A 114,731-nucleotide genomic window follows, 5' to 3' on the forward strand; every position below is an offset into this window, starting at 1 on the left:
GTCCGTACCGGCGAGTTGGCGCCGCAGATTCTGCTTGCTCGTGTCGAATGCACTGAGGGACGCCTGCGCGTCGCCACCGGCGGAATTCGCCAACATCGCGGCGTCCAGGGCGGCCATGTACCTCTCGACGGAGGGCACCATGTCGGCACGGTCGGCCGTCAGGCGTAGGTCACCGGCATCGGACCAACCCGAGGCGACGCGCAAACCACCGAATGCGCCCGCCAATAGCAACGGCACCAGAACTATCGCGAACACTTTCCAACGAACGGGCCAATTCGCTAGCGACCATCGCGACGGACGCCTCGGTCGCCGTCGTGCATTACCCGGCAATTCGGGGGTCGCATCGGCGGGCGCGGGCACGTCGAACGCCGTCATCGCGCGCCGACGGTAGAACCGGCCAGACGTCGGCATTTCGGTGATCGCACGTCGTTCATAAGGGCTTCCTGCAGCAGTACGCCTACATATCGGCAGGCACCGGAAGACCCAGTGCGCCCGGCAATTTTTCGAGTATGACAGCGATCATCGAGCGTTTCCACAATTCTTACTGAACAGACAGAGTTCGTGACCTCGCCGTTGCGGACCCGTGTGTTATACGAGCAAATGTCGTTGCACTACTGAGATCATCGTCGAATGTTCCGGGTCATGTTCAACTCACCGCGCATTGCACCGAACACCGGCAATGCGATCAGGATGGTGGCTGCAACGGGATGCGAATTGCATCTGGTCGAGCCCCTCGGATTCGACCTCTCGGAGCCGAAGCTGCGCCGCGCCGGCCTGGACTACCACGACCTCGCGTCGGTGACGGTGCACGCGGACCTGCCGTCGGCGTGGAACGCCGTGATGCCCGCGCGGGTGTTCGCCTTCACCGCCCACGCCGAATCGTCGTTCGGGGACATCGCCTTCACCCCGGGTGACGTCTTGCTCTTCGGGCCGGAGCCCACCGGGTTGGACGCCGACACGCTGGCCGACCCGCACGTCACCAAGCGGGTGCGGATCCCCATGCTGGCGGGCCGCCGCTCGCTGAACCTGTCCAACGCCGCCGCGGTGGTGGTCTACGAGGCGTGGCGCCAGCAGGGGTTCGCCGGCGCGGTCTGACGCCCCGTTCTCTACCAGGTGTTCCAGTGACTGAGCTGCTCGGCGGGCAGACGCTTGGCCTTCCTGAAGTCGGTGCCCTTCGTGTAGGCGATGGGAAACAAGCCACCCTGGGCGTACTTGTCGAACGGGATGCCGAGGATCTCGGCTGCCTGCTTCTCCCCCTCGCCGAGCAGATGCAGCGTCGTCCACGCCGACCCGAGCCCACGCGACCGCAGCGCCAGCATGAAACTCCACGCGGCGGGCAGCAGTGATCCCCAGTACGACGCGCTCATCCCGGCGGGCGCACCGTCCGGACGGCCCTCGAGGCACGGGATCATCATGACGGGAACCTCGTGCAAGTGGTCGTTCAAGTACTTCGCCGAGTCGACGACCAACGGCGTGCGCTCGTCGCGGCTGTCACCGAACGTCGGCTTCTCGGCCTCCAGGTACGGCGTCGCCGCGGTGCGGTAGATGTCCGCGATCGCCTTCTTCTTCTCGGGGTCGTCGACGAAGACGAACTGCCAGCCTTGCGCATTGGAACCCGTCGGCGCCTGCAACGCCAATTCGAGGCACTCCATCACCACCTCGCGGGGCACGGGCTTCTCCAAGTCGAGGCGTTTGCGGACCGAGCGGGTGGTCGTCAGAAGTTCATCGACGGTGAGGTCGAGCGTCTCGGATGTCATGTTCGGAGACTACATTCGCCTCCATGACTGCAGAGCTGACGCCAGAGGTCACCGAGCGTCTGACGTCCGACCAGTACGGCTGGCTCACGACGGTGGCGAAGTCTGGCCAGCCCGTGCCGAAACTCGTCTGGTTCTTCTTCGACGGCGTGGCGCTCTACGTCTACTCGTCGCCTAGCGCGGCGAAGGTCGGGCACGTCACGCGTCATCCGCAGGTCAGTCTGAACACCGATTCCGATGGCAGTGGCGGCGGAATCGTCGTCATCGGTGGCGAGGCGACCATCGACGCCGAGGGTGTCGATTGCCGTGACGACGCGCCGTACTGGGCCAAGTACGGCGCACTTGCCGACCGGTTCGGCTTGACCGACTCGATGGCCAACTTCAGCACCCGCCTCCGCATCAGCATCGACAAGGTGTGGACCACCCCGACCGAGGGCTGAATAGAACACCAGGCCCTCCCCCGGGGATTGGTTTGGGGAAGGCCTGGTGGGTTCTGGGGCCTACTTGCCGTTGAGGTGGGCGATGTAGGCGGGGCCGTGGTTGTCGTGCCAGCCGGGCTTGGCCGTGGGGGCTGGCGTGGCGTAGGTGCCGGGGCTGTAGGCGTAGCCGGGGCCGGTGGGCTCGGTGTTGGTGACCGCGCCGGCGGTGCCGGCCAGGCCGAGTGCGGCAGCGCCGAGGATGGTGGCGGCGATGAGGCTGCGGGCGATGGTGTTCATGTCGACTCCTTTTGTCTAAGTGCCGTTTTCGGCGTTGGGACAACTATCTCCCGTCGCGGGCCCGAAGTATGTCGGGTGACCGGTGGATGGGCCGGGTGAACGCCGCGTCCACCGAATGGGGGACGGCGAGTGTGTGGGTCGTGGATGCGAACAGCGAGTGAAGGCGTTGACGAGCCGCACACTCGGCGCCGTGGCGCTATTGGAAGTCGCGCGACTTCGACCGCACCCGCAGGTCGATGGGGCCCAACCGGTCGGCCGCCACGGTGACCGCGCCCGTCGCGTTCTGCACGATGCCCCGGATCACCAACGCCGTCGCCGTCTGCGCCAGCCTGCGGTGCCGGGCCCACACTCCCCGCGAGCACATCACGTTGACCATGCCCGTCTCGTCCTCGAGGTTGAGGAACGTCACCCCCTGGGCCGTCGCCGGCCGCTGCCGGTGAGTCACCGCACCGGCGACGAGCACCCGCGTCCCGTCCGGTACCGACAACAGCCGATTGGCGGGGATGACGCCCAATTCGTCCAGCTGGCCCCGCAGGAACTGGACGGGATGGCTGTCCGGTGACACGCCGGTGGCCCAGACGTCGGCGGCCGCCAGCTCCAGTTCGGTCATGCCGGGTAGCGAGGGGACGTGCGACGAGGACCCCACGCCGGGCAACCGGTCCGGACGTTCGGAGGCTGCCGCCCCCGCCGCCCACAACCCCTCCCGACGGGTGATGCCGAAGCAGCCGAGCGCCCCGGCGGTGGCCAGCGCCTCGGTCTGCGGCACCGAAAGCTGTACTCGGCCCGCCAGATCGACGAGCGACGTGAAGGCACCGTTGGCCCGCTCCTCGACGATCCGCTCGGCCAACTCGGCACCGACGTGCCGTACCGCGCCGAGCCCCAACCTGACCTCGAGGCCACGGTCCTCCAACGTCGCGTGCGCCAGACTGGCGTTCACGTCGGGACCGTGCACCAGCACACCGTGCCTGCGGGCGTCGGCGACCAGCGACTGCGGTGAGTAGAAGCCCATGGGCTGCGCCCGCAGCAGCGCTGCGCAGAACACCGCGGGGTGGTGCAGCTTGAACCACGACGAGTAGAACACCAGCGAGGCGAACGACAGCGAATGACTCTCGGGGAAGCCGAAGTTGGCGAAGGCCTCCAACTTCTCGTAGATCCGGTCGGCGACCTCACCCGTCACCCCGTGTCGCTCCCGCATGCCGTCATAGAAGCGGCCGCGCAGCCGCTTCATCTTCTCCGTCGAGCGCTTGGACCCCATCGCCCGACGCAACTGGTCGGCCTCTCCCGCGGAGAAACCCGCGCAGTCGACGGCCAACTGCATGAGCTGTTCTTGAAAGAGCGGGATGCCCAACGTCTTCCGCAGTGCCTGCTCCATCGACGGGTGGTCGTAGGTCACCGCCTCCTCGCCGTTGCGGCGCCGGATGTACGGGTGCACCGAACCGCCTTGAATGGGACCCGGTCGAATCAATGCGACTTCGACCACCAAGTCGTAGAACACGCGCGGCTTCAACCGGGGCAGCGTGGCCATCTGCGCGCGGGACTCCACCTGGAACACCCCGACGGAGTCGGCGCGCTGCAGCATTTCGTACACGGCGGCCTCGGACAGGTCCAGCTTGGACAGGTCGACCTCGATGCCCTTGTGCTCGGCGGTCAGGTCGATGGCGTAGTGCAGCGCCGAGAGCATGCCGAGGCCGAGCAGATCGAACTTCACCAAACCTATTGCTGCACAATCATCCTTGTCCCACTGCAGCACGCTGCGGTTCTCCATGCGCGCCCACTCCACCGGACACACGTCGGCGATCGGCCGGTCGCAGATCACCATGCCGCCGGAGTGGATGCCCATGTGCCGCGGCAGGTCCTTGATCTGCAACGCCAAATCGATCACCTGCTCGGGTACGTCCTCGACGTCAGGTGAGTCGGCAAGTCCGTTCCACTTGCTGATCTGCTTGCTCCAGGCGTCCTGCTGCCCCTGAGAGAATCCCAGCGCCCTGGCCATGTCGCGGACCGCGCTGCGACCGCGATAGGTGATGACGTTGGCGACCTGCGCGGCGTAGTCGCGGCCGTAACGCTCGTACACGTACTGAATCGCCTTCTCGCGCAGGTCCGATTCGATGTCGATGTCGATGTCCGGCGGTCCGTCGCGCGCCGGGGACAAGAAACGCTCGAACAACAGCTCGTTGGCGACCGGGTCGACATTGGTGACGCCCAGCGCGTAGCAGACCGCCGAGTTGGCCGCTGATCCCCTTCCCTGGCAGAGGATGTCGTTCTCCTTGCAGAACCGGGTGATGTCGTGCACCACCAGGAAGTAACCCGGAAAGTCGAGTTGGGCGATGACACTCAGCTCGTGCTCGATCTGCCCATAGGCAAGCGGTGCGCGTTCCGGCGGTCCGTACCTGTTGCGGGCGCCGGTCATCACGAGGTGTCGCAGCCAGCTGTCCTCGGTATGCCCCTCGGGCACGCGGAACGGCGGCAGCTTGGGGGCGATGAGCGCCAACCCGAATGCGCACTGCTCACCGAGCTCGGCTGCGGCGGTCACCGCATCGGGATGGTGAGCGAACAGCTGCGCCATCTCCTGACCCGACCGCAGATGCGAACCCCCCAGCGGCGCAAGCCAACCGGCTGCTTCGTCCATCGAGTTGCGGGCTCGGATGGCCCCCATCGCCATGGCCAGCCTGCCGCGGGCCGGTTCGGCGAAGTGCGCCGCGGTGGTGGCGACCACGCCAAGGCCGAACCGGGCCGCCAAGGCCGCCAGCTCGGCGTTGCGCTCGTCGTCGAGGGGATGCCCGTGGCGGGTGAGCTCGACGCTCACCCGGCCGGCACCGAACCGGTCGACCAGATCGGCGAGCGCCGACTCGGCCGCCGCAGGACCCCCTGTCGACAGGGCTTGGCGCACATGACCTTTGCGGCATCCCGTGAGGATCTGCCAGTGCCCACCGGCGGCCTCGGTCAATGCATCGAAGTCGTAGCGCGGCTTGCCCTTCTCCCCGCCCGCCAGGTGGGCCTTGGCGATCTCGCGGGACAACCGCCGATACCCCTCGGGCCCGCGAGCCAGCACTAGCAGATGCGGCCCCGGCGGGTCGGGCACCTCGGTGCGCGCGACGTTGCCAAGCGAGAGCTCGGCACCGAACACCGTCTGCACGTCAAGCTCCCTGGCCGCCTCGGCGAAGCGGACGACTCCGTACAAGCCATCGTGATCGGTCAGTGCGATGGCCCGCAGGTTCAGCCGGGCGGCCTCCTCGACGAGCTCCTCCGGCGTGCTCGCCCCGTCGAGGAAGCTGTAGGCCGAGTGCGCGTGCAGTTCGGCGTAGGGCACCGACGAACCGCTGCGCGCGTGGCCGTCGGGCCGCTCGTAGCTGCCGCGCTTGCGCGACCAGGCGGGGCTGTCACCCCCGTCGCCGGTGGGTTCGGGCAGGCGGGACCCAGCGCGACGGGGCTTGCTGGTGAGGATGCGCTCCATCTCGCCCCACGTCGACGGCCCATCGTTCCATCCCACCCAGACAGTGTATCGAACATGCGTTCGATCCGCCCGTGCCTTCACGAAATGCGCCGCCGACCCTCGTTTCTATGCGCCCCACATGAGCCCTTCGACGGGAATCCGACTTGCGACTAGCGTGAACTTCACCGGCACCGACAACCACGAAATAGACTGCCAGTCAACTCGTTTCCCGATGCGCTCCCCGAAATAAGCAGGTCTTCAATGCGTTTCACACGCGTATCGCAGACAGTGTCTATGAATGTGACATGAAGTCCTTTCCCGCAACGGATTCAGGCCAATACGTTGAAGGCATGAACTCACATTCCTTCACCGAAATGCGCCGACCGGGCGGCAGCGCCGCCGTCGCAGTGATCACGGCGGCGATGATCGCCGCCACGTTCGGACTGGCCGGCCCGGCTACGGCGCTCCCGACTGGCGGCGACATGCCGTCGAAGCCATCGAAGAACTCCGGGACGCGGGGTACGACGTCCAGGTCAACGGTTGGGCCCGAACCTCGTGGACGGGATGCCGCACCACTGCCGTGCACGCGCCACCGCTCGCCGACGAGCCGCCGGGCGACTGGGCTACCGCCCACGTCACCGTGTGGTGCCCCGACGAAACCCCTTGATCGGCCCGACTCCTCGGCGGACACGACATTCCGTGCGCACACCGCGATGACTTTCGCGCCACGCCCTAGTCACTACGATGACCACATCACTGCAGGAGGCATCGTGACCCCACGGACTGGGCCCGCCACACCCCCCGTCGTCGACCAAGACACCTGGCGCGCCGCCCTCGACGAGCTGCGCGCACGGGAGAAGGCCGCTACCCGCGAACTGGATGCGATCGCCGCGCAGCGCAGACGCCTGCCGATGGTCGAGATGCCCGACTACACCCTCATCGGAGAAGGTGGTCCCGTCCGCCTGGCCGACGTGTTCGACGGCCGCTCCCAGCTGATCGTCTACAACCACATGTGGTCCGACGGCGCGGAGTGGCAGTGCGGCGGCTGCACCGGCTTCACCTCGCAGTTCACCCGGCTGGAGTTCCTGGAGAACTACGACGCCCGCTTCGTCATCGTCACCAACGGCCCCATCGACGAGGCCCTGGCCTACAAGGCCAAGGTCGGCAACCGGATGACGTGGTACTCGTCTTCCGACAGCCCGTTCGGGGCGGACGTCGGCGCGCCACCGGGGGCGGGTTTCGCCGTCAACGTGTTCCTGAAAGATGGCGACACCGTGTACCGCACCTGGCACACCGACGGCCGCGGCACCGAACAGCTCAGCCACAGCTTCGCGTTGATCGACCTGCTGCCCTGGGGCCGCCAGGAGGAGTGGCAGGACTCCCCCGACGGTTGGCCGCAATCGCCGACCTACTCGCGCTGGCTGGACTCCCCGGACATCGCCAAGGTGTACGGCAGCGTTTAGCGCAGCGGAAAATCCTGTCCCCGTTGGTCTTCCGGCCGGGGTCCGAAGTAGCGCCGGTCGCCTTCGTCGATCGTGACGTCGTTGATGCTCGCCTCTCGGCGACGCATCAGACCCTTCTCGTCGAACTCCCAGAGTTCGTTGCCATAACTGCGATACCACTGGCCTCCAGCATCGCGACACTCGTACTGGAATCTCACCGCAATTCGATTCCCGTCGAAACTCCACAGGCCCTTGCGTAGCGCGTAGTCCAGTTCGCGCTCCCACTTGGCGGTCAGGAAGTCGACGATCGCCGCACGGCCGGTGACGAAGTGGTCGCGATTGCGCCACTGCGAATCCTCGGTGTAGGCCAAGCTCACCCGGTGCGGATCGCAGGTGTTCCACGCATCCTCGGCCGCTTGCACCTTGAAGAGTGCGCTCTCGAGGTCGAACGGCGGCAGTGGGGGTCTGGCGTCGGTCATGATGGCCATCATGACCCAAGGGCGAAACGGCGCGCTACGACGGATCGCGGCAGTCGTCGTGTCGACGGGGATCGTCGCAACGTCCGTTGCTTCCCACGCTGGGGCCGCACCGGACGACCAGATCACGTTGACGTTCATTCGTCATGCCCAGTCGGCGGGGAACGTCTCTGGATTCATCGACACGTCGATACCGGGTCCGGGTCTCACTGAACTCGGTTGGGACCAGGCGCACCGGGTTCCCGCCGACTTCGCCGACGACGGTTTCGACGGCGTCTTCGCCTCGACGATGGTGCGCACCCAGCAGACCGCGGAGTTCCTCGCCGAGGAACTCGACGAACCCGTCGACGTGCTGCCCGGGCTACGGGAGATCGAGGCGGGCGTCTACGAGGGCCAGCCCGAGATCGCCGGCGTGGCGTTCTACGCCGTGCTCAAGCAGTGGGCACGAGGGGACCGCACTGCCCGCATCCCCGGGTCGATCGATGGCAACGAGTTCGACACCAGGTTCGACGACGCCGTCGCCGCGATCTACGCGACGGGCGACCGCGACCCGGTCGCGTTCTCGCACGGCGCCGCGATCGCCCTATGGACGCTGATGAACACCAACAACGCCGATCCCACCCTGTTGGAAACCAAACCGTTGAACAACACCGGCTACGTCGTCGTCCGCGGAAGTCCTAGTGCGGGATGGACTCTCGTCGATTGGAACGGAGTCCGCGTCTAGTCCGTGAACTCCGCGGTACCGTCGTCTAGCACGACGCGGGCGTTCGACCCGTCGATGCCCGCGGCCTCGGTGCGGAACACCGCATGCCCCGGCTCAGTGCGCCAGACCGACGTCGTCAGCGTCTCGCCGGGGAACACCGGCGACGTGAAGCGAGCACCGACGGCGGTGATCTTGGTGGCGTCGTTGCCGCCGAGCTCGGCGACCAACACCCGGCCGGCCACCCCGTAGGTGCAGAGCCCGTGCAGGATCGGCTTGGGGAAACCGGCGAGGTTCTGCGCGAACCAGGGATCGCTGTGCAACGGGTTGCGGTCGCCGGACAGTCGATAGATGAGCGGCTGATCCTCGGTGGTCGGCAGCGCGACCTTGGCGTCGGGTTCACGGTCCGGAATCGCGGGGGCGACGGGGCGCTCCCCGGGTTGGCCGCCGAAGCCACCTTCACCGCGGATGACGGCGGTCGACACGGACTCCGCGATCACCTGCCCGGTCTCCGGGTCGGTGCCGGTGCCCTTGAGCACCAGGATGGCGTTCTTGCCCTTGCCCTCGCCCTTGTCCTGGACGTCGACGACCTCTGAGGACACGTTCAGCTTGCCCGACGGCGGCAACGGCGCGTGCAGCCGAATCTGCTGGCTGCCGTGCAGGAGCATCGCCCAGTTGAATGACCCCACCTCGGCGGCGGCACCCCAGGCCGGGCAGGCGATGACGGCGTATGTCGGCAGCACCTGCTGGGCGATGTCGTGACTGTTCTCGGTGGTGAAGGCCAGGTCCTTGGTGCCGGCACCCACGCCGAGGGCGTACAACAGGGTGTCGCGCTCGGTCCATTCGAACGGCTGCGGCGCGGTCGTGGCACCGATGGCGTCTGGGTTGATGGGCATGGGTTCTCCCTCGAAGGCGTCGGCTCGGCGGTTCGTGTCGGACGATAGCCGCCCAGCCACATGTCATCGCGATCAGGTCACACGTTGTTGACGCATGCCATACGAGGGGTGACCATGACTCGCATGCGCTATGTCGTTACCGGCGGTACCGGGTTCATTGGCCGCCGAATCGTGTCCTCGATCCTGTCCCGCGACGAGGGTTCCGAGGTCTGGGTCCTGGTGCGCCGCGGGTCGCTCACCCGCTTCGAACGTCTCGCCGAACAGTGGGGCGCACGCGCGAAGCCGCTGGTCGGCGATCTCACCGCGCCGAATCTGGGGCTCACCGAGGAGGTGCTGACCGAGCTGGGCGCCGTCGATCACGTGGTGCACTGCGGAGCGGTCTACGACGTCACCGCGGACGAGGCCGCTCAGCGCGCCGCCAACGTCGACGGCACGACGGCGGTCATCGACCTCGCCGTGCGGGTGGATGCCACGCTTCACCACGTGTCGTCGATCGCGGTGGCCGGCACGTTCGATGGTGAGTACACCGAGGCGGACTTCGACGTCGCCCAGGACCTGCCGACGCCGTATCACCAGACCAAGTTCGAGGCCGAGATGCTGGTGCGCTCCGCCCCGGGGCTGCGCTACCGGGTGTACCGGCCTGCTGTCGTGGTCGGCGACTCCCGCACCGGCGAGATGGACAAGATCGACGGCCCCTACTACTTCTTCGGACTCCTGGCGAAGCTGGCCGCGCTGCCGAGCTTCACCCCGATGATGCTGCCCGACACCGGCCGCACCAACGTGGTCCCGGTGGACTTCGTCGTGGATGCGCTGATCTCACTGATGCACGCTCCCGACCGCGACGGGCAGACGTTTCACCTCACCGCACCGAAGGCGATTGGCCTCACACACATCTACCGGGGCGTGGCGAAGGAGGCCGGCCTGCCCGAACTCCTTGGCTCACTGCCGAGTTCGTTCGCCACCCCGTTCCTCAAGGCATCGGGGCGGGCCAAGATCCTGCGCAACATCGCGGCCACCCAACTCGGCATCCCCCCGGAGATCCTCGACGTCGTAGACCTGGCCCCGACGTTCACCTCGAACAACGCGACGGAGGCGTTGCGCAGCATCGGGATTCGCGTGCCCGAGTTCGCCTCCTACGCACCCCGGCTGTGGAGGTACTGGGCCGAGCACCTCGACCCCGACCGGGCGCGCCGCGACGATGCTGCCGGCCCGTTGGTCGGCAGGCACGTCATCATCACCGGCGCCTCGAGTGGCATCGGCCGGGCCTCGGCGATCGCCGTGGCCGAACGGGGCGGACGCGTCTTCGCCCTGGCGCGCAATGCGGAGGCACTCGACGACCTCATCACCGAAATCCGTGAATCCGGAGGCGACGCTTACGCATTCACCTGTGACGTCACCGATTCGGCCTCCGTCGACCACACCGTGAAGGACATCCTCGGTCAGTTCGGCCATGTCGACTATCTGGTGAACAACGCGGGCCGTTCGATCCGGCGGTCGGTGTCGGCGTCCACCGACCGGCTGCACGACTACGAACGCGTCATGGCGGTCAACTACTTCGGTTCGGTGCGGATGGTGCTCGCCCTGCTGCCCCATTGGCGCGAGCGCCGCTTCGGCCACGTGGTCAACGTGTCGAGCGCGGGCGTGCAAGCCAGCAACCCGCAGTACAGCGCGTACATCCCCAGCAAGGCGGCGCTGGACGCATTCGCCGAAGTGGTTGGCAGCGAGACGCTCTCGGAGCACATCACGTTCACCAGCATCCACATGCCGTTGGTGCACACCCCGATGATCGCGCCGTCGCGCAAGCTCAACCCGATGCCCGCGATCACCGCGGACCACGCGGCGGCGATGGTGGTGCGTGGGCTGGTGGACAAACCGGCGCGGATCGATACCCCGGTCGGCACGTTGGCCGACGCCGGCCACTACTTCGCCCCGCGACTGTCACGGCGCATCCTGCACCAGCTCTACCTCGGCTACCCGGATTCGGCAGCCGCCAGGGGCGTGACGCCACGTTCGGCCGAACCGTCGGACCGCGAGCCGCCCCGTCGACCCCAGCGACCAGCCCGCGCCGTCGGCGGGAGGCTCCGCGCACCGGGACCCGTCAAGTGGGCGGTCCGCCTGATGCCCGGTGTGCACTGGTAACGGGCCGGTCCTATCGTTGGCGAGGTGACGGGGCTCCAAGGCAGCGGTGACGGCCGGACGGTACGGCTCCCCGTCTTCGCGGACGTCGACACCGGTGTCGACGATGCGATGGCACTGGCCTATCTGCTGGGTAGCGCCGACGCCGATATCGTCGGCATCGCGTCCACGGCGGGCAACGTCCCCGTCGACCAGGTCTGCGTCAACAACCTCGGGTTACTCGCCCTTTGTGGAGTGAGCGACATCCCGGTGTCGCGGGGTGCGGAGCGGCCGTTGGCGACACCCTTGCGCACTGCGGAGGACACCCACGGCCCGGAAGGCCTCGGCTACGCGCGGCTGCCCGACGGGGTCGGACGTCTCACTGAGTACGACGCGGCGACGGCCTGGGTTCGGGCGGCACGGGATCATCCCGGCGAACTGGTCGGCCTGGTCACCGGACCGCTGACCAACCTGGCGCTGGCCATGCGCATCGAACCGAGCCTGCCGAGGCTCTTGCGACGGCTGGTCATCATGGGCGGCGCCTTCGACTACCGCGGCAACACCACCCCCGTCGCGGAATGGGACATCAGCGTCGATCCCGAGGCGGGCTCGGAGGTCTTCACCGTGTGGAGCGCGGCGTGGGGACTCGACGTACCGACGCACATTCCAATCGTGTTGGGGCTCAACCTGACCGAGCACATCGCCATGACTCCCGCCATCCTCAGCCGACTGTCGGCAGCCGCCGGGTCGGCCACCACCCCGATGAGCGTTCTCGATGACCGCGGTACGAGATCGGCGGCGTCCAATCCGCTGATCCGCGTGCTCGAGGATGCGATGCGCTTCTACTTCGAGTTCCACTTCGACCAAGGCGAGGGCTATCTCGCCCATCTGCACGATCCGCTCGCCGCCGCCGTGGCCCTTGACCCGGAACTGGTCGCATATCGACGGGCGACGATCGACGTCGAGCTGACCGGCACCCTCACCCGCGGAATGACGGTGGCCGACTGGCGGGGCCACTGGGGCCGACATGCCAACGCACTCATCGGCATCGAGGTCGACGCCGAGGCGTTCTTCAACCGGTTCATCTCGCGAGTGGGTCCCTTCGCCGCCTCGCTCGGCTGAGGGCTCGTCTGCACTTCCGTCAAATCGGGCGTTTCGACGCGTAGCGGGTGGGCATACCGCTCGATGCGCCTTCGGTAATCGACGACGTCAAGCCACGGCCAAGGGATGGAACCATGAACCTCACCCGGACGAAGAGCGTAGAACAGTCGATTGCCGACACCGAGGAGTCCGAACATCAGCTGCGCAAGGAGCTGGGTCCGGTGCAGCTCGTCGTCTTCGGCGTTGGCGTCATCCTGGGCACCGGCATCTTCGTCCTAACGGGTGAAGCAGCCGGCGAGAAGGCCGGGCCCGCGATCGCCCTGTCCTTCGTGTTCTCCGGTATCGCCTGCGCCTTGGCTGCGCTCTGCTACGCGGAGTTCGCCAGCACCGTGCCGGTGGCGGGGTCGGCGTACACGTTCTCCTACGCCAGCCTGGGTGAGCTGACCGCGTGGATCATCGGCTGGGATCTGATTCTGGAACTGGCGTTGGGGGCCAGCACCGTGGCCGTGGGGTGGTCGGGTTACTTCGTCGATCTCGTGTCGGGCGCCGGAATCGAGATCCCGGGCTGGGCCTACGGCGAGGGGCACAATCTGATCGCCGCCGCCGTCGTGCTGATCATCACCGCGGTACTTTGCTTTGGAATCAAGGTCTCCTCGCAGGTGAACGCGGTGTTCGTCGTCATCAAGGTCGCCATCGTCCTGCTGGTCATTATCGCGGGCATGTTCTTCATCAAGATGAGCAACTACTCGCCGTTCATCCCACCGTCGGGTTCGCCGGCCGCCTCGGGCGGTGAGGCCACTCCGTCGCTGCTGCAGGACCTGGGCATGTCACCCGGCGCGTTCGGCATCAGCGGCATCTTCACCGGCGCGGCCCTGGTGTTCTTCGCCTACATCGGCTTCGACATCGTCGCGACCGCGGCGGAGGAGACCAAGAACCCGCAGCGCGACATGCCGATCGGCATCTTCGGCTCGCTGGGCATTTGCACCGTGCTCTACGTCGCGGTGTCGCTGGTGGTGACCGGGATGGTGAAGTACACCGACATCAAGGTCGACGCTCCCCTGGCGGAAGCCTTCCGTTCGGTCGGACACCCCGCCTACGCGACGGTGATCTCGATCGGTGCCATCGTCGGCCTGACGACGGTCATCCTGGTGCTGATGCTGGGCCAGAGTCGGGTGTTCTTCGCGATGAGCCGAGATCGACTGCTGCCTCCGGCCTTCGCGAAGGTCAACCCCCGCTTCGGCACGCCTATCCGCACCACGATCGTGACCGGCGTAGTCGTCGCCTTGGTCTCGACGTTCGTCCCCTTGACCGCACTGGCCGAACTGGTGAACATCGGCACACTGTTCGCCTTCGTCCTGGTGGCCATCGGCGTGCTGGTGCTGCGCCGCACCCGGCCCGATCTGAAGCGGGCCTTCCGCTGCCCCTGGGTTCCGGTGGTGCCCGTGCTCGCGGTGCTCGCGGCGGTGTACCTGATGCTGAACCTGCCCGCCGCCACCTGGCTTCGGTTCTTGATGTGGATGGCTCTGGGCGTCGTGGTCTACTTCGTCCATGGCCGCCGCAGCAGCCGGCTCGCGACCGACCCGGAGTACGCCCGCAGCTCCGCGGCCGACGGTGACAACCAGCCTGCGCGTTCAGCCGATCATTCGTAGACCCCCTCGAGGAACCACTGCCGCTGCCGATAGCACAGCAGCATCGCCCGATCGGTGACGTCACCTCGACCACCCGGCACCTCGATCAGCACCTGCACCCGCGCCGTTCGCCCCGACCCCTTACCCGATGTCCCAGGGTCCCACCACCTCTCGTCGACGGGCCACGGCCCGGCCCACCATCTCAACCTGCCCGACCTACCGTCTCCGGTGAGACGCACCGGGTCGGCGGAGAACATCCCCCGGCCCGTCACCCGCACGGGGTTGCCATCGGAGTCGAGCAGTTCGACCGGATCGTCGAGCAGCACGGTCGGTGCCGGTTCGGGGAGCTGCCCGGGCCACGGCTGACCGGGGTCGGCCCGTGGCACCGGTTCGTCACCCAACGGTGTGAGGGTGATGCGTTCGGCGGGCCCACGGCCGCCGCTGAGCACCGGCACCCGAACCGAGTCCGGCCCAAGCAGTCCCTGAACCCGCACCAGGGCCCGACGGGCTCGCAGTCGGTCGTCATCACCGGAGGAACCCCAGAGCGGCAGCTGCAACGCCGACGCCGAGACCACCTCCACCGGATGCAGGCGCAAGGTGGTGATCGGGCCACTGAGTCCGGCGGGCCGGCCCGGACGACGCTGGTTCAGCCACCCGTCGAGCTGCCAGCGCACCCGGTCGGCCGTGGCGTCCTCGGTCAACGGTTCGGCACACCGCCAGACCCGTTGCATCTCCTCACCGTTGGCCGTGATCGCATGGATCGCCAACCGGGTGCAGCCGACCCCCGCCGCCTCCAGGCTGCGATGCAGCTCACCGGCCAGCGACCGCCCGGCGAACGCAGCGGCATCCACTCGATCCACCGGCGGATCGCAGTCCATGACGGCATCGAGGTCCTGGGGCGCATCTAGTCCCGACGGTCCGCGCGTGGGCTCCCCGCGAGCGAACCGGTGAGCGGTGATCGCGTCGGCGCCGAAGCGGGACGCCACGTCGGTGCGCGATAGTGCCGCGAACTGACCTATGCTGCGAATTCCCATGCGCCACAACAGATCAGCCAAGTCATCGCGACCGGGTGCCGCCAGGCTCGGTTCGGTGGCGAGTTGCCGGATCGACAGGCCGGCCAGGAAGGACGCATCCGCACCGGGATCGACGATGCAGCCGGCACGGGCGGCGAACACTGCGGTGGACAACTGATCGGCGATGCCGACCTGGCACTCCGCTCCGGCCGCGGCGACCGCATCGACGAGCCGCTCCGAGGCGGCCTGCTCCGACCCGAAGTAGCGCGCCGCCCCACGCACTGACAACACCAGCAGGCCCGGCCGCAGCACCTCCGCCCGCGGAACGACCTCGTCCACCGCCGCCGTCACGCCTTCGAAGTGACGGGCATCGCGGCCGGGATCTGCGGCGGCGACGTGGATCTGAGGACAGCGAGCCTGAGCCTCCCTGCGGCGCAACCCTCTTCGCACTCCGGCCGAGCGCGCCGACGCCGAACACGCGACGACGCGATTGGCCAGGGTGACCGCTACCGGGTCGGTCGCAGGCAGACCCGCCGCGGCCGCCGCCGCCACCGCGGGCCAGTCCATGCACCAAATGGCCAGCACCCGGCCGGGCATGTCATCCGCCCACTACCCGAGCATGGCCGCCTACCCGACCAGAGGCCCTGGTGGCCAACCGCACCCGGCTGATGCGTCCGCACCCCGGCGTGGGCGCACCGGAACCGCCCCCGGTCACCTCATAACCGCAGACCCTCGACTCCAGTCGAGCCGATGCCCCGTGCCAATCCCCGTCGGTGACCAGGAGGGTGCACCCCTTCTGGCGGGCCCTCGCCGTCACCGCACGCGCCCTGGTCGGTGTCACCGATCGACCGCCAAGGCCGAGCACCACCAGATCCAGCCCGTCCATCAACACCGCGGCCACCTCCACCGGATCGGCACCGGGGTCGGGGATCACCGCGAGCCGGCTGAGGTCGGCACCCATCTCGACGGCGGCGAGCAGCCCCACATCGGGCTGGCCCACGATGGCCGCATGCCCACCTGCCGCCGTCACCGCCGCCACCAGTTGCAAGGGCAGCGACCGGGCTCCCGACAACACCGCGACCGTGCCGCGGGGCAACGACTGGGGCAGGAGGTCGGACAATGATTCCGGTATCGGCAGCAAAGTTTCAGAGGCCGGCAGCGAGGCAGGTGACGGCATGGCTCCGCGTCGCGTCGAACCCGCTGGCCCCGACAACCTCCCACTGACCTCGGCCATCTTGCGCCGCAGGTGTTCTACCTGTTCAGCGCGATTTAGCGAGGGTTGAGCAACACGCATCACCGCTGTCACAACAGCACCTCTCGCATCATCCGACTCTCCCGCACCGATCCCCGTATTCGAAAGTATGTTCGATACGACGAGTAAACACTCACCCTCCGACACGGTCAAGCGGATCAGGGGGTCGAGGCGGTGCAGACCGGAGGGTGGTATACGCCTCCAGAGAAATGCCCGGACGGGCACCCCGGCATACGTTAGAGTTCGGTGGCCGGAACCCGCTTCGGGATGGGACTGGTGCGCGCGTCCAACTAAGGACCGTGCGGAATCGCCTGGCGGTTCGCCGAAGATCATGTGTTGACAATTCGGGGATTGAGTAAGGAACACATCATGAGGTCACATCGTCTGGCTCGCCGTATCGGGGCCTACGCGGGAGGCGCCGCCATCGTCGCGATGGTCGGGCTGACCGCTGCGTGCGGCGGCGGTTCGGAGAAGGCTCCCGAAACGTCGACCACCACGACCACCACCGCACCTTCGGTGACGCCCACCGAGAAGTCGATCAACCCGACGGGCGGCAACCTCTTCACCCCTCCGGTCAAGGCGCCCCCCGCCCCGACCGCCATTCCCGGCGACAACTGACATCACGCGGTCTCGTCAGTTCTCCGCGGGACCGTTTCAGAACGACACCATGCCGTCACCCACTGTGACATCACCACCGGCCAGGCGCATCAGCGTCTGGCCGTGGTTGTTGCCGGTCATCCTGGTCGGTGTTCTGGCGCTCGCCTCGGATCTGCGGACCACACCGAGCGCCGGAACGCCCAACCTCATCGATGGTCCCTTCGCCTCGTTGTTGGCCGCCTCGACCGATCTCGGTCCGGCGCGCGGCGATCACGTCCAGTTGACCGCCATGCTGAACGACCACCGTCGCCCAGATGAGTTGATCGGCTGGGCGGATCGGCACGGTCTGTCCGTGCAATGGCGGGCCAGCGACGGCTGGGCCGTGGTCGAGGGCGCGCCCGACCACGTGGCGGACGCCTTCCGCGTCGAGGTTCACGACTACCGCGGCCAGCGCGGTCAGGAGTTCTACGCCTCACCGCAGCAGCCGGAGGTGCCCCCGCCACTGCGTGACGAGGTCGATCAACTGGGCCGAATCCTCAGTTACACACCGCATCACGAATCGCGCCCGGACATCCTGCCGTTGGACGTGCCCGATCGTGGGCTGACCCCCACCGCGCTCCTCAACACCTACAACGCAGCGGGCTTGGCGCGCACCGGTTTCACCGGCAAGGGCACCACGATCGTCATCTTCGCCTTCAACGGTTTCGGCCAATCCGATCTCGACACGTTCGCCGAGCTGAACGGGCTTCCCAAGTTCACTCCGACCGTCGTCGGCGACGAGCTGCCCGAACCCTATGGCGAGACCACGATGGATCTCGAAGTCGCCCATGCGATTGCACCCGATGCCAGGAAGGTCGTCGTCAACGCCCGTCCGACCGTCGAGGGCGACGGCGCCTTCCAGAAGATCGGCCAGATGATGGAGGACACCGATCGGCGGTTCCCCGGCGCGATCTGGAGCCTGTCGATCGGCTGGGGTTGCGACAAGCTGCTCACCGCAGCGGATTTGGCCCCGGTTCGCTCTGCGCTCGCGACCGCCCACACCCATGGCACCACGGCCTTCAACGCCAGCGGTGATCTCGCCGGGCTGGAGTGCAAGGGTGGTGACGACTGGGACTCCCCACCTGGGCCGGCCGACGTGGGGCTGGATTCCATTGCCTCCCTTCCCGAGATGACCAGTGTCGGTGGCACCACCCTGTCCACCGATTCCCAGGGCAAGTGGTTGGCCGAGCAGGCCTGGTTCGACGTCCCGCTCTCGCAGGGCACCGGCGGCGGGGTGTCGACACTGTTCGAACTGCCGCCATGGCAGGACGTGGCGGTCGAACAGGTTCCCGCTGAACGCAATACGGGCAATAGACTGACCCCCGACATCTCCGCCGTCGCCGACCCGTTCACCGGGGTGAAGATAGTGCTCAACGGCGACAACGTGGTTGGTGGCGGGACCTCGCAATCGGCGCCCATCTGGGCGGGCCTGGCCGCAGTGATGACACAGTTCCTGACCGCCAACGGTGGCGGTCCGATCGGCGACATCAACCCCCTGCTGTACCGCATCGCGGAGGGCGCACCGCTTCCCGCGTTCCGCGACGTCACCCTCGGCGGGAACGCCGTCGACACCGCGGGACCGGGTTATGACCTGGTCAGCGGTCTAGGCACACCGGACGTCGACAACCTCGCCCGCAACCTGCTTACCTTCCAGAGGATCGCGCAATGACTACCCCACCGGAAACGGACGGCCCGACACCGGGAATGGTCGAGTGCCGGGTCTGTCAGACGGAAGTGCCGGAAGGTGAATTCTGCGGCCTCTGCGGCATCCCCCTCAAGGACCACGGCACGTCGGGCCCGTGGTGGCTGCGTCTCAAGGCGTACAGCGCATCACCCGGTGAACACCTGCTGAGACCGAACATCGTCAGCTCGCTCTTCCCTCATCTGTCACCGAGTTCACGCATGCCGTTCCTGCTCGGCCTCGGCGTGATCCTCGTCGCCCTGATCGCCGCCACCTTGTTCCGCCTGCCCGCGGCACTGATCACCGTCGCCGCCCTTGGCCTGCCCCTGCTGTTCCTCATCTATCTGCAGGAGTCCGACGTCTACGACGACGTTCCCACCGGCACGCTGGTGGCGGCGGCCGGACTCGGCATCGGCCTAGGTGTCGGATGGGTGCTCCTGACCGGGGCGGTGGTGGCCCAGGCCTATGACGTAGGGCTGGGCGCGGGCATCGCCGGATCACGAATACTTCGCGACGGCTTGGGCATTCCCATCGCCGGCATGCTGTTGATGCTCACCCCCGCGGTGGTCGTGCGGTTGTTCCGGTCGGGGCAGCGAGAATCCCTGGACGGCTTCGCCATCGGAGCGCTCGGTGCGTTGATGTTCACGGCGGCAGCGCAAATGACACGGCTGGCTCCGCAGTTCGCCGGCGGCATGATCGCCAAGTCCAGACCGATGAGCGGCCTGCTGGTCGAGGCGGGTATCCGCGGCATCGCGGTGCCGCTGACGGCGACCGCGGTGGGTGGCCTCATCGGCACGGCATTGTGGTTCACCAGACCGGCGAACAAGAAGGAACAGCACCGCAATTACGTGCGCCTCGCCCTCACGGTCTTCGCGCTGGTCGTCATGACGATGTACGCGCTGCTGGGATTGATCGACGTGGCGCGGTTCCCACAGCTGCTGCAGTTGACGATCCATCTCGCCGTGGCCGCCGTCGCCGTGCTCGCCCTGCGCGTCGGTCTGCACCTCGCACTGCTGTACGAGGCGCACGACGAGATCCTCTCCGATGAGCCGCTGCTGTGCCCGCACTGCAATCACGTCGTGCCGGACATGGCGTTCTGCGCCGCCTGCGGGGCGGCCACCCGGGCGTCGTCACGGTCGTCGCGCAGTGCTCGGCGGGAAACCCGGCCGGTGCGCGTCGACACGGGGCCCGAGCCGGGGACGGACGCGCCGTGACGACGGTCCTTCCCGGCTACTCGACGCAAGCCGGAACCTACACTGCGCCTTCGCTTCCCACGACCTCGCGCCGACGGCTGCTCGTCGTATGGGTGGCCGCCATCGGCCTCGTCGCCGCCGGCTTGGTCGCGCTGTCCGGCGCCATCGAGAAGCCGGCTGCGAAGTACGTCTGCCCGCCCGACTGCGGGCGGCCGCCGATGGGCCAACCCGTCACCATCAACCCGCGCTTCACCGCTCCCGACGGGACGTTCTCGGTCGCCTACCCCGCCGAGGGATCGGCATACGCCGTCACCTCCAACGACCGCGGCGTCACGGCGGACCTGTTGGTGGGCGACCGCGGCACCATGCGACTGTTCAGCGAGCCGGCCCAGGGACGCACACCCGAACAGATCACCAAACAGCTCGTCAAGAAGACCTTCCCCGACAACAAGATGGCGTACGAGATCCCCAACGCCATGGTCGGGTATCAACCGGGCTACGGGCTGGCCGCCGACTGCTGGCCACAGGGATCCAATGCGAGCTACACCCGGATGCGGGTGGTCGTGATGGTGGCCGTGAAGAACGACCTCGCACTGGTGGCCGGTGCGGTCGGCCCGTACCACGCGTTCGGGCCGGACTTCGGTTCGGGCAAACCATCGGCGGCCAACCTGCAACTCGCCCTGGACATGGGCAAATACGTCAACAGCTTCAGCTGGCGGGGCGACCCGGTGCGCTGACGGCGCCGTTCGATTCGCGTGCGAGCTGACTAGGGTCCACTTGAATGGTGACATTGACAAATGTCACCAATCGCTGCTGTACTCCAGCTGTGACGACCGACCCGATGCCCGTCAGAGGATCGCGACGATCGCGCGGCGCCGCCGCGCTCAGCGGCCTGACCCTGCGACAGATCAGCGCGGTACTGCCACCCGAACGGGCGTGGGGGTTGTGGACGTCGCGACGGATCGTCGCGCGGATCATGGATTCCTTCGGCCCCTCTCTCGCGGGCACCGAGGTCGAGAAGGTCGACGTCCGCGTCCGCGACGGCGGACGGGTCGTCGGCGAATGGGTGCGTGGCGCCGGGGTCGAGCACGCCGGGCAATGCATCTACTTCTTGCACGGCAGTGGATTCGCCCTGTGCTCACCGCGCACTCACCGTCGGCTGACCGCGTGGCTGTCACGGCTCACCGGTCTGCCGGTGTTCTGCGTTGACTACCGACTTGCGCCGCGCTACCGATTCCCCACCGCCGCCGTGGACGTCCGCTCGGGCTGGGACTGGCTGTGCCGCGAGAAGGGTTACGCCCCAGACAGCATCGTCGTGGCGGGCGACTCGGCGGGCGGACATCTCGCCGTCGACCTATTGTTGCAGTCCGACGTCGACCACCCGGCCGGACTGGCGCTGTTCTCCCCCTTGATCGACCTGACGTTCGGGCTGGCACGCGTCCGCGAGGAGTTGCGCCGCGACCCCGCGATCCGCGCCACCGACGCTGCCAGACTGGTCGGATTATATTGTGCAGGAACCGATCTCACGCACCCCAGGCTCACCCTCGACGTCGCAGGCGGCCGCCGGCTGCCGCCGACACTCATCCAGGCCGGCGGCGGCGAGATGCTCGTCGGCGATGCCAGGAGGCTGGCCGCCGACGTCACGACGGCCGGCGGGGACTGCGAGCTGCAGGTCTGGCCCGACCAGGTGCACGTCTTCCAGGCGTTGCCGCGACTCGCACCCGATGCCGTGCCCGCCATGCGGCGGGTGGCCGCATTCATCGCGGAGTCGTTGCAGACCAAAGAAATTCGGCGGGCGGGATGAGCCTGTTGGGATCATCACCCAAGCGCAGTCACGGCGCGGCCGCGGTCATCACCGGCGCGGGCAGCGGCATCGGCGCGGCCTTCGCCACTGAACTGGCCGGTCGCGGCGGCCGGGTCGTGTGCAGCGACGTCGACGAGGTGTCCTCGCGCGCCACCGCCGATGCCATCGTGGCCGCCGGCGGTCAGGCCACCTCGGTCCGTTGCGACGTCTCCCAGATCGACGACGTACGACAGCTGGCCAAGGAAGCGCAGACCTGGCTCGACGGTCCGCCCACGTTGATGATCAACAACGCGGGCGTCGGTGCCGGCGGCGCACCCATCGGGGAGATCGAGCTCGACGACTGGAGCTGGGTCCTCGGCATCAACCTGTGGGGGCCGATCAACGGCTGCCAGGTGTTCACGCCGATCATGCGCAACGCGGGCCGGCCGGGCGGGATCATCAACGTCGCGTCGGCCGCCGCCTTCGGGGCCGCGCCGGGGATGGCGGCCTACAACGTCAGCAAGGCGGGGGTGCTCTCGCTGTCCGAGACGCTAGCCGCCGAACTATCCGGTACCGGCATCAACGTGACCGTGCTGTGTCCCACCTTCGTCAAGACCAACATCGTTGAGGCGGGCCGCATCTCGGCGAGATCGACACAGTTGGCCGACCGGCTGATGCGCTGGACCGGATTCTCCCCGGAGCGGGTCGCCCGCACCTGCCTGGACACCAACGACCGAGGCGGCCTGTACTGCATGCCGCAGCCCGACGCCAGAATTGGCTGGGCTGTCAAACGTTTGACCCCGACGGTCTACACCCGTGCCGCCGGCCTGACCAATCGCGTCACCCAGTAGGAGGTAGCCGTGGCCACCACACGAGGCATCGACATGGACGTCATGCTCGCGAAGATCAAGGACCGCCAGTGGGCACTGGCCGACATCGACTGGGATGCACCCGGTGCCGAGACGATCAGCGATGAGTTCCGGCCCAAGCTCAAGGCGTTCATGGCCGATCTCTGCTGGATTGAGAACGTGGGCGCCAGGGGCTTCGCCGCGCTGGCCAAGAAGGCGCCGACGCCGACACTCGCCGAGATCTACCGCTACTTCCACGCCGAGGAACAGCGCCACGCCAATGCCGAACTGGCGCTGATGAAGCGGTGGGGAATGCTCTCCGACGGCGAGATGCCGGAACCGAACATCAACATCCGGCTGGCCATCCAATGGCTGGACAAGTACTCCGACGACATGTCCCTGTCGATTCTGGGCACCGTCATCCCCATGCTGGAGGTTGCCCTCGACGGTGCGCTGCTCAAGTTCCTGCTCGAAGAGGTCCACGACCCCGTCTGCCATCAGGTCTTCGAGAAGATCAACAACGACGAATCACGCCACATCGCCGTCGACTTCGACGTCCTCAACATGATCGGGAACGCGACCCCGCGCCGGTTGGCCATTCAGTTCATCGGCAACGTCGCGTCACCGGGAGTCATCATCGGCGCCCTGATGTATGCGCCGCTGCTCAACCGGATGCGCAACAACATCGTCGGGATGGGGCTCGAGCCAGAACGGCTCTACAACGCGATGAAGCGTTTCAAGCAGCTGGGCGAGCGCGCCGAGTTCACCCGCCGGGTGCCGACGTATCAGCTCCTGAAGTTCCACTCCAAGATGGTGATCAACCCCAACCATCCGTACCACCTCCTGGCCAACACGATGGTCCGGCTGTCCGACCGCTACCCCGACGCGCTCCTGAGCCCCATCCCCACCTGGTTCAAGGAACTCACCCACGAACCGGCGGCCTGACGTGCACGTCTACGACACCCTGATCGTCGGCACCGGCTTCACCGGCATCGGCGCGGCCATCAAGCTGACCCAGGCCGGGGTCGAGGACATCGTCATCGTCGAACGCGACGACCGCGTGGGCGGCACCTGGCGTGATGCCACGTATCCCGGTGCGGCATGCGACATTCCGTCACTGCTGTACTCGTTCTCCTTCGTCGCCAACCCCACCTGGTCGCGCGCCTACTCCCCCGCCGCGGAGATCCACCAGCACATCGAGGACATGGTCGACCGCTTCGACCTGCGGCGCCGCATCCGGTTCGGCGTCGAGGTCGACGGTCTGGCCTTCGACGAGGCCGAGGGGGTCTGGAACGTTTCCACCAGCGGCCGCGAGCGGTACCGCGCACGCACCATCGTGTTGGCGTCGGGACCGCTGCCCGATCACGTGTTCCCCGACATTCGCGGGATCGACACCTACGAGGGTCACAAGATCCACAGTGCCCGCTGGGATCACGGCTACGACTTCGCCGGCAAGCGGGTCGCCGTGATCGGCACCGGTGCCAGCGCCGTGCAGATCGTGCCCAAGCTGGTCGAAGAGGCTGCGTTCGTCAAGGTCTTCCAGCGCACGCCAGGTTGGGTGATACCGCGGCTCGACGTGGCCACCCCCGGTCGGGCACAGGAACTATTCGCGAAAGTGCCTGCAGCGCAGCGGCTAGCCCGTCAGGCGCTGTTCTGGGGACACGAGGCAAGCGCGACGGCCCTGGTGTGGAACTCACCGCTGAGCAACGTCGTCGCCCGGGTCGGCAAGGCGCATCTGAAGCGACAGGTGAAGGATCCCTGGTTGCGCAGGCAGCTGACGCCGGACTTCACGCCGGGCTGCAAGCGGCTGCTGGTGTCCAGTGACTACTACCCGGCGCTGCAGCGCGACAATTGCAAGCTGATCGACTGGCCCATCGCGACGATGAGCCCCGTCGGCATCCGCACCAGCGACGGTGTCGAGCACCATCTCGATGCCATCGTGTTCGCCACCGGATACGACGTCCACCTGACCGGTCCCCCGTATTCGGTCACCGGGCTCGGCGGCAGATCACTCGCCGACGAATGGACCGGCGGCGCACAGGCTTACAAGAGCATCAACGCCAGCGGGTACCCCAACCTGTTCTTCATGACGGGACCCAACTCGGGACCGGGTCACAACTCGCTGCTGGTGTTCGTGGAGGGCCAGATCGACTACGCCGTGTCCGGCATCACGACGATCCTGCGCAGCGACCTCCGCTACCTCGACGTCCGAGCCGAGGTGCAAGGGCGCCATAACGAGCAGCTGCAGAAGCGGCTGACCAAGACCACGTGGATGAGCGGCTGCAACAGTTGGTACCTCACCGCCGACGGTTTCAATGCCTCGATGTACCCGGGCTTCGCGACACAGTATCTTCGACAGATGCGCGACTTCCGGTTCGGAGACTATGACGCCGTGGCCCGCCACGCGCCCGCAGTCGCCGGTATGACGTCGTCGGCCTGACGTGCCGCCCGCCAAGCAGCCGCGGCAACAGGCAGGCGCGATATCGACGATCCTGAACGGGCTCCGTCGCGCGCCGAGGCAGATCCGGCGGGGTTCACGCGACGTCATCGAGAACGCGGTGTCCCAGCTCTTCGACGCTGCCGTCCAACCCCATGGCGTGGAAGCCTCCGGCGAATACCGGATCGAGGAGCTCGCGCGACTGGCCGGCACCACCATCCGCAACATCCGCGTCTACCGGGACCGCGGCTTGCTGCATCCACCGCTACGGGTCGGCCGCATCGCGCTGTTCAACGACACGCACCTGACCCGGCTGCGGCTGATCACGTCGATGCTGGACCGTGGCTACAACATCGCTCACGTCCACGAAATGCTCAGCGCGTGGGAACAGGGCAAGAACCTTGGCGACATGCTTGGGCTGGAATCGGCGATCGCGGGCAGTTGGGCCACGGAGAAACCGGACCGGATGTCGGTCGCGGACGCCAAGCAACTCATCGACGACGACGCCGGTTTCGAACGGCTGGTCGGCCTCGGCGTGGTCACCGTCGACGGTGACGAGGCGACGATCGTGCGGCCCAAGCTCATCGAGGCGTTCAACGAGATCCGGCAGTACGGCGTCAGCCTCGACAAGCTCATCGACCTCCACGAGCAGACCGCACCACTCATCGACGAGATCAGCGGCATCCTGGTGCGCGCGGGCGTCGACCACGTCCTCACCCGGATCCAGCCCGGCGCCGCCCTGCCGCCAGACACCGAGGTCGCCGAGCTGATCACCATGCTGGTGCGGTTTCGCACGCAAGCCGTGGCGGCGGTATCGGCCACGCTGGCGTTCTCGATCGAGTCGACCATCGAGTCGGTGGTCAGTCAGATCCTCGGCGAGTTCATCGAGAAGGCGGCCGAAGACCAAGCCTGACCTCGCGAGCAGACGCAAAGGGCCCTCGTGCGGCCCAAATCAGGGCCCTTTACGTCTGCTCACGGGGAAGGGGGAGCGGGGAGGGGGTCATTCCCACTCGATGGTTCCGGGCGGCTTGCTGGTCACGTCGAGCACCACCCGGTTCACCTCGGACACCTCGTTGGTGATCCGGGTCGAGATCCGCTCGAGCACCTCGTAGGGCACCCGGGTCCAGTCCGCGGTCATCGCATCCTCGCTGGATACCGGCCGCAGGACGATCGGGTGACCGTAGGTGCGACCGTCGCCCTGGACGCCCACCGAACGGACGTCGGCGAGCAGCACGACGGGGCACTGCCAGATCTGGTTGTCCAGACCCGCGCTGGTGAGTTCCTCACGCGCGATGGAGTCAGCGCGCCGCAGCGTGTCCAGCCGCGCCGCGGTAACCTCGCCGACGATGCGGATGCCGAGGCCCGGACCCGGGAAGGGTTGGCGCCCAACGATTTCCTCGGGCAACCCCAATTCGCGGCCGACCGCGCGGACCTCGTCCTTGAAGAGCAGGCGTAACGGCTCGACCAGCTTGAACTTCAGGTCGTCGGGCAGCCCACCGACGTTGTGATGGCTCTTGATGTTCGCCGCGCCCGTGCCCCCGCCGGACTCGACGACGTCGGGGTAGAGGGTGCCCTGCACCAGGAAGTCCACGTCGGACCCGTGCTCACCGGCCACCTCGCGCACCGCGCCCTCGAACGCGCGGATGAACTCGCGCCCGATGATCTTGCGCTTTCCCTCGGGGTTGGTGACCCCCGAAAGGGCTTGCAGGAAACGCTCTTCGGCGTCGACGGTGACCAGTTTGGCGCCGGTGGCCGCAACGAAGTCGCGCTGCACCTGGCCGCGCTCCCCGGCCCGCAGCAGCCCGTGGTCGACGAAGACGCATGTCAACCGGTCGCCGATGGCGCGTTGCACCAACGCGGCAGCGACCGCGGAGTCGACCCCGCCCGACAGCCCGCAGAGGGCCCGTCCGTCACCGATCTGCGCGCGCACCTGTTCGATCAGCGCGTCGGCGATGTTGGCCGGCGTCCAGGTGGCGCCAATCCCGGCGAACTCGTGCAGGAACCGGCTGAGCACCTGCTGGCCGTGCGGTGAGTGCAGGACCTCGGGGTGGTACTGAACGCCCGCGAGCCTGCGGTCACGATTCTCGAAGGCCGCCACCGGAGCACCGGCACTGGTCGCGACGACCGAGAAACCCTCGGGGGCCGCGGTCACCGCGTCGCCGTGGCTCATCCACACCGGTTGATTCGCGGGCAGATCCGAATGCAGTTCGCCGCCATCGACTTTCAGGTCCGTCCGGCCGTACTCGCTGGTGCCGGTGTGCGCGACGGTACCGCCGAGCGCCTGCGCCATCGCCTGGAATCCGTAGCAGATGCCGAACACGGGCACGTCGAGGTCGAAGAGCGCCGGATCGAGTTGCGGTGCCCCCTCGGCGTACACGCTGGCCGGACCGCCGGACAACACGATGGCCGCCGGGTCCTTGGCCTTGATCTCATCGACCGTCGCGGTGTGCGGGATGACCTCCGAGTAAACCCGCGCCTCCCGGACGCGACGGGCGATGAGCTGCGCGTACTGCGCGCCGAAGTCGACGACCAACACGGGCCGGGGTGATGCCGTTTCCACTGCTGCAGTCTAGTGGCGGACGCCGCCGGACCTGCCCTCCGGCCTCAGCCGATCGAGCGGACCGGTTCGATCGGGAGCCGGCGCAGTGCCGCGGGCGCGTCGGCCGGCACCACGGGGTGCTGAGGCGGAATCGGCGCCAGCCGCTGGTACGGCTGCCCCTGAGCGGGCCGCTGGTCCACCTCACCCTTGTTGGGCCACAGCGATGCGGCCCGCTCGGCCTGCGCCGTGATGCTCAGCGACGGGTTGACGCCCATGTTCGCCGAGATCGCGGCCCCGTCCACCACCGACAGGGTCGGATAGTGGTGGACGCGGTGGTACGGGTCGATGACGCCGTGCTCCGCCGTATCGCCGATCGTCGCGCCGCCGAGGAAGTGGGCGGTCAGTGGGATGTTGAACAGCTCACCCCAGGTGCCGCCCGCGACGCCGTCGATCTTCTTGGCGATCCGGCGAGTGACCTCATTGCCCGCCGGGATCCACGTCGGATTGGGTTCGCCGTGGCCCTGCTTGCTGACCAGTCGACGGAACCCCAGCTTGCTCTTCTTGGTGTACGTGGTGATCGAGTTGTCGAGGTGCTGCATCACCAGCGCGATCATCGTGCGCTCACTCCACCGCCGCGGGTTGAGCAGTCGCATCGTGCCCCTGGGGTCGGACTGCGCGGACTGGACGAGCTGCTTCCAGCGCGGCACGCCGGTCCCGTCGGGCAGCACCCCGTCGGTCATGAGGGTCTGCAGCAGCCCCATGGCGTTGGACCCCTTGCCGTAGCGGCACGGTTCGATGTGGGTGTCTGCGGTGGGATGGATCGAGGACGTGATCGCCACGCCGTGGGTCAGGTCGAGATCGTCGCGCACCCGCAGCCGACCGGCCCCGACGATCGACTCGGAGTTGGTCCGGGTGAGCACGCCGAGCTGGTTCGACAGCTGCGGCAGCCGGCCGGTGTCGCGCATCTTGAACAGCAGTTGCTGCGTACCCCATGTGCCCGCCGCCACGATCACGTGCGACGCGGTGAACGTCCGCTTCTTCTTGCGCAGCCAGCGCCCGGTGCGGGCCGTGTGCACATCCCAGCCGCCACCGGGCCGCGGCTCGAAACTGGTCACCGTCGTCATCGGAATGACGTCTGCGCCAGCGGTTTCCGCCAGGCCCAGGTAGTTCTTCAGCAGGGTGTTCTTGGCGCCGTAGCGGCAGCCGGTCATGCAGGATCCGCATTCGATGCAACCGGTCCGCGCAGGTCCGACGCCTCCGAAGTACGGGTCGGGCACGGTCTTGCCGGGCGTCTTCTGGCCGTCCGGACCAAAGAACACGCCGACCGGCGTGGGCACGAAGGTGTCGCCGACGCCCATGTCGTCGGCCACCTCCTTGAGGATGCGGTCGGCGTCGGTGAACGTCGGGTTGGTGACGACGCCGAGCATCCGGGTGGCCTGGTCGTAGTGCGGCATCAACTCGGCGCGCCAGTCCGTGATGTGCGACCACTGCTTGTCGGCGAAGAACGGCTCCGGCGGCACGTACAGGGTGTTCGCGTAGTTCAGCGAGCCACCACCGACGCCGGCACCGGCCAGGATCATGCAGTTGCGCAGCAGATGGATGCGCTGGATGCCGTACATGCCGAGCCGCGGCATCCAGAGGAACTTGCGGAGGTTCCACGACGTCTTCGCCATGTCCTCGTCCTCGAACCGGCGGCCGGCCTCCAGCACACCGACGCGGTAGCCCTTCTCGGTGAGCCGCAGTGCGCTGACGCTGCCGCCGAAACCGGAGCCGATGATCAGGACGTCGTAGTCGGGATCCATGTGGACATTATGAACTTACCGACGGGTAACGTGCTAGACAGTCGACCCTAACTTGTAAAGTGCATGGCCTTGAGCAGCACCTTTGCGACGGCTCAGCGGCCGACGGTCAGGCCGACTTTCTGAAATTCCTTGAGGTCGCAGTAGCCGGCCTTGGCCATCGAGCGGCGCAGCCCTCCGACGAGGTTCAGCGAACCGAACGGATCGTCGGACGGTCCATTGAGCACCTGATCCAGCGCCGGGCGCTCACCGAGCGCCACCTGCAGCAGAGCACCGCGCGGCAGCGACGGGTGCGCGGCCGCCGACGGCCAGAACCAACCGTCGCCGAGCGCCTCGGCCGCCGAGGCCAGCGGCGTTCCCAACACGACGGCGTCGGCACCGCAGGCGATGGCCTTGGCGAGCTCACCGGAAGTGTGGATGTCACCGTCGGCCAGCACGTGGACGTAGCGGCCGCCCGTCTCGTCGAGGTACTCACGGCGCGCGGCCGCCGCGTCGGCGATCGCGGTGGCCATCGGCACGCTGATGCCGAGCACCTCGTCGCTGGTGGTGACCCCGGCGGTGGAGCCGTACCCGACGATCACACCCGCCGCTCCGGTTCGCATCAGGTGCAGGGCCGTGCGGTGGTCGAGCACGCCGCCCGCCACCACCGGCACGTCGAGTTCGGAGATGAACGTCTTGAGGTTCAGCGGCTCGCCGGAGCCGTCGCGGTCCTGGGCGACGCGCTCCGCGGAGATGATGGTGCCCTGGATGACGAGGAGGTCGAGCCCGGCAGCCACCAGCGCAGGCGTGAGAGCCTGCGCGTTTTGAGGGCTGACCCGCACCGCGGTGGTGACACCCGCGTCTCGGATGCGAGCGACCGCGCTGCCCAACAGATCTGGATTCAGCGGCTCCGCGTGGAACTGCTGCAGCAGCCGGATCGCAGCCGATGGATCGGACTCCTTGGCAGCCGCCTCGACCACTTGGGCGATCTTCGACTCGACGTCGGCGTGTCTGCCTATCAGGCCCTCGCCGTTGAGCACCCCGAGGCCGCCGAGGCGACCCAACTCGATCGCGAACTCCACCGACACCAGGGCATCGGTGGGGTGCGCGACCACCGGAACCTCGAAGCGGTAGGCGTCGAGCTGCCATGCCGTCGAGACGTCCTGTGATGACCGGGTGCGCCGCGACGGAACGATGTTGATGTCACGGAGTTCGTAGGTGCGGCGGGCGGTTCTGCCCATGCCGATCTCGACCATGTCACGCATGTTTTGTCGCGTCCCTAGCGTGCGTAGTAGTTGGGGGCTTCAGTCGTCATCGTGATGTCGTGCGGGTGGCTCTCCTTGAGACCCGCCGCGGTGATTTGCACGAACTGCGCCTGCTGAAGATGCTCGATGGTGGGCGAACCGGTGTACCCCATCGCTGCCCGCAGACCTCCGGTCAGCTGGTGGATCACGGTCGACAGCGGCCCGCGGAACGGTACCCGGCCCTCGATGCCCTCGGGCACCAGCTTGTCCTCGCTCAGCACGTCGTCCTGGAAGTAGCGGTCCTTGGAGTAGCTCTTCTTCTCACCGCGACCCTGCATGGCGCCCAGCGATCCCATCCCGCGATAACTCTTGAACTGCTTGCCGTTGACGAAGATCAGGTCACCCGGTGCCTCGGCGGTGCCTGCAAGGAGCGAGCCGAGCATCGCGGTCGACGCACCCGCCGCCAACGCCTTGGCGATATCGCCCGAATACTGCAGACCACCGTCGGCGATGACGGGCACGCCGTGGGGTGCGCACGCGGCGACGGCCTCGAGGATCGCGGTGATCTGCGGTGCACCCACTCCGGCGACGACCCGCGTCGTGCAGATGGATCCTGGGCCGACGCCCACCTTGACCGCGTCGGCGCCGGCCTCCACCAGTGCGGCGGCCGCAGCACGGGTAGCGACGTTGCCGCCGACCACCTCGACGCGATTGCCGGCCATCGTCTTGACCCAGTGCACCATGTCGAGGACGCCACGGTTGTGGGCGTGCGCGGTGTCCACGATCACGACGTCGACGCCGGCGTCGACCAACGTCATGGCCCGCTCCCTGGCGTCGCCACCGACACCGACCGCGGCGCCGACCAGCAGGCGGCCGTCACTGTCCTTGGTGGCCAACGGGAACTGTTCGGTCTTGACGAAGTCCTTGACCGTGATGAGCCCGGTCAGCTTGCCGTGACCGTCGACGATCGGCAGCTTCTCGATCTTGTGCCGCCGCAGCAGGCCCAGCGCCGCGTCGGCCGTCACACCCGCCTGGGCAGTGATCAACGGGGCCTTGGTCATCACCTCCGAGACGGGCTTGTTCATGTCGACCTCGAAGCGCATGTCCCGGTTGGTGATGATGCCGACCAGCGACCCGGTGACGTCGACCACGGGCAGTCCCGAGATGCGGAACCGCGCACACAAGGCGTCGACCTCGGCCAGTGTGTTGTCGGGCGAGCACGTCACGGGGTCGGTGACCATCCCGGCTTCGGACCGCTTGACCGTCTCGACCTGGCCGGCCTGCTCGGCCACCGGCAGGTTGCGGTGCAGCACGCCCATCCCGCCGGCCCTCGCCATCGCAATGGCCATCCGCGATTCGGTGACGGTGTCCATCGCCGAGCTGACGAGCGGCACCCGCAGCCGGATCCGCTTGGTGAGCTGGCTGGACGTGTTCGCATTCGCGGGCACCACGTCGGAGGCCGCGGGGAGCAGTAGGACGTCGTCGAAGGTGAGTCCGAGCATCGCGATCTTGGTGGGATCGTCTCCGCCGGTGGGCACCGGAACGGCGAGGGGCAGGCTGCTTTCAGCGATCGACATTTGTGTGGCCTCCAGGTGGCGCAGAACTACGGGACCATCCTATCGGGATCGGGCGCGACGCTTGGCTCCACGCGCCATTGGCAACGTGGTTGGAACACGCGACATGCCTTGACGCAGCGTGCGGATCGCTGGCGCGACACCCGCGGTCCTGAGTAGTGTGGAGCCGTGCGTGACCATCTGCCACCGGGTTTGCCGCCCGACCCCTTCGCCGATGATCCGAGCGACCCTACGGCGGCTCTGGACGCACTCGAGCCTGGGCAGCCGTTGGACCCACAGGAACGCATCGCCGTCGAGGCCGATCTCGCCGATCTGGCCGTTTACGAAGCACTGTTGGGGCACAAGGGAATCCGCGGTCTAGTGGTCTGCTGCGACGAATGCCAGCAGGACCACTATCACGACTGGGACATGTTGCGGGCCAACCTCCTGCAGCTGCTGGTGGACGGGACCGTTCGGCCCCACGAGCCGGCCTACGACCCCGAGCCCGACGCCTATGTCACCTGGGACTATTGCCGCGGCTACGCCGATGCGTCCCTCAACGAGGCGACGACCGAATCAGACGGTTATCGCTGAGGGCGTAGACGTCCCCTTCGCTGGCACCTCTAGCCGGTCCTGTCACACCCGTTTGCCATCGAGCCCTCGCGGGGGCCTTGGCCTAGTTCGCGGGCCAGCCGAGGGCGCGAGCCGACGTTGCTGACTGCCCCGCCGAAGCCGGTGTCTACGACGGCGGCAACACCGTGGTGGTGACCGCCGGTTCGCCGACGGGCCGCTCGACCGGTGGCGTCGTAGTCGCCGGACGTGTTGGTTCCACGGGTGCGACCGCAGGCGGCGCCGGCGACGGCGGCGGAGAGGTCACCGTCGTCGAGGTCGCCCGAACGACGGGAGGCGCGGCCGACGTCGGCGGCGGCGGCGCAATGGCGGCCGGCGCCTGCGTGATGGTCGTCCCGGCGGTGATGGTCGTCGTGGTCGTCGTGGTCGTTGGGGTCGGCGGCACGGCGGTGCTCGTCGGCGGTGGCGGTGGCGGTGCCGCGGGTACTGCCGTGGTGGGAGCCGGTGACGTCGACGCGGCGGGGGTCGAGGACGGCGAAGACACGGAGGTCGGGCCCGCAGTCGTCGACGCCGACGCCGACGTGGGTGTGGTCGACCCGTCGGACGGCGGTACCTCCGACGGCGCCGACGAGTCGGTCGTCGAACTCACCGAAGCGTCCGACGACGACGTGGACGTCGACGATGACGCCGTCGCTTCGACGACGGGCACCGGCAGCCAGGTCAATGGCGACGACGGCAGGACGGGCAACGGCTCCCCCTGCGGCAGGGTCGCCGCGGGATCTTGCTCGACCACCTTGTAGGTCAACGCATTCCACTGCTCGACGAGCTGCTGCTTCTGCTCGACCTGTCCGACGTCCTGCACCGTGGTGCTGACGGCGACGAGCTTGTCCTGCGCTTCCTGCCACTGGCCGTCGTCGATCAGCTGCTGCACCTGCGCCAGTTGCGCCGACGCCAGCTCGACCTGGTCGTCGCGGGTTACCTGACTCTGCCCGAACAACGCCGTCCGCATGCCGTACAACGTGTCACCCGGACCGGCGCCGTACACCGCCGTGCCGAACCCGCCGATGCACAGCATGGCGGCGGCCACGGAGCCGACGACCGCGAACGACCGTCGTGGCCCTCGGTTCCTGGCCATGCCACTCTGCAGGGCCGCCACGGCGTCGCGTGTGGTCACCGGTGCCGTGATGGCTGCGTCCCGAACGTCGTCGCGCCATCCGGACAGCAGGAAGGCCAGTTCGGCCTCTTCGCGGTCAGTCGAATACACCGACTGCTTGGTGGCGAGAGATTCGAAGAACTTGTCGGCCCGGTTGATCTCGTTGAGCGACGGGTCTCCACCATTGGACGTCCAACGACCGAAGTCAGGCATCTGCGCGCCCCGTTCCGCTCAGCTCGCCCTTGAGACGCGCCAGAGCGCGATGCTGCGCCACCCGTACGGCGCCCGCAGTGCTTCCGACGGCCTCGGCGGTCTCCTCGGCACTCATGCCGACGACCACCCGCAGGATCAGGATCTCGCGCTGCTTCTCCGGAAGGATCGCGAGCAGCTTGTTCATGCGCTCGGCCGCTTCGGTGTCGATCGCCATCTGCTCCGGGCCTGCCTCGAGTGAGGGACGGTCCGGGAGCGTGTCGGTCGCGTCGGCGCGGTTGCGCCCCTGAGCGCGATGAGCGTCAGCAACCTTGTGTGCGGCGATGCCATAGACGAAGGCCAGGAACGGTCGTCCCTGATCCTTGTAGCGCGGCAGCGCCGTGATGGCGGCCAAGCACACCTCCTGAGCCACGTCGTCTGCTGAGAGACCACTGCGTTCCGCTGACCCGACCCTCGCCCGGCAATACCGGAAGACGATCGGCCGGATGGTCTCCAGCACTTCCCGGAGTGCATCTCGATCGCCGTTCACCGCTCTGGCAACGACACCATCGAGACTGTCTCCCGAAATTGTCATCGTGGGCAGTATCTCCAGCGTTACGGATGGGGCACGAGGCACCTCTCAGCGGGTGTGTCAGCTAGAGACTAGTGATCGGGAGGTAAGTCGCTGTTTCACCGCGCCGTCCACGTCCCGCCCCGATGCCGGATGACCTCGGCGAACCCGTCGCGACGTGCGGCGATCTCCGCGGGGCCGCACTCCGCGCTACCGATGTCGGCGAGGAGTGAGGCCGAAGCCCAGCTCAGGGGAATCAATCCCAGCCGTTCGGCGTCTCGCAGGGCCGCGTCGGCGACTCGCCTGGACGCGTCGACGTCGCCGGCACTGCACAGGGCAGCCGAGAGCACGACCTGCGACTTGGTGCGGTGGCGCGCCGATCCCGACCGCTGTGCCGAGTCGACCGCGCTCTCGGCATGACCGACGGCCGCGGTGCCCTCGCCGGTGAACATCGCCAGTTCCGCGTGCACCCAGGACAGTCGCACCGCGAGCCGGGCGGGGGCGTCGAGGGCCACGAGGCCTTCCGCGCGTAGCAACAACCGCTGGGACAGGGCGAACCGGCCCAGACCGAGCGCATCGGCGGCCAGACCGATCAGTGCGTCGGCACCGGCGGCGAGGTTGGAGTCCGCGGCGACCCACGCCAGGCCGTCCCACGCCCTGGCCTCGCGGTGCCCGCCGAGCTGACGCAGGAACGACGCCCTGGTGCTGTGTGCGAGCGACGCCAAGGCGCGGTGGGGTCGAGTCCGCCCGAGCGATTCCAGGTCGGCCGCCGCGCTGCCGTAACGGCCCTGGCCGCCCGCGGCCACGGCTCGGAGCCACAGTTCGGCGGCCGTGCCCGCGGCGGGCAACGGCCATCGACCGGGGTCCTCCCCGAACGCGGCCTCGTCGAGTGAGCTCATCCGCGGCGAGGCTATCAACGCGCGCGGTCCGGCGAACCAGGGGAAGCTCGAACGGGCTGCCGCGTCCGCCGAACAGGCGCGGACCGCGACTTTCGTTAACAGTTCATGGTCGCCGTGTTACGACCGTGTCAACTGTCGCTCGGCCCCACCACGCGACGGATGGCCGGCGCAAGCGCGCGAGCAGGACAAACGCGAATCGAAATCGGGCGGTTGGCGTTTCGTGATCACTCTTCTCGTTGCGCCCGCGTCGCAAGGATGAACGTGATGTTAAATCTCGGCCTGCCGTTATGCGGTTGAGCACATGCGCAAGGTATTGACCCGTGTTCACTAGCCCTTCTAGTTTGTGTGCACGAGTAGTCATCGGCGACACGTGCTCGGATCAGCTACACGACTCACGCTTTCGTTCGTTCGCGAAAGATGCGCGTAGAGAGGGATTTTCCCAATGCCACAACCGCAGCAGTTGCCCGGGCCAAACGCCGACATCTGGGATTGGCAGATGTCGGGACTTTGCCGGGGTGTCGATTCCTCGATGTTCTTCCATCCCGACGGCGAGCGGGGCCGCGCCCGCGCCCAGCGTGAGATGCGCGCCAAGGAGATGTGCCGGAGTTGCCCGGTGGTCGCCCAGTGCCGGTCCCATGCCCTCGCGGTCGGTGAGCCGTATGGCATCTGGGGTGGCCTCAGCGAGTCCGAGCGGGAGCTCCTCCTCAAGCGGGGCATCCGCCGCACCGCGTGAGCGCCGCAGCGCGACGGATAGCTAGCAGCCTCAGTATCAGAACAGGCCCACCCCGTACGGGGTGGGCCTGTTCTGCTGACACCTAGCGGGCGCGGGCGGGGTGGACCCGTCGCCGCCGAACCTTCCACGAACTCCACTCCCCCAACGTGACACCGGCCGCCAGCGCGGTCCCGATCGCCAATGCGCCCAACACGGAGGCGAATCCGACGGCGTGCTGGTCGTTGAGGATCGCGTAGATGCCGTGCAGCAGGGCGAGGCCCGGCAGCAGGGGCACGATGCCGGTAATCGACACGACCATCGGCGGAGCGAGATTGCGTCGTTCCATCAGTCGCCCCACCAACCCGATCAGCACCGCCGCGGCGAACGACGCCACCACCGCACCCAGCCCCGCGCCCTGCGCCAGGAGGAAGACGAGGGCGCCCGTCGCACCCCCGAATGCCGCGGCCACCGCCGAGCTCCGTTCGGCATAGCAGGCCAGGGCATACGCCGCAGCGCTCGCCGCACCGAACGCGACGCGGGCCGGTAACTCCGCCAGCGCGGGCGGTCCGTCGGCGCTGATCGCCACGAACGGCGCGCCGAAGCGGTTGGCGAGGTGCAGCACCAAGGCCACCCCGGCGATCGTCGCGGCCGTCATCATGACCAACTCGAAGAAGCGGGCGGCAGCCGTCACCGGGGCGCCCGTGATGACGTCGCCGACGGAGCCGACCAACGACAGCCCGGCCAGGAGCACGACGAGGCCGGCTGCGATCGCGACCGTCGGCTCGAACTGAATCCCCAGCTTGGGACTGAGCCAATACAGCAGTAGCGGCGGCGCCGTCGCGATCGCGCCCCCGACCGCGTACTGGAAGAAGAACGGCAGCCCGTGCTGATTCAGTCGCCGGTTGACCCGGTCGATCGTCATGGCACTCAGGGCGCTCACCAGACACGCCAGCAAACCAGCGCCCAGGGTTCCCGCCGTCGCGAAGGCCAGTGCACCCCAAGCCAGCGTGGCGACCCAGCGCTTGTAAGGGTGCGGGGCAGTACTGATGGCGTCGAGCTCGTCGCGCGCGGTCGAAGGCGAGACTTCACCGCCGCGGATGCGCCCGATCAGGCGGTCGACGGCCGCCAACCTGCTGAAGTCGATTGAACGCGACCGCACGATGTGGAGCGTGCTGGCGGGCGCCGACGTCGGGCCGCGGTAGGCAGAGACGTGGATCGTCGTGTTGATGACGTCGACCTCGCAACGCTCCAGCCCGTACGCGCCCGCAATGCCCCTGACCTGGTCCATCGTGGCGGTCGCAGGCATTCCGGACGCCATCAGGATGGCACCGATCGTTCCTGCCAGATCGAGTACCTCGCCGACGCGCGCGCTGTAGGCATCGTCGAGGTCCCGACTCTCCGCGATGCGCGGCAGGCTTCCCGTCGGCGGATCAGTCTCCCGGACGATGCGGGTCAGGATTTCGCGTTGACGCGCCCGCCACTGTTGGCCGGCCCGATTACGCGTCGCCTCCACGGCACTGCCCTCCTGCATCGTCACTCTCGTGTGGTCGCTCCTGGCCACGGCACGGCACGGTGCCGACCATCAGTAAGGAGTCAACCCGATTTTACTCATGTCAGATGCGGGGCGTAACCCATCCACATGGTGAGACCCAGCACATCGGCCTGCTTCTCAGCTATCTATTAGGTTGACTAGCTAGCTTGGGAGCTGCGTGCGAGCGACGCGATGACCCGCCACCCTCAGGAAGGCTTTCGATGAGTTTCACGGTCGAAGACGGCATGACACGGTGCCCACGATGCACGGAACTCCTGGTCTTCCGGCTCGACGCGATGCCCGGTGGCGGGCTCCGGTACGACGTGTTCTGCCCGCCTTGCGGGGAGACCCACTTCGCGATGAGCACTCTGCCGATGAGGCTGCCCGCCGCCGCGTGAACGAGTTTTCCGAACCGACCCGATTCTTCACGCGCGGCCATTGCCAAAAGTGGGTAAGTGGTCGACATGACCGAGCCCCGCAGCGACGAACGCCAGACCGACGCCAACGATGAGACGGAGCCCGTCACGGGCCCGGGCGGTGACAGCCCCGATCCCGAGTTCGGTGACGATCCCACCATCCCCGATCAGACCACCTAGAAACGAAGACACCCCCGGCCGTTTCCGGCCGGGGGTACTTCGTTGCGGCTAGCTAGTGCGAGTGGCCGTGATGGCCGTGGCCGCTATCCTCCGAGTCGGCCGGCTTGTCGACGATCGCCGTCTCGGTGGTGAGGATCATCCGCGCCACCGACGCCGCGTTGACCACCGCGGAGCGGGTCACCTTCACGGGGTCGACGACACCGTCGGCCAGCAGATCGCCGTACGTCAGCGTCGCAGCGTTGAAACCCTGCCCGGCCGGCAGCTCCGACACCTTGTTCACCACGACCGCGCCGTCGAGCCCGGCGTTGGTGGCGATCCAGTACAGCGGCGACGGCAGAGCCGACGCGAAGACGTCGACGCCGAGCGCCTCGTCACCCGTCAGCGACTCGCGCAGCGCCTTGAGCACCGACCCCGCCTGGACGAGGGCGGCGCCACCGCCGGTGACGATGCCCTCCTCGACGGCGGCCTTGGCTGCCGCGACCGCGTCCTCCACGGCCTCCTTGCGCTTCTTGAGATCAGTCTCGGTGGCCGCGCCGACCTTGATGACGGCGACGCCGCCGGACAGCTTGGCCAGACGCTCCTCGAGCTTCTCGCGGTCCCAGTCGGAGTCGGTGGCCTCGATCTCGGCGCGCAACTGCGACTTGCGGCCCTCGATCGCGTCGTGGCTACCGCCGCCGTCGACGATCACGGTGCTGTCCTTGCTGACGACCACGCGTCGCGCGGTGCCCAGCACTTCGAGGCCGACCTCGCGGAGCAGCAGACCGACGTCGGGATTGACCACCTGGCCACCCGTGACGACCGCGAGGTCGTCGAGGAACGCCTTGCGGCGGTCACCGAAGAACGGCGCCTTCACGGCGACGGCCTTGAGCGTCTTGCGGATGGCGTTGACGACCAGGGTCGACAGCGCCTCACCCTCGACGTCCTCGGCGATGATCAGCAGCGGCTTGCCGGACTCCGCGACCTTCTCCAGCAGTGGCAGCAGGTCGGGAAGCGAGCTGATCTTCTCCCGGTTCAGCAGCACCAGTGCGTCCTCGAGGACGGCTTCCTGGGCGTCGAAGTCGGTGATGAAGTACGCCGAGGTGAAGCCCTTGTCGAAGCCGACGCCCTCGGTGACCTCGAGCTCGGTGTTCAGCGTCGAGGACTCCTCGACGGTGACGACGCCATCGTGGCCGACCTTGGTCATGGCCTCGCCGACCAGTGCACCGATGACCTCGTCACGCGACGACACGGTCGCGACCTGCGCGATGCCGTTCTGATCGGTGATCGGGGTGGCGGCGGCCAGCAGGGCCTCGGACACCGCGTCCGCGGCCTTGGCGATGCCGATGCCCAACTCGATGGGGTTGGCGCCCGCGGCCACGTTGCGCAGCCCGGACTTGATGATCGCCTGGGCGAGCACGGTGGCGGTGGTGGTGCCGTCGCCCGCGACGTCGTTGGTCTTGGTGGCGACCGACTTGACCAGCTGGGCACCGAGGTTCTCGAACGGGTCCTCGAGGTCGATCTCGCGGGCGATGGTGACGCCGTCGTTCGTGACGACCGGGCCGCCGAACGCCTTGGCGAGCACCACGTGCCGACCGCGCGGTCCGAGGGTCACGCGGACCGCGTCGGCGAGCTTGTCGACGCCCGCCTCCATCGCCCGGCGCGCAGTCTCGTTGAACTCAATCTGCTTGCTCATGAATGTTCTTTCTGTCTACGTAGATGAGACTCAAACGCATGCCGCCCCGGACATCGCCCGTGTGAACGGGGACCTCCGGGGCGGAATGCTGACGCTTACTTGGAGACGACAGCCAGCACGTCGCGTGCCGACAGGATCAGGTACTCCTCGTTGTTGTACTTGATCTCGGTGCCGCCGTACTTGCTGTAGATGACGGTGTCACCTTCGGCGACGTCCAGGGGGATGCGCTTTTCGCCATCCTCGTCCCAGCGGCCGGGGCCAACTGCGACGACGGTGCCTTCCTGCGGCTTCTCCTTGGCGGTGTCGGGGATGACCAGACCGGAAGCGGTCGTAGTCTCGGCCTCATTGGCCTGAACGAGGATCTTGTCCTCGAGTGGCTTGATGTTCACGGCCACGATGGAGCCCTCCACATTGATAGGGGTGCGATCCGGGACGATTCCCGGACCTTCACGGATTTTCCAGCAGTTGTTAGTTGTTCGGCATGCGTCCTAGCCGTCGCGCCGTCGTCGCGGGAGCCGGAGCGGGGTTTGGCCGCCTGCCACTTAGCACTCTATACACGCGAGTGCTAGTTCCTCAAGGCTATGGCTCACTCGCTTCTCCGCGCCACCGAGAGTCTCACGCGACCTGCCCCGTCACCACCGGCAAGCCCGGGTCGGTCGCCACGGCCAACTGCGACGGCGGCGCACCCGCGGCAATCAGATGCGCAGCGAACGAGGCGATCATCGCGCCGTTGTCCGTGCAGAGCCTCGGCCGCGGCACCCGCAACGTCACCCCGGCCGCGGCGCAGCGCTCCTCGGCGAGTTCGCGCAAGCGCGAATTGGCGGCGACTCCCCCGGCGATCAGCAGCGTCGATACGCCGAGTGCCTCTGCGGCGTGGACCGCCTTCCTCGTCAACACGTCGGCGACCGCCTCCTGGAAGCCGGCTGCGACGTCGGCCGTCGCGGCGTCCGGGTGGGACTCGACGTACCTGGCGACCGACGTCTTGAGCCCCGAGAAGCTAAAGGCGTAGGGGTCGTCGCGAGGTCCGGTCATACCGCGCGGGAACACGATCGCCTCGCGGTCGCCGGTGCGCGCCAGGTCGTCGAGCACGCGGCCGCCGGGATAGCCGAGGCCGAGAAGCCGGGCGATCTTGTCGTACGCCTCGCCGGCGGCGTCGTCGACCGTGCTGCCGAGCTCCTCGATCGGCTCCCCCAACGACCGGACGTGCAGCAGGTTGGTGTGCCCACCCGACACCAGCAGACCGATGCTCTCGGGTAGCGGGCCGTGGTCGTAGACGTCGGCGGCGAGATGCCCGCCGAGGTGGTTCACCGCATAGAACGGCACCCCCCAGGCCGCCGAATACGCCTTTGCCGCAGCAACTCCCACCAACAACGCACCCGCGAGGCCAGGCCCGATGGTGGCTGCGACGACGTCCGGCTTGGTCACGTTCGCAACGGCCAGCGCCCGGCGCATGGTGGGCCCGAGCGCTTCGAGATGCGCGCGTGAGGCGATCTCGGGGACCACGCCGCCGAACCGGGCGTGTTCGTCGACGCTGGAGGCCACCTCGTCGGCGAGCAACGTCACGGTCCCGTCGTCGTCAAGCCGACAAATGCCCACACCCGTTTCGTCACAAGAGCTCTCGATCGCCAAGACGATCACTTCGCCACCTCCTTGGCCGGTCGCCGCATCATGTACGCATCGGCACCGCTGACCCGGTAATACCGTTTGCGCATGCCCACCACCGTAAAGCCGACACTCTCGTACAGGCCGATGGCCGCCGCGTTGTCGGTCCGCACCTCGAGAAAGATCGTGCCGCCGTCGGCGATGTCCAACAGGTTGTCCAGCAGCGCCCGACCGACGCCCCGGCCCTGGACTCGTACGTCGACGCCGATGGTGTGAACCTCGTACTCGTAGGGCGGCTTTCGTCCCAGTCTGGTAATACCCGCATAGCCGACGACTTCGCCGTCCAGACGAGCGGCGACGTAGTGGTTGTGCGCGGACTCCAGCTCGCGGATGAACGCCACGGCAGGCCAGGGGTCATCGCCGGGAAACAGTTCACTCTCCAACTCCGCGCAGCGATCCGCGTCGCCGACCGTGAGCGGTCCGTATTCGACGGTCATGGGCACACAGGCTGTTGCGGCTTGGCGTCCGGACGCCGCAGATACAGCGGGACGAGCGGCTCCGGCTCCGAAACGGACCAATCGACGACGCGCACGAGCCCCGACGCGGTCGGTTCGACGGGAGCCAGCAGCGGCAACTCGAAAAGCGCTGCGTGCAGACGTGATCCGGCCACGGCCACCGCGCCGGCGGGAACGTCGGCCGGCGCATTCACGGCGGGGCCGTCGATGCGGACACCGTCGCGGTATCGCGCCCAGTACACCTCGCGACGGCGGGCATCGGTGACTACCAGGACGTCGCCGGCGGTATCCACGCCGATGGCGTCGAGGCTGCACACCCCGAAGACGGGGATGCCGAGGGCGTGGCCGTAGGCGGCGGCAGTCGCCATCCCTACGCGCAGGCCCGTGAACGGTCCGGGGCCGCAACCCACGACGACGGCACCGAGGTCGGCCATGCGCAGACCGGCATCGGCCAAGGCGTCCAACACATTCGGAGTGAGCTGCTCGGCGTGCGCGCGGGGGTCGACGGTGACCCGTTCGCCCACGACGTCGACTCCCGAGGGGCCGCGGCGCACCACCCCGGCGGTGACGGCGGGGGTGGCGGTGTCGATGGCGAGGACGACGGTCACGAAGTCGCCTCCCCGTCGCTGCGCTCGCCCCGCTGCCACCGCCAGGTCGCCACCCGAACGTCGGTGTCGCTCCCGCGCTCGAGCCTGATGTCGAGGTGGCGGTCCGACAGCCGTTCGGCAAGCCCCTCACCCCATTCGACGACCACGACGGCATCGTCGAGGTCGGTGTCGAGGTCGAGGGAATCCAGCTCTGCCAGCAGGTCGGCGCCGGCGTGGTCGAGAAGCCGGTAGACGTCGACGTGCACCATGGCCGGCGAGCCCGCCCGTCGCGCCGGGTGTACGCGGGCCAGGACGAAGGTCGGCGACGTGACCGTGCCCGAGACGTCCATGGCGCGCGCAATTCCCTTTGCCAACACCGTCTTTCCCGCACCCAATGGGCCGGATAGCACGACGACGTCACCGGCCCGCAGATCCGCGCCCAACCGGGCGCCGAGGCCGGCGGTGTCCTCCGCGGTCGCCAGCTCGGCGGTTCCCTCGAGCACCTCAGCCATGATTGCGAGCCCGTTCCCTCAGCCGACGCGCCATCGCGACCAGCTTCGAGGGCGTTGCGCGCTCGACGAGTCGCACCAGCGCGTCATCGACGATCTCGGGCTGCTCGAGTTGCACGAGATGGCCCGCGCCGCCGACGATGACGAGCTCGGACTTCGGCAACTGAGCGGCCATGTTCTCGGAGTACTCCATCGGCGTCAACAGGTCGTGGTCACCGCAGACGATCAGGGCGGGCACCTGCGCCAGCGTGGCAAGGGCGGCGGTCTCGTCGTGCACCTCGAGCGCATGCAGGAACCCGATCAGGGTGGAGATCGGCGTCCCGTGCATCATCCTTTCGGAGAACGCCACGACGCTGCTGCTGATCTTCTCGTCCCCGTAGGACGCCGCCCGCAGCACTGGTCCGATCACCGAACTGGCCGCACCGCGGGTGCGATGAACCGCCTTGGGTGCGTAGCGCACGGCGAAGCGAGCCGCCTCGAGGACCGGGTTCTTCAGTATCTCACCCAAGGGTGAGCGCGAAACGCCCTCGGCGGCAGACGAAATCAGTGCAACGCCCACGATCCGGTGGGGATAGCGCTGCGGGTACTGGCGGGCGTGGGCCAGCACCGTCATCCCTCCCATCGAGTGCCCCACCAGGACCACCGGCCCGCGGGGCGCCATCACCGCCAACACCGACTCGAGGTCCTGCCCCAGTTGGGGAACGGTGAACGTCTCGGGAGGCGCATCACCGGACTGGCCGTGCCCGCGCTGATCGTAGAAGACCATCCGGACCTGCGAACCCCACTGCTCGGTCAGCCGCGCCCGCTGAAAGTGGAAGGCCCCCATGCGCAGACAGAAACCGTGGGCGAAGACCACCGTCAGCGGCGCGTCGGCGGGTCCCACCTCCCGAACCGCAAGCGGCACACCGTCGGGCGTGGTCACCACGCACCCCCGATCGGCGTCGAGCAGTTCGAAGTCCTCGTCGCGGTGCGGGTCGACGTCAGCCACTCGTCGGGTAAGTGAGCGGGCCACGGTGGTTCCGGCGAGCCCGCCGACCGCCGACAGCCCGGCGGCGCCGGCCAACCAGCGCCGCGCTCGCCTGTTGCGGCGCGAGCCGCCACCGGGGAAGTCGTTCAACGGTTTTCGCCCGTCGCGCCGACGTACACCCGGGACAACCGGCCGCGCGGGCTGGTGACCACCTCGTAGTTGATGGTGCCCAGCAGTTCGGCCCAGTCCTGCGCCGTGTGCTCACCCGCGTCGCCGGGACCGAAGAGCACGGCTTCGTCACCCTCGCGGACGTCCACGGGCCCGGGGCCGAGGTCGACCACGAACTGGTCCATGCAGATCCGACCGACGTTCGGCCGGAGCCGCCCGTTGATCATGACGGCGATGCGGCCGCTCAGCCCGCGGAAGACACCGTCGGCGTACCCGAGGGGGATGAGCGCCACGGTGGTGTCGGCCTTGGCGATCCAGGTATGACCGTAGGAGACGCCGTCCCCCGCCTTCAACGCTCGGACCATGACGACGGGACAGGTCAACGTCATCGCCGGCCGTAAACCCATGTCGCCGTTGGCCGGAATGGGAGTCTGCCCGTAGACCGCGATGCCCGGGCGCACCATGTCGAAGGCGAGGTCGGGACGCGTCAGCGCCGCGGGAGAGTTGCACAGGTGCGCGACCTCGAACTCGACGCCTACCTCGCGCGCCCGACGGCGCATCTCCGAGAAGCGCTGCGCCTGCTGGTCGTTGACCGGGCTGGTCGGATCGTCACCGTTGGCGAGGTGCGACATGATGCCGCGAAGCCGGATCGCATCGTCGGCGACAGCCCGTCGCAGCGCCACCAGGAGGTCGCCGAAGTCCGCTGCGGCAACACCGTTGCGGTTCAAGCCCGTGTCCACCTTCACGGTGACCACGGCGGTGCGCCCCGTGACGCCGACCGCGTGGAGCACCTCGGCGAGCTGGCCCGTCGAGGAGACTCCCACCTGGACATCGGCCCGCAGCGCCGGGGCGAAGTCGGTGCCCGGGGCATGCAGCCAACACAGCACCGGCGCGGTCACGCCGTCGCGGCGCAGGGCCAGCGCCTCGTCGAGGGTCGCGACGCCGAGTTCGGAGGCGCCCGCTGCGATCGCGGCCCGACCGACCTGAGTGGCCCCGTGGCCGTAACCGTCGGCCTTCACGACCGCCATCACCTCGGCCGATCCGGCACGGTCGCGCAGCAGGCGCACGTTGTGCTCGATCGCGCCGAGGTCCACCACCGCCTTGGCGGCGGCCGTCGATGTCGGGAGCTGGGTCGTGTCCATGGTCATGTCACCGTCGTCGATTGTCCCAGAGCCCGCCGGGCTGGGTCGCCGGGCCTAGTGCGCGAAGGGCTGCAACGTGTCGAAGTGGCCGTTGGGTTCGAGTTGGTCCAGGGTCTTCAGCGTGGTGAGGATGTCGTCCACCAGGGCCCTGGCGAGGTCTGTGGAGAACCCCTCGCGCACCACGACCCGCAGCACGGTCACGTCCGTCGCGTCGGCGGGCATGGTGTACGCCGGCACCTGCCAGCCGTACGCGCGCAACCCGTGCGAGACGTCGAACTCGGTATAGCCCCGCTTGCCCTTGAGCCAGAAGCTGACCACCGGGATCGCCGAGCCATCGGAGATGAGCTCGAAGTGCTCGCTGTCACGCAGCTGGTCACCGAGCCAGCGCGCGGTGCCCGAGAGGCATGACATGACTTGGCCGTAACCGGCTCGACCAAGTCGCAGGAAGTTGTAGTACTGGCCGACGACCTGATTGCCGCCCTTGGAGAAGTTCAGCGTGAAGGTCGGCATGTCACCGCCGAGGTAGTTGACCCGGAAGACCAGCTCGTCGGGCAGGTACTCGGCGCTGCGCCACACCACGAAGCCGATGCCCGGGTAGGTCAGCCCGTACTTGTGGCCGCTGACGTTGATCGACACCACCCGGGGAAGGCGGAAGTCCCACGTCACGTCCGAGTGCAGGAACGGCACGACGAAGCCACCGCTGGCCGCGTCCACGTGCACCGGAACGTCGACACCGCCGTCGGCGGCCAACTTGTCGAGGGCCTTACAGATCTCGGCGATCGGCTCGAGCTCGCCGGTGTAGGTGGTGCCAAGGATGCCCACCACGCCGATGGTGTCCTCGTCGACGGCGGCGAGAACCTGCTCGGGGGTGATCACGTAGCGACCCTCCTCCATCGGGAGGTAGACGGGCTCGACGTCGAAGTAGCGACAGAACTTCTCCCACACCACCTGCACGTTGGACCCCATGACGAGATTCGGTCTGCGGCTGCGCCACTCCCCCTTGTTCTCGGGGTCGACCTTCGCCCGCCACCGCCAGCTCATCGCCAACCCGGCCAGCATCACGGCCTCGCTGGACCCCACCGTGGACACGCCGATCGCACTGCTCGGGTCGTCGTCACGCAGGTTCTCGGCGTGGAAGAGGTCCGCGACCATGCATACGCAGCGCTGCTCGATGGCGGCGGTCGCGGGGTACTCGTCCTTGTCGATCATGTTCTTGTCGAATGTCTCGGCCATCAGCTTCTCGGCCTCGGGGTCCATCCACGTGGTGACGAAGGTGGCGAGGTTCAGCCGTGAGCTGCCGTCGAGCATGAGCTCGTCGTGGATGAACCGGTAGGCGGCCTCCGGGTCCATCGATTCGTCGGGCATGCGCAGCCTCGGCACCGGCGCGGTGGAGAGTCTGCCGGTATAGGCCGGGGCGATCGATCCTGCCGGAGTGTGCTTGCGTGACATCTGGTGACCCTTCTAGAGAGTGGCGATGGACGATCGGACGTGGGCGAGGATTCCCGACGCGGACGTGGGCGCGGGACGCGGGCCCGGAGCACCGGCGGCCAGGCCCGCGGCGCGGGCATGAACGAAGGCCGCCGACGCCGCGGCCTCGGCCGGGGGCAGACCCGATGCCAGTAGGGCACCGATCACACCGGAGAGCACGTCACCGGAACCCGCTGTGGCAGCCCACGATTGGCCTGCGCGATTGAGATAGACGGGCCCGTCCGGCTGCGCCACGATGGTGACGTTGCCCTTCAGCAGGACGGTGGCGCCAAACGCCTCCGCCAGCCGTCGGGTGGCACCCACGCGATCGTCGCCCGGCGGATGGCCGGCGAGCCGGGCGAACTCGCCCGCGTGCGGGGTGAGCACGGTGGGTGCCGTTCGTCCCGCGAGGACGTCGGGATGTGCGGCCAGGATGGTGAGCGCGTCGGCGTCGACGATCACGGGCAGGTCGGTGGAGAGGGCGAACCACAGCGCCGCGGCCCCGGCTTCGTCGGTGCCGAGCCCCGGCCCCACCACCCAGGCTTGCACCCGGCCCGCCGCGTTGGCCCCGCGCGTGGCGATCACCTCGGGCCAGTGCGAGACCACCTCCGCCGCAGCGGTTCCCGCGTACCGCACCATGCCCGAGGTGGCGGCGACTGCCGCACCCGTACACAGGATGGCCGCACCGGGATAGGTGGACGAACCTGCCATCACACCCGTTACACCCTGGGTGTACTTGTCGTCGCGCACGCCGGGAAGGGGCCACCGCGTGCGGACGTCGGAACTGTCCATCTCGCGCAGTTCGGAACCGGGCAGCTCCAAGCCGATGTCGACCAGCTCCACCCGTCCGCAATCTCCAAGGGCGTGAACCGGTTTGCGGCCGCCGAAGGTGACGGTCAGCGCGGCGGTGACGTGAGGTCCGTCGGTCGTGCCGGTATGCACGTCGACACCACTGGGCAGATCGACGGCCACGACGGGGACGCCCGCGGCCTCGACGTCGGCGAACACCGCGGCGGCATCGGGACGCAGCGAACCGGTCGCGGAGATGCCGACCACCCCGTCGATGACCAGATCCGTTGCTGGTGGCAGGGTTTCGACGACACGGCCGCCGGATCGCGTGAATGCCGCGAGCCCGGCGCGGTGCACCCGCTCCGGGTTCAGCACGATCGCCGACGCCGTCACGCCGCGGCGGCGGAGCAACGTCGCCGCCCAGAGTGCGTCGCCGCCGTTGTCGCCGGAACCAATCACCGCACATACCCGGCGGCCGGCGATCGCGCCGGTGCGGAAGTGCAGTTCGCGGGAGATGGCGCCCGCAAGGCCGTAGGCGGCCCTGCGCATGAGGGCTCCGTCGGGAAGGCTGGCGAGCAACGGCGCTTCCGCCTCACGGATGACGTCCGCGGTGTAGTAGTGCCGCACCCGGCCTACGTTACGTCGTCACAGCGAGAGTTCGGCCTACTCCGGGTAATGGCACACCGCTTCGACGTTGATCCCGTCGGGATCGAACACGAAGCACCGTAGTAATCGGGCTGGTATTCGGGGCGAAGGCCCGGTTCCAGGGCCGACGTGCCACCGGAGTTCAGCGCCACCTCATAGAACAGGCGGACCGCGGCGCCCGCCCACTCACGGACCGTCGGCCCTGCCCACCGTCCTGCCGTAGTGCCGACGCGCCTTCATCCGGTTGCCGCATCCGCTCATCGAGCACCAGCGGCCCGTGCCCGCACGACTGCGATCGAGCAGGAACAGGTGGCACTCGTCGTTGGCGCAGGGCCGCAACCGTCCCGGCCGCTCGTTCTGCAGCCGACCCCACGCCAACACGACCCGCGCCGCCCAGTCGGCCGAGGCGCCGAGGTCCCAGTCCAGTCCGTCGCCGTGGATCCTCGGCACCTGACGGACGGCCGCGAGGTAGCGATTGAGAACGTCGGCGTGGGCCCGCCCGCGGACGACGCGCTGCAGATCGTCTCTCACCTCGCGGACACGGTCGACGCCGTGGCCGTCCCCGTCGCGTAGATCCAGCCAGCGTCGGGCCGACGCGGCGTCGGCCAACACGTCGGTGTCGACCCCGTCGACGACCGGAGTGGTGTTCAACAGGTCGAGTAACACCTCCGACCAGTCCATCCGCATACTAACCACCATAGAACACTTGACAGGTTAGCAACAGAGCGAGTTGACTAGCCCCTTGTAACCACTCAAACGATACGAAGAGGTTAGACATGGCGACACATCACCGCTACGCCGAGATCATGGGCCGCCAGATCTTCTACCGCGAAGCAGGGCGAGAGGACGCGTCCGCAATCGTGCTGCTGCACGGCACGCCGGCGAGTTCGCACATGTACCGGAACCTGATTCCCGCACTCTCCGACCGGTATCGAGTGATCGCCCCCGACTACCCGGGGTTCGGCCAGTCAGAGCGGCCGAACGTCGACGACTTCGACTACACCTTCGATGCGCTCGCCGACTACGTCGACGCGCTGCTCGACCATCTCGGACTCACGCGGTACGCCCTCTACGTCCAGGACTACGGCGCACCCGTGGGCTGGCGTCTGGCGTTGCGGCATCCGGAGCGCATCGCGGCGATCGTCACCCAGAACGGCAATGCCTACGTCGAGGGCTTCGTTGGCGACGCGATGGAGCCGCTGTTCGCCTATGGCCGGGACCGCTCCAATGCCAATGCCGACGCACTGCGCGCACTCGTCAGCCTCGACGGCATCAAATGGCAATACACGCACGGGGTTTCGGATCCGACGCTCGTCGACCCCGACGCATGGGTCAACGCCCACGCCGCGGTCGCCGACACCGAGGACGCCGTCGCGATCCAGCTGAAACTGTTCGCCGACTACCTCACCAACGTCGAGCTCTACCCACGGGTACACGAATACCTTCGAACGTCGCAGGTGCCGCTGCTGGCGGTGTGGGGCCGCAACGACCAGATCTTCGGACCCGACGGCGCCTTGGCGTTCGGTCGTGACCTCCCGCACGCCGACATCAATCTGCTCGACGGCGGCCACTTCCTGTTGGAGAGCCGACTGGACGCCGCCGTCGCACTGATTCGACCGTTCCTGGCTCGGGAGCTCGGCTCGCACGCGCGCCGACCGGCATGGAAACCATAGGGAAACACCTGATTTCTCGATCCGTCTCGCGACCTAGATTTGGACGTCGAACGACCGGAAGGAATCGACGATGAAACACGGTTTGATCCACGCCTTGGTGGCAGTCATGGGCACGATCGGATTGATGACCGCCCCTGCGGCGCAAGCCCTTCCACCGGTACCCCTGGCCTCGGAGTGCTCGCAGTGGGGATTCGCCGGGCGATCGATCATCGATGAAACCGGAACCCCGTGGTACGTCGAGTTCTACTCCGGCGGCCTGCGGGCGGTCGGCGGGGCGACCGCCAGCAACGGCAGCGATACGAAGAAGGGGGTCGTTCGCGGCGGAATCACCGAGGATGGCCGCTACAACGTCTCCGTCGACTACGACAACGGTCAACACCAGCTCTACACCGGCGTGGTGGGTCTCGATGGCGTCGCCAGCGGGGTGACGAGCAACGGCATCAACGCCGAGAGCGGACACCGCTTCACCTCGCGGTTGGACTGCCTGGACCCGTAACCGCGCCTACTCGACGGTGACGGACTTCGCCAGGTTGCGCGGCTTGTCCACGTCGTAGCCCCGCGCCTGCGCCACCCCCGCCGCGAAGACCTGCAGCGGAATGGTCGACAGCAGCGGCTGGAAGAGCGTTGAGACGGCCGGCATCTCGATGAGGTGATCGGCGTAGGGGCGGACGGTGTCGTCGCCCTCCTCGGCAATGACGATGGTGATCGCGCCGCGCGCCTGAATCTCGCGAATGTTGCTCAACAGCTTGCTGTGCAGGATCGCGGCGTTCTTCGGCGACGGCATGACGACGATGACGGGCACGTCGTCCTCGATGAGGGCGATCGGCCCGTGCTTGAGCTCACCGGCCGCGAAGCCCTCGGCATGCATGTACGCCAGTTCCTTCAGCTTGAGCGCGCCCTCGAGCGCGACCGGGAACCCGACGTGGCGGCCAAGGAACAGCACCGTCTGGGACTGGGCGAAGCGGTGCGCCAACGCGGTCACGGGCTCCATGCATGCCAACACCTTGGCGATCAGGTCGGGCATGCCTTCGAGCTCGTCGAATTCGCGCGCGACCTCGTCGGGGTACTTGGTGCCCCGCGCCTGCGCCAGCGCCAGTCCGACCAGGTAATTGGCAGCGATCTGAGCCAGGAATGTCTTGGTGGAGGCGACGCCGATCTCGGGGCCGGCGCGCGTGTAGAGCACCGCGTCGCACTCGCGCGGAATCTGGCTGCCGTTGGTGTTGCAGATGGCCAGGACCTTGGCCTTCTGCCCCTTTGCATGCCGCACCGCCTCCAACGTGTCCGCGGTCTCGCCGGACTGCGAGATGGCGATCACCAGCGTGCTGCGGTCCAGCACGGGGTCGCGATAGCGGAACTCACTGGCGACTTCGACCTCGACGGGCAGCCGCGTCCAGTGCTCGATCGCGTACTTGGCCAGCAGCCCCGAGTGGTAGGCGGTACCGCACGCGACGATGAACACCTTGTCGATTTCGCGGAGTTCCTGGTCACTGAGGCGCTGTTCGTCGAGCACGATGCGCCCGTCGACGAAGTGCCCGAGCAAGGTGTCGGCGACCGCGGCGGGCTGCTCGGCGATCTCCTTGAGCATGAAGTAGTCGTAGCCGCCCTTCTCGGCGGCGGACAGATCCCAGTCGATGTGAAAGGGCCGGGCGGCGGCGTCGTCCCGGTTGCCGTGGAAGTCGTAGATCTCGTATCCGTCGGCATGGATGACGACCGCCTGGTCCTGGCCCAGCTCGACGGCCTCGCGGGTGTGCTCGATGAACGCCGCGACGTCGGAACCGATGAACATCTCGCCGTGCCCGACGCCGATCACCAGGGGCGTGGAGCGGCGGGCGGCCACGATCGTGTCCGGATCGTCGGCGCTGGCGAACACCAGTGTGAAGTGGCCCTCCAGGCGCGGTAGGACTGCCATGACCGAGCCGACGAAGTCACCCGCGGTGGGTCCGTGGTGGTACTGCCAGGACACCAGGTGCACGGCGACCTCGGTGTCGGTGTCACTCGCGAACTCGACGCCGGTGGCCTCCAACTCGGCACGCAGCGCGGTGAAGTTCTCGATGATGCCGTTGTGGACGACGGCGATCTTGCCCGCCGCGTCGCGATGCGGGTGGGCATTGCGGTCCGTCGGCCTGCCGTGCGTGGCCCATCGGGTGTGGCCCATGCCGGTGTTGCCCGTCAGACCCGCGGCGTCGGCCTCGGCGAGCGCAGCCTCGAGATTGGCGAGTCGACCGGCGCGTCTGTGCACCGCCATGCCTCCCGCGCCGTCCAGGAGAGCGACCCCCGACGAGTCGTAGCCGCGGTACTCCATCCGGCGGAGGGCGTCGACGACGATGTCGCGGGCCGGACGCTGCCCGACGTACCCGACGATTCCGCACATGACCAACCAGGGTAGTGCAGCCGCCGCACCCGACCCGTGTGAGCTACGGTCATCGGGTGGCCAAGACGAAGAAACTCTTCGCTGCGTTGACCCGTCGGGGACCTCATCGCGTGCTCCGCGGTGACCTGGCCTTCGCCGGATTGCCGGGCATCGTGTACACCCCCGACTCGGGGATGAACCTGCCCGGCGTGGCGTTCGGTCACGACTGGCTGGCGAGCGCCGACCGCTATGCCGGGACGCTGGAGCACCTGGCGTCCTGGGGCATCGTCGCGGCCGCCCCGCACACCGAGACCAGCTTCGCGCCGTCGGTGCTCAACCTGGCCTTCGACCTGGGTACGACGCTCGACATCATCTCCGGCGTGCGACTCGGCCCGGGCAAGATCAGCGTGCACCCCACCAAGTTGGCGGTCGCGGGTCACGGTTTCGGTGGTTCGGCCGCCGTGTTCGCCGCGGCGGGCATGCCCGGCAGGCTGAAGACCGCCGTCGCCCTGTTCCCGACCTCCTCCAAACCGCCCGCCGTGCAGCCCGCGACGAGTCTGGCCATGCCGGGCCTCATCCTCGCCGATCCCGGCGATCCCATGTCGTTGCGGTCCAACGCGGTGGAGCTGGCCCGGGCCTGGAAGCCAGCGACCCTGCGCACGATGAAGAACGTGACGGCCGGTGGACTGGTCGAAGGCCGCCGCCTTGCCCGCGTATTCAAAATGCCCGGCGCCGACCGGGGCACTCAGAAGATCGTGCGCGCGCTCCTCACCGGCTACCTGCTGCACCAACTCACCGGCGACAAGACCTACCGGGACTTCTCCGACTCCGACCTGGCGCTGCCGAATGCCGAGGTCCTCGATCCGTTCTCCGACGATCCCATCGATCTGGAGAACAAGGTCGTCGCGCTGCTCAAGCCCTGACAGCCGCGTTCTTCGACGGTGATATAACTCCAGCATGCGCACCGGAATCTTCCTGAGCTATGCCAGCGGCTTCCGGGAGGCAGCCGACCAGGTCGTCGAACTCGAGAAGTGCGGTGTCGACATCGCCCTCGTCGCCGAGGCCTACTCCTACGACGCCATCAGCCAGCTGGGGTACCTCGCCGCCAAGACGTCCACCATCGAGCTGGGTTCCGGCGTCGTGCCGATCTACAGCCGGACGCCGACACTGCTGGCGATGACGGCGGCCGGGATGGACTACGTCTCCGATGGGCGGTTCCGGCTCGGCATCGGCACCTCGGGCCCGCAGGTGGTGGAGGGCTTTCACGGCGTTCCGTTCGACGCCCCGATGGGCCGCACCCGCGAGGTCGTCGAGATCTGCCGTCAGGTCTGGCGGCGCGAGAAGGTGCAGCACGACGGCAAGCACTACCAGATCCCGCTCCCCGCGGACCGCGGCACCGGACTGGGCAAGCCGCTCAAGCTCATCAATCATCCTGTCCGCGAACGTATTCCGATCACCATCGCCGCACTCGGACCTCAGAACGTGCAACTCACCGCGGAGATCGCCGAGGGGTGGCAGCCAGTGTTCTACTTCCCTGAGAGGGCCGACGACGTCTGGGGCGATGCGCTGCGCGCAGGCAATGCGAAGCGCGACCCAGCGCTGGGTCCGCTCGACGTGATGGTCTCGGCCAGCCTGGCCATCGGCGACGACGTCGACGACCGCCTGGCATGGGCGAAACCCCAACTGGCGCTGTACATCGGCGGTATGGGCGCCAGGGGCAAGAACTTCTACCACAACCTGGCCACCCGATACGGCTTCGGTGAGGTCGCCGACCGCATCCAGGACCTGTACCTCGCGGGCAAGAAGGAAGAAGCCATCGCCGCGGTGCCCGACGAGTTGGTGCGCAACGTATCGCTGGTCGGCCCAAGCGGTTTCGTCAAGGAGCGACTGGCCGCCTACGCCGAAGCCGGGGTGACCACGATGCTGGTGCATCCACTCACCGGTGACGACCGTGAAGCGGTGAAGTTCTGCGAGGAACTAGTCGCGCTGGCGCACTAGCCAGGACCGTCGGCTACTCCCCCACCTGGGGCAGTTCGTCGGCGGCGATCTCGCACGGGGTTGGCTCCTCCGCCTCCAGTGGCGGGTCGACCACCGGGGCGGGCGCCACCTCAGCTGGTGCGGGGACCGGAGTCGACACCGGCTCCGCTGGCGGAAGTGGTTCGGGCGCAGGCGTGTTCACGGTCTCCTCGCTCGGTTCTTCGGGTTCGTCGGCGGGCTTGGCCTCATCGTCCTCGGTCGGGTCCACGGGCTCGCCATCGTCCGCGGGTTCGTCGGCGGCGGGCTCATCCTCGGCATCGGTCGGATCGGTGAGCTCGTCGGCACCCGGTAGTTTCTCATCCGTCGAACCGACCAGACTGCCGATGAGGTCGGCCAACTGCTGCCCGAAGCCCGAAATACCAGAGCCCAGGCTCGACGCGCCCGCGCCGAGGTCACCCGTCGACGGCACCGACGGCATCGCCGGTGCGACGGGAAGGGACGCCGGCACCGATGGGGCAGGCTCCGCGAGGGGCACCGCCGCTGCGGGCGCCGGACCCGACGACGCTGCGGCCGGAGTCATGGCGGCAGGAGCGGGAACGGCGGCGGCAGCGAGAGCCGGCGGGGCGGCCGCCGCCGGAACGGTGTGGACGGGCGCCATCGCGGTGCCCTGGGCGTCGGTCGCTCTGACGTAGCCGGCCGGTCGTGGGCCGATATCGCCGGGGACGCCGAACGTCGCGCGCGGTGCGGAGGCCAGATCCGCGAGGGCCGCGTCGTAGGCGGCATTGATCGACGCGACGGCGGTCCGCATCGCAGCCAGCCAGTTCGACCCGACCTCGACGTCGACGAAGGGCTTCACCTGCAACTCGATCAACTCGCTGGCGGCCGCGAGATCGCCGACACCGGTCGTCACCGTCTTCGCGGCGGTCAGCCACTCGGCGCGCTGCGCCGCCGACCTGTCCTCGACGGTCTCAGTGGCAACCACCCTGGCGTCCACGGCCCGCCATAGTGCGTCCCGAAGCGTCGCCGCGCCGTCCGCCGCCGTCCGCACCGCCGCGCTCACCGCAGAGGCCGCTTCCCCTGTGCGCCAGAAGAATTGGTGCGCCGCGGCCGAGCCCCCACCGGACCACGCCGACGACAGCGCCGAGGCCAGGTCGGCGTGACACCGCGCGGCCTCCTCGGCGGCCGACGCCGCCACCGACAGCGTGGCGTGATCGGCCTCCAAGGCGTGCAGGTCCATGCCCTCCTCGCTGCCGTACCAGTCACGTACCTGGGCGACGTGCATCGTCAGGTCCCGATGTTGATAGCCGAGCCGACGACACGCCGCGATGTACTCCTCGACGTCGTCGATGGCGGGCCGTCCCTCGGCGAGCCGGGCGTCCACGTCGTAGGGGTTGGCCACCGTCACCCCAGCCGAGCCGCGCCGCGCACATCGGCGTCGACGTAGCGGGCACCGGAAACCCTCAGCGCAGCTGCGATCTCACGCATCGCCCGGCCCCACACGTGCATTTGGTCGACGACGTCGTCGACGGCTCGCCGGAGCGCTTCGCCGCGTTCGGCGTAGTCACGGCCCGCGTGGCCGGCGCCGAAGGTCAGCCGGTCCAGACGGTCTCTGGCGATCCCCTCGACGACGTCGGCGACCGCGTCGCACCTGCTGGCCACGTCGAGCAGCGCCCCGACGTCCACGTGAGCCGACTCATTTCGTTCCATACCGGGTTATGACGCGGCAGGCGGCCGTCCGGTTCCCTCGAGGCGTGAGCTCTATTCGACGTCGACCCAGTCGAGTGTGCGCTGCACCGCCTTCTGCCAGCCCGCATAACCGGACGCCCGCTGGTCGTCGTCCCAGGACGGCGTCCAGCGCTCGTCCTCCTGCCAATTGGCCCGCAGATCGTCGGGGTCGTCCCAGAAGCCGACCGCCAGCCCCGCCGCGTACGCGGCGCCGAGGGCCGTCGTCTCGGCCACCTGTGGCTTGATCACGTCGACACCGAGAACGTCGGCCTGGATCTGCATGCACAGCCTGTTCGCGGTGATCCCGCCGTCCACCTTCAACACCTCGAGGTGCACACCGGAGTCCGCCTCCATGGCATCGACGACGTCGCGACTCTGATAGCAGATGGCCTCCAACGTCGCCCGCGCCACGTGGGCGTTGGTGTTGAACCGTGACAGTCCCACGATGGCGCCGCGGGCATCGGACCGCCAGTAGGGCGCGAACAGGCCAGAGAAGGCGGGTACGAAGTACACCCCGCCGTTGTCCTCGACCTGCCTGGCGAGCGACTCACTGTGCTCGGCGCCGCTGATGATGCCGAGCTGATCGCGCAGCCACTGCACGGCCGAGCCCGTGACGGCGATCGAACCCTCAAGGGCATAAACGGGTTTCGCGTCACCGAAGCGGTAGCAGACGGTGGTGAGCAAACCGTTCTCCGAGCGGACGATCTTCTCACCGGTGTTGAGCAGCAGGAAGTTTCCCGTCCCGTAGGTGTTCTTGGCCTCACCGGGTGCCAGGCACACCTGCCCGACCATCGCCGCCTGCTGGTCGCCGAGGATGCCGGTGATCGGCACCTCGCCACCCAACGGCCCGGTGTCCAGGGTCGTGCCGTAGGGCTCGGGCGAGGATGACGGCACGATCGTTGGCAGCATCTGGCGCGGAATGTCGAAGAACGACAACAACTCATCGTCCCAGTCCAGGGTCTCGAGGTCCATCAGCATGGTCCGGCTGGCGTTGGTCACGTCGGTGACGTGCACGCCGCCGCGCGGGCCGCCGGTCAGATTCCACACCACCCAGCTGTCGCTGGTGCCGAAGAGTGCCTCACCGCGCTCGGCGGCCTCGCGCACACCGTCGACGTTCTCCAGGATCCACTGCACTTTCGCGGCGGAGAAGTAGGTCGCCGGCGGCAAACCGGCCCGGTGGCGGATCACGTCGCCACGGCCGTCGCGGTCCAGCGCCGAGGCGATGCGGTCGGTGCGGGTGTCCTGCCAGACGATGGCGTTGTAGTACGGCCGGCCGGTCCGCTTGTTCCAGACCAGGGCCGTCTCACGCTGATTGGTGATGCCGAGCGCGCACAGGTCACTCGCCTGCAGCTTGGTGTTGTTGAGCGCCGACATGAGAACCGCGGCGGTCCGCTCCCAGATCTCGACGGGGTTGTGCTCCACCCAGCCCGCCTTCGGCAGGATCTGCTCGTGCTCGAGCTGGTGTCTGCCGACCTCGGCACCGTCGTGGTCGAAGATCATTGCCCGGGTACTGGTGGTGCCCTGGTCGATCGCAGCGACGAACTCAGTCAACGGTGCTCCCCTACCTATCGTTGTTCGCTCACCGAATCCGCGACGCGCGAGGCGAGCAGTCGTGCGGTGTCCTCATCGGCGGCCTCGACCATGACCCGAACCACCTGTTCGGTTCCGGAGGGCCGCAACAGAATTCGACCGGTGTCACCGAGTTCCGCCTCCGCCTCGGCCACCGCGGACTGCACCGACGGCGCCTCGGCGACGGTGGCCTTGTCCGCCACCTCGACGTTGATCAGCACCTGGGGGAGTGTCCGCATGGGCGCGGCCAAGACCGCCAGCGTCGAGCGGGTCTGGGCCATGCGTGCCATCAGGCGCAGTCCGGTGGCGATCCCGTCGCCGGTCGTCCCGAGCGAGGGCATCACGATGTGGCCGGACTGTTCCCCGCCGAGTGAATACGCCCCGGCGCGAAGCTCTTCCAGCACGTACCTGTCGCCGACGGCGGTGGTCCGGACCTCGATACCCTCGTCCCGCATCGCGATGTGCAGACCCAGATTGCTCATCACGGTGGCGACCAGGGTGTTCGACGCCAGCTCTCCGGCATCGCGCATGGCCAGCGCGAGGATGACCATGATGGCGTCGCCGTCGACGACCTGTCCCCCGGCGTCGACGGCGAGGCAGCGGTCGGCGTCACCGTCGTGAGCCAGGCCCAGATCTGCGCCATGGGTCAGCACGGCGTGCTGCAGAACGTCCATGTGCGTCGACCCGCAGCCGTCATTGATGTTGAGCCCGTTGGGTTCTGCGTTGATCGCAATGACCTTGGCGCCGGCGGCGCGGTAGGCCAGGGGCGCCGCGATCGACGCAGCACCGTGCGCGCAGTCCACGACGACGGTCACTCCGTCGAGCGGTGCGGGGGCGGCCGTGGCCACGTGCCGGAGGTAGCGCTCGAGCGCGTCGCCGGCGTCGAGCACCCGGCCGATGCCCGCGCCGACCGGTCGGTGGCCGGGTCCGGCGCCGAGGAGTTCTTCGATGCGGTCCTCGGCAGCGTCGTCGAGCTTGTGGCCGCCGGGTCCGAAGATCTTGATGCCGTTGTCCGGCATCGGATTGTGCGACGCCGAGATCATCACGCCGAACTCGGCGCGGTAGACGCCGGTCAGATGCGCGACGGCCGGGGTCGGTAGGACCCCCACTCGCAGAACGTCGACGCCCTCACTGGTGATACCGGCGATGACCGCAGCTTCGAGCATCTCGCCGCTGGCCCGCGGATCACGCCCGACGACGGCCACTCGGCGCTGACTGCCGGAGGTGCCCAGTCGACGCGCCGCGGCCGAGCCGAGCGCGAGGGCCAACTCGGCGGTCAGATCGGTGTTGGCGACACCGCGCACACCATCGGTGCCAAACAGTCGACCCATGCCCCTCCTAGATAGACCGAGAGCAGTGCACGGCCGGACGTCGAAACGGTCCAGCCGCGCACTGCTCGCGGGTCAGCAATTCTCGAGGATCAGCGCTTGCTGTACTGAGGCGCCTTGCGGGCCTTCTTCAGACCGTACTTCTTGCGCTCGATGGCACGCGGGTCACGCGTGAGGAAGCCGGCCTTCTTCAGGGGCGGCCGGTCCTCGGGCTGCACGATGATGAGCGCGCGGGCGATGGCCAGACGCAGCGCGCCCGCCTGTCCGGACGGGCCGCCACCATCGAGGTGGGCGAAGATGTCGACCGTGTCGAGCCGGTCGACGAGCACCAGCGGCGCCTTGATGAGCTGCTGGTGCACCTTGTTCGGGAAGTACTCCTCCAGGCTGCGGCCGTCGAGGGTGAACTTGCCGGTGCCCGGAGTCAGGCGGACCCGGACCACGGCCTCCTTGCGGCGGCCGACGGTCTGCACGGGACGGTCGAGCAGCAGCGGCTCGCGGGCCGGGGCCTCGTCCTCCGCTGCGGTCTCGACGACGTCCACGGTCTCGGCGCCTTCCGGTGCCGCGATCTCCGCCTCGTCGATCTCGGTCGGTTCGGTCACGTCAGTCGTTTCGGTCACGTCGGTCGTCTCGGTCACTGGGCCACCTGCTTGATCTCGAACGGAACGGGCTGCTGGGCGATGTGCGGATGTTCCGGCCCTGCGTAGACCTTCAACTTCTTCTGAACCTGACGGCTCAGCTTGTTGTGGGGCAGCATGCCGACGATCGCGTTCTCCACGACCCGTTCCGGGTTCTTGGCCATCATTTCGCCGATGGTGCGCCTGCGCAGCCCGCCCGGGTAACCCGAGTGGCGGTAGGCGAACTTGTTGTTCAACTTGTCGCCACCGATGGCGACCTTGTCGGCGTTGATGATGATGACGAAATCGCCACCATCGACATTCGGCGTGAACGTCGGCTTGTGCTTGCCGCGCAGCAGGGTTGCTGCTTGAACGGCGAGCCGGCCGAGGACCACGTCGGTGGCGTCGATGACATGCCACGTGCGCGTGGTGTCACCCGCCTTCGGCGTGTACGTAGGCACAGCGCTACCTTCTCTTCTCTCGGGTTTGTCCCGGGGTGACCCGGGTGTCGGTCAATGCGTGCGGTGGGGTTCTCGGCGACCGACATAGACCCGAGGACCCGCAGAGTCCAACGGACTCGCCGCGCGCCAACGTCGCAGCCTACCGGCCACTGTCATCGCAGGTCAAAACGCCATCTCCCGGGCCGCCCCTGACATGACTGTGCGGTCCCTCCGGGGCTCTCCTCCCGTTCGGGACCGCACAGGGTCTCATGCGGCCGCGGCTAGAACCCCCAGGCCCCCGCCGCGCGCCGGTCGGTGTCCGCCACGTCGTCCGATCCGTCGCGCACCGCGTTGCCCAACGAGATCAGGATCTCGTTCAACGCGGCCGCCGACCGATCCCATCTGGCCTGCTCGACGCGGTAGGCCTCCGCCGCTTCACGGGTCCAGACGGCCTGCAGCGGCGCTATCTGGGCGCGCAGGTCGTCCAACGCCGCATTGAACCTCGCGGACGTCTGGTGGATCTCCTGCCGGACGGTGAACTCGATCTCGTGGAAGTCGTATGACAGAACCGGATCCATGGGTGCTCCATTCGCATGGGTGGATGGGTGGCTAGAGGACGTCGGTCGACGCGATTCGGTGGGAGTGCTGATCGGCAGCCTCGCGCAGCGTCCGCTCGTTGAGGCGGATGGTCTCCGCGATCCGTTGCAAGGACTGATGCAGGGCGAGCGACTCGGTGTTCCACCGGTCGACGACGTCGCGGAACCGAGCTGCTGCGACGCCGCCCCACACCGAGGGCGGGACGCTGCTCATCTGACCGATGAAGGTCCGCAGCATCGCCCTGGTCTCCTCGTTGCGGCCGTCGATCTTGCCCGCGACCGACGTCATCAATCCCAGATCGGTGTTCAACGCTGTACTGGTCATCGCTTTCCCTTCCGTCGTATGCATGGTTCGACGCGCCGACACCCCGTTCGGTTCCCTCGTGGGTCGGTCACTTCGGCGTCACCGCATGGGCCGACCGGATCGCCCGGTCGCACGGGACCGCCGGGCCCGGCCGATCCGCGGCGCCCTGGCAACCGATCGCGATCCGTACGTGCCCGTCGAGCAGCACCGTCCAGTCGATGTGCCGGTCCGGACGAATCTCCCGATACGTGACGGCGGGACGGTGCGCGCGTTCACCGGCCGGGGTGAAGTCGACGAAGATCCCGTCCGGCTGCTCGGCGAGCGCCTTCGCGAGTGCCTCGGCGGCGGCATCCAGCGTCTGGCCCTCGGGCACCCAGGACTGGGTCAGGTGAATCGACTCGATCCGGTCCATTGTCGAAACCACCTGCACCCGAGCCGAACCGGGGCCGGAGGTGACCCGCTCCACGGTCCACTGCGCCGGCACCTCGAGCGCGACGCGTCCCTCGACGAGCCACGCCGCGGCCGGGACTTCGTCGGGGGCGGGTCCGAGCCCGAGGGCCGCCGCCGTCAAGGCAGCCACCGACAGGATCGCCACCGCGAGCGCGGCCGCCCGCGGCGTCAGGTGGTGCCGGACCGACTGCTCCGCCCGACGCGCGGCGTCATCCCGACGAACGGCCGCGACGAGCGTCTGATCGGACTCGCACGTCACGTCGACGCCTCGGCGCCGCAGCGCGCCAACGAGTTCGGCACCGAACGGTGTCACCCCCGCAGGGACGTCGACGGTCACGGTGGCCAGCCCCTCGACGCTGGACACCACCGCGTCGAGGGCGGCCGCATCGGCACCGGTCCGTGCGATCACGCGTCGCCGCCCGTCGGTCTGGACGACGAGCAGGTCGGGCGCCACCTCCACCACCGTGGCGGCCGTCTTCAGCACCTCGACCCTCGTGAGCACCGAGACGCTCGCCGACCACCACTCGGCCGCCGCGACGACGCGATCGACACGCGCCTCCGGCCACCACGACGGGCAGATGAGGAACATCCGGGCACACGGCCCTCCGGCTGCCGACCCCAGGACGTCTCGCCACACGTCGTCGACCGCGACCACCCGGTCCTCGAGGAGCGCGAGATCGTCGTCGATGCATTCCAGTGCCGTGACCGCGTCGTCGCGATCGACCGTGCCGGGTCCGGTGATCAGCCCCGGGCCGACCACGACGACGGCCTCGCTCACGACGGTGGTGACCACGACACCTGGATCAGACGGTCGGCCTGCCCGCGCCGGATCAGCGTGCCGCGGCCCGCCGGCAGCGGTGACGGCCGCACCGAGCCCAGCAGCACGCCCTCGTCGGGGCCCGCACTCATCATCAACCCCGTGCAGCCGAGATCCTTCAGCCGCGCGAGGATCGGGTCGAACATGGCGCGGGCCGCACCGCCGGAGCGACGGGCGATCACGACGTGCAGCCCGAGATCCCGGGCATGCGGAAGCAGGTCCAGTAGTGGCAGGAGTGGGTTGCCCGAGGTGCCGGCCACCAGGTCGTAGTCGTCGACGATCACGTACACGTCCGGCCCCGACCACCACGTCCGGTCGCGCAACTGCCCCTGGGTGACGTGTTCGCCCGGCAGTCTGCCGGTCAGCAGGCGCACCGTGGCCGCGACGTGGGACTCGGCCGACGCGGCGGACATGGCGTACCCGAGGAGGTGGTCGGACTCGACGACCCCCAGCAGGGTTCGACGAAAGTCGACGACGAGAAGGCTGGCCGCGGCAGAATCGTTCGTGCGCATGATCTCTCGGCATAGCACGCGCAGGGTGGCGGTCTTTCCGCATTCGGTGTCGCCGAGGATCAGCAGATGCGGGGACACCGCGAAGTCCATGGCCACGGGGGCCAGGGCATGCTCGTCGATCCCGATGGTGAGGTCGCCGGGTGACGTCGCGACGACCTCGTCGTGGGGAACCCGCGTCGGCAGGAGTCGTACCGCGGGCGCGAGCCGACCGGGATGACGCGCGGCCAGAGCCGTCGCATCGACGTCATCCGGTCTGGCGACGACGAATTCGAGTCCTGCGCTGGTGATTCCGTGGCCAGCGGGACGAACGCCGAGCAGACGGGCGCGCTTGCGGTCCATCTCCGAATCGGCCGGATCACCCAGACACAACTCGACGCGGGTACCCAGATGGTCCTTCAGGGCCGGCCGAATGTCGGCCCACCGGGATGCGGTGAGGACGACGTGCACACCGACCGAGAGACCCTGGGCCGCGATCGCCGTGATCGCTTCCTCCATACCCTCGAACTCCTGGCGCGCGACCGCCCAGCCGTCGATCACCAAGAAGGTGTCACCGCCGAACCGGTTGTCGCCGAAACGCCGTCGCGTCTCGCGGTCACGCAGAACGCCTTGCACATGCGCCACGATCCTGCGGGCGAGGTCGCGGTCGGCTCTGCCCGCCATCGCGCCGACGTGGGGCAGGTGTCGCAGCGACGATGACCCGCCGCCGAAGTCCAGGCCGTAGACGTGCACCGTGTCGGGGTCGTGGGTCGACGCCAACCCCGCGACCAGGCTGAGGAGCGCGGTCGTCTTTCCCGATCGCGGCCCGCCGACGATGGCTACGTTGCCGCCGGCATCCCGCAGGTCCACCAGCAAGGTGTCATGCCGTTGCGCAAAGGGGTTGTCCACCAGACCCATTGGCACGACGAGCCGCGGGCGACACCGGACGCTGTCACCGAGCAACGCGCTCAGCGATGGCGACCCGTCCAATGGCGGAAGCCACACCCGATGTGCCGGTCGCCCCCGGTCGGCCAACCCCTCGACGACCACGTCGAGCAGCGTCCGGCTGCCCCCGCCGCTGACGTCCGACCCCGCCGGAGGGCACTCGGGGCGGGCAGTGAACAGGCACGGCCCGGGACTGCGGGGGTTGGCGTCGGGGGCGACCGGACCCGACACGAATGCCGTCTGGAACCGGACCAGCTCACCGGAGGCCGTCTTGAGCACGGCCGCACCCGGAGCGCCGGGAAGCTCGTAGGCGTCGGTGGTCCCGAGCACGGCGCGGGACTCACCGGCGGAGAACGTCTTCAGGCAGATGCGGTAGGACAGGTGGGTCTCCACACCGCGGAGCCGGCCCTCGTCCAGACGCTGACTGGCCAGCAGCAGGTGCATGCCGAGCGACCGTCCCACGCGACCGATCGCCACGAACAGCTCGGCGAAGTCGGGGTGCTGGCTGAGCAGTTCGGAGAACTCGTCGACGATGACGAACAGCGCGGGCAACGGCGCGAGGTCGGGACGTCCGGCTCGCGCCGAGTCGTACGCGTCGACATTCGGGAGGTGCCCCGCGTCCCGCAGTACCCGTTGCCGGCGCATCATCTCACCGGTCAACGCGTCCTGCATGCGTGCGACGAGATGCGCCTCCTCCGACAGGTTGGTCACCACAGCCGCCACGTGTCGGAGTCGATCGAACCCGAGAAACGTTGCACCGCCCTTGAAGTCGATGAGGACGAGGTTGAGGGCGTCGGGTCCGTGGGTGCTGACCAGGCCGAGGGCGAGCGTCCGCAGGAACTCCGACTTGCCCGATCCGGTGGCGCCGATGCACAACCCGTGCGGCCCCATCCCGCCCCTGGCCGCCTCCTTGAGGTCCAGTTCGACCGGTTCACCCGCGTCGGACGTGCCGATCGCCACGCGGAGCCGACGCGGACCCGACCGCGGCCGCCACGCCTCCCCGACGTCGGGATGCGCGGGGCCGCCGACCCCGACCAGTCCGGCCCACGCCGTGCCCGTCCCCGCGGTACCCGGCCGACACGCTGCGAGCCGTCTGGCACACGCCACCGCCTGCGCGGTCGTCAACGAGTCCGGACGGTCCCACGCGTCCGCGCCCTCCACGTCGAGACGCAGACGTTCACCGCTCGGCTGCGCAATCACCAGCACCGTGACACCGTCGCCGCCATGGAGTCGGGCACCCACCACCTCGCCGTCGACGATGACGACGCAGTGAATCGGCGGGTGCGGTGACGCGGAATGTCGATGATGGGGAAGCCATTTCAGCCAGTCCCAGTACCGGTCTGCGAGAGCGCCCACCGCGCTGACCCGGACCACGTCTGGGCCGTGCAGTACCGCCAGCTGGCATACGACGGCCCGCACCAGGCCGCGGGCAGCGTCGGGTGGGCCCTCGACCGCGATGCGAGGATGGGCCCGCAGGTCGACCGTGATCGGCACGTCCGGCACCGTGGACCGTTCCGCGACGAGTCGTTCGATCGCCTCGGCGGTGACCGGGTCGCGGGTGTCGTCGTCACCGATTTCGGGCGGCACGACGCCGGTGGCCAGCGGACGGGCACCTATGCCCACCCGCACCTGGCAGAAGTCGGCGTCACCGGGTCGGCGCTCCCACATCCGCGGACCGCCGATCAGCGTCCACGATGATGCCGGATCGACATGACTCCAGTGCAGGGATACGTGCTGCGCCACAGCCGTTCTCGCAAGGTCGGCCGCCACGCCGTCGAGGTAGCGGAGGTAGGCGCGGCGGTCCTCGTCGAGCTCACCACCGCGTCGCGCTCCCCGGGACTGGTAGGCCACGGACCCGAGCACCGACACCAGCATCATGACCGGCAGGAACAGGAATGCCGGACTGCGCGACGAGGCAACTCCGGAGGTGAAGTAGAGCACCGTCATGCCCGCCATGGCGAGGAGCATGACCACCGGCAGCAGCTTGCCAACTACGTTCGACGGCGGATCCTTGGGCACGTCCGGTGGGCGCCTCACGACGACCGGGCCGCCGTCGAACGGCGGTGCGGGCAGACGTGCCGAGTAGAGGTGTTCCATCGATGAACTGACGCTGCGACAGTCGATTCGGTTCCACGCCGGACGAAGGAATTTGGTGACGATACCCCCTTTCGCGCGGAGTTACGGTGAGGCCAGGCGGTACGAGTTCGGAGGTGATCCGGTGTCCGTTTCCAGGGTGTCCATCCAGGCCGATCGCGACGGTCATCCCGTTGCGGTCGACGTCTCGTTGCCGTCGGCTGTACCGGTCGCCGATCTCCTGCCCGCCATCGTGGAGTTGGTCGACGACCGTGCCCTCGGCGGTGACACGGCGCGCCGCTGGCGGCTGGATCGCTTATTGGGCGGCACCTTGGAGGATTGGTCGAATCTGCGCGACAACGGCATTCGCGACGGCGATGTCCTCGTCCTCGTAGCCGACGGGCTCCCTGAGCTCCTGCCGATGCGTGGCGCGCCATGTCAGGTGGCGGCCGAGGCTCGGGCCCCCGCGACCACCGTCGACGTTGCGGGGATCGGCTGCGGGCTGGCCGCGCTACTGGCGGCGACCGCCTTCGCCTCGACCGCCGGATCGGACGCCGCGACGCTGAACGCCATGCTCGCGGCCGTGTGCGCGGTGGCCGCCGCGGCGGTGACGATCGCCACCCGCTACGCGACCGCACCGAGTCTGGCCACGGTCCTCTCGACCAGCGCGGCGGGCTTCCTCGCCGTACCCTCGGGTCCCGCGGCGCCGAACGCGTTCCTTGCGGCGACCGCCTCGGCGTGCGCGTCACTCCTGCTGCTGAGGCTCTCCGGGCGCGCGTCGGCGGCCTTGACCGCGACGACGACCGGCTCCCTGGTGACGGCAATCGTCACGGTCGTGGCGATACCGCCGTCCGCCGCGGGTGCGGCTCTCGCGACCCTGGCGCTCGCCGTGCTGGCGCTCGCGCCACGGGCGTCGGTGTTGGTCACCGGACTCGGACCCGAGAGCTGGCAAAGCGAGCCGGCCGATCGGGCCAGGGCGGGACATGCCGTTCTGAGCGGTCTGGTCGTCGGATCCGCCGCCGGCTCGGCCTGTGGCGTCGCGGTCGTGGCCATCGTGGCGGACGCCGTCTCGAATGCCCGGGCGTCCATCTTCGCCACGGTGGTGGGCGCAGTGCTGCTGCTACGGTCCCGGACGTACGTCGACCCGGTACGCCGAAACACGTTGTCTGCAACGGGTTTGGCGTGTGTGATCGCCGGGCTTCTCCTGGTGGTGGCCACCCACCCGGCGCGTCTCGGGATGGTGGCCGGCCTCCTCCTGATCGCCGGGCTGAGTGGCCTGCGGCGTCCGACGTGCGGTGCCACCGCATCGCGGATGCTCGACCGCCTCGAGTACGTCGCTCTGGCGGCCGTCGTGCCGACCGCCTGCTGGGTCGCCGGGGCATACGCCGCCGTCGGCGGATTCCCCGCATCATGAACGGTCGCGTACCGCGCGGGACGCGGGCCACTGCGATAGCGGCGATCGTCATTGCCACGTGGGCGGCACCGGCGGCCACCGCGGTGACGCCACCTGCGGTCGACGACGGATTGCTGCCTCCGCCGCGCCCACCCGCGCCGCGTACCCCTACCGAGCAGGCCGACGCCTGCCCGGTCGCCACACCCGTCACCGACGCGTCGGTCACCCAGCTGGACCTCGCCGAGCTCGCGCCGGTGTGGCGGCTCACGAAGGGCGCGGGCCAGACCGTCGCCGTGATCGACACCGGGGTCGCCCGGCACCGGCTGCTGCCTCATCTGCTGCCGGGCGGCGACTACGTCTCGACGGGCGACGGTATGCAGGACTGCGATGGCCACGGCACGATCGTCGCCGGGATCATCGGTGCAGCACGCGGCGACGCGACGTTCGGCGGTCTAGCGCCCGACGCCGGCATCCTCGCAGTCCGTCAGTCCAGCAACGTGTTTCGTTATTCCGATGCCCGTTCAGGATCAGGCGTGGGTGACGTCGAGACGCTCGCAGCCGCCGTCAGGACCGCCGCGGACGCCGGGGCGACGGTCATCAACATCTCCTCGGTCGCGTGCGTCCCCGCGGACGACGGCCTCGACGACCGGCCCCTCGGCGCTGCGCTCGCATATGCAGTCGACGTGAAGAACGTGGTCGTGGTGACGGCGGCAGGCAATGTCGGTGGAGCCGGACAGTGCCCGCGGCAGAATCCGCCACCCGACGAGCGCCGACCGGGCCAGCCCAGCTGGGACACGGTCGATGTCGTGGTGAGCCCCGCGTGGTACGACGACTACGTGTTGACGGTCGGCTCCGTCGACCGGACAGGACGGCCGTCGGACTTCACCCTGGCCGGTCCGTGGGTCGACGTGGCGGCACCGGGTGAGGACGTCGTATCCCTGGGCTCCGACGGTGACGGGTTGATCGATACCATGCCGGGATCCTCAGAGAAGCAACCCATTTCGGGAACGAGTTACGCGGCACCGGTGGTGGCGGGTATCGCCGCGCTGGTACGGGCGTCCTCACCCGGCCTCACGGCGCGCCAGGTGATGAGCAGAATCGAGGACACTGCACATCCGCCCGCCGCCGGTTGGGATCCATGGGTCGGTCGCGGTGTCGTCGACGCACTGGCGGCGGTGAGCGCCGACGGCGTACGACCGCAAGAACGTTCTGCGCCCGCACCCCTCGCGCAGGAGGCCGTGGACGTCTACGTGGACAAGGCATCCCGGCGCGTCTCGCTCATCGGTGGGGCGGCCTGCATCGCTGCGGCACTCGTCGCGACGACGTCCTCGGTCGGGTGGTCACGTCGGCGCCGACAGTCCGTCGCGGAGGACTGACGCGGCGTCGACGCCGAGTTCGGGCCCCTGCGGGAGGTGCGCGAGGATCGGCCACGGTGCCGCCTCCGGGGATGCCCCCAGGCCGAGGAACGTCGCCGCGTCGTCATCGTGGACGCCGAAGACCACGCCCGCGTCGGTGACCAGGAACCGCGCTCCCGTCGTGCCGTCGTCCCCGACGATCCTCGCCGACCGGACGTACGCACTGGCGCCACCGGGAAGGTCCACGGCGTCGACGCCTGGCCCATCGCCGTCGGCCTGAGCGAGAACGGTGACCCCGGCCGACTGGCGGTAGGGCGAATCACCGCTGACGACAACGGTGTTCGACGCAGACGAGCCCGCGCCAGTCGCACGCCACCGCGCGCACACGGCCCGACCATCCGCCGCGCCAACGGGTCGGCTGGCGCGCTGCGGGAACGTCCCCACGTTGAGCACGTCGGCGATCGGCAGGGTGGCGACGGCGGCGGGCGCGACGGTCGGGTCCGGTCGAGCCCTGCCGTCGTAGGCGAACCCAATGAGATCGGCGGCCACCTCGCCGACCGACTGAAGGCCCTCGCGCAGAACGACGTAACGCTCGGTGACGTCGGCGCGCCGAACCGTGACCACGTCGCCGATGACCACCTGTCCCAGTGCGGCCGGGCCCGGCATGCCGGCGTCGACGATGGGCGGCGGCGCGATGGCGGGTGCTTCCGGCACGACGTCGAGCAGCGTCCGCGACACGACGACGGGTACGACGCCGTCGAGTCGCAGCGCGCGGATCACGGCGATGTTCCGCAGGTCGACCGCGGCCCGCCGACCCTCGTACAGCAGGTACGTCGTCGCCGCGCTCTCACCGCGCGGTGTCACCAGGACGGGCCGAATGGAGTCCATGCGGTCGAGCCTCGCGTCACCGAGGGCCACGACGGTGCGCTCGTCGTCGCACACGCTCCACCCCCCGGCGCGCACCGGACGACCCAGGGTCGCCGGTGCGCCGGGGATGCCCATCAGCGGTCCGCGCTTCGCCGCGGCGATCGCCGCCTCGCCCGCCGGGACGGGGTTGGCGGCGGACCGCGCGATGAGACGCGCGGAGGCGAGGTTGAGGACGGGATGCAACGTGTCGCCGACGCGTACGTACAGCGCACCCGTGTCGCGAGCGATCACGATGGGCGCGGAGGCGGGGACTCCCTGCGGCCGAACCAACCCGAGTATGGAGCCCGCGGCCAGGGTGAGGCCCGCGAGGACGCCGCCCACCGCGAGCGACAGCGACTGTGCGCGTAGCGGATCGTCGTGCATGGCGACATCCCTGCGCACCAGTGCGTGCATCATGCGCCTGAGGAGGAAGCGCTGCGCCCCGAGTTGCAGCCGCGTCGTCGTATGTCGAGCCATCAATCCCCCGACTGCCAGCCTAACCGCAGCCGAAGACCCACCCTCGCACCGTTTTCCCGCTACGCCTCGCTGGCCCGCCGCTCCCGGTACGCCGCCACGTGTTGTCGATTTCCACAGTTGCCGGTGTCGCAAAACATCCGCGAGCGGTTGCGGGAGAGGTCCACCAGCACGGCCTCGCAGTCGGGCGCCGCGCACGTCTTCAGTCGACGGAGCTCGCCCGCCCGGATGAGGTCCGCCAGGGACATCGCCATCTCCGCCCCCATCCGCTGCCACAGCGGGTCGTGGATCGACGCGAGGTGCAGGTGCCATTCGGGCATTTCGACGTGCCGGGTCAGCCAGGGCGCGGCACGGGTGTCGCTCAGCAACGCGTTCACCTGACCCACGACGCGTTCCTCGTCGCCCGCGTTGTCCCAGAGCTTGCCGAGCCGCCCCCGCAACTGCTGCACCGAGCGGAGCTCGGCGTCGTCCCTGTCGCGCCGTCCCGTCCAGCCGAAGCCGGCGAGGTAGGCGTCGAGGGCGGCCATGTCGCCGAGCCGTTCACCGTCGACGCGATTGGTGTTGGTCAACACACAGGCCGCGCGCAGTGTGAGTTCTGTGTCATGACTGAAAATCATTTGACTCCTGACTCGGCCCACCGGTAGCGTCACGACCAACGCTGATTTTACTCATTACAAGCCGGGAGGTGCCAGGTGACTGCGACGACGAACGTGCGGCCCGCCGCCGACCACTTCCGCCTCGGACTGCTCTTCGCCGTCGGTTCGGCATTCGCCTTCGGGATGTCCGGCCCCTTGGGCAAGGCACTCATGGAAGCCGGCTGGAGCCCGACCGCTGCCGTCACCGCGCGACTCGCGGGCGGTGCGATCGCGATGGTCGTCTTCACCACGATGATGCGGCCCGGCTGGGTACGCGAGGCGATGCCGCACTGGAAGACCGTGATCGCCTACGGCGTGATCCCCATCGCCGGTGCCCAGCTCTGCTACTACAACGCCGTATCGCACCTGTCCGTCGGTGTCGCGCTACTCCTCGAGTACACCTCGCCCGTCCTCGTCGTCGGCTGGTTGTGGGCCACCACCCGGCGGAGGCCGAGCAACCTCACGCTGGCCGGCGTTGCGCTGGCCGTCGCGGGAATCGTCCTGGTGCTCGACGTCGTCTCCGGTGCCCAGGTCAACCTCACCGGCGTCGGCTGGGGGCTGGCCGCGGCCGTCTGCGCGGCCTGCTACTTCATGATGTCCGACGAGGTCAGTGCGGACGGTGCCGAGGGCAGCTTGAACTCGCTGACCCTCGCCGCCGGTGGGCTGGTCGTCGGCGCCATCGCCGTCGGGCTGCTGGGCGTCTCTGGGCTGATGCCGATGACCTTCACCACCAATGACACCGTGGTCGCCGGTGTGACGACGTCCTGGCTGGTCCCGGTCGTCGCGCTGGCATTGATCCCGACCGCGATCGCGTACGCGCTCGGCATCATGGGCATCGCCCGGCTGCGCCCGCGGTTCGCCTCGCTGGTGGGCCTGGCCGAGGTGATGTTCGCCGTGCTGGCCGCATGGGCGTTGCTGGGGGAGGCACTCACACCGACCCAGGCCGTCGGCGCGGCGGTGGTACTCGCCGGGCTGGTGCTGGCCCGCCAGGGTGACCGTTCCGACAAGGTCGCCGAGGCGTCCTGGCCCGAGATGCCCGCCGACGGAGCGGTCGTCGAGCAAACAGTTCGCCGCACCTGACGTAGATATGTGAAGATGGGCTACGTGACCATGCTGAGGATCCCTAGGCGCCTGGCTGCGATCGGATCGGCCATCATCTGCGCCGGGGTCGCGCTGTCCACCGCACCGGCCGCCACCGCCGCCCCCTGCAACGACATCGAGGTGGTCTTCGCGCGGGGCACCGCCGAACCGGCCGGCATCGGCCGCGTGGGGCAAGCGCTGGTCGCCGCGCTGACCCCACTCGTCGGTGGCCAGACCATCGGGACCTACGGCGTGAACTACCCGGCGACCTACGACTTCCTCACCGCCTCCGACGGCGCGATCGACGCGACCAGCTACATCAGCGCGCTGGTGGCGCAGTGCCCGAGCACGAAGATCGTCCTCGGCGGCTACTCGCAGGGCGCCGCGGTCATCGACATGCTGGCGGGCATTCCCCCACTGGGCAACAAGATCGGCGAGATCGGATCTGCGCCGCCGCTTCCGGCGGATCTCGACTCCCGCGTCGCCGCGGTAGCGGTGTTCGGAAACCCCTCGACCAAGTTCTCGATTCCGATCACCAACTCGGTGTTCGGGGGGCGCGCCATCGACCTGTGCACGGACGGCGACCCCATCTGTTCGCGCGGCCGCAATCCGTTCGCGCACAGCGACTACGAAAACCAGGGCATGCCGGTCACGGCGGCGAATTTCATCGCGGGACTTGTTTAGCTCATTTAGGCGTTACCATTCGGCGTGGCCTTCGATCTTGTTCGACGGACGACCTTTGCCGCGATCGCGGCCTGTGTTGCCGTCATAGCTCCCGTCGTCTCGACCATCCCGACTGCGGGCCTCGGTCTCGCCGCCGCCGATGATTGCCCCGACATCGAGGTGGTGTTCGCCCGCGGCACCAACGAGGCGCCGGGCCTCGGGTTGCCAGGTGGCGCGTTCGTCGACTCGTTGCGCGCCAAGGTCGGTGGCCGGTCGGTCGGCAGTTACGCCGTGAACTACCCCGCCACCTACGACTTCCTCGCGGCCGCCTATGGAGCCAACGACGCGAGCGCACACATCCAGTACATGATGAACACCTGCCCCAACACCCGTCTGGTGCTGGGCGGGTATTCACAGGGCGCCGCGGTGATGGACGTCATTGCCGCCGTGCCGATTCCGGCGATCGGGTTCACCAACCCGCTGCCGCCCAACACGCCGGACTTCGTCGCCGCCGTCGTCGCCTTCGGCAATCCCTCCGCCAAGCTGGGCCTTCCCCTGACCACCAGCCCGGTCTGGGGCGCGCGATCGATCGACCTGTGCAATGCCGGCGACCCGGTGTGCCAGACCAACGGCGAGGGCGTCGCCGCGCACCGCGCCTACGCGGGCGGCCCGACGAACGCCGCCGCCAACTTCGTGGCAGGTCTGCTGTAACCCATCCGCCGCGCGACGTCGACGTACGCGTCGAATCCTTCGGCTAGCATCGATTTCGTGGTCATTCAGCAGATTCGCAGATTCGTCGTCGCCGTCTTCGTCTCGACACTCGTGGCGGGTGTGCTGCTGACGGTTCCCGCCGTCACCGCGGTGGGCGTCCCGACCGCATCCGCGGCATGCCCCGCCGTCGAGGTGATCTTCGCCCGCGGTCGTCTCGAACCCGCAGGCCCCGGCCAGATCGGCAACACCTTCGTCAGCGCGCTGCGCAACAAGACGAAGAAGAACGTCAATCTGTACGCCGTGCGCTATCCCGCGGACAACCAGATCGACGTCGGCGCGAACGACATGAGCGCTCGGGTGGAGAGCACGATGGCCAGCTGCCCCGACACCCGAATCGTGCTCGGCGGGTACTCCCTCGGCGCCGCGGTCACCGACGTGACGCTAGCCGTGCCGTTCGCCTTCTTCGGGTTCGACAATCCCCTACCGCCCGGCGCCGACCAGCACATCGCGGCGGTCGCTCTGTTCGGCAACGGCAGCGCGTGGGCCGGTCCCATCGGCGCTCTGAGCCCGACGTACCGCGAGCGCACCATCGAGATGTGCCACGGGGCCGATCCAATCTGCAACCCGGCCGACCCGAACACCTGGGAAGAGAACTGGTCCGACCACGCGGCGAGGGCGTACATCGACGCCGGCATGGTGAATGAGGCCGCTGACTTCGCCGCGGGGCGCGTCTAGCGCCGCACCTCGTCGGTCGTGCGCATGTCGCGGGTCACGCTGATGCGGGCCTCGAGCTCGGCATCCGCCGGGTAGTCGACGCCGACCAGCGTCAGCCCGCGGGCGGGTGCGGTGGCGAAGTCACTCGACCTTCGGCTCGACGTCAGCAACTCGGCACACCAACGGGGCTCGCGCCGTCCCTCCCCCACCGCCAGCAGCGCTCCGACCAACGACCGCACCATGGACCAGCAGAACGCATCCGCGGTGACGTGTGCGGTGATCGCATCACCGTCGCGCTCCCACTCCAGCCGCTGTAGGTCGCGGATCGTTGTCGCGCCCTCGCGCGGTCGGCAGAAGGCCGCGAAGTCGTTGAGGCCTTGCAGCTCTCGCGATCCCGCCTGCATCGCCTCGACATCGAGCGGTCGCGGCCACGGCGTGACGAACCTGGTCTCTTGCGGCTCGACCCCGAACGGCGCGGTCGACAGTCGATACCGGTAGTGCCGGCGCAAGGCCGAGAACCGCGCGTCGAATCCGTTGGGCGCCCTCACCACGTCGAGCACCCGAACGTCCTCGGGCAGCAGCCGCGCAAGCCGGCGAACCAGCGGTCGAAACTCCGGTTCGTCGCGAGCCGTGCGCGGGTACGCACACGGGATCGCATCCGCCGGAATGTCTGCGTGAGCCACCTGCCCGGTCGCGTGCACACCGGTGTCGGTCCGCCCGGCTGCCCTGGTGACCACCGGGGTCCGGAACACCGTCGACAGCGCCTCGTCGATGGTGCCGGCCACCGTCCGCTGGTTCGTCTGTGTCGCCCACCCGGCGAAATCGGTTCCGTCGTAAGCGATGTCCAGCCGGAGACGGACCTGCCCGCCATCGGATTCGATGGCGGGCAGGTTCGACGTTGCGTCCACTAGGACTTGGCTTCGTCCTCGTCCTTGGACTCGGGCGCCTCGTCGGTGTCTGCGTCGACGACCTCGGGTGCGTCGACGACCTCGTCGGCTACGGCCGTCGGCTCGTCGGCCAAGGCCTCGTCGGTCGGCTCGACCGCGGCCTGCGGGGCAGCCGCGGCCGCAACCGGTGCGGCCTTGGTTGCCTTGCGGGCCCGGTTGGCCTCGGACGTGACCGTCTTCTCCTGCACCAGCTCGATGACGGCCATCGGGGCGTTGTCGCCCTTGCGTGCCTCCACCTTGATGATGCGGGTGTAGCCACCCTCGCGCTCGGCGAAGTGGGGCCCGATCTCGGCGAACAGCGTGTGCACCACGTCCTTGTCGCGGATCTTCTTCATCACCTCACGCCGGTTGTGCAGCGTGCCCTTCTTGGCGTGGGTGATGAGCTTCTCCGCGTAGGGCCGCAGCGCCCGCGCCTTGGGCTCGGTCGTCTTGATCCGGTCGTGCTCGAACAGCGACGTGGCCAGGTTGGCCAGGAGCGCCTTCTGGTGCGAGGACGAGCCGCCGAGGCGGGGTCCCTTCGTGGGCTTGGGCATTGCGACTATCTCCTAATTGGGGCCGGCCCCCGTATGAGGTAGGACCGGGACGGGTCTTGCTAGAGCTGTTCGGTTTCGGCGAAGTCCTGGTCGGTGTCCAGGTCGTAGCTGGCATCGCTGTTCCACGTACCGGTGGCGACGTCGTAGCCGGCCACCTCGGACGGGTCGAACGTGGCCGGGCTGTCCTTCAGCGAGAGACCCAGCTGGTGCAGCTTGATCTTCACCTCGTCGATGGACTTCTGGCCGAAGTTGCGGATGTCCAGCAGATCCGACTCGGTACGCGAGACCAGCTCGCCGACGGTGTGGACACCCTCGCGCTTGAGGCAGTTGTACGACCGGACAGTGAGTTCCAGGTCGTCGATCGGCAGCGCGAAGGAGGCGATGTGATCCGCCTCGGCAGGCGACGGGCCGATCTCGATGCCCTCGGCTTCGACGTTGAGTTCCCTTGCCAGACCGAACAATTCGACCAGCGTCTTACCGGCCGAGGCCAGCGCGTCACGCGGGGTGATCGAGTTCTTGGTCTCGACGTCGAGGATCAGCTTGTCGAAGTCGGTGCGCTGCTCGACACGGGTGGCCTCCACCTTGTAGGTGACCTTCAGCACGGGGCTGTAGATCGAGTCGACCGGGATGCGGCCGATCTCGGCGCCGGAGGCCTTGTTCTGCACGGCGGGGACGTAGCCACGGCCACGCTCCACGACGAGCTCGACCTCGAGCTTGCCCTTGTCGTTCAGGGTGGCGATGTGCATGTCGGGGTTCTGCACCGTGACGCCCGCGGGCGGAACGATGTCACCGGCGGTGACGGCACCCGGGCCCTGCTTGCGCAGATACATGGTGACCGGCTCGTCCTCCTCGGAGGACACGACCAGGCTCTTGAGGTTCAGGATGATGTCGGTGACGTCTTCCTTCACCCCGGGAACGGTGGTGAACTCGTGCAGCACGCCGTCGATGCGGATGCTGGTGACCGCCGCGCCCGGAATGGACGACAGCAGCGTGCGCCGAAGCGAGTTGCCAAGGGTGTAGCCGAATCCGGGCTCCAAGGGCTCGATGACGAACTTGGACCGGTTCTCGGCAAGGCTCTCTTCGGACAGAGTGGGGCGCTGAGAAATCAGCATCGTTCTTCTATCTCCTTCTCGGCATCCGCTATTTGATGCCGTGTGGTGGTTGCGGCCGGCTGGCCGCAACACGCATTACTTCGAGTAGAACTCGACGATCAGCTGCTCGGTGAGCGGCACCTGGATCTGGGCGCGCTCGGGCAGCTGATGGACGAGGATGCGCTGGCGTTCGCCGACGACCTGGATCCATCCGGGGATGGGACGGTCGCCCGCAGTCTGACGCGACAGCTCGAACGGCAGCGTGTTCAACGACTTCTCGCGAATGTCGATGATGTCGTATTGCGAGACGCGGTAGCTGGGGATGTCGACCTTCACGCCGTTGACGGTGAAGTGACCGTGGCTGACCAGCTGACGGGCCATCCGGCGCGTGCGGGCGAGCCCGGCGCGGTAGATGACGTTGTCGAGCCGGCTCTCCAGAATCTGCAGCAGGTTCTCGCCGGTCTTACCCGAGTGGCGGTTGGCCTCTTCGTAATAACGACGGAACTGCTTCTCCATGACGCCGTAGGTGAAGCGAGCCTTCTGCTTCTCCTGCAGCTGCGTGCGGTACTCGCTCTCCTTGATCCGCGCGCGACCGTGCTGGCCGGGCGGGTAGGGGCGCTTTTCGAAGGACTGATCTCCACCGACGAGGTCGACGCCGAGGCGCCGCGACTTGCGGGTGACGGGTCCGGTATAACGAGCCATGTCTCTCTATCTCCTCTAGACCCGGCGCCGCTTGGGCGGGCGGCAACCGTTGTGCGGCTGCGGCGTGACGTCGGAAATGGCGCCGACCTCGAGGCCGGCTGCCTGCAGCGAACGGATCGCGGTCTCGCGGCCCGAACCCGGACCCTTGACGAACACGTCGACCTTCTTGACGCCGTGCTCCTGGGCCTTGCGGGCCGCGTTCTCGGCAGCCAGCTGCGCGGCGAACGGGGTCGACTTACGCGATCCCTTGAAGCCGACGTGACCCGACGACGCCCAGGCGATGACGTTGCCCTGCTGGTCGGTGATCGAGACGATCGTGTTGTTGAACGTGCTCTTGATGTGAGCGGCCCCGTGCGGGACGTTCTTCTTTTCCTTGCGACGCGTCTTCTGGCCCTTCTTGGGGCCCGCGGCGCCGGTCTTCTTGGTGGGTGCCATTTACTTACCTGGCCTTCTTCTTGCCGGCGATGGTGCGCTTCGGGCCCTTGCGGGTGCGCGCGTTGGTCTTGGTCCGTTGGCCACGCACCGGCAGGCCGCGGCGGTGCCGCAACCCCTGGTAGCAGCCGATCTCGATCTTGCGACGAATGTCGGCCTGCACCTCGCGGCGCAGGTCACCCTCGACCTTGATGTCGGAGTTGCTCTCGATGTAATCCCGCAGCTGCGAGACCTGATCGTCGGTCAGGTCCTTGGTGCGCAGATCGAAGTCGATGCCGGTGGCCGACAGGATTTCTTGGGAGCGGGTACGGCCGATGCCGTAGATATAGGTCAGCGCGATCTCCATGCGCTTGTCACGCGGGAGATCGACGCCCAGTAGACGTGCCATCAGGCAGTGATTCCTTCTCGATGCGGAGGTCTGTTCCCAGTCCGTTCCCACCAGCTGGTGGGGTCCGGCCTCCGTGCCGGACGTGATGAGCGGCCCAATCTCTAAAGATTCCAGCCGCTCAGTGGTACTGGGATGTCGTCATTCAGTTGTTCGGTAAAGCTGTGGTACTAGCCCTGCCGCTGCTTGTGGCGGGGGTCAGGGCAAATCACCATGACCCGCCGATGGCGACGGATCACCCTGCACTTGTCGCAGATGGGCTTGACGCTCGGGTTCACCTTCACGGCCGTCGATCCTGTTCTTGGTCTAGTTACTTGTAGCGGTAAACGATGCGGCCCCGGGACAGGTCGTAGGGAGACAACTCCACGACGACGCGGTCCTCGGGCAGAATGCGAATGTAGTGCTGCCGCATCTTGCCGCTGATGTGCGCGAGCACCTTGTGTCCGTTCTCCAGCTCAATACGAAACATCGCATTGGGCAGGGGCTCGACAACACGGCCCTCGACCTCGATGGCACCCTCTTTTTTACCCATGTCCTCCGTAATTCCCTATCCGGCGCCGCAATCACCGCCTCCGACTGCAAAACGTGAGCCGGATTGGTTAAATTCCAGGACAGGGCACGCAAGAGTCGGCGCGGAAGCCGCACCGTTGGTCAATAGTACCCGCTCGCCGGTCGTGCCCAAAATCGCCGAATCACCGCAGCCGTTGTTCGCTCAGAGCCTCGCCGTCAGTCCGATATCGACTGGACGACCAGCGCATAATCAAGCGTGATGACTGGACCTGCTCCCCAGCCCCGCAACCCCGCAATCCTGACCGTCGACGACGATCCGGCCGTGTCCCGGGCGGTTGCCCGCGACCTCCGCCGGCACTACGGCGAGCGGTACCGCATCGTCCGCGCCGAGAGTGGGCCCGACGCGCTCGACGCGCTCCGGGAACTCAAGCTTCGTGGCGATACCGTCGCAGTGCTCGTCGCGGACTACCGCATGCCGCAGATGAGCGGTATCGAGTTCCTCGAGAAGGCGATGGACCTGTTTCCGCTCGCCCGCCGGGTCCTGCTGACGGCCTACGCCGACACCCACGCGGCCATCGACGCGATCAACGTCGTCGACCTCGACCATTACCTGCTCAAGCCATGGGACCCGCCCGAGGAGAAGCTGTACCCCGTCATCGACGGATTGCTCGAGGAGTGGCGGGCCGTCGGCGACCGGGCGATGCCCTACACCAAGGTGATCGGCCACCGCTGGAACCAGCGGTCGTGGGAGGTGCGGCAGTTCCTGGCCCGCAACCAGTTCCCGTTCCGGTCGTACATGGCGGACGAACCCAAGGGCATGCAGCTGTTGGAAGCAGCCGGGCTCGACGGCCTGGCGCTGCCGGTCGTCGTCACCGAGAAGGGTGAGGCGCTGGTCGAACCGACCGACGGCCAGCTCGCCGAACTCCTCGGGTTGTCCACCGAGCCGTCACTGCAGATGTATGACCTCGCCGTGATCGGCGGCGGTCCGGCCGGGCTCGCGTCGGCGGTCTACGGCGCCTCCGAGGGCCTCGAGACCGTTCTCATCGAACGCACCACCACCGGCGGTCAGGCGGGTCGCAGCTCGCGCATCGAGAATTACCTCGGGTTCGAGAACGGCGTCTCCGGCGCCACGCTGACCAATTCCGCCCGCAGGCAGGCGGAACGGTTCGGCGCCGAGGTGATCACCACCCGCGACGTCGTCAAACTGCACGTCGGCGAGACCGCGCCGACCATCGAGTTCGAGGATGGCAGCACCATCGGCGCGCGATCGGTGATCCTCGCGACCGGTGTCGAATACCAGGAACTCAAGGTGGTCGGGTGCTGGAGCGATCCCGCCGATCCCGAGGGCTGCAACTACGTCGGCCGCGGTGTCTACTACGGCGCCTCGGTCTCCGATGCCGAGGAGTGTCGCGGCGAGGACGTCTACATCGTCGGCGGTGCGAACTCGGCCGGGCAGGCGGCGATGTTCATGTCCAAGACCGCCGACTCGGTGACGCTGCTGGTCCGTGGCCCCTCGCTCGAGGCGTCCATGTCGCACTACCTGATCGAGCAGATCGAGAAGAACGCCAAGATCCACGTCCGCACCTGCACCGAGGTGGTCGACACCGTCGGCGAGGACGATCACCTGTCCGGTCTGGTGCTCCTCGACCGGCAGTCGGGTGAGCGGACGACGGTGGCCTGCGGCCGGATGTGCTGCTACATCGGTGCGACGCCGCGGACCGCCTGGCTCGACGGCATCCTCGCGCTCGACGACCGCGGATTCGTGCTCGCCGGGCCGGACCTGAAGGACGTCTGCGGCTGGAATCGGGAACGGCCGCCGCACCACTTGGAAACAAGTGTGCCCGGTGTGTTCGTTGCAGGTGACGTGCGCTCGGAATCTGCGAAGAGAGTGGCCGCTGCCGTCGGTGAGGGATCGATGGCCGTCATGCTGGTGCACCGTTACCTGGCCGAGGCCTGAAAGGACCACCCCGATGGGCGAAACATGCCTGCCCGACGAGCTCCGCACACTGTTCCTCTTCGAGAAGCTGACCGACCGTCAGCTGGAGTCGCTGTGCGCGCACGGGCACCTGGCCCGCTTCGATCCGGGACCCATCTGCGTCGAGGGTGAGGCGGCGACGTGCTTCTACGTCATGATCGAGGGCGAGTTGTCGATGTCGAAGCGCTCCGGGGGCGCCGACATCGAGACCAACCGAACGTCGCAGCGCGGCGTCTACTGCGGCGCGTGGAGCGCCTACGTCGACGGTGTCCCCCAGGTGTACGAATCGTCGGTGCGCGTGACCAAGCCGTCGAAGTTCTTCGTGCTGGACGCGCAGGCGTTCGGCGACTTCGTCAAGACCGAACTCCCGATGGCCGTGCACCTTCTCGAAGGCCTCAAGGTCGGCGGCCTGCGGCAGCGCCAGATCATCGACCAGCGCGAGAAGCTGCTGGCACTAGGTCAGCTGTCCGCGGGCCTGACCCACCAGCTCAACAACCCGGCCGCTGCGGCCGCGCGTGCCGTCTCCGATCTGCGCGAGAAGATCGCCGGGATGCGGCACAAGTTGGCGATGCTGGCCGATGGCAAGTTCAGCCCGGCGGGGCTCCGCGTGCTGGTGACCATCCAGGAGGAGGTGGCCGAGCAGGTCGCCAAGTCGAAGGCGCAGGAGCTCACCGCGTTGGAGGCCTCCGATCGCGAGGACACGATCGGCGACTGGCTCGAGGAGCACGGCATCGTGGGAGCCTGGGACTACGCGCCGACCTTCGTCGAGGCCGGCCTGGACACCGACTGGCTGGAGCGCATCTCGGCCTCGGTCGACGAAGTCGATGCGACGGCCTCCCTCCAGGGGGCGATCGGGTGGCTGCGGTACACCATCGACACCGAGCTGATGATGAATCAGATCGCCGAGGCGAGCCACCGCATCTCGGCTCTGCTTGCTGGCGCCAAGCAGTACTCGCAGATGGACCGCGCGCCGTATCAGAGCGCGAACGTCCACGACCTGCTGCGCAGCACCGTCATGATGTTCGGCGAGAAGCTGGGCAAGGACAAACCGGTCAAGCTGGTCAAGGAACTGGACGTGTCGCTGCCGGAAATCCAGTGCTACCCAGGCGATCTCAACCAGGTATGGACCAACATCATCGACAACGCGATCCAGGCGATGGACGGCGAGGGCACGTTGACCATCCGCACCTGCGCGGTCGGTGAGGACGCCATCAAGGTGGAGATCTGCGACGACGGCCCGGGCATCCCCGACGACATCGCCGAGCGCATCTTCACGCCGTTCTTCACCACCAAGGCGTTCGGCGAGGGCACCGGTCTCGGCCTCGACCTCGCGTGGCGCATCGTCGCGCAGAAGCACCACGGCAACATCCGGGTCGAATCCCGGCCGGGTGACACACGTTTCATCATCGTCCTGCCAGTGGTGGCACCGAAGCCCGAGGAGGCCCCGGCGGACGGCGCCGAATAGCCCGGAATAGTTGCGCGGGTCACGAGGGTTGACCCGACCATGACGAAACCAGACCTCGGCAAGTTCGGCGTGTTCGGTCGCGGCGTGACTCCGGAGCAGGCCAGGGAGATCGAGGCCCTCGGCTACGGGGCCGTCTGGGTCGGCGGGTCACCCCCTGCCGAACTCGAATGGGTCGAGCCACTTCTGGAGGCGACGAGCACGCTGCAGGTGGCGACCGGCATCGTCAACATTTGGACTGCGCCGGCCGACGCGGTCGCCGAGTCCTTCCACCGCATCGACGGCGCCTACCCGAACCGATTCGTCCTCGGCATCGGCGTCGGCCACCCGGAGGCCCACGCCGAGTACAAGAAGCCGTACGACGCGCTCACGGAGTACCTCGACAAGCTCGACGAGTACGGCGTCCCGAAGGATCGACGCGTCGTCGCCGCTCTCGGACCGCAGGTGCTCAAGTTGTCGGCGCGACGCAGTGCCGGGGCTCACCCCTACCTGACGACGCCCGAGCACACCCGCCAGGCGCGTGACCTCATCGGGCCCGACGCATTCCTCGCACCGGAGCACAAGGCGGTCCTCACCACCGATCCCGAGCAGGCCCGCGCCGTCGGCCGCAAGGCACTCGAGATCTATCTCAACCTGGCCAACTACACGAACAACTGGAAGCGACTGGGCTTCACCGACGACGACATCGCGATGCCTGGCAGCGATGCGCTGGTCGATGCGTTCGTCGCCCATGGCACGGTGGACGCCGTCGCCGCACGACTCTCCGAACACCTCGCCGCCGGTGCCGACCATGTTCCGATTCAGGTCTTGACGGGTAGTGACAAGCTGGTGCCCGCACTCGCCGAATTGGCCGGACCGCTCGGCCTACGCTGACCACACTCTCTTGGAAGGAACTACGTGACTGACGTATCCGATCTCAAGCCCAACCTGGGGCGTTTCGGCGTCTGGACCTTCGGGGCAGTGACGCCCGAGCAGGCCGTCGAGATCGAGAAGCTGGGATATGGCGCGGTGTGGGTAGGCGGGTCGCCCGCAGCAGATCTGGCGTTCGTCGAACCCATTCTCGCGGCCACGACCACGCTGCAGGTGGCCACCGGCATCGTCAACGTGTGGACGGCTCCCGCGGCCGAGGTCGCCAAGTCGTACCACCGCATCGAGAAGGCCTACCCCGGCCGGTTCCTGCTGGGCATCGGCATCGGACACCCCGAGCACACCGACGAATACCGCAAGCCCTACGACGTCCTGGTCGAGTACCTGGACGCCCTCGACGCCGCCAGCGTGCCGACCAGCCGTCGCGTCCTCGCGGCGCTGGGCCCCAAGGTGTTGCAGCTGTCGGCGAAGCGCAGCGCGGGCGCGCATCCGTACCTCACAACCCCCGAACACACGGCTCAGGCGCACGACCTGATCGGTAACGCCGTGTTCCTGGCCCCCGAGCACAAGGTCGTCCTGGCCAGGGATGCGGCGCAGGCCCGAGAGATCGGTCGCCAGACCGTGGACTTCTACCTCGACCTCAGCAATTACGTGAACAATTGGAAGCGGTTGGGATTCACCGATCAGGACGTCGCGAAGCCGGGCAGCGACAAGCTCATCGATGCGGTGGTGGCCCACGGCACGCCGGATGACATCGCCAAACGCTTGCAGGAACACCTCGACGCGGGCGCCGACCACGTGTGCATCCAGGTGCTTGGCGGCCAGGACGCGTTGCTCCCGACCCTCGCCGAGTTGGCCGGCCCGCTGGGGCTCAAGACCGACGGTTAGATCGCCCAGCCGCTAGGGTTTGTCACCATGCGTTTGCTGGTCACTGGGGGAGCCGGCTTCATCGGCGCCAACTTCGTTCACGCCGTGGTGCACGACCATCCCGAGGTCAGGGTGACTGTGCTCGACGCCCTCACCTACGCGGGCAGCCGCGAATCGCTGGCGCCGGTCGCCGACGAGGTTCGCCTCGTCCACGGTGACGTCACCGACGCCGCACTGGTGGAGAAGTTGGTGGCCGAGTCCGACGCCGTTGCGCACTTCGCCGCTGAAACGCATGTCGACAACTCGTTGGCCGACCCGGAGGCGTTCGTGCGCACGAACGTCGTCGGTACGTTCACCGTGCTGGAAGCGGTACGCAGGCATGGGATTCGGCTGCACCACGTGTCGACCGACGAAGTCTACGGCGACCTGCCGCTCGACGAACCCGTCCGCTTCACCGAGGCCACCGCGTACAACCCGTCGAGCCCGTACTCGGCGACCAAGGCCGGTTCGGACATGCTGGTGCACGCCTGGGTGCGGTCCTACGGTGTGCACGCGACGATCTCCAACTGCTCCAACAACTATGGGCCCTACCAGCACGTGGAGAAGTTCATTCCGCGACAGATCACCAACGTGCTGACCGGTAGGCGCCCGAAGCTCTACGGCGCCGGCGCGAACGTGCGCGATTGGATTCACGTCACCGACCACAACCGTGCCGTGTGGCGGATACTCTCCGACGGCCAGCCGGGGCGTACGTATCTGATCGGCGCGAACGGGGAACGCAACAACCTGACCGTCATGCGCACCCTGTTGCGACTGATGGGTCGCGAGGAGAACGACTTCGACCACGTGACCGATCGGGCAGGGCACGACCTGCGGTACGCGATCGACCCGTCGGCGCTTCGCGACGAACTGGGCTGGACGCCGCAGCACGACGACTTCGAGTCCGGCCTCGGCGCGACCATCGAGTGGTACCGCGACAACGAATCCTGGTGGCGCCCTTTGAAGGACGCGTCCGAGACAATGTACGAGGAGAGAAACCAGTGACCTACCGCGAGCTCTCGGTTCCGGGCGCATGGGAGATCACGCCGACCGTACGCCCCGACCCGCGCGGGGTGTTCTTCGAATGGTTCACCGACGGTGAGTTCACCGCGATGACCGGGCATCGCCTCGACCTTCGACAGGCCAACGTGTCGTTGTCGTCGGCGGGTGTACTGCGCGGGCTGCACTTCGCCGAATTGCCCCCCGGCCAGGCCAAGTACGTCACATGCCTCCGCGGCGCCGTATTCGACGTGGTGGTCGACATCCGGGTGGGATCGCCGACGTTCGGGCGCTGGGACTCGGTGCTGCTCGACGACCGCGACCACCGGACGATCTACCTTTCCGAAGGACTCGCGCACGGATTCCTTGCGCTACAAGACGATTCGACGGTCGCCTACCTCTGCTCGACGGGCTACTCCCCCACCCGCGAACACACGATCTGTCCGACCGATCCGGCGATCGGCATCGACTGGCCCCTCGTCGACGGGGCCGCACCGAACCTGTCCGAGCGTGATGCCGCGGCGCCGACGCTCGAGGACGTCCTCGGCGCCGGCCTGCTCCCCACGTGGGACGAGACGCAGTCATTCGTCGAGGAGCTCGGCTCGCGCTGATCACTCCAGCCCGCGGAGGCGGCAGCGGTGAGCGCATATGCGCCATGCGGGCCTGGGTTCTCCGCGAGCCTCACCACGCATCGGCCGACGAGTTCCTGGGTCACCACGGCGCCCATGGCGCGAGTGGGCGTCGACGTCGACGCCTCCGAAGGCGGCATCGGCAGCTCCGAAGTCGGTCGCCCGTCGTGCCCTCGAGCGGGCTCATCGACTGGCCTCGGCGGTCGCGGTGGTGGGTCGGGGTGTAGTCGTGCGAGGGCGCAGCAGGAAGATCGCCGCGCTGAGCACCAGGATCCACGGAATGTCGGTGAGGAACTTGCTGTAATAGCCGTGCTCGAGCGCGCCGGGCACCATCACCAACGCGTGCACCAGGTTGACCCACATGGTGAAGTCCAGGAATGACCGGTAGTCGACCGGTCGTCGGGAGGCGAGAAGCAGGTACACCGCCCACGTCAGGTAGATGGCGGAGAGCATTAGCGCGACATGGCCGGGCATGTCGTCCCAAACGGTCCAGTGCATGCTTCCGCCGGGACGAAATGCATTGAGCTGCAAGGCGTAGGCAATGAAGATCATGCCGAAGATCCCGATGCTCGCCGCCGCCCAGACCCGCAGGATGATCTGGAGCAGCCGCGTTCGCTGGCGTTCACTCATGGGGTGTCCTCTCGGTGTGCGGCGCCGGCTCGTTGCCTGGCAGAAAGGGTCCGCACCCATACCGATACGGCCGGGACGTCGGATTCATCGGCTCGCAGGTGAGGAGCGCCGATGAATGTCGGCCGTCCCGCGTGTCAGTACCCAGGTGCCCGTGAAAGAGGACTTCATCGCCCATGCCGAGCCCTACCGGTCCGAGCTGACAGCGCACTGCTATCGCATGCTCGGCTCGGTGCACGACGCCGAGGACCTGGTGCAGGAGACGTACCTTCGGGGTTGGCAGGGCTACGAGAAGTTCGAGGAGCGCGCCGCACTGCGCACCTGGCTGTACCGCATCGCGACCCACGCATGCCTGCGCGTGCTCGAGGGTCGCAGCCGCCGGGTGATGCCCGCCGGGCTGGGCGACGCATCGGCCGATCCGGCCACCCGCTGGACACCGGGGCCAACGGACACAGCTGGATGGAGCCGCTTCCGGACCGATCGACTCCGGAGGAGATGGTGGTCGCCAGGAACTCGGTCCGGTTGGCCATCGCGACGGCACTGCAGGAGCTTCCGGCGAGTCAGCGCGCCGTGTTGATCCTGCGCGACGTCGCTCAGTTCAGCGCCGCCGAGGTCGCCGCTCTACTGTCGACGACGCCGGCCGCCGTCAACAGCGCGATGCAGCGCGCCCGCGCCCACCTGAACCTCGTCGCGCCCGCGGAGGACGCGGTCAGCCTTCCCTCCGATGAACGGCGTCGTGCGATGCTCGACCGCTATTGCGGAGCTTTCGAACGTGGCGACGTCGTTGCCCTGACGGAGCTGCTCCGTGCCGATGTCGCACTCGAGATGCCGCCGCTGACAACGTGGTTCGTCGGGCGCGACGCGGTGACGGGGTTCCTGGCGGCGCGGGCGCTTGGCGGGCCTGGCGAGGTGACGATGCTGGCGATCCGAGCCAACGGGCAAGCGGCTGCGGCGGCCTACCGTCTCGGTGCCGACGGAATGCAGCATGCGCACGCGCTCCACGTACTCACCGAAGACGCGACGGGCGAGATCGCCACCGTGTCGGTGTTCCTGGACGTTGGCCTGTTCGACGCGTTTGGCCTGCCGGTGACGCGATCGCCCGCCGACGCCTTGCGATCCACCCCGAGCATTACTAGGATGTCCTAGTAATCGTGATTCTTGCCGAAGGACGGGCGCAATGACCAGACAAATTCCGCACTTCATCGACGGCACGCGTGTCGAGGGCCAGTCCGGCCGCACCGCCGACGTGCTGAACCCCAGCACCGGCGAGGTGCAGGCCCAGGTGCCGATGGCCTCGACGGACGAGGTCGACGCCGCCGTGGCGATCGCCGTGAAGGCGCAAAGGGAATGGGCCGCCTGGAACCCCCAGCGACGGGCCCGCGTGATGATGAAGTTCGTCGAGTTGGTCAACAAGAACGCCGACGAGCTCGCCGAACTGCTGTCGATGGAACACGGTAAGACCGTGGCAGATTCGCTCGGCGACATTCAGCGTGGCGTCGAGGTCATCGAGTTCGCCATTGGCATCCCCCACCTGTTGAAGGGTGAATACACCGAAGGTGCCGGGGGCGGCATCGACGTCTACTCCTTGCGCCAACCGCTCGGCGTGGTCGCGGGCATCACCCCGTTCAACTTCCCGGCGATGATCCCGCTGTGGAAGGCCGGACCCGCGCTTGCGTGCGGCAACGCGTTCGTCCTCAAGCCCAGCGAGCGTGACCCCTCGGTCCCCGTCCGCCTCGCCGAACTGTTCCTCGAGGCAGGCCTGCCCAAGGGCGTGTTCCAGGTCGTGCACGGCGACAAGGAGGCCGTCGACGCCATTCTGAACCACCCCGACATCCAGGCCGTCGGATTCGTCGGCAGCTCCGACATCGCGCAGTACATCTACTCGACCGCGGCGGCCAACGGCAAGCGCGCCCAGTGCTTCGGCGGCGCCAAGAACCACATGATCGTCATGCCCGACGCCGATCTCGACCAGGCCGTCGACGCTTTGATCGGCGCGGGTTACGGCAGCGCCGGTGAACGCTGCATGGCGATCAGCGTGGCGGTTCCCGTCGGCGAAGAGACGGCGAATCGCTTGCGCGCCAGGCTCGTCGAGCGGGTCAACAGTCTGCGGGTCGGACACAGCCTCGACCCGAAGGCCGACTACGGCCCACTCGTCACGTCGGCCGCGCTGGCCCGCGTCAAGGACTACATCGGCCAAGGCATCGAGGCCGGTGCCGAGGCGGTCGTCGACGGCCGTGAGCGCGCCAGCGACGACCTGACCTTCGGCGATGCCAGCATCGAGGGCGGCTACTTCATCGGGCCCACCCTGTTCGATCACGTCACGACCGACATGTCGATCTACACCGACGAGATCTTCGGTCCCGTGCTGTGCATCGTCAGGGCGGAGAATTACGAGGAGGCGCTGGCGCTGCCCTCGGAGCACGAGTACGGCAACGGCGTGGCGATCTTCACCCGCGACGGGGACACCGCCAGGGACTTCGTCTCCCGCGTGCAAGTCGGCATGGTGGGCGTCAACGTTCCGATCCCAGTTCCCGTCGCCTATCACACCTTTGGTGGCTGGAAACGCTCCGGCTTCGGTGACCTCAACCAGCACGGACCTGCCTCGATCATCTTCTACACCAAGGTCAAGACGGTTACCCAGCGCTGGCCGTCCGGCATCAAGGACGGCGCCGAGTTCTCCATTCCCACGATGAACTAGCGCAGCGCCATGGACTACCTCCGACTCGACGACGACGAACGCGCGATCACCGACACGGCTGCCGAGTTCGCCACGAAGCGCATCGCGCCGTATGCCTTGGAATGGGATGCCGCGCATTACTTTCCACTCGACGTTCTCCGGGAAGCGGCCCACCTAGGCATGGCGGCCATGTACTGCGGCGAGGACGTCGGCGGCAGCGGCCTGCGACGGCTCGACGCCGTCCGCATCTTCGAACAGTTGGCGATGGCGGATCCGTCGACGGCGGCGTTCCTGTCGATCCACAACATGTGTGCATGGATGGTGGATCGCTACGGCACGCAGGAACAACGCAAGGCGTGGGTGCCGCGGCTGGCCTCGATGGATGCCGTGGCCAGCTACTGTCTCACGGAACCGTCTGCCGGATCGGATGCGGCCGCGCTGCGCACCAGGGCCAAGCGGGACGGCACTGACTACGTCCTCGACGGGGTGAAGCAATTCATCTCGGGTGCCGGCTCGTCCGACGTGTACGTCGTGATGGCTCGCACCGGAGCGGAGGGGGCGCGAGGCATCTCGGCGTTCGTCGTCGAGAATGGCACTCCCGGTCTGAGTTTCGGTGCGCAAGAGCACAAGATGGGTTGGAACGGGCAGCCGACCGCGCAGGTCATCATGGAAGGAGTGCGCGTTCCCGCCGATGCGATGCTCGGCGGGTCGGACCGCGAAGGCGGCGGCTTCGGGATCGCGATGAGCGGGCTGAACGGCGGCCGGATCAACATCGCCGCATGCTCGCTCGGTGGCGCCGCGTCCGCCTATCAGAAAGCCTCCGCCTACGTACGGGACCGGGAGGCATTCGGTGGCAGCCTGATCGACGAGCCGACCATCCGCTTCGCCATGGCGGACATGGCGACCGCCCTCGAGTCATCACGAATGATGTTGTGGCGGGCCGCATCCGCTCTCGATGACGACGACCCGCAGAAGGTCGAGCTGTGCGCGATGGCCAAGCTACACGTCACGGATGCCTGCTATGACATCGCCGACCGGGCACTACAACTCCACGGCGGGTATGGCTATCTCAGCGAGTACGGGCTGGAGAAGATCGTCCGCGATCTTCGCGTGCACCGCATCCTCGAGGGAACCAACGAGATCATGCGCGTGGTGATCGGGCGGGCAGAAGCCGCCCGGGCGCGCGCGTCGTAACTGAGAGGCAGTTGATGGCGACGATCGCTTTCCTGGGACTGGGCAACATGGGTGGCCCGATGGCCGCCAATCTGACCGCGGGCGGTTACACGGTGCACGCCTTCGACCTGGTACCCGCCCTTAAGGAAGCCGCAGAAGCGAAGGGCGCCAAGGTCTTCGACACCGGTGCCGAGGCCGCTGCGGAGGCCGACGTGGTGATCACCTCGTTGCCAAGCGGCGCCATCGTCAAGGCCTGCTACGCCGAGGTGCTGCCTGCCGCCAAGCCGGGCACGCTGTTCATCGATACCTCCACCATCTCCGTCGACGACGCGCGGGCCATCAACGCCCAGGCCGCCGAACACGGCCACCTGCAGATCGACGCACCCGTGTCCGGCGGGGTCAAGGGCGCAACTGCAGGCACGTTGGCGTTCATGGTGGGTGGCGACGACGACGCCGTCGAGCGAGCCAGACCCGTATTGGAACCCATGGCGGGCAAGATCATTCACTGCGGTGGGTCCGGCAACGGTCAGAGTGCCAAACTGTGCAACAACATGGTGCTCGCGGTGCAGCAGATCGCCGTCGGAGAGGCCTTCGTCCTCGCCGAGAAGCTCGGCCTCTCCGCCCAGTCGTTGTTCGACGTGATCACCGGTGCGACCGGTAACTGCTGGGCCGTGCACACGAACTGCCCTGTGCCAGGACCCGTTCCGACCTCGCCCGCCAACAACGACTTCAAGCCGGGCTTCGCGACTGCGCTGATGCACAAGGACCTCGGACTGGCGATGGCAGCAGTCGGTTCCACGGGGTCGAGCGCGCCACTGGGCACTCACGCCGCGGAGATCTATGCGGGGTTCGCCGAGGAGCACGCCGGCGAGGACTTCAGCGCCGTCATCGAGCTGCTACGCGGCAGCTGAGGAGTTCCCACCGGTCCACAGCCGACCCTGCAGCCGTCGGCAGTCCGCGAGCCGCAGGCCGTCATAGTCCGCGCGGGCGCCCGCCACCTCGGGATCGACGAGCACACCGGCGAGGCCGACGGTGACCGCTGTTCGCAGTCCCTGCGGCGACCCGGTGAACAGCAGCGAATCGCGGGCTGCCACACCGAGTTCCGTCAGCGCCAACCGGTGGGCATCGCCGGTGGACCAGGGCGTGCCGACGTCGTCGGCGGTGACGATCGTCTGTACCAGACCGTCGCCGACCAGTTGGCGGACGAGGGGTTCGACCCACTGGCGGCGGTTGGCGCTCACCACGGCGACCGCCACGCCCGCGGTGAATCCCTCGGTGATCAATTCGACGAGCCCGGCGCGTGGATCCAGATCGGCGTCCAGCATCACCTCGTCGACCATCATCGACTTGGTCAGGCAGACCTCGTCGACGAGGATCTTGAGCAGGAGGTCGCACTCGGTGCAGATCCCCCTCGCGCGCAGTTCGGCGTCGACACGCTGCCGCTCGTCGGGCAGGGCCAGCAGCTTGCGGTACCGCGCCACGGACCACTTCAGGTTCAATCCGTGTGCGGCGAAGGCCGCGTTGAACGCCAGGCGATGGCCACCGCATTCCACGTCGGCGAGGGCGTCGAGATCGAAGATCACCGCGCGCAGCGGATGGGGGCCGACCTCACTGGGGCGCGACGAGTCCCACCAGAACCGACCTGCTCGCCACGCTCTGTCCGGTATCGACGTCATGGGCTCAATGGTGTCCCGCGTCACACCCGGTGCGCCTCCCCCATCCGGGGGATTGAACTGGCCAACTTGGCTGCCAGCCGACGTGCCGGTCCTATGCTCGGGCCATGCCCGCCGCCCATCGCCCGGTCCGGCTCGTGCTGGTGGACGACCACGAGATGGTCATCGAAGGTCTCAAGGCGATGCTGACGACGTTCGGCGACCGTGTCGAGGTCGTCGGCCAGGCAGTCGGCGCCGAACGGGCCATGAAGGTGGTCGCCGATCTCGACCCCGACATCGTGCTGTGCGACGTGCGCATGCAGGGCTCCAGCGGGCTGGATCTGTGCGCGGCCCTGCGCGACCGAGACCCCCACCGGAAAGTGGTCATGCTGTCGGTCTACGACGACGAGCAGTATCTGTTCCAGGCACTGCGGGTCGGTGCCGCGGGCTACCTGCTGAAGAGCATCGGCAGCGACGAACTGGTCCGCCAGCTGGAGTTCGCCCACACCGGTGAGACCGCGATCGACCCCGGCATGGCGGCACGCGCCGTCGACACGGCCGCCCGGCTGCAGCGCGACGAGTTCTGGCCCGGCGCGCGGCAGGGGTTGACCCAGCGCGAGAGCGAGATCCTGTCCTACGTCGTCAGCGGGCTGTCCAACCGAGGTATCGCGGCGAAGCTGGTGATCGGCGACGAGACGGTGAAGACGCATCTGCGGTCGATCTATCGCAAGCTCGGCGTCGGGGACCGCACCGGTGCCGTGGCCACGGCGCTGCGGGAGGGGATCTATCAGTGAGCCGGTCTGCATGGGGCAGTGGCGCCGCGCCCCCCGACGTGCCGAGGGCCAGTGACGTCCGGGACGTCGTCGACGCCGACCGTGAGCTCGCCCTGCTGCGCGAGCTGATCCAGGCGGCGTCCAGCGGACCCGGCGTCGAACCGCTGGCGGAGGCCGCTGCGCGCATGATCACCGCCGCCACGGGAACGGACGTCTGCTTCGTCCACGTCCTCGATGACGCCGAACGCTCGCTGACGCTGACGGGAGCCACCCCGCCGTTCGACGCGGAGGTCGGCAAGATCCGACTGCCGTTGGGACAGGGCGTATCCGGCTGGGTGGCCAGCCATCGCGAAGCCGTGGTCATCGTGCAGGACAAGGAGTCCGATCCGCGCTACCTGCCGTTCGAGTCGCTGCGTGGCTCGGACTTCACCTCGATGGTGTCGGTACCGATGGAGACCGATCCCGGCGGCCTGGTCGGCGTACTCAACGTGCATACCGTCGCCCGGCGCGAGTTCACCAGCCGCGACGTCGAACTGCTGCTGGTGATCGGCCGCCTGATCGCAGGTGCCATGCACCAGGCGCGGCTGCACCGCCAGCTGGTCGCTCGCGAGCGGGCGCACGAGAACTTCGTCGAGCAGGTCATCGAGGCGCAGGAGATGGAGCGCCGTCGGCTGGCCGGCGACATCCACGACGGCATCTCACAGCGTCTGGTCACGCTGTCCTACCGGTTGGACGCCGCCGCCAGGGCGGTGGGCGATGACACGGCCGCGGCTGCCGAGCAGTTGGAGAAGGCGCGCGAGTTGGTCGACCTCACCCTGCAGGAGGCACGTGCGGCGATCGGTGGACTCCGCCCGCCGGTGCTCGACGACCTCGGGCTGGCTGGCGCCCTGGCCAGCCTCGCCAGGTCGATCCCCCAGGTCACGATCGACGTCGACCTGGCCGATGCCCGGCTGCCCGATCACGTCGAGATCGCGCTGTACCGCATCGCGCAGGAGTGCCTGCAGAACGTCGTCAAGCACGCGGGCGCCAGCAACGCCAGCCTCACGTTCTCGGTGGCCGAGGACACCGCGCGGCTCGAAATCGTGGACAACGGCGTCGGTTTCGACACCTTCGAGCATCCGCTCGGCGGCGACGAGATGGGCGGTTACGGCCTGCTGTCGATGGCGGAGCGGGCCGAGATCGTCGGCGGCAGGCTGAACATCCGGTCGCGACCCGGGTCGGGGACCGCCGTCACTGCGACGATCCCGCTGCCGTCGCCCTCTGCGTCCTGAGAGCTGCCGCGAAGTCGTCGACCGTGCAGTCTCATACGCCTCCCGCGGCGTGTTGCGAATCAATCCGCACGACCGACGCAGGGTGTGCGGGCAGCGGCCAGCGCCTAGAAGTCCCCGGCCCGGCGGCGCAACGTCTCGATCGACGCCGCGAGGGCCGTGGACTCCGCGGCGGAGATGCCCAAGTCGGCGAACACCTCGGCGTTGAGCGTCACCGTCGCCGCCTCGACCGTCGACCGGCCGAGGTCGGTGAGCCGGACCAGCGTGGTGCGCCCGTCGGTGGGGTGCGGAACCCGTTCCACCAGTGCGTCACTCTCTAGGCGCCGGATCGCGTGGGTGACGCTGGTGACGTGCACCTGCAATAGGTCCGAGGCCTTGGTAATCGGCAGTGCACCGCTGCTGCTGAACGCCAGCAGCCGAAGGAGCTCATACCGGGAGAAGGTCAGATCGTAGGGGCGGAGCGCCGTCTCGACGCGGGCGAGGAGGATCTGGTGGGCCCTCATCACCGACGTGACGGCCACCATGCCGTCGGCCACCTCACCCCAGCCGGCGCGCTCCCAATTCGCGCGAGCCCGGGCGATCGGATCGCTCTCCGAGGGCTCCAAGGGCTCCGTGGGCTGCGAGGACACGCCCCTTCATACCGCAGGACGACGCCGACCGCGGCAAAGTGGGGTCGGCACCGAGGGCCGTCACATCCGGCGCTCGAGCAGAACCTGGCCGGAATCGACGGCGATCAGCTGGACGGACGCGATCTGGTCCTTCGGCAGCGCGGTGTTGCCACTGGGCAGCGCGGTGGCACCCGACAGCCCCAGCCACGTCGCCACCTGCGTCTGACTGCCGTCGCGGCCGACGACCACCATGCCGAGGTTGCTCGGTGTCGCGTCCGCACCGCTGGACCACTCGCCGTAGGTGCAGGCCATGTCGATGCGCGTGCCCCACGCGAAGCCGTTCAGCGCCACGGTGGCATTGAACGGCGTCGGCGCCAGCTTGGTCATCTGCAGCTGGGCAGCGGTCGTCGTCGACTCGCCGGTGCGCAAGCCCATCAGCCCGGGACGAACCGCGACGACCAGGCCGACGGCGAGCAGCGCCGCTGCCACCCCCACCGCAGCCGACGTCAGCCACCGCGATCGACGGCGCCGCCACCGCACCCGGTCCAATACGGACTCGAGTACCTCGGCGCGCAACGGCGGAGGTTCGGCTTGTTCGCCCTCGAGGCTTCGCACGTCGTCGGGCCCGAGCAAGCCGAGCAGTGCGGGCATGCCGCTGAGCTCGGCGACCGCGGCGCGACACCGATCGCACTGGCCCAGGTGCGCCTCGAACTCGCGGCGTTCGGTGCTCGACAGCGACCCGAGCACGTACGCCGCATCCCACGTCGCGTATTGGTCGTCGTCGGTCATCGCGTCACCCCCATCTCCTGCAGATTGAGCCGCAGCGCCCGCACGGCGTAGTGCAGCCGGGACTTGACGGTTCCCTCGGCGATCTGCAGGTCCGCCGCGGTCTGTGCCACGCTCCACCCCTGGTAGTACGCGCGCAGGATCACCGCGCGATGGTCCTCGGAGAGCTGACTCAGCGCGGTACCCAGGAGCAGCTTGTCCAATGCGTTGTCCACCTCGTCGGGCCCGGCTCGGTCGGCGACCGCCTCCACGTCGGGGGTGCCGGACTCCTTGCGGAACCTGGCGCTGCGCCGCTCGTCGATGATCAGGTTGCGGGCGACGGTGAACAGCCAGGCCCGCGCGGACCGTTCCGCATCATTGGCGACCTCGGGGTGGCGCCAGGCGCGCACTAGCGTTTCCTGGACGACGTCCTCGGCGCGGGCGTGGTCGCCGGTGAGCCGCAGTGCATAGCGCCACAGAGCGGCGGCGTGCTCGTCGTAAAGCACGCGCATCATCGCGGTCTCCGGATCGTCCATGTGCAACCTCCGCCTTGAATACGAAGCGGACGTCCGCGGAGTTCACCTCAGAGCGTGAGGATTCGCGGCCCGTCGTCGGTCGCGGCGACGGTGTGCTCCCAGTGCGCGGCCCTCGTGCCGTCGGCGGTCACGACCGTCCACTCGTCGTCCAACACGATGGTCTTCGTGGTGCCGAGCGTCAGCATCGGCTCGATGGCGAGTACCGAGCCATGGGCCAGATGCGGACCGCGGCCGGGTGATCCCTCGTTCGGCAGGAACGGGTCCATGTGCATGCTTCGGCCGATGCCGTGCCCGCCATAGCCGGCCACGATCCCGTACTTGCGGTCGTGACGCGCCTCCGCGGCGTGCGTCCCGACCTCGATGGCGTGGGAGACGTCGGTGAGCCGGTTGCCCGGGACCATGGCGGCGATGCCCGCGTCCATCGCGGACCGGGTGGCCTCGGAGAGGTTCAGGTCAGCGTCGATCAGCGGGCCCACACCGAACGTGACCGCGGAATCGCCGTGCCAGTCGTCGAGGATCGCGCCGCAGTCGATGGACACCAGGTCGCCGGCGGCCAGCACCTCGTCGGCCGACGGGATGCCGTGCACCACGCGATCGTTGACCGAAGAGCAGATGCTGCCCGGGAACCCGTGGTAGCCCAGGAACGACGGAACCCCGGCACCGTCGCGGATGACGGCTTCGGCGACCTCGTCGAGGGCGAGGGTCGACACGCCCGGCTGGGCCGCCTCGCGTACGGCGCGTAGCGCGGCGGCCACCAGCGCCCCGGCGGCGGCCATCGCGTCCAGTTCACCATCGGTGCGCTGGGCGACGACCTTGCGTCCCCGAAGGCCGGGAATACCGATCATGGGTTTACTTGCCGAGTGCGCGCAGCGCGCGGGCGAACACCTCGTCGAGGGAACCGACGGCGTCGACCGTCTTCAGCTCGGCGGAGTAGAAGTCCAGCAGCGGTGCGGTCTCGTCGCGGTAGACGTTCATGCGGTTGAGGATCACGTCGTCGGTGTCGTCGGCGCGACCGCGGCTCTTCAGCCGGGTCAGCAGCTCGTCCTCCGAGACGCGGAATTCCACCACGGCGTCGAGCTTGAGGTTGCGCTTGGCCAGCATCTGGTGCAGCGCCTCGGCCTGTTCGACCGAGCGCGGGTAGCCGTCGAGGATGAAACCGTCGGCCGCGTCGGCGTCGTCGAGCCTGGAGTCGACCAGCGCGTTTGTGAGGGTGGCGGGCACGAGGTCACCCGCGTCGAGGTACTTCTTGGCCTCGATGCCCAGCTCGGTCTCGTTGCTGATGTTGTGGCGGAAGAGGTCCCCGGTCGAGACGTGCGGGATGCCGAGTTTCTCGGCGAGCTTCTCGGCCTGCGTGCCCTTTCCCGCCCCCGGGGGCCCCAGCAACACCATTCTCACTTGAGGAACCCTTCGTAGTTGCGCTGCATCAGCTGGCTCTCGATCTGCTTCACCGTGTCCAGTCCCACGCCGACCATGATCAGGACCGCAGTGCCGCCGAACGGCAGGTTCTGCACGGCGCCGGTGTTGCCGATCTCCAGGAACAGGTTCGGCAGCACGGCGATCACACCGAGGTAGATCGAGCCGGGGAGGGTGATGCGACTCAGAACGTATCGCAGGTAGTCCGCCGTCGGCTTGCCAGGACGAATGCCGGGGATGAAGCCGCCGAACTTCTTCATCTCATCAGCGCGCTCGTCGGGGTTGAACGTGATCGACACGTAGAAGTACGTGAAGAAGACGATCAGGGCGAAGTAGACCGCGATGTACACCGGGCTGGCCGGATTGGTCAGGTACTCCGCGACGAACTTGGCCCACCATCCGGTGCCCGCATCGGCGCTGCCGCTCGAGATCAGCTGGGTGATCAGGTTCGGTATGTAGATCAGCGACGACGCAAAGATGACGGGGATGACGCCGGCCTGGTTGACCTTGAGTGGCAGATAGGTCGACGTGCCGCCGTACATGCGTCGCCCGACCATGCGCTTGGCGTACTGCACGGGAATGCGGCGTTGGCCCTGCTCGACGAACACGACGCCGACGATGATGATCAACGCGGCGATGCAGACCATGGTGAACACGGTCGGACCGCGACCGTCGAGGATCATCTTGCCCTCGGACGGAATGCGGGCGGCGATGCCGGCGAAGATCAGCAGCGACATGCCGTTGCCGATGCCGCGCTCGGTGACCAGCTCGCCCATCCACATCACCAGCGACGCGCCCGCGGTCAGCACCAGCACGATGACGACCAGGGTGAAGATCGAGGAGTTGGAGATGATGTCGAGGGTGCAGCCCTGGAGCAGCCCGCCGTTGGCGGCCAGCGCCACGATCGAGGTGCCCTGCAAGAGCGCCAGCGCCACCGCCAGGTAGCGCGTGTACTGCGTCATCTTGGCCTGGCCGGATTGGCCTTCCTTGCGCAACTGCTCGAACCGCGGGATCACCACGGTGAGGAGCTGCACGATGATGCTGGCGGTGATGTAGGGCATCACGCCGACCGCGAACACCGACAGCTGCAGTAGCGCGCCGCCGGAGAAGAGGTTGATCAGCGAGTAGATCTGGGCGGAGTCCCCGCCCTGGACCTGCTGGATGCACTGCTGAACGTTGGGGTAGTTGACGCCGGGGGACGGCAGGGTGGCGCCGACCCGGTAGAGGATGACGATACCGAGGGTGAAGAGAATCTTCCGTCGGAGGTCGGCTGTCCGCAACGACGAAATGAAAGCCGAAAGCACTCTTCCTCCTGCGCAGCCGGGTACGTGTCGCGGCGTGCCGATGGGGCTGGTCCGACCAGCGCGTTATGGGTAAGTCCTGAGCGATCCGGGCGCCGGCGCACAGTCATGCCTGAAGCCAGCGCAAATCGCGCCTTGGAACAGTCTACGAGGGTAACAGTTGCGGCCCGTCGCTCCCTCACCCGATCGACGGGATTGGCGCCCCGGTGGGTACGTCAGGATCGGGGCGTACAGTCGCGATCATCTGGTTATGTGTACTAACTAAATGTGTGTGCGGGCCGCATGCACGCCACGACTGCACCACCGTCGACCGAGGAGAGACCACGTGACCCCCACCGACAGCAGGCACGAGGGTGACAGCTGGGATCTGGCCTCTAGCGTGGGGGCCACCGCCACCGCCGTGGCCGCCTCCCGCGCCACGGCGTCCAAGGGGCCCGACGCGCTCCTCGACGACCCGTGGGCCGACCCGCTCGTCCGCGCCGTCGGGTTGGATACCTTCGTCAAGGTCATCGACGGAGAACTCGACGCCGCCGACGATCCGCTGCTGAACCGCCGGGCGATGAACGAACAGATCGCGGTGCGGACCCGCTACTTCGACGACTTCTTCGTCTCGGCGGCGGCTTCCGGCATCCGACAGGCCGTCATATTGGCCTCCGGACTGGACACCAGGGCGTACCGGTTGCCGTGGCCGACCGGAACCGTCGTCTACGAGATCGACCAACCGGAGGTCATCGAGTTCAAGACGCGCACGCTATCGGATCTGGGTGCCGAGCCCACCGCGGAGCGCCGCACCGTCGCAATCGACCTGCGCGACGACTGGCCGGCGGCACTGCGGGCGGCGGGTTTCGACCCTGCCGCACCGACCGCGTGGAGCGCCGAGGGTCTCCTGGTCTACCTGCCGCCGGAGGCGCAGGACCGGCTATTCGACAACATCACCGAACTGTCGACGCCCGGTAGTCAGGTGGCAACCGAACACATGGATATGCGCGGTCTGTCCGAGAACTGGGCCGAGAAGCTCACCGAACGCACCAAGCGGATGGGCTCCGGCATCAACCTGGCCGACCTGTTCTACCTGGGTGAGCGCCACAGTGCGGCCGACTACCTCGCGTCGCACGGCTGGCGCAATGCCATCCGAACGACTGCAGACGCGTACGGCGCCAACGGTTTCGAACTACCCAATGACGAGCTCGCCGGTTTCGGTGGCGACTCCGGATACCTGACCGCGACACGGACGTAGAGGAGATCTCGTGGCGAGAACCGAAGGCGACAACTGGGACCTGGCCTCCAGCGTGGGAGCGACGGCGACGATGGTCGCCGCACAACGCGCACTGGGCCACCGGGAGAAGATGATCGACGATCCCTATGCCGAACCGCTGGTGCGCGCCGTCGGCGTCGACCTGTTCACCCGGATGCTGGACGGCGACCTGGACCTGACCGCCGTCGACCCGGCGTTCACACCCCGCCGGGCCGCTGAGGGCATGGCCATCCGCACCCGCTTCTTCGACCGGATGTTCCTCGACGGGGCGGACGCCGGAGTGCGCCAGGCCGTGATCCTGGCGGCCGGTCTCGATGCCCGCGGCTATCGGCTGCCGTGGCCGGACGGCACGGTCGTCTACGAACTGGATCAGCCCGAGGTGATCGAGTTCAAGACGACGACCTTGGCGGGGATCGGTGCCGTCCCGACGGCGACACACCGGGCACTGGCCGTAGATCTCCGCGACGATTGGCCGACAGCCCTGCAGGACAACGGTTTCGACCCTTCGCAGCCCACCTCGTGGAGCGCGGAGGGTTTGCTGATCTATCTGCCATCGGAAGCCCAGGACCGGCTGTTCGACGCGATCACCGCCCTCTCGGCGCCGGGCAGCCGCCTGGCCACCGAGCACGTACCCGATTTCGACGCGTTCACCGACGAGCGCTCCCAGCGCATGTCGGAGCGACTGAAGCAGCTCGGGTCCGACATCGAGATGGCCGACCTGGTGTATCAGGGCGACCGCAGCAACGTGGTCGACTACCTCGTCGCCCGGGGCTGGGAGGTCTCGGTGTTACCGATGCGAGACGCCTACGCCGCCAACGGTTTCGATTTCCCCGATGACGAGATGTCGGCGATGTTCGCGGACCTGCGTTACGTCAGTGCGGTACTCAAGGGCTGAGCCGACGTCAAAAGCGGTGCTCCCCCACCCACAGCACGTTGGCACCCGTCATCGATCGCTCGGCCTGCGCGAGAAGCGCTGCCGCCGAACGACCGACGAGAGCACCGACGGCATCGGGCAACGACGCCGCGGCGGGCTGTGAGGACGGCTTGGGTCGCAGCATGTCCAGCAGCGACGAACCAGGCAGCCCGACGACCTTGACCTCGGCGTCGGGCGCGAATCCGGCCAGCACCTTCGCGCGATCGATGGCGGTCCGCAGTCCGCCCAGCTCGTCGACCAGACCGCGCGCCAGAGCATCGGCCCCCGTCCAGACCCGCCCACGGGCCACGGCGTCGACGGCGTCGGCCGTCATGCCGCGGCCATCGGCGACCCGCTGCACGAAGTCGGTGTAGAAGAGGTCGGCTTCGGCCTCGACGTGGGCGTGCTGCTCGTCGGTGAAGGGCGCGTTCACCGACCACGCATCGGCATTCCGGTTGGTGCGCACCGAATCCGAGCCGATACCGAGCCGCACCTTGAGGTCGTGCGCGACCAGCTTGCCGGTCACGACGCCGATCGACCCGGTGAGGGTGCCCGCGTTGGCGACGATGGCGTCCGCCGCCATCGACACGTAGTAGCCGCCCGACGCCGCGACGGCGCCCATGGACGCCACGATCGGCTTGCCTGCCTCACGGAGCCGGACCACCTCGCGCCAGATGGTCTCCGATCCGGTGACCGATCCGCCGGGGCTGTCGACCCGCAGGACGATGGCCGAGACGTCGTCGTCGGCACCCGCCTCGCGGAGCGCCGCCGCGATCGTGTCACCACCCGCACTCGAGGTTCCCATCGGGGAGAGCGTGCGCCCTCCGCGGCCGCTGACGATGGGCCCGGCCAGCGTGACGACGGCGATGGTGGGCTTGGACTTGCGGCCGGGCAGCGAGGGCACCGGTGTTGAGCCGGTCGCGCGTGCGTAGCGCGATAGGTACAACCGCGGCGGCGCATCCGGATCGTCCGCTGAAACCTGCTCGGCACCAGCCAGTTCCGCGATGCGCGCATACGCCTCGTCACGGAAGCCGATGCGGTCGACGAGGCGGCCGGTGACCGCGTCCTCGCGCAGCAGCGGTGCATTGTCGGCGAGCGCGTCGACGTCGGCCGGCTCGAGGTGGCGGGCGGCGGCGACGGCAGCCAGCACCTGTTCGTGCAGGCTTTCGATCAGTCGCCCGTCGGCCTCGCGATGCGCGTCGGTGTAGTTCTCCTGCGTGAAGAGGTTGGCCGCCGACTTGTACTCCCCGCGGGCGACGAATTGCGCTTGCACGCCTGCCTTCTCGAGCGCCTCGCGCAGGAAGAGCGCGTTGGTCGCGAATCCCACCAGTCCCACCGTGCCCGAGGGCTGCATCCACACTTCACCGAACGCCGACGCGAGGTAGTACGACATGGTGCCGGGGTAGGTTTCGGCCCATGCCAACGAGGGTTTCGCGGCGCTGAACTCGACGATGGCCTCACGAAGCTCCTGTACCGGGCCCGGTGAGGCGGCGGCGACCTGGACGCGGGCGATCAGCCCGGCGATGCGATCGTCCTTGGCCGCGCGACGGATGGCGGCCACCGCTTCCCCGCAGCAACAGCGGCTTGCCGTTGCCGGTGAGCATCGCCAGCGGGTCGAAGCCACCGGTCTCCTGCGGCACCGCCTGGAGGTCGAGCTCCAGCACGCATCCGCTGGGCACGCCATGGTGTCGTGCCGTGTCGACCTTGCGGACGATGGAGCGCAGTTCGTTGGTACCCGGGACGTCGGTGAGGAAGCTCAACATCACACGAGCCTACCGATCACACGAAAAGGGCCCCGCACGCCGAGCGTGCGGGGCCCTACGTCAATTCGTTCCTACAGCTCGGTCACCGAGCCGCCTGCGGCGCTGATCTTCTCGCGCGCGCTCCCACTGAACTTGTGGGCGGTCAGGTCCACCTTGACGGATAGCTTGCCGTCGCCGAGAACCTTCACCAGGGTGTTCTTGCGGACCGCGCCTGCGGCGACGAGCTCGTCGACGCCGACGGTGCCACCCTTGGGGAACAGGCGGTTGATGTCGCCAAGGTTGACGACCTCGTAGGAGGTACGGAAGCGGTTCTTGAAGCCCTTGAGCTTCGGCAGCCGCATATGGATGGGCATCTGCCCACCCTCGAACGTCACGGGGACGTTCTTGCGGGCCTTGGTGCCCTTGGTACCGCGGCCGGAGGTCTTACCCTTCGAGCCCTCGCCACGGCCCTTGCGGGTCTTGGCGGTCTTGGACCCGGGCGCTGGGCGCAGGTCGTGCAGCTTGATGACGTCACTCATTTTCGGCCTCCTCAACGGTGACGAGATGGTTGACGACGGCGAGCAGGCCACGCGTCTGGGCGTTGTCCTCGCGGACTACGGTCTGACGAATCTTGCGCAGCCCGAGACTCCGCAGGCTCTCCTTCTGGTTCCAGCGCGCCCCGACGGTGCCGCGCACCTGGGTAATCTTCACTTGCCCTGATTCAGAAGCCATGACTATGCCGATCCTTCACGCGCTGCCGCAGCGGCCAGCGCTTCGCTCTCACGCCGCGCCTTGAGCATGCTCGACGGTGCGACGTCCTCGATGGAGAGTCCGCGACGGGCGGCGACTTCCTCCGGACGCTGAATCATCTTCAGCGCCGCGACCGTGGCGTGCACCACGTTGATCGCATTGTCACTGCCGAGCGACTTGGCCAGGATGTCGTGCACGCCGGCGCATTCCAGCACCGCGCGGCAGGCACCACCGGCGATGACGCCGGTACCCGCGCTGGCGGGACGCAGCATGACCACACCCGCGGCCGCCTCACCCTGAACGGGGTGGACGATGGTGCCGCCGATGAGCGGCACGCGGAAGAAGCTCTTGCGGGCCTCTTCGACGCCCTTGGCGATCGCGGCGGGAACTTCCTTGGCCTTGCCGTAGCCGACGCCGACCATGCCGTTGCCGTCTCCGACGATGACCAGCGCGGTGAAGCTGAAGCGCCGGCCACCCTTGACCACCTTGGACACGCGGTTGATGGCGACGACGCGCTCGAGGAAGTTGCTCTTCTCGCCGCCGTCACGGCCACCACGGCCGCCGCCACGGTCGTCACGACGACCGCGTCCGTCGCGGTCTCCGCCACCGCCGCCACCGCGTGGGGGCCGGCTACCGGTGGCGCCTGTTGCTCCGGCACCGGTTCCGGTTCCTGCTGTTGGCTGATCGGCCATCAGACAGTCCTTCCATCTTGAGTCTTCATTAGAACCTCAGTCCGCTCTCGCGGGCGGCGTCGGCCAGGGCGGCGATGCGGCCACCGTAGGTGTAGCCACCGCGGTCGAACACCACGGTGTCGAAGCCGGCTGCCTTGGCGCGCTCTGCGATGAGCTGTCCAACCCGAACACTGTGGGCCTTCTTGTCGCCCTCGACCGCACGTACGTCGGCCTCGATGGAGGACGCCGAGGCCAGCGTGGTGCCGGTCTGGTCGTCGACCAATTGCACGTGGATGTGGCGCGAGGAGCGGTTGACCATCAGGCGCGGACGCTCCGGCGTGCCGGCGACCTTCTTGCGCAGCCGGGCGTGGCGGCGCAGTCGGGAAACGCGACGCGTCTCGGAGACGTTCTGTCCCAGCGGCTTCCGCTTGACGGGTGCCGTATCTGTCTTGGTGTTAGCCATGGCTTACTTACCTGTCTTTCCGACCTTGCGGCGGATCTGCTCGCCTTCGTAGCGAACGCCCTTGCCCTTGTACGGGTCCGGGCGGCGCAGGCGGCGGATGTTCGCCGAGATCTGGCCGACTTGCTGCTTGTCGATGCCGGTGATCGAGAACTTGGTGGGCGTCTCCACCGCGAAGGTGATGCCCTCGGGCGCCTCGATGACCACGGGATGGCTGTATCCGAGCGCGAACTCGAGGGTCTGACCCTTCAGCGCCACGCGGTAGCCGACGCCGAAGATCTCCATCTTGGTGGTGTAGCCATCGGTGACACCGGTGACCAGGTTGGCCACCAGGGTCCGCGACAGACCGTGCAGCGAACGGCTGCGACGCTCGTCGTCGGGTCGGTTGACCACGATGGCCCCGTTGTCATCGCGTTCCACCGTTATCGGCTCGGCGATGTCGAGGGTGAGGGTGCCCTTGGGCCCCTTGACGGACACGTTGCGTCCGTCGATGGTCACGTCGACCCCAGAGGGGATCGTGACCGGCTGCTTTCCAATGCGCGACATGTCTACTTCCCCCTACCAGACGTAGGCGAGGACTTCGCCGCCCACGCCTTGTCGAGCTGCCTGGCGGTCGGTGAGCAGGCCCGAGGACGTGGAGATGATCGCCACGCCCAGGCCACCGAGAACGCGGGGCAGGTTGGTTGACTTCGCGTACACGCGCAGACCGGGCTTGGAGACTCGCTTCAAGCCCGCAATGCTGCGTTCGCGACTGGGTCCGTACTTGAGTTGCACCACGAGCGCCTTGCCGACCCGAGCATCCTCGGTGTGGAAGTCCGTGATGTAGCCCTGCTCCTTGAGGATCTCGGCGATGTGCACCTTGATCTTCGAGTGGGGCAGAGTCACTTCGTCGTGGTACGCCGAATTGGCGTTGCGCAGACGTGTCAAGAAGTCTGCGATCGGGTCCGTCATGGTCATGACAGCCAGCTCACCTTCCTCGCGGCGGTTCCCGCCGGGTTCATCACCCTTGGGGGCCTACCGCGTGCTTTCTCTAAGTTGGTCGATTGGTTTTGGCTGTTACCAGCTGGACTTCTGGACACCGGGCAGTTCGCCGGCATGCGCCATCTCCCGCAAGCAGATTCGGCACAGGCCGAACTTGCGGAACACGGCATGCGGACGTCCACACTTGTTGCAACGCGTGTAGCCGCGAACCTTGAACTTCGGCTTCTTGTTGGCCTTGTTGACCAGCGCCTTCTTTGCCATTGCTCAGTTCTCCTTGAACGGGAAGCCCAGTGCGCGCAGCAGCGCCCGGCCCTCGTCGTCATTGGTCGCCGACGTGACGACGGTGATGTCCATGCCGCGCGGGCGGTCGATGCTGTCCACGTCGATCTCGTGGAACACCGACTGCTCGGTCAGCCCGAAGGTGTAGTTGCCGCTGCCGTCGAACTGCTTGGGCGACAGGCCGCGGAAGTCGCGGATACGGGGGAGGCTGATCGAGACCAGCCGGTCGAGGAACTCCCACATGCGGTCACCGCGCAGCGTCACGCGGGCGCCGATCGGCATGCCCTCGCGGAGCTTGAACTGGGCGATCGACTTGCGGGCCTTGCGGATCTCGGGCTTCTGTCCGGTGATCAGCTGGAGGTCGTTGACCGCGCCGTTGATGAGCTTGGCGTCGCGGGCGGCGTCGCCAACACCCATGTTCACGATGACCTTGACGACGCCGGGGATCTGCATGACGTTCGCGTAGCTGAACTGCTCGTTCAGCGAGCCCTTGATCTCGTCGCGGTAGCGCTGCTTGAGGCGAGGAAGGGTCTTCGCCGACTGCTCGGTGGTTTCTGTCGTCGTCATCTCTAGATGTCCTTGCCGTTCTTCTTCGACACGCGGACCTTCTTGCCGGTCTCTTCGTCGAAGCGGTAGCCGATGCGGGTCGGGTTGCCGTCGGAGTCCACGACCATCACGTTCGAGACGTGGATCGGAGCTTCCTGCGTGACGATGCCGCCCGAGGAGGCACCGCGCTCGTTCTGCGAGACGGCGGTGTGCTTCTTGATCCGGTTGACGCCCTGGACCAGAACCTTCTCGCGCGTCGGGTAGGACTCGAGGACCTTGCCCTTGGCGCCCTTGTCCTTGCCAGAGATGACGAGGACGGTGTCACCCTTGTGCACCTTCATTTACAACACCTCCGGGGCGAGCGAGACGATCTTCATGAAGCGCTTCTCGCGAAGCTCACGACCGACCGGCCCGAAGATGCGGGTGCCGCGCGGGTCGTTGTCGGGCTTGATGATGACGGCGGCGTTCTCGTCGAACTTGATGTAGCTGCCATCGGCACGGCGGCGCTCCTTGACGGTGCGCACGATGACCGCCTTGACGACCTCGCCCTTCTTGACGTTGCCACCGGGGATGGCGTCCTTGACGGTCGCCACGATGACATCGCCGATGCCGGCGTAACGCCTACCCGAGCCGCCGAGCACCCGGATGCACAAGATCTCCTTGGCGCCCGTGTTGTCGGCGATCTTGAGCCGCGATTCCTGCTGAATCACTAGATCTCCTCGAATCGATTGCACGGCGAACAGCATCGAGCTGCTCGACGTACGCGGTCTTCGTCACCAGAGGGCACGCAGGGCGTCCGCTGTGAAAACTCAGCGGCCACCGAGGTCTGCCCGAGGCAACCCCTACATACTAGGTGAGCACGGGCAATGCACCAAATCGCTGCCGGACGCCGATCCCGGCCCTGCGCGGCGAGCCCTCAGGGAATGGTAACGGCGAAGTCCGCAGTCAACACCGACGTCGCGGCGTCGAAGGCCGGCGACCCCTCCGGTGCCGCGACGTGGATGGCCACCAGGTAGTCCTTCGTGTTCGTCCAGACGTGGGCGATGCGGTCTTCGTAGGTCTGACTCGCCGCCGCTCCGCCGGACAGCATGCCCATCAGACGCTGGCCGCTGAAACCACAGTTCTCGGCGGGCAGCACGCTGACGCTGCTGATCGGTGCGTCCGCGGTGAGGTCGTCGGCGTACTTCTCGAAGGCCGCGGCCGGGTCCAGAGCGGTCTCGGCGATGGTGACGGCACCGAACATCCCGGCGGGTCCGCTGAGCGTTAGGCCGGCGGGATCGGGGGCGGCGGTCCACCCCTCGGGCAGCGATATGACGATCCTGGGCGCGGCCGGGTCACCGATCTGCACCGTGGCCGGCGTGCCGGGCGTCGGGGGTGGGAGACACACCAGCGCGTTGGGCGGAATGGCCTCCCGGAGGGTAGGCGCCACCCCCATCGTCGGGAAGTCCGGCGTCGACGGCGCCGAGGTCATCGAAGATGACGAAGACGGTGACGTGGACGAAGCGTTGGCCGCTGAGGCCTGTGACGAGTCCGTGGAGTCGGCGACCGGGCGGCCGACGCTCGTCTCGGCGCACCCGCCGATGAGCGCGACGGCCAGGGCCGCGGTCGCCAGCCCGGACAATCTCATCGCGACAGTATGGGCCGCGGACTGCGGTCTGACGGCGCTTCGGCTCAGCCGTCCACCACGCACCGGAAGCCGATGTGGGTGGTGGCGCTGTCCTGCGACTGAGACGAGCGCGCGCTCGGCCGGTAGCGGTGGCAGTACTCCGGTGCGCACAGATGCGATCCGCCCTTCAGGGTCTGGTTCACGGCCGGGTCCGGTTCGTGCGATGGCGTGCAGCATCCCTTCGACGAGTCGGTGTCGCCGAGGTGGTGTCGGGTGTACCGCGTCGAGGTCCACTCCCATACGTTGCCGATCATGTCGAGCAGTCCGAACTGGTTCGGCGGGAACGATCCGACGGGCGACGTTCCCACCCATCCCCTCGCTCCGTCGTTGCGGTACGGAAAGCGGCCCTGCCACGTGTTGGCCATGAGCTCGCCGCCCGACGCCACCTCATCACCCCACGCGTAGGTCGTCGATGCCGTGCCGCGAGCGGCATACTCCCATTCGGCCTCGGTCGGCAGCCGACGACCGGCCCACTGCGCGTATGCCGCGGCGTCGACATAGGACACCTGCACCACGGGATGGTCGGCCCGGTCGTCGATCGTGCTGCCCGGGCCGAAGGGCTGACGCCAGGACGCGTCCGGCGCCCAGTCCCACCACTGCCGCCAGTCGCTCAGGTCGACGGGTCCCCGCGTCGGCCGGAAGACCAGCGCACCGGGCACCAGGTCGGCCTCCGCCACCCCGGGGTAGAGGGCGGGGTCCAGTGGTCGCTCGGCCACCGTCAGGTAGCCGGTGTCCTGGACGAAGCCGGCGTACTGCGCGTTCGTCACGGGATGGCGTTCGATGGCGAAGGCGGACACCGCCGCGGTGTGCACGGGCGCCTCCTCCGGATAGAACGCCGTCGACCCCATCTGGAAGGTGCCGCCCGGTAGCTCCACCAGCTCCGTCAGCATGGTGCCCAGGGTAGGCCGTGCGTCCGGACGGGAGTCAGTCCTTGGCGAAGGCTCGGGCCATCTCCCGCTCGACGTCCCGGTACGGCGTGCCGGTGATGTCGACGACGACCTTGGCGATGGTTCCGCCCGTGAACGCATAGGGCGCCTCATAGGTGACGGAGACCGGCTGCCCCGGATTGCGGCCCACGGCCACTCCCCCGCCGGCCAGGCCGAACATGCCGGGGTGCGTGCGGACGCCCGCCTTGGTGGCGACCGTCTGATCGTCGATGAAGAGCGAGACGTCACCGAGGGGGGTGTGACTGCCCTCGACCGTGCCCGTCCTCGCGTAGCTGACGCCGAACACGTGACTGCCCAACGGAATTGGGTCGGACGAGGACACCAGCTGCTCCTCCTCGCCCAAGAAGTTGTAGACGTACTGCAGGCGGCCGTCCGCCACGAACAGCACGTGACCGCCGTGACCGGCGCCCTGCTTGTACAACACCCCTTCGGCGTCGGCGGTGTCGACGGTGACCTCGGCCAGCACCGTGAAGGACTGCCCGCCGAGCTCGACCGCCGCGCCGAGGCCGACTTCGGCGGTGCCGGGGTAGTAGGTGAACGTCTTGCGCCCCTCGGACAGATAGGGTCGCCACCCGGACAGGGTCTCGATCATGCCGAGGTCGGCCAGCGGAAGCCCGTTGTACTTGGCGGCCTCGGTGAACCAGAGCGCCTTGAGCTCCTCGAGCTTCTCTGGGTGTTCGGCCGTAAGGTCGTGGCATTGGCTGCGGTCGGCTTCGATGTGGAAGAGCTCCCACCGGTCCTGGTCGAAGTGCGACCAGCCGGCAGGACTGGCAGCGTGGACGGTGTTGGCGAACCAGCCATCGTGCCAGATGCCCCTGGTGCCCAGCATCGTGTAGAACTGCGTCGACTTGCCGGTGTCCGCGCTCGAATCAGCAAGCGCTGCTTTGAAACTCGTGCCGTCAAGCGGCTTCTGCGGGATGCCGCCGACCTTGTCGGGCGGGGTGATTCCCAGCAGGTCGTAGATGGTCGGCGTCACGTCGCAGACGTTGACGTACTGGTCCCGCACTTCGCCATGGGCATCGATTCCGTTGGGCCAGGAAATGATTGCCGTATCGGCGATACCGCCTTCGTGCGAGGCGTAGCGCTTGAACAACTTGTACGGCGTGTTGAACGCCATCGCCCAACCGATCGGGTAGTGGTTGTAGGTCTCGGGGCCACCCAGCTGGTCGTAGAACCGCAGACTCTCCTCGACCGTGTCGATGTACCCGTTGAAGAACTTGACCTCGTTCACCGATCCGTTCGGGCCACCCTCACCGCTGGCGCCGTTGTCGGAGATGACCACGATGATGGTGTCGTCCAGCTGGCCCGATTCCTCCAGATAGTCGAGAACCCGGCCGATCTGCTCGTCGGTGTAGGACAGGAAGCCGGCGAAGACCTCGGCCATCCGGCTGAAGAGCCGCTTCTCCTCGTCGTTCAGGGTGTCCCACGGCCGGACGGTGTCCTGGTACGGCCACGCCTCCCCGTTGGGGCCCTTGACGTCGAGATACGGATTGACGGGTGACATTTCGGTGTCCTGGGGCACGATGCCGAGCCGCTTCTGATTCTCCAGGACGATGTCGCGGTAGGCCTCGTACCCCATGTCGAAGCGACCGGCGTACTTGTCGGCCCACTCCGTGAAGACGTGGTGCGGCGCATGGCCCGCACCTGGGCACAGGTAGCTAAACCACGGCTTGTCGGGCGCGATCACCTTGGCGTCGCGGATGAACTCGATGGTCTTGTCGGCCAGGTCCTTCGAGAGGTGGTAGCCGTCCTCGGGAGTGGCAGGCGGGGCTACGGGATGGTTGTCGTACACCAGCTCCGGATACCACTGATCGGTCTCCCCGCCCATGAACCCGTAGAAGCGCTCGAAGCCACGGCTCAACGGCCAATGCCGTTTCGTGGCAGCCAGATTCGACTCTTCAAGCGGGGTGAGGTGCCATTTGCCGACGCAGTAGGTGTTGTAACCCCTTTCGGCGAGCACCTCGGACAGCAGGGCGGTGTCGTCGGGGATGCGCCCGTTGCAGTTGGGGAACCCGTTGGTGAACTCCTCGACGGTGGCCATTCCGACGGTGGTGGCGTTGCGTCCGGTGAGCAGCGAGGCGCGGGTCGGCGAACACAGCGCGGTGGTGTGAAACTGCGAGAGTCGGATCCCACGTTCGGCGATCCGGCTCATGGCAGGCATGTCGACCAGACCCCCGAAGCAGTCCCAGGTGGCGATGCCGGTGTCGTCCCAGACGAGGTAGAGGACGTTGGGAGATCCGGGTGGCGCCACCGGAGCTTGGTAGGGACCCCAGTCGGGCTCGGAGTCCCGGATGTCGAGTTCGATCTTGCCCTTGAATTCGCCAGTCATCGCGTTCCTCGCCTCCGGTGCATCGCCGTCTCCCCGATACCGCCCGGACAGTACACCTGCGCCGTAACCGGCGACCGACAATCTGACGATCACGCAAGGTTGTTGCCAGGCAGCAAATCTCGTTGATCGATGCCACTCTCGGCCTCGGTTGCGGGGTGTTCGACGGGCCTAGCGGCCGTGGTGCTGGGTCGACTGCGACGCATACCGATCGCCGTCATGCGTGACTCCGTTGTGGTTCCGCGCATTCGGGGACTTGGGCTGCGTGTGCCGCCGCCGGTTGGCCTTCGTCTCGTACATGGCCGCATCCGCGTCGCGCAGGATTTCGATGGCGCTGCGCTGATCGTCTGGCGTCACCACCGTGACCCCGATGCTGCCCTGCGTGCGCACCGTTGCGGCGCCCAACGTCATGGGTTGGGCGAGGCTGCGTTCCAGACGACTGACGAAATCGGCGAGGTCTGCCGGGCTGACCGCACCCGCGACCAGGGTGACGAACTCGTCTCCCCCAAGCCGGCCGACGACGTCGTTGGGCCCGACCGATGCGCGAAGGCACTGCCCCACACTCTGGAGGAGTTCGTCACCGGTGTCGTGGCCCAGCGAGTCGTTGATGGCCTTCAGATTGTCGAGGTCGATGAACAGCACCGCACCCAGCCGGCGATCACCCCGGACGCGCAATGAATCCGAGATTCGGTTCAGGACGGCCGCCCGGTTCGGCAACCCGGTGAGGGCGTCGTGGGTGGCGCGGTAGGTCAGCCGCTCGCGGGCCACCTGCTCGGCGGTGATGTCGGAGAACGACACGAGGAGCGCCGTGCCGTAGCGGTCGTCGTTGTCCAGCGGCCGGCAGCTCATCCGCAGCCACGTTCGTCGGCCGTTGGGGCCGTCGATCCCGGTGATGCAGCCCTGGAACGGCTTTCCGGTCCGCATCGTCTGCGCGACCGGGTTGTCGCGGGGCTCGACCAGACGGCGGTTGACGTCGTAGGTCTTGATCGTGTGCGCGACGCGTCCGTCGCCGCCGACGAGCGTCGAGGCGGAGATTCCGAGGATCCGCTCCGCAGCCGGATTCGCCGACGTCACACTGCCCGAGCCATCGATCACCAAGATTCCCTCATCCAGGGAGTTCACGATTCGACGTAGAAGTCGTTCCACCCCATGGGATTTGGTCTCATCGTTACACACCAGGACGAAGCCCGTGTCCAGCTGCGTGGCCGCGACTCGCACGATCAGCGGTTGACCGTCGGCGGTGTGGTGGGTGGCCAGCACCCCGCCCCCGTCGGCGACGATCGCAGCCGGTTCCAGTGAGGCACCCACGGCGTCGCCGATCGACATCGCCAACGCGCTCGAGGCGGGGCGCTGGTAGATCACCTCCGCGGCGCGATTCCACTTCGTCACCAGGCCCGTGACCGTGGTGGCGATGATCGCGACCCCCACCTTGTCGACCAGCGCGGCCTGGTAGCGCAGACTGCGTTGGGCAGTCCTGACGAACGTCATGTCGCGCAGCGTCACGTGGTAGGCGGGTTCACCGCGCCACGACGTGAGCGAGGAAACGGCCTCGACGTCGAGCGTCGTGCCGTCTAGGCGAACCATCACCGATTCCGAGGGTCGGGTGGCATCGCCGTCGTTGCGCAACGCCGCCAGACGGGCCAGGACGGGCTCGATGAAATCGGGGTGGATGAAGCCGGTCACCGGATACCCGTGCACCTGATCGGCGTAGTGGGCCCCGAGCCAGCGGACGGCCGTCGCATTGGCGTAGACGACCCGACCGCCCTGGTGCACGAGCACCGCGTCGGGACTGCCCTCGATCAACCGACGAAACGTTGCCTCGCCGACGTCGCCGTCCGCTCGGTGGGCGCGACCATCGCGACGGGCCGCTCCGTCGAGATGCGCGTGGTCGTCAAGATCGGACATGGGGATCACGTGTCCGGTTCGTCGCCACGGGGTCGCTCCATCACGGCACCCTGTTCAAGAGCGCGGAGGCCGCGGCGGTGATGACGGAACGGTCGTGGCTGACCACGAAGTCGAACTGACGGTCGTCCTCGTCCATGGCGGCGTAGCCATTGAAGCGCTCTCGGGCGATGAGAGCCGCGGCAGTGTGCGGACCGAGGCTGAGGACGATCCACTGCGAGGACAACGGATCCGACGGATCATGGGACACGACGCGGACCCCCTCCGCTGAATCGGCGGTGAGGCCGGCACCGAACACGGCGACCAACGGGCAGACCCCGGCGAGTGCCGAGTACCGCCCTCTGGTGACTGGACCGAAGTGGCGAGCGTCCTGGAACGCGGTCAAGACCATCGACGTATCCGCCGAGTTCTGTGCCTGCTCCTCGATGTACCGCGAGATGGCCCGCAGCGTCCGCCGTGGCGCGGTCTGCATGGACGGGTGATCGGCCACCACGTCGAACGGGCTGGTGGCCGAGACACCCGAGCGCGCCGGGACGGCCGGAGGCGACCACGCGACCGTATCGGCAGGGCCCGGCAGCGGGCCCGGCCTGCCGAAGAGGAAGCCCTGTCCCAGGGTCGCGCCCCATGCCAGCGCCTGTTCGAAGTGTTGTTCGGTCTCGATGCCCTCGGCGATGATCAGCGTGCCCCTGCGCTCGCGGTGCGCCGACACCGCGGCTTCGATCTTGGCGGTGTCGACGCTGGGACGGGCTTGGGTCAGCTTGTTGTCGAGTTTGATGACCTCCGGGCAGATGATGTCCAAGAGCGCCAAGGACTCCGGATTCGCTCCGACGTCGTCCAGCGCGATCGCGAATCCGTCCGCGCGCAACGCCGCGACCTTTCGAAGCAGTGTTGGCAGGTGGCCAAGCAGATTGCGCTCTGTGAGTTCGAAGATCAACGCGAACTTGTCGTGCCCGCGTTCGAGGATCTCGCTGTCGGCGCGGCCGGTGTAGTCGCTGGCCGGTTCGGAATTGACCCCCAGCAGAGCGCCTTCCGTCAAGCCACCGCGCAGGGCGCCGTCGACGGCCCGCTCGATGCACAGCCTGTCGAGTTGTGTGACCTGGTCGGTCTCCGCTGCGTAGGCGAAGACCGATTGCGGCTGGAGGTGCGGCTGAAGCGGCCAACGGGCCAGCGCCTCGAAACCCACGATCGTTCCCGTGGGTAACGACACGATCGGCTGAAAGACCGGTGAAACGCCCTTGCCCGACGCAGCGTCATCCAGGTCGGGGTGGCTCCGCTTCACCGCGCGCCGCACCCCTTCACCGCTCACGAGCGACCCGCCCTTCCTTGGTTCCGAACGCCCTACGACGCCAGATGACCCGCCGATTCGACGTTCATCAGATTCGGGGTAGTTAACTTCTCGCAGACCACGCGTGAAGGGATCATAGCCGTCAAAACCCATTTACTGGCGAAACACCTCCGCGTTGCCTTGCACCTCGTCCTCGGGTGTTGTCCCAACTCAGTCGTTCTCCCATCGAACACGGGTGTTTGCCAAAACCGGTGATCCTGGAAAGCTTCCGACGGTGCCCGCCGACCGGCGCCAGGGATCAGCAACGCCGCGGACCGGCGTCCACTAGGCAGGTGCCAGCACCCGGTACAGCCGCCAGTTCGGTTGACTGTCGCCGTCATTGGGAATCTCGAGTTCCAGTGTCGCGATGTTCGCGCCCGTCTCGTACAACGTGGGATATCGCACGTTGAGGGCGTCGGAGATCCCACGCCCGGTCGGTGGAACCGCCAACAGATACCGGACACCGTTGTTCTGGGGATCGTTGAGCAACGGGACGAAGTCCGGGTCGGACGGGACCACGAACGTCTTCGGCTGAGTCGATGCGGCGGTGACCGCGAATCCGTAAACGGTGTCGGTGATGACCGAACTCTCCGGCAAATCGAGATTCTCCAGATACCTGGCAATTTGGCGCTCGGTCGAGAACGACGCCGCGATGGCGTGCTCCGTCGCCTTGCGGACGCTGACGTTGTCAGGTTGCGGTGCCAGCACCGCACCCAGCGCGTATTCCTGTGGGGCGTACTTCGGCTGCCCCATCCCCCATGCGGTGACCGGGACGGCCATGGCGAGGAGGGTCGCGACCGCCGAATAGACCAGCGTCCGGCGTCGCGGCAACTCCGGCGGTGAATGCGGCTGTGCCGGAGCGTATCTGCCTCGTCGCGTGGCGGTCGTCAACGCGCCGTCCGGGACCGCCAACATCGCCAGGCATGCCGACAGCGGAATGGCCACGATGTAGAACC

At 67.9% G+C, this 114,731-nt stretch carries 115 protein-coding genes and 2 pseudogenes (2 of these 117 only partly in view); 44 read left to right on the plus strand and 73 right to left on the minus strand.

Annotation, left to right across the window (positions count from 1 at the left end; all coding sequences use genetic code 11):
- A protein-coding gene (locus tag QUE68_RS22825; RefSeq protein ID WP_286274514.1) for an ATP-binding protein crosses the window boundary here: on the minus strand, positions 1-375 show its 5' end (the start). 2,475 nt of this gene lie to the left of the window's left edge; the window shows 375 of its 2,850 coding nt (coding positions 1-375); its start codon is at positions 373-375; the stop codon falls past the left edge of the window.
- Between the two features lie 255 nt (positions 376-630).
- Here QUE68_RS22825 and QUE68_RS22830 point away from each other — a divergent pair, with 255 nt between their 5' ends.
- Positions 631-1,095, plus strand: coding sequence for a tRNA (cytidine(34)-2'-O)-methyltransferase (locus QUE68_RS22830; protein WP_284235167.1), 465 nt, complete (start codon positions 631-633; stop codon positions 1,093-1,095).
- Between the two features lie 11 nt (positions 1,096-1,106).
- Here QUE68_RS22830 and QUE68_RS22835 read toward each other — a convergent pair whose 3' ends face one another.
- Positions 1,107-1,757 (minus strand): nitroreductase family protein, encoded by a 651-nt coding sequence (locus QUE68_RS22835; RefSeq protein WP_286274515.1) that lies wholly within the window; start codon positions 1,755-1,757, stop codon positions 1,107-1,109.
- Between the two features lie 23 nt (positions 1,758-1,780).
- Between QUE68_RS22835 and QUE68_RS22840 the strand changes: the two genes are divergently transcribed.
- Positions 1,781-2,194, plus strand: coding sequence for a TIGR03667 family PPOX class F420-dependent oxidoreductase (locus QUE68_RS22840; protein WP_286274516.1), 414 nt, complete (start codon positions 1,781-1,783; stop codon positions 2,192-2,194).
- Between the two features lie 60 nt (positions 2,195-2,254).
- Here the strand turns inward: QUE68_RS22840 and QUE68_RS22845 are convergent, their stop codons facing one another.
- The gene (locus QUE68_RS22845) at positions 2,255-2,470 is read right to left on the minus strand and encodes a hypothetical protein (RefSeq protein ID WP_284228556.1); all 216 of its coding nucleotides are present in this window, start codon (positions 2,468-2,470) and stop codon (positions 2,255-2,257) included.
- A 196-nt stretch (positions 2,471-2,666) separates the two neighbouring features.
- The gene (locus tag QUE68_RS22850) at positions 2,667-5,960 is read right to left on the minus strand and encodes an error-prone DNA polymerase (RefSeq protein ID WP_284228557.1); all 3,294 of its coding nucleotides are present in this window, start codon (positions 5,958-5,960) and stop codon (positions 2,667-2,669) included.
- Between the two features lie 713 nt (positions 5,961-6,673).
- Between QUE68_RS22850 and QUE68_RS22855 the strand changes: the two genes are divergently transcribed.
- Entirely contained in the window at positions 6,674-7,366 is a 693-nt protein-coding gene (locus QUE68_RS22855) for a DUF899 domain-containing protein (RefSeq protein ID WP_284228559.1), read from the plus strand.
- On the opposite strand, the gene QUE68_RS22860 is transcribed toward QUE68_RS22855, so the two are convergent.
- Complete coding sequence (locus QUE68_RS22860; RefSeq protein WP_284228560.1) at positions 7,363-7,824, minus strand: nuclear transport factor 2 family protein; 462 nt, start codon at positions 7,822-7,824, stop codon at positions 7,363-7,365. The two genes, QUE68_RS22855 and QUE68_RS22860, sit on opposite strands and share 4 nt — an antisense overlap.
- A gap of 10 nt (positions 7,825-7,834) precedes the next feature.
- On the opposite strand from QUE68_RS22860, the gene QUE68_RS22865 reads away from it, so the two are divergent.
- A complete protein-coding gene (locus QUE68_RS22865; RefSeq protein ID WP_284228561.1) occupies positions 7,835-8,545 on the plus strand; it encodes a histidine phosphatase family protein in 711 nt (236 codons plus the stop codon).
- Here the strand turns inward: QUE68_RS22865 and QUE68_RS22870 are convergent.
- Complete coding sequence (locus tag QUE68_RS22870; protein WP_286274517.1) at positions 8,542-9,417, minus strand: MaoC family dehydratase; 876 nt, start codon at positions 9,415-9,417, stop codon at positions 8,542-8,544. The two genes, QUE68_RS22865 and QUE68_RS22870, sit on opposite strands and share 4 nt — an antisense overlap.
- 123 nt (positions 9,418-9,540) lie before the next feature.
- Between QUE68_RS22870 and QUE68_RS22875 the strand changes: the two genes are divergently transcribed.
- From QUE68_RS22875 to QUE68_RS22885, 3 genes are all read left to right on the plus strand, one after another.
- Positions 9,541-11,556, plus strand: coding sequence for an SDR family oxidoreductase (locus QUE68_RS22875; RefSeq protein WP_286274518.1), 2,016 nt, complete (start codon positions 9,541-9,543; stop codon positions 11,554-11,556).
- A 108-nt stretch (positions 11,557-11,664) separates the two neighbouring features.
- Positions 11,665-12,654 (plus strand): nucleoside hydrolase, encoded by a 990-nt coding sequence (locus tag QUE68_RS22880; protein WP_286275916.1) that lies wholly within the window; start codon positions 11,665-11,667, stop codon positions 12,652-12,654.
- A gap of 113 nt (positions 12,655-12,767) precedes the next feature.
- Positions 12,768-14,282 (plus strand): amino acid permease, encoded by a 1,515-nt coding sequence (locus QUE68_RS22885; protein ID WP_286274519.1) that lies wholly within the window; start codon positions 12,768-12,770, stop codon positions 14,280-14,282.
- On the opposite strand, the gene QUE68_RS22890 is transcribed toward QUE68_RS22885, so the two are convergent.
- Positions 14,273-15,871: a DNA polymerase Y family protein gene (locus QUE68_RS22890; RefSeq protein ID WP_286274520.1), complete on the minus strand. Its 1,599-nt coding sequence runs from the start codon at positions 15,869-15,871 to the stop codon at positions 14,273-14,275. The two genes, QUE68_RS22885 and QUE68_RS22890, sit on opposite strands and share 10 nt — an antisense overlap.
- Position 15,872: 1 nt before the next feature.
- Entirely contained in the window at positions 15,873-16,580 is a 708-nt protein-coding gene (locus QUE68_RS22895; protein WP_454786483.1) for a hypothetical protein, read from the minus strand.
- A gap of 315 nt (positions 16,581-16,895) precedes the next feature.
- Here QUE68_RS22895 and QUE68_RS22900 point away from each other — a divergent pair, with 315 nt between their 5' ends.
- The 9 genes from QUE68_RS22900 to QUE68_RS22935 all read left to right on the plus strand — a co-directional run bounded on the left by QUE68_RS22900 (position 16,896) and on the right by QUE68_RS22935 (position 26,017).
- Positions 16,896-17,144, plus strand: a complete 249-nt coding sequence (locus QUE68_RS22900) for a hypothetical protein (RefSeq protein ID WP_284228567.1) — start codon at positions 16,896-16,898, stop codon at positions 17,142-17,144.
- Positions 17,145-17,193: 49 nt separating this feature from the next.
- Positions 17,194-18,831 (plus strand): S53 family peptidase, encoded by a 1,638-nt coding sequence (locus tag QUE68_RS22905; protein WP_284235153.1) that lies wholly within the window; start codon positions 17,194-17,196, stop codon positions 18,829-18,831.
- A complete protein-coding gene (locus tag QUE68_RS29565; RefSeq protein ID WP_349816902.1) occupies positions 18,828-20,057 on the plus strand; it encodes a zinc ribbon domain-containing protein in 1,230 nt (409 codons plus the stop codon). Before QUE68_RS22905 ends, QUE68_RS29565 begins: the two co-directional genes overlap by 4 nt.
- Entirely contained in the window at positions 20,054-20,773 is a 720-nt protein-coding gene (locus QUE68_RS29570; RefSeq protein ID WP_349816901.1) for a hypothetical protein, read from the plus strand. Before QUE68_RS29565 ends, QUE68_RS29570 begins: the two co-directional genes overlap by 4 nt.
- A gap of 104 nt (positions 20,774-20,877) precedes the next feature.
- Positions 20,878-21,840 carry an alpha/beta hydrolase gene (locus tag QUE68_RS22915; RefSeq protein ID WP_284231255.1) on the plus strand — a complete coding sequence of 321 codons (963 nt, stop codon included), beginning with the start codon at positions 20,878-20,880 and terminating at the stop codon, positions 21,838-21,840.
- Complete coding sequence (locus QUE68_RS22920; RefSeq protein WP_284228568.1) at positions 21,837-22,670, plus strand: SDR family NAD(P)-dependent oxidoreductase; 834 nt, start codon at positions 21,837-21,839, stop codon at positions 22,668-22,670. Before QUE68_RS22915 ends, QUE68_RS22920 begins: the two co-directional genes overlap by 4 nt.
- Positions 22,671-22,703: 33 nt before the next feature.
- A complete protein-coding gene (locus QUE68_RS22925) occupies positions 22,704-23,612 on the plus strand; it encodes a ferritin-like domain-containing protein (RefSeq protein WP_284231258.1) in 909 nt (302 codons plus the stop codon).
- A 1-nt stretch (position 23,613) separates the two neighbouring features.
- Positions 23,614-25,107 (plus strand): flavin-containing monooxygenase, encoded by a 1,494-nt coding sequence (locus tag QUE68_RS22930; protein WP_284228569.1) that lies wholly within the window; start codon positions 23,614-23,616, stop codon positions 25,105-25,107.
- 1 nt (position 25,108) lies between these two features.
- Positions 25,109-26,017 (plus strand): MerR family transcriptional regulator, encoded by a 909-nt coding sequence (locus QUE68_RS22935; protein ID WP_454786299.1) that lies wholly within the window; start codon positions 25,109-25,111, stop codon positions 26,015-26,017.
- A gap of 87 nt (positions 26,018-26,104) precedes the next feature.
- Here QUE68_RS22935 and guaA read toward each other — a convergent pair whose 3' ends face one another.
- From guaA to guaB, 4 genes are all read right to left on the minus strand, one after another.
- Positions 26,105-27,664 (minus strand): glutamine-hydrolyzing GMP synthase, encoded by a 1,560-nt coding sequence (gene guaA, locus QUE68_RS22940; protein WP_284228570.1) that lies wholly within the window; start codon positions 27,662-27,664, stop codon positions 26,105-26,107.
- A 44-nt stretch (positions 27,665-27,708) separates the two neighbouring features.
- Positions 27,709-29,445 (minus strand): GMC family oxidoreductase, encoded by a 1,737-nt coding sequence (locus QUE68_RS22945; protein WP_284228571.1) that lies wholly within the window; start codon positions 29,443-29,445, stop codon positions 27,709-27,711.
- A gap of 92 nt (positions 29,446-29,537) precedes the next feature.
- On the minus strand, positions 29,538-30,686 hold the full coding sequence (locus QUE68_RS22950) for a GuaB3 family IMP dehydrogenase-related protein (protein WP_284235149.1): 1,149 nt from the start codon (positions 30,684-30,686) through the stop codon (positions 29,538-29,540).
- Between the two features lie 14 nt (positions 30,687-30,700).
- On the minus strand, positions 30,701-32,242 hold the full coding sequence (gene guaB, locus QUE68_RS22955) for an IMP dehydrogenase (protein WP_286274521.1): 1,542 nt from the start codon (positions 32,240-32,242) through the stop codon (positions 30,701-30,703).
- A 165-nt stretch (positions 32,243-32,407) separates the two neighbouring features.
- Here guaB and QUE68_RS22960 point away from each other — a divergent pair, with 165 nt between their 5' ends.
- Positions 32,408-32,812, plus strand: a complete 405-nt coding sequence (locus tag QUE68_RS22960; protein ID WP_284228574.1) for a DUF5319 domain-containing protein — start codon at positions 32,408-32,410, stop codon at positions 32,810-32,812.
- A 145-nt stretch (positions 32,813-32,957) separates the two neighbouring features.
- Here the strand turns inward: QUE68_RS22960 and QUE68_RS22965 are convergent, their stop codons facing one another.
- The 3 genes from QUE68_RS22965 to QUE68_RS22975 form a co-directional block, all read right to left on the minus strand.
- Positions 32,958-34,154: an anti-sigma-D factor RsdA gene (locus tag QUE68_RS22965; RefSeq protein WP_286274522.1), complete on the minus strand. Its 1,197-nt coding sequence runs from the start codon at positions 34,152-34,154 to the stop codon at positions 32,958-32,960.
- On the minus strand, positions 34,147-34,725 hold the full coding sequence (locus QUE68_RS22970) for a sigma-70 family RNA polymerase sigma factor (RefSeq protein ID WP_284228576.1): 579 nt from the start codon (positions 34,723-34,725) through the stop codon (positions 34,147-34,149). Before QUE68_RS22970 ends, QUE68_RS22965 begins: the two co-directional genes overlap by 8 nt.
- Before the next feature lie 95 nt (positions 34,726-34,820).
- Positions 34,821-35,600 carry a hypothetical protein gene (locus QUE68_RS22975; protein WP_286274523.1) on the minus strand — a complete coding sequence of 260 codons (780 nt, stop codon included), beginning with the start codon at positions 35,598-35,600 and terminating at the stop codon, positions 34,821-34,823.
- A gap of 442 nt (positions 35,601-36,042) precedes the next feature.
- Between QUE68_RS22975 and QUE68_RS22980 the strand changes: the two genes are divergently transcribed.
- A complete protein-coding gene (locus QUE68_RS22980; protein ID WP_284228578.1) occupies positions 36,043-36,333 on the plus strand; it encodes a WhiB family transcriptional regulator in 291 nt (96 codons plus the stop codon).
- 82 nt (positions 36,334-36,415) lie between these two features.
- Here QUE68_RS22980 and QUE68_RS22985 read toward each other — a convergent pair whose 3' ends face one another.
- The gene (locus QUE68_RS22985) at positions 36,416-37,843 is read right to left on the minus strand and encodes a threonine/serine exporter family protein (RefSeq protein ID WP_286275918.1); all 1,428 of its coding nucleotides are present in this window, start codon (positions 37,841-37,843) and stop codon (positions 36,416-36,418) included.
- Between the two features lie 221 nt (positions 37,844-38,064).
- Between QUE68_RS22985 and QUE68_RS22990 the strand changes: the two genes are divergently transcribed.
- Positions 38,065-38,241: a hypothetical protein gene (locus QUE68_RS22990; RefSeq protein ID WP_284228579.1), complete on the plus strand. Its 177-nt coding sequence runs from the start codon at positions 38,065-38,067 to the stop codon at positions 38,239-38,241.
- Between the two features lie 66 nt (positions 38,242-38,307).
- Positions 38,308-38,439, plus strand: coding sequence for a hypothetical protein (locus QUE68_RS22995; protein WP_284228580.1), 132 nt, complete (start codon positions 38,308-38,310; stop codon positions 38,437-38,439).
- A 52-nt stretch (positions 38,440-38,491) separates the two neighbouring features.
- Here the strand turns inward: QUE68_RS22995 and groL are convergent, their stop codons facing one another.
- The 11 genes from groL to QUE68_RS23055 form a co-directional block, all read right to left on the minus strand.
- The gene (groL, locus tag QUE68_RS23000) at positions 38,492-40,111 is read right to left on the minus strand and encodes a chaperonin GroEL (RefSeq protein WP_284228581.1); all 1,620 of its coding nucleotides are present in this window, start codon (positions 40,109-40,111) and stop codon (positions 38,492-38,494) included.
- Between the two features lie 95 nt (positions 40,112-40,206).
- Positions 40,207-40,509: a co-chaperone GroES gene (gene groES, locus QUE68_RS23005; RefSeq protein ID WP_056556946.1), complete on the minus strand. Its 303-nt coding sequence runs from the start codon at positions 40,507-40,509 to the stop codon at positions 40,207-40,209.
- A 217-nt stretch (positions 40,510-40,726) separates the two neighbouring features.
- Entirely contained in the window at positions 40,727-41,749 is a 1,023-nt protein-coding gene (tsaD, locus tag QUE68_RS23010; RefSeq protein ID WP_286274524.1) for a tRNA (adenosine(37)-N6)-threonylcarbamoyltransferase complex transferase subunit TsaD, read from the minus strand.
- The gene (rimI, locus tag QUE68_RS23015; RefSeq protein WP_284235147.1) at positions 41,746-42,210 is read right to left on the minus strand and encodes a ribosomal protein S18-alanine N-acetyltransferase; all 465 of its coding nucleotides are present in this window, start codon (positions 42,208-42,210) and stop codon (positions 41,746-41,748) included. Before rimI ends, tsaD begins: the two co-directional genes overlap by 4 nt.
- Entirely contained in the window at positions 42,207-42,836 is a 630-nt protein-coding gene (tsaB, locus tag QUE68_RS23020; protein WP_286274525.1) for a tRNA (adenosine(37)-N6)-threonylcarbamoyltransferase complex dimerization subunit type 1 TsaB, read from the minus strand. Before tsaB ends, rimI begins: the two co-directional genes overlap by 4 nt.
- Complete coding sequence (tsaE, locus tag QUE68_RS23025) at positions 42,833-43,327, minus strand: tRNA (adenosine(37)-N6)-threonylcarbamoyltransferase complex ATPase subunit type 1 TsaE (RefSeq protein ID WP_284235145.1); 495 nt, start codon at positions 43,325-43,327, stop codon at positions 42,833-42,835. The genes tsaB and tsaE overlap by 4 nt, the downstream gene beginning before the upstream one ends.
- The gene (locus QUE68_RS23030) at positions 43,320-44,441 is read right to left on the minus strand and encodes an alpha/beta fold hydrolase (protein WP_284235144.1); all 1,122 of its coding nucleotides are present in this window, start codon (positions 44,439-44,441) and stop codon (positions 43,320-43,322) included. The genes tsaE and QUE68_RS23030 overlap by 8 nt, the downstream gene beginning before the upstream one ends.
- On the minus strand, positions 44,438-45,607 hold the full coding sequence (gene alr / locus QUE68_RS23035) for an alanine racemase (protein ID WP_286274526.1): 1,170 nt from the start codon (positions 45,605-45,607) through the stop codon (positions 44,438-44,440). Before alr ends, QUE68_RS23030 begins: the two co-directional genes overlap by 4 nt.
- Before the next feature lie 48 nt (positions 45,608-45,655).
- Positions 45,656-47,050, minus strand: coding sequence for a glutamate decarboxylase (locus QUE68_RS23040; protein WP_286274527.1), 1,395 nt, complete (start codon positions 47,048-47,050; stop codon positions 45,656-45,658).
- 12 nt (positions 47,051-47,062) lie between these two features.
- On the minus strand, positions 47,063-48,484 hold the full coding sequence (locus QUE68_RS23045; protein ID WP_286274528.1) for an NAD(P)H-hydrate dehydratase: 1,422 nt from the start codon (positions 48,482-48,484) through the stop codon (positions 47,063-47,065).
- A gap of 204 nt (positions 48,485-48,688) precedes the next feature.
- On the minus strand, positions 48,689-49,189 hold the full coding sequence (locus QUE68_RS23055) for a CGNR zinc finger domain-containing protein (RefSeq protein WP_286274529.1): 501 nt from the start codon (positions 49,187-49,189) through the stop codon (positions 48,689-48,691).
- 89 nt (positions 49,190-49,278) lie between these two features.
- Between QUE68_RS23055 and QUE68_RS23060 the strand changes: the two genes are divergently transcribed.
- Both QUE68_RS23060 and QUE68_RS23065 read left to right on the plus strand, forming a co-directional pair.
- Positions 49,279-50,175 (plus strand): alpha/beta fold hydrolase, encoded by an 897-nt coding sequence (locus QUE68_RS23060; RefSeq protein ID WP_286274530.1) that lies wholly within the window; start codon positions 49,279-49,281, stop codon positions 50,173-50,175.
- Between the two features lie 70 nt (positions 50,176-50,245).
- The gene (locus tag QUE68_RS23065) at positions 50,246-50,671 is read left to right on the plus strand and encodes a hypothetical protein (RefSeq protein WP_286274531.1); all 426 of its coding nucleotides are present in this window, start codon (positions 50,246-50,248) and stop codon (positions 50,669-50,671) included.
- Positions 50,672-50,677: 6 nt separating this feature from the next.
- Here the strand turns inward: QUE68_RS23065 and glmS are convergent, their stop codons facing one another.
- The gene (gene glmS, locus QUE68_RS23070; RefSeq protein WP_286274532.1) at positions 50,678-52,546 is read right to left on the minus strand and encodes a glutamine--fructose-6-phosphate transaminase (isomerizing); all 1,869 of its coding nucleotides are present in this window, start codon (positions 52,544-52,546) and stop codon (positions 50,678-50,680) included.
- Between the two features lie 56 nt (positions 52,547-52,602).
- Here glmS and QUE68_RS23075 point away from each other — a divergent pair, with 56 nt between their 5' ends.
- Both QUE68_RS23075 and QUE68_RS23080 read left to right on the plus strand, forming a co-directional pair.
- Positions 52,603-53,448, plus strand: coding sequence for a dienelactone hydrolase family protein (locus tag QUE68_RS23075; RefSeq protein WP_284228599.1), 846 nt, complete (start codon positions 52,603-52,605; stop codon positions 53,446-53,448).
- Positions 53,449-53,482: 34 nt separating this feature from the next.
- Positions 53,483-54,523 carry an LLM class F420-dependent oxidoreductase gene (locus QUE68_RS23080; protein WP_284228600.1) on the plus strand — a complete coding sequence of 347 codons (1,041 nt, stop codon included), beginning with the start codon at positions 53,483-53,485 and terminating at the stop codon, positions 54,521-54,523.
- A 13-nt stretch (positions 54,524-54,536) separates the two neighbouring features.
- Here QUE68_RS23080 and QUE68_RS23085 read toward each other — a convergent pair whose 3' ends face one another.
- The 10 genes from QUE68_RS23085 to eccCb all read right to left on the minus strand — a co-directional run bounded on the left by QUE68_RS23085 (position 54,537) and on the right by eccCb (position 65,875).
- The gene (locus QUE68_RS23085; RefSeq protein WP_286274533.1) at positions 54,537-55,901 is read right to left on the minus strand and encodes a hypothetical protein; all 1,365 of its coding nucleotides are present in this window, start codon (positions 55,899-55,901) and stop codon (positions 54,537-54,539) included.
- A gap of 2 nt (positions 55,902-55,903) precedes the next feature.
- Positions 55,904-56,185 (minus strand): type VII secretion target, encoded by a 282-nt coding sequence (locus QUE68_RS23090; RefSeq protein ID WP_286274534.1) that lies wholly within the window; start codon positions 56,183-56,185, stop codon positions 55,904-55,906.
- A gap of 75 nt (positions 56,186-56,260) precedes the next feature.
- Positions 56,261-57,778 (minus strand): glycerol kinase GlpK, encoded by a 1,518-nt coding sequence (gene glpK / locus QUE68_RS23095; RefSeq protein WP_284228603.1) that lies wholly within the window; start codon positions 57,776-57,778, stop codon positions 56,261-56,263.
- A 14-nt stretch (positions 57,779-57,792) separates the two neighbouring features.
- Positions 57,793-59,127, minus strand: a complete 1,335-nt coding sequence (gene glmM / locus QUE68_RS23100; protein WP_284228604.1) for a phosphoglucosamine mutase — start codon at positions 59,125-59,127, stop codon at positions 57,793-57,795.
- An 89-nt stretch (positions 59,128-59,216) separates the two neighbouring features.
- Positions 59,217-59,759 (minus strand): 30S ribosomal protein S9, encoded by a 543-nt coding sequence (gene rpsI / locus QUE68_RS23105; RefSeq protein WP_454786300.1) that lies wholly within the window; start codon positions 59,757-59,759, stop codon positions 59,217-59,219.
- Positions 59,756-60,199, minus strand: coding sequence for a 50S ribosomal protein L13 (rplM, locus tag QUE68_RS23110; RefSeq protein WP_284228605.1), 444 nt, complete (start codon positions 60,197-60,199; stop codon positions 59,756-59,758). Before rplM ends, rpsI begins: the two co-directional genes overlap by 4 nt.
- A 260-nt stretch (positions 60,200-60,459) precedes the next feature.
- Complete coding sequence (locus QUE68_RS23115) at positions 60,460-60,756, minus strand: WXG100 family type VII secretion target (protein ID WP_284228606.1); 297 nt, start codon at positions 60,754-60,756, stop codon at positions 60,460-60,462.
- Positions 60,757-60,787: 31 nt separating this feature from the next.
- Positions 60,788-61,099 carry a WXG100 family type VII secretion target gene (locus tag QUE68_RS23120; protein WP_284228607.1) on the minus strand — a complete coding sequence of 104 codons (312 nt, stop codon included), beginning with the start codon at positions 61,097-61,099 and terminating at the stop codon, positions 60,788-60,790.
- A gap of 67 nt (positions 61,100-61,166) precedes the next feature.
- Entirely contained in the window at positions 61,167-62,321 is a 1,155-nt protein-coding gene (locus tag QUE68_RS23125; RefSeq protein WP_284228608.1) for a type VII secretion-associated protein, read from the minus strand.
- Complete coding sequence (gene eccCb, locus QUE68_RS23130) at positions 62,303-65,875, minus strand: type VII secretion protein EccCb (RefSeq protein WP_284235126.1); 3,573 nt, start codon at positions 65,873-65,875, stop codon at positions 62,303-62,305. The genes QUE68_RS23125 and eccCb overlap by 19 nt, the downstream gene beginning before the upstream one ends.
- A 121-nt stretch (positions 65,876-65,996) precedes the next feature.
- On the opposite strand from eccCb, the gene eccD reads away from it, so the two are divergent.
- Both eccD and mycP read left to right on the plus strand, forming a co-directional pair.
- Entirely contained in the window at positions 65,997-67,265 is a 1,269-nt protein-coding gene (gene eccD / locus QUE68_RS23135; RefSeq protein ID WP_284235125.1) for a type VII secretion integral membrane protein EccD, read from the plus strand.
- Complete coding sequence (gene mycP / locus QUE68_RS23140) at positions 67,262-68,620, plus strand: type VII secretion-associated serine protease mycosin (RefSeq protein WP_284235124.1); 1,359 nt, start codon at positions 67,262-67,264, stop codon at positions 68,618-68,620. The genes eccD and mycP overlap by 4 nt, the downstream gene beginning before the upstream one ends.
- Here the strand turns inward: mycP and eccB are convergent.
- Positions 68,585-69,982 (minus strand): type VII secretion protein EccB, encoded by a 1,398-nt coding sequence (eccB, locus tag QUE68_RS23145; protein ID WP_284235123.1) that lies wholly within the window; start codon positions 69,980-69,982, stop codon positions 68,585-68,587. The two genes, mycP and eccB, sit on opposite strands and share 36 nt — an antisense overlap.
- 59 nt (positions 69,983-70,041) lie before the next feature.
- Entirely contained in the window at positions 70,042-70,596 is a 555-nt protein-coding gene (locus tag QUE68_RS23150; RefSeq protein ID WP_284228613.1) for a CGNR zinc finger domain-containing protein, read from the minus strand.
- A 75-nt stretch (positions 70,597-70,671) separates the two neighbouring features.
- Here QUE68_RS23150 and QUE68_RS23155 point away from each other — a divergent pair, with 75 nt between their 5' ends.
- The 4 genes from QUE68_RS23155 to QUE68_RS23170 are packed head-to-tail and all read left to right on the plus strand — an operon-like array spanning position 70,672 to position 73,803.
- Positions 70,672-71,694: an EamA family transporter gene (locus tag QUE68_RS23155; protein ID WP_284235122.1), complete on the plus strand. Its 1,023-nt coding sequence runs from the start codon at positions 70,672-70,674 to the stop codon at positions 71,692-71,694.
- Positions 71,695-71,709: 15 nt separating this feature from the next.
- Positions 71,710-72,378 (plus strand): cutinase family protein, encoded by a 669-nt coding sequence (locus QUE68_RS23160; protein ID WP_284235121.1) that lies wholly within the window; start codon positions 71,710-71,712, stop codon positions 72,376-72,378.
- 24 nt (positions 72,379-72,402) lie between these two features.
- Entirely contained in the window at positions 72,403-73,068 is a 666-nt protein-coding gene (locus QUE68_RS23165) for a cutinase family protein (RefSeq protein ID WP_284228616.1), read from the plus strand.
- A 57-nt stretch (positions 73,069-73,125) separates the two neighbouring features.
- Positions 73,126-73,803, plus strand: coding sequence for a cutinase family protein (locus tag QUE68_RS23170; RefSeq protein WP_454786301.1), 678 nt, complete (start codon positions 73,126-73,128; stop codon positions 73,801-73,803).
- Here QUE68_RS23170 and truA read toward each other — a convergent pair.
- From truA to infA, 8 genes are all read right to left on the minus strand, one after another.
- The gene (gene truA, locus QUE68_RS23175) at positions 73,800-74,690 is read right to left on the minus strand and encodes a tRNA pseudouridine(38-40) synthase TruA (RefSeq protein WP_284228617.1); all 891 of its coding nucleotides are present in this window, start codon (positions 74,688-74,690) and stop codon (positions 73,800-73,802) included. The two genes, QUE68_RS23170 and truA, sit on opposite strands and share 4 nt — an antisense overlap.
- Positions 74,690-75,262, minus strand: a complete 573-nt coding sequence (rplQ, locus tag QUE68_RS23180; RefSeq protein ID WP_286274536.1) for a 50S ribosomal protein L17 — start codon at positions 75,260-75,262, stop codon at positions 74,690-74,692. Before rplQ ends, truA begins: the two co-directional genes overlap by 1 nt.
- Before the next feature lie 59 nt (positions 75,263-75,321).
- On the minus strand, positions 75,322-76,374 hold the full coding sequence (locus QUE68_RS23185) for a DNA-directed RNA polymerase subunit alpha (RefSeq protein WP_284228619.1): 1,053 nt from the start codon (positions 76,372-76,374) through the stop codon (positions 75,322-75,324).
- A gap of 75 nt (positions 76,375-76,449) precedes the next feature.
- On the minus strand, positions 76,450-77,055 hold the full coding sequence (gene rpsD, locus QUE68_RS23190) for a 30S ribosomal protein S4 (RefSeq protein ID WP_149480243.1): 606 nt from the start codon (positions 77,053-77,055) through the stop codon (positions 76,450-76,452).
- Positions 77,056-77,070: 15 nt separating this feature from the next.
- The gene (gene rpsK, locus QUE68_RS23195) at positions 77,071-77,490 is read right to left on the minus strand and encodes a 30S ribosomal protein S11 (RefSeq protein WP_284228620.1); all 420 of its coding nucleotides are present in this window, start codon (positions 77,488-77,490) and stop codon (positions 77,071-77,073) included.
- 4 nt (positions 77,491-77,494) lie between these two features.
- Positions 77,495-77,875 carry a 30S ribosomal protein S13 gene (gene rpsM, locus QUE68_RS23200; RefSeq protein WP_140690964.1) on the minus strand — a complete coding sequence of 127 codons (381 nt, stop codon included), beginning with the start codon at positions 77,873-77,875 and terminating at the stop codon, positions 77,495-77,497.
- Positions 77,876-78,042: 167 nt separating this feature from the next.
- Positions 78,043-78,156: a 50S ribosomal protein L36 gene (gene rpmJ / locus QUE68_RS23205; protein WP_284228621.1), complete on the minus strand. Its 114-nt coding sequence runs from the start codon at positions 78,154-78,156 to the stop codon at positions 78,043-78,045.
- 26 nt (positions 78,157-78,182) lie between these two features.
- On the minus strand, positions 78,183-78,404 hold the full coding sequence (gene infA, locus QUE68_RS23210; protein WP_284228622.1) for a translation initiation factor IF-1: 222 nt from the start codon (positions 78,402-78,404) through the stop codon (positions 78,183-78,185).
- A 237-nt stretch (positions 78,405-78,641) separates the two neighbouring features.
- Between infA and QUE68_RS23215 the strand changes: the two genes are divergently transcribed.
- The 6 genes from QUE68_RS23215 to rfbC are packed head-to-tail and all read left to right on the plus strand — an operon-like array spanning position 78,642 to position 85,202.
- Positions 78,642-80,339 (plus strand): response regulator, encoded by a 1,698-nt coding sequence (locus QUE68_RS23215; RefSeq protein WP_284228623.1) that lies wholly within the window; start codon positions 78,642-78,644, stop codon positions 80,337-80,339.
- 13 nt (positions 80,340-80,352) lie between these two features.
- Complete coding sequence (locus QUE68_RS23220) at positions 80,353-81,822, plus strand: ATP-binding protein (RefSeq protein ID WP_284228624.1); 1,470 nt, start codon at positions 80,353-80,355, stop codon at positions 81,820-81,822.
- A 39-nt stretch (positions 81,823-81,861) separates the two neighbouring features.
- Positions 81,862-82,692, plus strand: coding sequence for an LLM class F420-dependent oxidoreductase (locus tag QUE68_RS23225; RefSeq protein ID WP_284228625.1), 831 nt, complete (start codon positions 81,862-81,864; stop codon positions 82,690-82,692).
- 24 nt (positions 82,693-82,716) lie between these two features.
- On the plus strand, positions 82,717-83,574 hold the full coding sequence (locus QUE68_RS23230) for an LLM class F420-dependent oxidoreductase (RefSeq protein WP_284228626.1): 858 nt from the start codon (positions 82,717-82,719) through the stop codon (positions 83,572-83,574).
- 27 nt (positions 83,575-83,601) lie between these two features.
- Positions 83,602-84,597, plus strand: a complete 996-nt coding sequence (rfbB, locus tag QUE68_RS23235) for a dTDP-glucose 4,6-dehydratase (RefSeq protein ID WP_284228627.1) — start codon at positions 83,602-83,604, stop codon at positions 84,595-84,597.
- On the plus strand, positions 84,594-85,202 hold the full coding sequence (gene rfbC / locus QUE68_RS23240; protein ID WP_284228628.1) for a dTDP-4-dehydrorhamnose 3,5-epimerase: 609 nt from the start codon (positions 84,594-84,596) through the stop codon (positions 85,200-85,202). Before rfbB ends, rfbC begins: the two co-directional genes overlap by 4 nt.
- A gap of 201 nt (positions 85,203-85,403) precedes the next feature.
- Here rfbC and QUE68_RS23245 read toward each other — a convergent pair whose 3' ends face one another.
- On the minus strand, positions 85,404-85,850 hold the full coding sequence (locus tag QUE68_RS23245; protein ID WP_284228629.1) for a DUF6632 domain-containing protein: 447 nt from the start codon (positions 85,848-85,850) through the stop codon (positions 85,404-85,406).
- Between the two features lie 145 nt (positions 85,851-85,995).
- Here QUE68_RS23245 and QUE68_RS23250 point away from each other — a divergent pair.
- The 4 genes and pseudogenes from QUE68_RS23250 to mmsB all read left to right on the plus strand — a co-directional run bounded on the left by QUE68_RS23250 (position 85,996) and on the right by mmsB (position 90,608).
- Positions 85,996-86,993, plus strand: a pseudogene (locus QUE68_RS23250) (RNA polymerase subunit sigma-70).
- Between the two features lie 31 nt (positions 86,994-87,024).
- The gene (locus tag QUE68_RS23255; RefSeq protein ID WP_284228630.1) at positions 87,025-88,545 is read left to right on the plus strand and encodes a CoA-acylating methylmalonate-semialdehyde dehydrogenase; all 1,521 of its coding nucleotides are present in this window, start codon (positions 87,025-87,027) and stop codon (positions 88,543-88,545) included.
- 9 nt (positions 88,546-88,554) lie between these two features.
- The gene (locus tag QUE68_RS23260) at positions 88,555-89,718 is read left to right on the plus strand and encodes an acyl-CoA dehydrogenase family protein (protein WP_284228631.1); all 1,164 of its coding nucleotides are present in this window, start codon (positions 88,555-88,557) and stop codon (positions 89,716-89,718) included.
- A gap of 14 nt (positions 89,719-89,732) precedes the next feature.
- Entirely contained in the window at positions 89,733-90,608 is an 876-nt protein-coding gene (gene mmsB / locus QUE68_RS23265) for a 3-hydroxyisobutyrate dehydrogenase (RefSeq protein ID WP_284228632.1), read from the plus strand.
- Here the strand turns inward: mmsB and QUE68_RS23270 are convergent.
- A complete protein-coding gene (locus tag QUE68_RS23270; protein ID WP_284228633.1) occupies positions 90,594-91,373 on the minus strand; it encodes an HAD hydrolase-like protein in 780 nt (259 codons plus the stop codon). The two genes, mmsB and QUE68_RS23270, sit on opposite strands and share 15 nt — an antisense overlap.
- A gap of 104 nt (positions 91,374-91,477) precedes the next feature.
- Here QUE68_RS23270 and QUE68_RS23275 point away from each other — a divergent pair, with 104 nt between their 5' ends.
- Positions 91,478-92,143, plus strand: coding sequence for a response regulator (locus QUE68_RS23275; protein WP_284228634.1), 666 nt, complete (start codon positions 91,478-91,480; stop codon positions 92,141-92,143).
- Positions 92,144-92,181: 38 nt separating this feature from the next.
- A complete protein-coding gene (locus QUE68_RS23280; RefSeq protein WP_284231293.1) occupies positions 92,182-93,393 on the plus strand; it encodes a GAF domain-containing sensor histidine kinase in 1,212 nt (403 codons plus the stop codon).
- 104 nt (positions 93,394-93,497) lie between these two features.
- On the opposite strand, the gene QUE68_RS23285 is transcribed toward QUE68_RS23280, so the two are convergent.
- The 6 genes from QUE68_RS23285 to secY are packed head-to-tail and all read right to left on the minus strand — an operon-like array spanning position 93,498 to position 98,016.
- Positions 93,498-94,019 carry a MarR family transcriptional regulator gene (locus QUE68_RS23285; protein WP_284228635.1) on the minus strand — a complete coding sequence of 174 codons (522 nt, stop codon included), beginning with the start codon at positions 94,017-94,019 and terminating at the stop codon, positions 93,498-93,500.
- A gap of 60 nt (positions 94,020-94,079) precedes the next feature.
- Positions 94,080-94,787 carry an anti-sigma factor family protein gene (locus QUE68_RS23290; RefSeq protein ID WP_284235109.1) on the minus strand — a complete coding sequence of 236 codons (708 nt, stop codon included), beginning with the start codon at positions 94,785-94,787 and terminating at the stop codon, positions 94,080-94,082.
- Positions 94,784-95,299, minus strand: a complete 516-nt coding sequence (locus QUE68_RS23295) for a sigma-70 family RNA polymerase sigma factor (RefSeq protein WP_284228637.1) — start codon at positions 95,297-95,299, stop codon at positions 94,784-94,786. The genes QUE68_RS23290 and QUE68_RS23295 overlap by 4 nt, the downstream gene beginning before the upstream one ends.
- A gap of 47 nt (positions 95,300-95,346) precedes the next feature.
- On the minus strand, positions 95,347-96,144 hold the full coding sequence (gene map / locus QUE68_RS23300) for a type I methionyl aminopeptidase (RefSeq protein ID WP_284228638.1): 798 nt from the start codon (positions 96,142-96,144) through the stop codon (positions 95,347-95,349).
- Between the two features lie 4 nt (positions 96,145-96,148).
- Positions 96,149-96,694, minus strand: coding sequence for an adenylate kinase (locus tag QUE68_RS23305; protein WP_284228639.1), 546 nt, complete (start codon positions 96,692-96,694; stop codon positions 96,149-96,151).
- Positions 96,691-98,016, minus strand: coding sequence for a preprotein translocase subunit SecY (gene secY, locus QUE68_RS23310; RefSeq protein ID WP_284228640.1), 1,326 nt, complete (start codon positions 98,014-98,016; stop codon positions 96,691-96,693). Before secY ends, QUE68_RS23305 begins: the two co-directional genes overlap by 4 nt.
- A gap of 322 nt (positions 98,017-98,338) precedes the next feature.
- Here secY and QUE68_RS23315 point away from each other — a divergent pair, with 322 nt between their 5' ends.
- Together QUE68_RS23315 and QUE68_RS23320 are read left to right on the plus strand one after the other, a co-directional pair.
- Positions 98,339-99,250 carry a class I SAM-dependent methyltransferase gene (locus QUE68_RS23315; protein WP_284228641.1) on the plus strand — a complete coding sequence of 304 codons (912 nt, stop codon included), beginning with the start codon at positions 98,339-98,341 and terminating at the stop codon, positions 99,248-99,250.
- A gap of 10 nt (positions 99,251-99,260) precedes the next feature.
- Entirely contained in the window at positions 99,261-100,163 is a 903-nt protein-coding gene (locus QUE68_RS23320) for a class I SAM-dependent methyltransferase (protein WP_284228642.1), read from the plus strand.
- A gap of 7 nt (positions 100,164-100,170) precedes the next feature.
- Here QUE68_RS23320 and sppA read toward each other — a convergent pair.
- The 17 genes and pseudogenes from sppA to QUE68_RS23405 all read right to left on the minus strand — a co-directional run.
- Positions 100,171-101,944 (minus strand): annotated as a pseudogene (sppA, locus tag QUE68_RS23325) (signal peptide peptidase SppA).
- A 71-nt stretch (positions 101,945-102,015) separates the two neighbouring features.
- The gene (gene rplO, locus QUE68_RS23330) at positions 102,016-102,462 is read right to left on the minus strand and encodes a 50S ribosomal protein L15 (RefSeq protein ID WP_284228644.1); all 447 of its coding nucleotides are present in this window, start codon (positions 102,460-102,462) and stop codon (positions 102,016-102,018) included.
- Positions 102,455-102,655, minus strand: coding sequence for a 50S ribosomal protein L30 (rpmD, locus tag QUE68_RS23335; protein ID WP_284228645.1), 201 nt, complete (start codon positions 102,653-102,655; stop codon positions 102,455-102,457). Before rpmD ends, rplO begins: the two co-directional genes overlap by 8 nt.
- Before the next feature lie 2 nt (positions 102,656-102,657).
- On the minus strand, positions 102,658-103,368 hold the full coding sequence (gene rpsE, locus QUE68_RS23340; protein WP_454786386.1) for a 30S ribosomal protein S5: 711 nt from the start codon (positions 103,366-103,368) through the stop codon (positions 102,658-102,660).
- A 25-nt stretch (positions 103,369-103,393) separates the two neighbouring features.
- Positions 103,394-103,807, minus strand: coding sequence for a 50S ribosomal protein L18 (gene rplR / locus QUE68_RS23345; protein WP_284228647.1), 414 nt, complete (start codon positions 103,805-103,807; stop codon positions 103,394-103,396).
- A 3-nt stretch (positions 103,808-103,810) separates the two neighbouring features.
- Positions 103,811-104,350: a 50S ribosomal protein L6 gene (gene rplF, locus QUE68_RS23350; protein WP_284228648.1), complete on the minus strand. Its 540-nt coding sequence runs from the start codon at positions 104,348-104,350 to the stop codon at positions 103,811-103,813.
- A 12-nt stretch (positions 104,351-104,362) separates the two neighbouring features.
- On the minus strand, positions 104,363-104,761 hold the full coding sequence (gene rpsH, locus QUE68_RS23355) for a 30S ribosomal protein S8 (RefSeq protein WP_056557199.1): 399 nt from the start codon (positions 104,759-104,761) through the stop codon (positions 104,363-104,365).
- Between the two features lie 99 nt (positions 104,762-104,860).
- On the minus strand, positions 104,861-105,046 hold the full coding sequence (locus QUE68_RS23360) for a type Z 30S ribosomal protein S14 (RefSeq protein ID WP_056557202.1): 186 nt from the start codon (positions 105,044-105,046) through the stop codon (positions 104,861-104,863).
- A gap of 3 nt (positions 105,047-105,049) precedes the next feature.
- Positions 105,050-105,631, minus strand: coding sequence for a 50S ribosomal protein L5 (gene rplE / locus QUE68_RS23365; protein WP_284228649.1), 582 nt, complete (start codon positions 105,629-105,631; stop codon positions 105,050-105,052).
- A gap of 2 nt (positions 105,632-105,633) precedes the next feature.
- The gene (rplX, locus tag QUE68_RS23370; protein WP_284228650.1) at positions 105,634-105,951 is read right to left on the minus strand and encodes a 50S ribosomal protein L24; all 318 of its coding nucleotides are present in this window, start codon (positions 105,949-105,951) and stop codon (positions 105,634-105,636) included.
- Positions 105,952-106,320: a 50S ribosomal protein L14 gene (rplN, locus tag QUE68_RS23375; protein ID WP_056557578.1), complete on the minus strand. Its 369-nt coding sequence runs from the start codon at positions 106,318-106,320 to the stop codon at positions 105,952-105,954. It lies immediately after the preceding gene.
- 206 nt (positions 106,321-106,526) lie between these two features.
- Positions 106,527-107,237: a hypothetical protein gene (locus QUE68_RS23380; RefSeq protein ID WP_286274538.1), complete on the minus strand. Its 711-nt coding sequence runs from the start codon at positions 107,235-107,237 to the stop codon at positions 106,527-106,529.
- Between the two features lie 44 nt (positions 107,238-107,281).
- A complete protein-coding gene (locus tag QUE68_RS23385) occupies positions 107,282-108,166 on the minus strand; it encodes a formylglycine-generating enzyme family protein (RefSeq protein ID WP_286274539.1) in 885 nt (294 codons plus the stop codon).
- Between the two features lie 34 nt (positions 108,167-108,200).
- Entirely contained in the window at positions 108,201-110,552 is a 2,352-nt protein-coding gene (locus tag QUE68_RS23390) for an arylsulfatase (protein WP_286274540.1), read from the minus strand.
- A 168-nt stretch (positions 110,553-110,720) separates the two neighbouring features.
- A complete protein-coding gene (locus QUE68_RS23395) occupies positions 110,721-112,454 on the minus strand; it encodes a diguanylate cyclase domain-containing protein (protein ID WP_284235105.1) in 1,734 nt (577 codons plus the stop codon).
- A 40-nt stretch (positions 112,455-112,494) separates the two neighbouring features.
- Complete coding sequence (locus tag QUE68_RS23400; RefSeq protein ID WP_284235104.1) at positions 112,495-113,757, minus strand: sensor domain-containing phosphodiesterase; 1,263 nt, start codon at positions 113,755-113,757, stop codon at positions 112,495-112,497.
- Positions 113,758-114,060: 303 nt separating this feature from the next.
- Positions 114,061-114,731: the 3' portion of an ArnT family glycosyltransferase gene (locus QUE68_RS23405; protein ID WP_284235103.1), read on the minus strand. The gene runs 979 nt beyond the window's last position; only the last 671 of its 1,650 coding nucleotides appear in the window; its start codon lies beyond the right edge, outside the window; it ends in the stop codon at positions 114,061-114,063.

Origin of the sequence: Mycolicibacterium sp. TUM20985 (genome assembly GCF_030295745.1) — a bacterium.
Lineage (GTDB): Bacteria > Actinomycetota > Actinomycetes > Mycobacteriales > Mycobacteriaceae > Mycobacterium.

Coding starts and splice junctions, on each gene's coding strand:
- QUE68_RS23080 (WP_284228600.1), top strand. CDS start 53,483: ATGCGCACCGGAATCTTCCTGAGCTATGCCAGCGGCTTCCGGGAGGCA.
- QUE68_RS23290 (WP_284235109.1), bottom strand. CDS start 94,787: ATGACCGACGACGACCAATACGCGACGTGGGATGCGGCGTACGTGCTC.
- QUE68_RS23220 (WP_284228624.1), top strand. CDS start 80,353: ATGGGCGAAACATGCCTGCCCGACGAGCTCCGCACACTGTTCCTCTTC.
- QUE68_RS22845 (WP_284228556.1), bottom strand. CDS start 2,470: ATGAACACCATCGCCCGCAGCCTCATCGCCGCCACCATCCTCGGCGCT.
- QUE68_RS22950 (WP_284235149.1), bottom strand. CDS start 30,686: ATGCGTGACATGGTCGAGATCGGCATGGGCAGAACCGCCCGCCGCACC.
- rplF (WP_284228648.1), bottom strand. CDS start 104,350: ATGTCGCGCATTGGAAAGCAGCCGGTCACGATCCCCTCTGGGGTCGAC.
- QUE68_RS23275 (WP_284228634.1), top strand. CDS start 91,478: ATGCCCGCCGCCCATCGCCCGGTCCGGCTCGTGCTGGTGGACGACCAC.
- QUE68_RS22885 (WP_286274519.1), top strand. CDS start 12,768: ATGAACCTCACCCGGACGAAGAGCGTAGAACAGTCGATTGCCGACACC.
- QUE68_RS23215 (WP_284228623.1), top strand. CDS start 78,642: ATGACTGGACCTGCTCCCCAGCCCCGCAACCCCGCAATCCTGACCGTC.
- QUE68_RS23060 (WP_286274530.1), top strand. CDS start 49,279: ATGGCGACACATCACCGCTACGCCGAGATCATGGGCCGCCAGATCTTC.
- QUE68_RS23245 (WP_284228629.1), bottom strand. CDS start 85,850: ATGAGTGAACGCCAGCGAACGCGGCTGCTCCAGATCATCCTGCGGGTC.
- QUE68_RS23295 (WP_284228637.1), bottom strand. CDS start 95,299: ATGGACGATCCGGAGACCGCGATGATGCGCGTGCTTTACGACGAGCAC.
- QUE68_RS22965 (WP_286274522.1), bottom strand. CDS start 34,154: ATGCCTGACTTCGGTCGTTGGACGTCCAATGGTGGAGACCCGTCGCTC.
- QUE68_RS23270 (WP_284228633.1), bottom strand. CDS start 91,373: ATGACGTCGATACCGGACAGAGCGTGGCGAGCAGGTCGGTTCTGGTGG.
- QUE68_RS23040 (WP_286274527.1), bottom strand. CDS start 47,050: ATGTCACGCAAGCACACTCCGGCAGGATCGATCGCCCCGGCCTATACC.
- alr (WP_286274526.1), bottom strand. CDS start 45,607: ATGACCATGGACACGACCCAGCTCCCGACATCGACGGCCGCCGCCAAG.
- QUE68_RS23160 (WP_284235121.1), top strand. CDS start 71,710: ATGGGCTACGTGACCATGCTGAGGATCCCTAGGCGCCTGGCTGCGATC.
- QUE68_RS23055 (WP_286274529.1), bottom strand. CDS start 49,189: ATGCGGATGGACTGGTCGGAGGTGTTACTCGACCTGTTGAACACCACT.
- QUE68_RS22860 (WP_284228560.1), bottom strand. CDS start 7,824: ATGACCGACGCCAGACCCCCACTGCCGCCGTTCGACCTCGAGAGCGCA.
- QUE68_RS23225 (WP_284228625.1), top strand. CDS start 81,862: ATGACGAAACCAGACCTCGGCAAGTTCGGCGTGTTCGGTCGCGGCGTG.
- QUE68_RS22970 (WP_284228576.1), bottom strand. CDS start 34,725: ATGACAATTTCGGGAGACAGTCTCGATGGTGTCGTTGCCAGAGCGGTG.
- QUE68_RS22890 (WP_286274520.1), bottom strand. CDS start 15,871: ATGCCCGGCCGGGTGCTGGCCATTTGGTGCATGGACTGGCCCGCGGTG.
- QUE68_RS23115 (WP_284228606.1), bottom strand. CDS start 60,756: ATGGATCCGGTTCTGTCATACGACTTCCACGAGATCGAGTTCACCGTC.
- QUE68_RS22985 (WP_286275918.1), bottom strand. CDS start 37,843: ATGCAGGAGGGCAGTGCCGTGGAGGCGACGCGTAATCGGGCCGGCCAA.
- mmsB (WP_284228632.1), top strand. CDS start 89,733: ATGGCGACGATCGCTTTCCTGGGACTGGGCAACATGGGTGGCCCGATG.
- QUE68_RS23390 (WP_286274540.1), bottom strand. CDS start 110,552: ATGACTGGCGAATTCAAGGGCAAGATCGAACTCGACATCCGGGACTCC.
- QUE68_RS23065 (WP_286274531.1), top strand. CDS start 50,246: ATGAAACACGGTTTGATCCACGCCTTGGTGGCAGTCATGGGCACGATC.
- QUE68_RS22870 (WP_286274517.1), bottom strand. CDS start 9,417: ATGCCCATCAACCCAGACGCCATCGGTGCCACGACCGCGCCGCAGCCG.
- eccB (WP_284235123.1), bottom strand. CDS start 69,982: ATGGCTCGACATACGACGACGCGGCTGCAACTCGGGGCGCAGCGCTTC.
- QUE68_RS23260 (WP_284228631.1), top strand. CDS start 88,555: ATGGACTACCTCCGACTCGACGACGACGAACGCGCGATCACCGACACG.
- rimI (WP_284235147.1), bottom strand. CDS start 42,210: ATGACCGTCGAATACGGACCGCTCACGGTCGGCGACGCGGATCGCTGC.
- QUE68_RS22915 (WP_284231255.1), top strand. CDS start 20,878: ATGCCCGTCAGAGGATCGCGACGATCGCGCGGCGCCGCCGCGCTCAGC.
- rpsD (WP_149480243.1), bottom strand. CDS start 77,055: ATGGCTCGTTATACCGGACCCGTCACCCGCAAGTCGCGGCGCCTCGGC.
- QUE68_RS23185 (WP_284228619.1), bottom strand. CDS start 76,374: ATGCTGATTTCTCAGCGCCCCACTCTGTCCGAAGAGAGCCTTGCCGAG.
- QUE68_RS23255 (WP_284228630.1), top strand. CDS start 87,025: ATGACCAGACAAATTCCGCACTTCATCGACGGCACGCGTGTCGAGGGC.
- QUE68_RS22880 (WP_286275916.1), top strand. CDS start 11,665: ATGGCACTGGCCTATCTGCTGGGTAGCGCCGACGCCGATATCGTCGGC.
- QUE68_RS22905 (WP_284235153.1), top strand. CDS start 17,194: ATGCCGTCACCCACTGTGACATCACCACCGGCCAGGCGCATCAGCGTC.
- groL (WP_284228581.1), bottom strand. CDS start 40,111: ATGAGCAAGCAGATTGAGTTCAACGAGACTGCGCGCCGGGCGATGGAG.
- guaB (WP_286274521.1), bottom strand. CDS start 32,242: ATGTCGATCGCTGAAAGCAGCCTGCCCCTCGCCGTTCCGGTGCCCACC.
- mycP (WP_284235124.1), top strand. CDS start 67,262: ATGAACGGTCGCGTACCGCGCGGGACGCGGGCCACTGCGATAGCGGCG.
- rfbB (WP_284228627.1), top strand. CDS start 83,602: ATGCGTTTGCTGGTCACTGGGGGAGCCGGCTTCATCGGCGCCAACTTC.
- QUE68_RS22980 (WP_284228578.1), top strand. CDS start 36,043: ATGCCACAACCGCAGCAGTTGCCCGGGCCAAACGCCGACATCTGGGAT.
- tsaE (WP_284235145.1), bottom strand. CDS start 43,327: ATGGCTGAGGTGCTCGAGGGAACCGCCGAGCTGGCGACCGCGGAGGAC.
- QUE68_RS22925 (WP_284231258.1), top strand. CDS start 22,704: ATGGACGTCATGCTCGCGAAGATCAAGGACCGCCAGTGGGCACTGGCC.
- rplE (WP_284228649.1), bottom strand. CDS start 105,631: ATGACGACGACAGAAACCACCGAGCAGTCGGCGAAGACCCTTCCTCGC.
- rpsK (WP_284228620.1), bottom strand. CDS start 77,490: ATGGCACCCACCAAGAAGACCGGCGCCGCGGGCCCCAAGAAGGGCCAG.
- QUE68_RS22945 (WP_284228571.1), bottom strand. CDS start 29,445: ATGGATCCCGACTACGACGTCCTGATCATCGGCTCCGGTTTCGGCGGC.
- rplO (WP_284228644.1), bottom strand. CDS start 102,462: ATGAGTGACGTCATCAAGCTGCACGACCTGCGCCCAGCGCCCGGGTCC.
- infA (WP_284228622.1), bottom strand. CDS start 78,404: ATGGGTAAAAAAGAGGGTGCCATCGAGGTCGAGGGCCGTGTTGTCGAG.
- QUE68_RS23395 (WP_284235105.1), bottom strand. CDS start 112,454: ATGTCCGATCTTGACGACCACGCGCATCTCGACGGAGCGGCCCGTCGC.
- QUE68_RS29565 (WP_349816902.1), top strand. CDS start 18,828: ATGACTACCCCACCGGAAACGGACGGCCCGACACCGGGAATGGTCGAG.
- QUE68_RS22875 (WP_286274518.1), top strand. CDS start 9,541: ATGCGCTATGTCGTTACCGGCGGTACCGGGTTCATTGGCCGCCGAATC.
- rplQ (WP_286274536.1), bottom strand. CDS start 75,262: ATGCCCAAGCCCACGAAGGGACCCCGCCTCGGCGGCTCGTCCTCGCAC.
- eccCb (WP_284235126.1), bottom strand. CDS start 65,875: ATGGAACACCTCTACTCGGCACGTCTGCCCGCACCGCCGTTCGACGGC.
- QUE68_RS23380 (WP_286274538.1), bottom strand. CDS start 107,237: ATGAGATTGTCCGGGCTGGCGACCGCGGCCCTGGCCGTCGCGCTCATC.
- glmS (WP_286274532.1), bottom strand. CDS start 52,546: ATGTGCGGAATCGTCGGGTACGTCGGGCAGCGTCCGGCCCGCGACATC.
- rpsH (WP_056557199.1), bottom strand. CDS start 104,761: ATGACCATGACGGACCCGATCGCAGACTTCTTGACACGTCTGCGCAAC.
- QUE68_RS22865 (WP_284228561.1), top strand. CDS start 7,835: ATGACCCAAGGGCGAAACGGCGCGCTACGACGGATCGCGGCAGTCGTC.
- rplX (WP_284228650.1), bottom strand. CDS start 105,951: ATGAAGGTGCACAAGGGTGACACCGTCCTCGTCATCTCTGGCAAGGAC.
- rpsM (WP_140690964.1), bottom strand. CDS start 77,875: ATGGCACGTCTACTGGGCGTCGATCTCCCGCGTGACAAGCGCATGGAG.
- QUE68_RS22840 (WP_286274516.1), top strand. CDS start 1,781: ATGACTGCAGAGCTGACGCCAGAGGTCACCGAGCGTCTGACGTCCGAC.
- QUE68_RS22995 (WP_284228580.1), top strand. CDS start 38,308: ATGACCGAGCCCCGCAGCGACGAACGCCAGACCGACGCCAACGATGAG.
- QUE68_RS22900 (WP_284228567.1), top strand. CDS start 16,896: ATGAGGTCACATCGTCTGGCTCGCCGTATCGGGGCCTACGCGGGAGGC.
- QUE68_RS23385 (WP_286274539.1), bottom strand. CDS start 108,166: ATGCTGACGGAGCTGGTGGAGCTACCGGGCGGCACCTTCCAGATGGGG.
- QUE68_RS23360 (WP_056557202.1), bottom strand. CDS start 105,046: ATGGCAAAGAAGGCGCTGGTCAACAAGGCCAACAAGAAGCCGAAGTTC.
- rpmD (WP_284228645.1), bottom strand. CDS start 102,655: ATGGCTTCTGAATCAGGGCAAGTGAAGATTACCCAGGTGCGCGGCACC.
- QUE68_RS22975 (WP_286274523.1), bottom strand. CDS start 35,600: ATGAGCTCACTCGACGAGGCCGCGTTCGGGGAGGACCCCGGTCGATGG.
- QUE68_RS22835 (WP_286274515.1), bottom strand. CDS start 1,757: ATGACATCCGAGACGCTCGACCTCACCGTCGATGAACTTCTGACGACC.
- rplR (WP_284228647.1), bottom strand. CDS start 103,807: ATGGCTAACACCAAGACAGATACGGCACCCGTCAAGCGGAAGCCGCTG.
- QUE68_RS22920 (WP_284228568.1), top strand. CDS start 21,837: ATGAGCCTGTTGGGATCATCACCCAAGCGCAGTCACGGCGCGGCCGCG.
- glmM (WP_284228604.1), bottom strand. CDS start 59,127: ATGGGTCGACTGTTTGGCACCGATGGTGTGCGCGGTGTCGCCAACACC.
- map (WP_284228638.1), bottom strand. CDS start 96,144: ATGATCGGTATTCCCGGCCTTCGGGGACGCAAGGTCGTCGCCCAGCGC.
- QUE68_RS22990 (WP_284228579.1), top strand. CDS start 38,065: ATGAGTTTCACGGTCGAAGACGGCATGACACGGTGCCCACGATGCACG.
- QUE68_RS23150 (WP_284228613.1), bottom strand. CDS start 70,596: ATGATTTTCAGTCATGACACAGAACTCACACTGCGCGCGGCCTGTGTG.
- QUE68_RS22830 (WP_284235167.1), top strand. CDS start 631: ATGTTCCGGGTCATGTTCAACTCACCGCGCATTGCACCGAACACCGGC.
- QUE68_RS23120 (WP_284228607.1), bottom strand. CDS start 61,099: ATGACCAGTACAGCGTTGAACACCGATCTGGGATTGATGACGTCGGTC.